Source organism: Stenotrophomonas sp. STEN225, assembly GCF_056756445.1.
On record NZ_JBRRBV010000005.1, the window covers coordinates 57,672 to 169,492 of the forward strand.

Sequence of the window (111,821 nt, forward strand, 5' to 3'; positions counted from 1 at the left end):
AGCCATGCATGCAGCGCATTCTCGCAGGTGCGGGGCAGGGCGGGGTGACCCGAACGGGGTAGGCGCCTGCCGCGGCACTCGGCTATCACGCCGGCATGGACCACAGAGACTCTCCATGCAGCGCCTGTTCGTGATGTTTCCTGACCGCGGTCCCGGCGCCGGCCTGTTATGGCTGCGGCTGTGCGTGGTCGCAGCGCTGTGCGTGCGCCCGTCCAGCGCGGGCTGGCTGACGGCTGCCTGCCTGCTGGTCGCCCTGTCGCTGCTGCTGGGGGTGCTGACGCCGCTGTCGGCGCTGCTGGCCGTGCCGTGCCTGTTCTGGCAGTCGGTGCCGTGGGCCCTGGCGTTGCTGCCGTTGGCCCTGCTGGCACTTGGGCCGGGTGCCTACTCGCTGGACGCGCGGCTGTTCGGACGACGTGTGCTGGAGCGACGGTCTCCCCCATTCGGGTAGGTGCTGCCCTCGTCCGTCGGGGGTAGGGCATCGTGCCGGCGCCCCGCACCATGGGGCACCCCGTCGTGGCACCCCTCCATGGCTACCGTATCCCGCCCTGTTCCGACCGTCGCGGCGTTGCCGCCCCGGCAGGCTGCCGCTCTGCAGCGTGCGCTGCATTACATCGATGAACACCTGTCACAGCCGATGCGGGTCACCGAGCTGGCTGACGCGGCCTGCGTGAGCCGCTTCCATCTGGTGCGGCTGTTCCGCACCGGAACCGGCGCGAGCCCACTGCGCTACGTGCGCCGCCGCCGTATCGAGCGTGCCCGCCAGCTGCTGCCCGTCGTGCAACTGCCGATGTCCTGCCTGGCGCAGCAGCTGGGCTTCTTCGACCAGAGCCATTTCGTCCGCAGCTTCCGCGCGGAGACCGGCTGCAGCCCCGGCCAGTACCTGGCTGGAGATGCAGCCCTGTCCCTTCCCCCTGCCCTTGTTCGCAACGGAGTCCATCCATGAGCCTCGCTACCGCAATTCCTGCCAAAGGCCTGCTATCGCCCACCGATCACGCACTGGTCCTGATCGATTTCCAGTCGCAGATGGCATTTGCAACCCACACGATCGACATCTCGGCGCTGCGCAACAATGTCGCGCTGATCAGCAAGGGCGCGCAGGGTTTCAATGTGCCTGTGGTGCTGACCACGGTCGCGGAGACCTCGTTCTCCGGCCCGATGTTTCCGGAGCTGCCGGTGATCTTCCCCGGGCAGAAGGTGTTCGATCGCACCTCCATGAACACCTGGGAAGACCAGCCGGTGATCGATGAGATCAATCGCATCGGCAGGCGTCGCCTGGTGATGGCCGGGCTGTGGACCAGCGTGTGCATCGTGGGGCCTGCGCTGTCAGCGCTGGAGCAGGGTTTCCAGGTGTACGTGATCACCGACGCCTGCGGCGATGTCAGCGTGGAAGCACATGAGCGGGCGATCGCCCGCATGGTGCAGGCCGGTGCGGTGCCGATGACCAGCGTGCAGTACCTGCTGGAGCTGCAGCGCGACTGGGCGCGCGGCGAGACCTATGGCCTGACCACCGGCATCGCCCGTGATCACGCGGGCGGTTACGGCATCGGCATCCAGTACGCCAAGACCATGTTCGGCGCCCAGGAAGGCGGGCACTGACCATGGATCCGGGGCTCGACCTGGCGCTGCTGATCCTGCGCGTGGCGGCGGGCGGCTTCCTGCTGCCCCACGCGCTGGGCAAGCTGTTCGGCTGGTTCGGTGGCCCTGGCCTGAGCGGTTTCGCGGCCGAACTGCGTGGCTTCGGCCTGCCGTCGGCGGCGCCTCTGCCATTGCTGCTGGCCGGGCTGCAGGTGCTGTCCGGAATGGCCGTACTGCTGGGCTGGCAGACACGCATCGCTGCGCTGGCCGCAGCGGCGTTCATCGGCTTCACCGTGCTGCTGGCCGTGCCCAAGGGCTGGTTCTGGATGCGCGCCGGCGCCGAGTACCCCCTGATGTGGACCCTCGTCCTGCTGGCCATCGCGCTGGCCGGGCCGGGAGCCTGGGCGCTGGACAGCCCCGTATTTCCCGGAGACATCGCATGAACCATGAGCCACTCGATCCCGGCCGCCGCAGCGTCGTACTGGGCACCGGCGCTGCCGTGGCGCTGGGCCTTGCCGGACAGGCCGGCGCCGCCCTCGATTCCGCCCCCAAGGAGCGCCGCATGCACACACTGGTCATCCGCAACGCCCGCATCACCACGCTCGATCCACACCGTCCGCATGCACAGGCGCTGGCCGTACAGGAAGGGCGCATCATCGCCGTAGGCAGCGATGAAGAGATCATGCGTGGTTGGGGAGCCGAAGCCACGCTCATCGACGCACAGGGCAGGCGACTGGTGCCCGGCCTCAACGACAGTCACACCCACCTCATCCGTGGTGGCCTGAACTACAACCTGGAGCTGCGCTGGGACGGGCTGCGTTCGCTGGCCGATGCAATGGCCATGCTCAAGGCACAGGTCGATCGCACCCCGGCGCCGCAATGGGTGCGCGTGGTGGGGGGCTTCACCGCCGCCCAGTTCCACGAGAAGCGCCTGCCGACCCTGCAGGAGCTCAACCAGATCGCACCGGATACGCCGGTGTTCCTGCTGCACCTGTATGACCGCGCGCTGCTCAACGGGGCGGCGCTGCGTGCATGCGGCTACACCCGCGAAACGCCGGACCCGCCCGGTGGCCAGATCGTGCGCGATTCGCTGGGCAACCCCACCGGCCTGCTGCTGGCCAAGCCCAATGCGTTGATTCTGTATGCGACGCTGGCCAAGGGGCCACGCCTGCCGGTCGAATACCAGGCCAACTCCACCCGTCACTTCATGCGCGAGTTGAACCGGCTCGGCATCACCTCGGTGATCGATGCCGGGGGAGGCTTCCAGAACTATCCCGAGGACTACCAGGTCATCGAGCAGCTGCACCGCGACGACCAGCTGACCGTGCGTATCGCCTACAACCTGTTCACGCAGAACAAAGGCAAGGAAGTGGATGACTTCCGTGGCTGGAGTGAGATCCTGCAGCCCCGCCAGGGCGATGATCTGCTGCGCCACAACGGCGCCGGCGAGATGCTGGTGTTCTCGGCAGCGGACTTCGAGCTGTTCAGCGAACCACGCCCCGAGCTGCCGCCGGAACTGGAGCCGGAGCTGCATGATGTGGTGAAGCTGCTGGTGCAGAAGCGCTGGCCGTTCCGCATCCACGCGACCTATGACGAGAGCATCGGCCGCATCCTCGATGTCTATGAGCAGGTCAACCGCGAAGTACCGTTCGATGGACTGCACTGGTTCATCGATCACGCCGAGACCATCACCCCGCGCAACATCGAGCGGATCCGGGCACTGGGTGGAGGCATTGCGGTACAGCACCGCATGGCCTACCAGGGCGAAGCGTTCGTCGAACGCTATGGCGTGCAGGCGGCACGGCACACGCCGCCGGTGAAGCGCATGCTGGCCGAAGGCGTGCCGGTCGGCGCGGGCACCGACGCCACCCGCGTGGCCAGCTACAACCCCTGGGTCGCGCTGTCGTGGCTGGTCACCGGGCGCACCGTCGGCGGCCTGGCGCTGTATGGGGAGGAGAACCTGCTGGAGCGCGAGCAGGCCTTGCGCCTGTGGACGCAGGGCAGCGCATGGTTCTCCGGCGATGAAGCGGTGAAGGGCACCTTGAGGGAAGGCCAGTTGGCCGATTTCATCCTGCTCTCGGCCGATTTCTTCCGCGTCGAAGATGCCCGCATCGCCGACATCACCAGCGTGCTTACCGTGGTCGGTGGCCGCATCGTGCATGCCGGCGAAGACTATGCCGGACTGGCGCCGCAGCTGCCGCCGGCGATGCCGGACTGGTCGCCGGTCAACCGGTTCGGGGGGTATCACGTGGGCGGCGCGGCCACCGGCGTGGCGATGGCGCATCACCATCACCCTGGTGCGGCCTGCAGGACCCACGGTGTACACGACCATGCCGCGCGCCACGCAGTACCCAGCAATGATCTGACCGCATTCTGGGGTGCGATGGGATGCTCGTGCTTCGCATTCTGAGCCTCGCCCTGCTGGCCGCGCCGTCCCTTGCGCTCGCCTGCGAGGGGGGCTACTGCAGCGATGCCGCTGATGGCACGTTGCAGTGGGATGCCTCGATGCGTCTGCGCGGAATGTACTACGACCCGACCCGCTTCGGTATCGGCGGCGGCGAGGATGGCTACGGCCTGCTTCGCGCATTGGCGTCGGCCACCTACGGTGAACGCGACTGGAAGGCGATGCTGCAGCTGGGCGTGCACGGCGAGCGTGGGAGGGCCGGTGGACCTGGCAGGACCGATCGGGGTGCGCTGGACGTGCAGCAGGCGTACTGGCGCTGGCAGCGCGGCGGCCTGCATGTGCAGCTCGGGCGGCAGGAGGCGGGCCATGGCAGCTCGCGCCTGCTGTCGGTGCGCGACGGGCCGAATATCCGCCTGGCCTTCGATGGTGCCAGGGTCGGATGGCAGGGCGGACTGGGCGTGCTGGAACTGATGGCACTGCGTCCGGTGGAGAACCGGCCGGGTGCGTTCGATGACAGTGGCGAACGCGGTGCGCATCTGTGGGGTGCCTATGCAACCACGGCGCCAGGCCAGGGTCCGGGCCAGTGGGACCTCTATCTGCTGGACTATCGCCGGGAGGACGCCCGCTTCGCGGCAGGCGCCGGCATCGAGCGCCGGCAGACTCTCGGGGCGCGCTGGTTCGGCCAGGCCGGATCGTTGGACTGGAACAGCGAGCTGGTCGTGCAGGGCGGTGAGCTGCGGACCAGCAGCGAGCAGCTTGATATCCGCGCGTGGACGCTGGCCACCGATACCGGTTGGCGTTGGCCGCAACTGCCCTTGCAGCCACGGCTGGGACTGAAGGCCGACATCGCCAGTGGTGATGGCCGCCCGAACGACGCCCGGCTGGGCACCTTCAATGCCCTGTTCCCGAAATCGGCCTACTTCAGCGAAGCCAGCCTGCTGGCGCCGGCGAACCTGATGGACGTGCAGCCAACCCTCACACTGCGGTTGCACGAATCCGTCACCACTGAACTGGGCATGCAGATGGCCTGGAAGCACCGCCGCGCCGATGCGGTGTACACCACGCCCGCACCGCTGGTGGCGTTGCCCGGCAGCGCAGGCGGCGCGCGCAGGATCGGCCGCCAGTACAAATCCGAAACCCGCTGGCAGGCCAGTGCACACTGGCAGTGGCAGCTGCAGCTGGCCTGGGTCGATGCCGGTCCTGCGCTGACGCAGGCCGGTGGCCAGGACACGTTGTTCGCCTCGATCGTTGGAGCATGGCAATGGTGAATGCACGCACATCGCAACCTCCCGCACCGGCCGCAGGTGCCTGGTCCCCGCTGAAGATCCGCATGTTCCGCTCGATCTGGCTGGCGATCCTGGCCAGCAACATCGGTACGTGGGTCAATGACGTGGCCGCGGCCTGGGTGATGGCCGAACGCACAGGATCACCGTTGATGGTGGCCCTGGTGCAGTCAGCCACAACCGTACCGATCGTGCTGCTGGCACTGGCCGCAGGAACCCTGGCCGACATCGTCGATCGCCGCACGTACCTGCTGGCCACCCAGGGATGGATGCTGGCAGTGGCGGCCTTGATGGCGGTGCTGACCTCGCTCGGCATGCTGACGCCGCAGCTGCTGGTGCTGCTCACGTTCTGCATGGGATGTGGCGCGGCGATGGCGATGCCGGCGCAGGCAGCGATCGTCTCCGAGCTGGTTCCGCAGTCGATGCTGCCGTCGGCAGTGGCGCTGAATTCGATCGGCATCAACATCGCCCGTTCGATCGGGCCTGCTGTCGGTGGCCTGATCGTCGCCCAGCTGGGAGCCGTGTGGGCCTTCGGCTTCAATGCCATCACCTTCGCTGCGATGCTGTTCGTGGTCTGGGGCTGGAAGCGTGACCCGAAGGCATCGAGCCTGCCGCCGGAAGGTTTCGGTGCCGGACTGAAGGCCGGACTGCGCTATGCCAGCCGCGCCGGGCGTCTGCAGGCGGTGCTGATCAAATCGGTCGGCTTTTTCTTCTTCGCTGCGGCGATGAACGCATTGTTGCCGGTGGTGGTGCGAGGGCAGATGCATGGCGGTGCAGGGCAGTACGGCATGCTGCTGGGCTGCATCGGCATCGGCGCGGTTGCCGGGGCGCTGCTGCTGCCTAGATTGCGCGCACAGCTGGACCGCGATCTGCTGGTGTTGCTGGCGACGCTGGCGCTGGCACTGAGCCTGGTTGGACTGGCGCTGACCCGCAGCTGGTACCTGCTGCCGGTGGTGATGCTGGTTAACGGTTTCGCCTGGATCACGGTGCTGTCCTCGTTGCAGATCGCCGCACAGACGGCGGTTCCTGCCTGGGTGAGGGCGAGAGCGCTGGCGCTGTACATCATGGTGTTCTCGGCAGGCATGGCCGCCGGCGGCCTATGCTGGGGCGCGCTGGCGCAGCGAACATCGCCGGAACTGGCGCTGCTGGTTGCGGCAGCAGGCGCGGTCATCGGCGGGCTGCTGGTGTGGAGGGTGCGAATCGCTGGCACCGAAGATCTCAACCTGCGCCCGGCGGGTCATTGGCCGGCGCCGGAACTGTCGGTGCCGGTCTCCAACGATCGCGGGCCGGTGCTGGTGACGATCGAATACCGCATCGATGCCGCCGACCGTGCATCGTTCCAGGCGCAGATGCGCGCGCTGGGCACGGTCCGGCGCCGCGACGGTGCGGTGGTGTGGGGCGTGGTCGAAGATGTGGCCAGCCCCGGCATCCATCTGGAGTATTTCGTGACCCCGTCCTGGCTGGAGCACCTGCGCCAGCACGAGCGCATTACGGCCGACGACAAGGCGATCCAGGAAGTGCTGCGTGCCCTGCACCGTGGTGAACGCGCGCCGGTGGTACGTCATTTCGTCGGCGGGCATGACCCGTTGCCCACGGCGGTACCGCACCATCACAGCGATATCTGACAGGTAGCGCCGGGCCATGCCCAGTGGATGCTGGATACGTTCGCCGGGCAATACCCGTCGCTACCCCGCAGGAGCGGCGGCGCAGTGGGGCGCCGCCGCGGGACATCATTTGCGGGCGAACGCCAGCAGGTCGGCGTTGAAGCGATCGGCATGGGTGACGGTCAGGCCGTGCGGCGCGCCGGGGTAGACCGTCAGTTCGGCGTCCTTGATGATCTGCGAGGACAGCTTGGCCGACGCATCGAAGGGGACGATCTGGTCGTCGTCACCGTGCACGACCCATGCCGGCACGTCGATCTTCTGCAGATCTGCGGTGTAGTCGACTTCCGAGAATTCATGGATGCAGTCGTACTGGCCCTTCACACCGCCCAGCATGCCCTGCAGCCAGAACGAATCGCGCATGCCCTGGGTGACCGTGTTGCCGTCACGGTTGGCGCCGAAGAAGGGCGTGGCCAGGTCCTGGAAGAACTGCGAACGATCACCGCCGGTGCCCTTGCGGATGCCGTCGAAGACCTCCAGTGGCGTTCCGGCCGGGTTGCCCGCGGTCTTCAGCATCAGTGGCGGTACCGCACCGACCAGCACCACCTTCGCCACGCGCGCGCTGCCATGGCGGCCGATGTAGTGGGCCACCTCGCCACCACCGGTGGAGTGGCCGACCAGGATGGCGTCCTTCAGGTCCAATGCGTCGATCACCGCGGCCAGGTCGTCGGCGTAGGTGTCCATGTCGTTGCCGTCCCAGGTTTGGCTGGAACGACCGTGGCTGCGCCGGTCGTGGGCGATCACGCGGAAGCCGTTCTGGCCCATGAACAGCATCTGCGGGTCCCAGGCGTCTGAGGACAGTGGCCAGCCGTGCGCGAAAACGACCGGTTGCCCGGTGCCCCAGTCCTTGTAGAAGATGCGGGCGCCGTCGTTGACGGTGATGTAGTTGCTCATTGCGGTTTCCTTGGCGGAAGGGAAGGACGGCGGCGGCGAAGGTGGCCGTCGCCTGTGGCAGTACAGCGCAGAGGTGATGCAGTGGCTTGCACGGCTGTGCTGGATGAGCACGGATGTGACGCGGATCGCTCTGGCGCGCGGCGCTCGTCGTACCGACCATGAGTGCTGGTCGTGGGAGGGGGTGAAGATGAGGACTTTGCCGGGATGGGGGCTGCTGGCCATGCTGCTGGCGACATCCGCAGCGGCGCAGACCCAGGTCTACAAGTGCGCGGACGGCGGGCGTGCGCTGTACCAGCAGACGCCTTGCCAGGGGCAGGCGGAGTGGCGCTGGGAAGTGCCCGCCGAGCAGTCGCTGCCGCGCGGCAGTGCGCCGCTCACCGCCGAGGCGACCCCCACGGGCAACGGTGGACGCAGGCCGACGCGGCGATCGGGCCGTGCACAGGGGGCGTTGATTCCGATCAGTGCGGATGCTGCGGCCTGTGCACGGGCGCGCAGGATGCGCACGGAGGCGCTGGCCAGAACGCGCCGGGCGGATTTCGTCCAGCGCAGGCAGTGGGACGATGCCGTGTTCGAGGCCTGCCGCTGAATCGGGTCGCAATCAGGCCAAAAACGACAACGGCGCCGTTCGGCGCCGCTGTCGGGTTCTGTCGGGGGATTCAGCGAACGTCGCTGGCCGCTGCCGGCGCGGGTGTGCTGTCCGGCTTCGGCAGGCTCAATTCGGGGTTGCCCTGTTCGGCCTGCAGGATCTGGATGCGGCGCTGCAGGGCGTCCAGCTGGCTGTTGGTGCTCTGCACATCGGTGCTCAGGCTGACGGCCTGCTGCTGGGCCTGCTGCAGTGACGCGCTGACCTGGGCCGACTGCGCCTGCTGCTGCTCCATTTCCTGCTGCAGGGTACGCAGGCGCTCTTCGTTGTAGGCCACCAGGCGCTCGGTATAGCGCTTGCCGGCTTCCAGGCGGGTGGTATCGATGTAGACCTGCGCGAGCTGTTCGGTCTGCTGCACGAACGTGCGATAGACCCGCTCGGCGTTGTCGACGGCATCGGTCTTGATGACGCGCCAGAAGTTCTTTTCCTGGAACAGGGCGACGTAGTAGGTCAGGGTACTGGCATTGAAAAGCAGGCTGGCGCCGTAGTTGCCGTTGTACGTGGTACGCAGTTCGGTCAGCTGGCGTGCGTCCATCAACTGCTTGAGCTCGTCCACCGTGTTGCGTACCACGGGTGCGCTGCTGCGTACCGGTTCGGCTGCGGCTTCGCGGCTGCTGCGCGCCGCCAGTGCGGACGGTGCCACCAGCAGCATGGCCACGGCCAGCAGTGCCGCGCCGCGCGCGTGGCGGGCGAAGACGGTGCCCCCTGAAGTTTCTCGCATGTCTGGACCATCCACGGATGAGTGTGGGTTGAGATGGAAGTGTTCCCCGCCCGGGAGTCTAGCATGCGCGGCGGCGGCGCCAAGGGCGCCGGCCCGGCTCAGAACACAAGCTGTGCGCCATTGCACTGGATGGACTGGACGTTGACATCGGTGCGGCCCAGCTCCAGCCCCAGCAGGCTGGCCAGGGTCGTGCTCAGCAGGGAGCCGACGGTGTTGAGCACCGGCTTGAGCGCGGCCAGCACCGGGCTCAGCACGGTGCACAGCACACCGCTGCAGGACACGTTGTTGCCGGGCGTGGTGACACCGCCGCCGGCCGCCGCGTCGAGGAAGCCGTCCGGGGCGGTCTGGATGTACGAGGCCAGATTGGTGCGGACGCAGCCGTTGTAGTCGATCAGGTTGCCCAGCAGGCTGTCGCAGCGGTTGATGAGCAGCCCGCCGACCAGTGAGCCGAGCAGCCCGTCGAGCAGACCCAGGCCCTGTCCCGTCACGGTGGCGCGGTAGCCTGCCCAGACCGAGCCATCTTCCCAGCAGGTGCCCAGCCCGATCAGGCAGGGTTTGGGCACGCCCTTCTTGACCGTCCAGTTGCCCAGCGGTGCCAGGTTGCGCGACGGGTCGCCGTCGCGCAGCAGGGGAATGAGCTGGTCGACGTTGTAGCGGCCGCCCGAGGGGAACGCTGCCTGCAGGTAGCGGTCGGCCAGTGCCTTGGCCGTGTCGTTGGCATTCATGCCCTGTGCCGGCGAGCTCAGCATGCCCGACAGGACACGCAGCAGCTCGTTGACCAGGTGCGAGACCGCGTCACCGACGGCCAGGGGATTGATCCGGGTGGTGCCGGTCTGGCCGGCGGCCAGGGTCAGGCTCTGCGTGCCGGTCAGCGCCGGCAGGGTGATCTTGTCGTTGATCAGCGGCCGTCCCAGCAGTGTCAGCAGTTGTTCGTTCTGCAAGGTGGCGTCGCAGACATTGCTCTTGGAGAAACGGTCGGCGGCATTGACCTTGCCGACGCACGCGCGCAGTACCGAGGAGTCCACCTGGATGGTGGCGGTGGGCGGTGCCGCGCTGCATTGGATGCTGGTCAGTGTTCCCATCGCGTTGGCCACGTCCACATGCAATGGCAGGTGCAGGCGCGTGCCCAGCAGGTTGAGCAGTGGCCCCACCCCGAACAGGCGGTCGCTGTCGACGTCGACCATCAGCCGGACCTGTGCGTTGTAGGCCCGCGAACCGACACCGCCGATGGCGATCGACGGCGGTTCGACAACACCTGCCTTGATATCCATGCCGAGCAGGTTGAGGTTCGGCACCGCTACGCCATTGCCATCATTGGCGATGGAGATGGCTGCATTGACCAGGTCAAGCACGTTGATCTGCGACTGCAGCGCACTGCCCACCGTGCCGTCGGGAGAGATCACCTCGGCGAACAGTCCGCCGCCGCCGTTCTGGCTGCCCAGCGCGATATTGACCCGATTGATGTCAAGGCGGGTGGCCACCAGGTCGGACAGCGCACGCAGCTGCACGCCCGCGGTGGTGCTGCGGCCGACCACCGTGGCGGTGGCGTCCACCAGCCGTGCCAGTGAAACCTGGTTCAACGACAGCAGGCGATTGAAGTCGGCCACGCTGAGATTGGCGGTGACCGGGATGCCGAGCGCATTGAGCAGGCCTGACGGTGTGATGTTGGCCTGCGCCAGTCCGTCGTACGACAGCACCGTGGCGTTGGTGACGTCCAGCCCCACCAGGCGCAGGGTGCCCATCAAGGGCGAGTTGCCGTTCGTGCGCAGCAGCTGCGAACCCACCGCGAACACCGCCGTCGGTTCCGAGCGGCGCGCCACGGCCTGTACGGTGATGGTCGGCAGGCTCTCGTTCTGGCCGAAGAACGGCAGCACGCTGCGGGTCGCAACCACCCGCACCGCATTGCGCGGATTGCTGGCGTCGACCGTCTCGCTGAAGCGGTTGCCTCCGCGTGCGGCGCTCCAGTTGCCGCAGCGGACCTGCACCGTGCCCGGGAACTGGTTCTGCGTGAGTGCGCTCTGCCGCGCGGCGCTGTTGTCGCCGTTGTTCGATGTACACAGCTCAAGTCGCTGTGCACCTGCCAGCGCCGCCAGGTCCACGACCTTCTGCGCATCGCGCTTGGCCCAGAACAGGAAACCGACCTCGATCAGACCCAGCATGGCCACCAGTGCCAGCATCACCAGCATCATGGTGACGGACATGCCGCCGCGCGGGCGGTGGAAACGGGGCTGGCGAGAGCGGTTCATGGCATGCCTCAGCGTCCGGAGTTGGAGGTGCTCTTGGAACTGCCGACATCCGTGTCGAAGAAGGCGGGGATGTCCTGCTCGAAACTCTTCAGGTAGCGCGCGTAGCTGGCGGTGGCCTGGTCGCCGAGGATCGGCAGCCGCGCGCCCGCCTGTTGCCCGGACGCCTGCAGCTGGAACAGCTGGCGCGTGGCATCACCGACCTCGTTGCGCCGTGGCGCAGCCGGTGCGGCGGCCACCGGAGCAGGAGGCGCGGTTGGCATCGCCGGGGGCGGCGCAGGCGCCGCCAGGTCGACGGTTGCCAGTGCTTCGGCCTGCTGTGGGGCGACGGCCGGGCCGGCGGCCGGGCCGCCTCCCAGCATCTGGCCGGTCAGCGGCGCCTGTGGCGCCTGTGCGTGGGCTCCCGTGGCAAGCAGGCAGCAGGTGACCGCAGGCAGCAGGCGTCGGATCAGGGTCATCGCGGTCATGGCGTGTTCTCGGTGGGGTGGTCGGACGTGCCGAAGCGCTCCAGCATCGACGGCGGCAGACGGGAGGGATCGCGATCGCGGGCGTCACGGCGTGTTTCGGCCGCCAGCCGGCTGCCGGCCGGGGCGGGGGCGCGGGATGGCACAGTGGCGATCCGTGCCGTGCTGCTGGCCGCCGATGCCTGGGCTTGGCGCTGCTGCAGCCGGCTGCGGATCTGCTGGGCCTGCTGCTGGATGCTGCGCCGGGTGTCTTCGTTGAGGTTGGCCTGCGCAGCCAGGCGTTCGGCCGTGGCGTTGTCGCCGCGCAGGACCGCCCACAGCGCCAGGTTGGCGGTCGCCTTGGCGTTGCCCGGTGACAGTTCCAGTGCTTTGGCCAGCGGCTCGCGGGCCTGATCGAAGCGGCCGGCACGCAGACGCGCATACCCCAGGTCACCCAGGTAATCGGTATTCAACGGCTGCAGCTGGGTGGCGCGGGCCAGCGACAGTTCGCTGCCGGCCTCGTCATCGCGATGCGCGGCGATCAGGCCCAGGCCATGTGCCGCGGCGGCGGCCTGCGGCCCGCTGCTGAGTTCGCGGTACAGCGCGGCCGCGGCGTCGGTCTGGCCGGTCTCGCGCAGTGCATTGGCCTGCAGCAGGCGCAGCGCCGGAGGATCGCCGTAGCGCTGGCGGAATGCATCCACATGCGCCAGCGAGGCGTACCAGGCCCCTTGCAGCTGCATGCGCTCGATCAGCTCAAGGTAGGCATTGCGGCTGTCCTGCGGCGCGGGCCCGGGCTCGGCCAGGGTGGGCGCGCGCAGGTACTTCGGGGTGGACGAGGCGCATCCCGCGACGGCAGTGGCAAGAGCAAACAACAGACAGGCGTGGCGCAGAGCAGGCATGACGGTCATCCCATGTTCGACAGGGTTTTGGCCAGCGCGACCAGCGCAGGCCCGGCCAGCACCAGCATCAGTGCAGGCAGCAGGGTCAGCATCATCACCACGGTCATCTTCACCGAGAGCTTGCCGACCTTCTCTTTCAGAGCATTGCGGCGCTGTTCGCGCAGCCGGATGCTGAACTGGCGCAGCGGCTCCTGCACCGCGCCGCCGTGGGCGTGCACCTGCAGGATCAACTGCACCAGGCTGGACAGGTCGTCATCGCCGTAGACATCGCTGAGCCGGCGCAGCGACTGGGCGCGAGTGCGTCCATGGGTGTAGGCGACGTTCGCCTCCTGGATCTCGCCACCGAGCACCGGCAGTGCGTCGCGCAGCTTGTCGCCCAGGGTCTGCAGGCTCTGATCCATGCTGAAGCCAACCCCCTGCAGCAGGCGCAGCAGGTCGATCAGCAGCGGCAACTCGTTGTTGACGGCGCGTCGCCGCCGTTTGACCCACGCGGCCAGCACGAACTTGGGCATCAGCAGGCCGCCGGCGAGCGCGCCGACGATCACCATGATCCGGGCCAGGCCGGTGGCATCGCTCACGGCCAGGGTCAGCGCCAGCACCAGTATTGCCAGCAGAAGGCGCAGGCCCAGATAGATCGCCGTGCCGCGACGGGTGTTCCAGCCGGCCAGATCAAGCAGCAGGCGATCCTCGCCTGCCAGCAGTGCGGCTTCCAGGCGCCCGCCGCTGAGCGTCCGGCCGAAGCGCTCCAGCCAGCCCAGTGAATCCCTGCGGGCCGCGTCCTCGTCGGCGATCGGATCACGTGGCTGCAATGCGGTCTTCAGCGTTGCCGCACTGCGGTCCTCGCGATGGCTGCGGACCCAGCCGCCCACACCGAGCAGGGCGACGCCGGCGGCCAGGACCAGCAGGGCAAGTGCGAACCAGGCAGTTGCGCTCATCGGGAACCTCCGCTGCGGATGCTCATAGCGACTTGGCCAGGCGATACAGCAGGAAACCACCGAGCAGTTCCAGGCCCAGGGCGATCAGCAGGATCTTGTGACCGAGCGGATCGTGCAGGACGGGCTGGAAGAACTCGGGGCTGGAGATCGCCATCAGTACGGCGCTGGCGGGCGGAAGCAGTCCCAGCACCCAGGCCGACATGCGGGTCTCGGACGTGGTGGCTGACAGCTCCTGCTGGGCCTGCTCCAGGTCGCGCATGAAATCGCCCATGCGCTGCAGGATCTGATCGGCGCGGCCGCCGATGCGGACGCTGACGCCCATCACCACGGCCAGCACCTTCAGCACCTCCATCCGATAGGGCTGCGCGGCGAGGTTCAGTGCGCGGTCCAGGTCCATGCCGCCCCGCGCGTATCGCACCGTGGTGTCCAGCAGCTCACGCAGCGGCGGCGTCGCCTGCTGCGACGCGACCTGGAAGGCCGACTGCAGGCTGTTGCCGAGCGCGGTCAGGCGGACCAGGTTGTCGAGGAAGTCCGGCAGCTGATGCAGCAGCTTGGCCTGCAACCTGGCGGTGCGGCGCATGATCCACAACCAGCAGCCCAGCAGGTACAGCAGCAGCGTCAGCGGCAGCATCCATGCCGTTCCCAGCCGCAGCATCGCGAACAGCGAGAGGGCCAGGCCGGGCACCAGCAGCATCAGCGGCACCTTCCAGCCGGTGGCGAGGCCCGCGCGTTGCAGCAGGCCATTCCAGGGCAGCGCGCGACGGCCAGCTGCTGCCGGCAGCGGCCGCGATCCATCGTTGGCCGCAGCCGCGTTGCTGCCTGGGCCCGCGCTGCCACGTGCCAGCTGCTGTTCGGCATGCTGCAAGGAGGCCTGCCGCTGTTCGCGGCTGTTGGCGGTGCCCCACAGCCATACCGCCAGCGCCAGCAGCACCGACACGATGCTCAATACGCCCAGCAGCAGGCCAGTCCCCATGTTCAGTAGTCTCCGTAGAGGGATTCGCGCAACAGTTGGCGGAACGGCTCGAGCTTGTGCGAGTGCGGCTGGAAGCCCAGCCCGATCCAGCGGTCGGTCTCCTTGCCACTGCCGTCGATCTGCACTTCGTGGCGGAACATCTCCTGGGTGGTGATCAGGTTGTCGCTGACGCCGGTGATCTCGGTGATCGATACCAGCACGCGCCGGCCACTGCCGAGGCGCGAGATCTGCACGATGAAATCGATCGCGCTGGCGATCTGCCGGCGCAGGCTGTCTTCGCTGCCCTGGAACCCGGCGAAGCCGGCCAGCATCTCGATGCGATAGAGACAGTCGCGTGGCGAGTTGGCATGGATGGTGGCCATCGAGCCGTCGTGGCCGGTGTTCATCGCCTGCAGCATCTCCAGCACTTCCGCGCCGCGCACCTCGCCGACCACGATGCGGTCGGGGCGCATGCGCAGGCTGTTGCGCACCAGGTCACGGATGCTGACGGCGCCCTGTCCCTCCGCACCACCGATGCGGCTCTCCAGGCGCACCACATGCGGATGATTGAGCGAGAGCTCGGCGGTGTCCTCGACGGTGATCACGCGCTCGGTGGGTGGCACGTAGCTGGCCAGGGCGTTCAGCAGCGAGGTCTTGCCCGAGCTGGTGCCGCCGGAGACCAGGATGTTGCAGCGACCCAGCACCATCGCCTTCAGCAGCGCCTGCATCGGCGCATCGAAGGTGCCCTTGGCCAGCAGTTCATCGGGCGTGAACGGGTCCTTGCGGAACTTGCGGATGGAGACCATCGGTCCGTCCACCGCCAGCGGCGAGATGATCGCATTGAGGCGGCCGCCGTTGGGCAGGCGCGCATCCACCATCGGGTTGGAGTCGTCCAGGCGCCGGCCAAGTGGCGCGAGGATGCGGCGCAGGATGCGCAGCAGATGGGTGTCGTCGGTGAAGCGCTGGGTAGCGCGCTTGAGCTGTCCGCCCTGCGAGACATGCACATCCTTGAAGCCATTGATCAGGATGTCTTCGATGGTGGGATCATGCAGCAGGTCGTCCAGCGGGCCGAAGCCGGTCAGCTCCTTGACCAGGCCCTCGGCCACCACCTGCATCTCCTCTTCATTGATCGGGATGCGCCACTCCTGGATGAAACCCACGGTCTGCACCTGCACCCAGCGCGCGATCGTGTCCGGTGCCCAGGAATCGATATCGATGCGCTCGTCCTCGATGCTGTTGAGCAGGTGCTCATGCGCCGCGGACAGCACCTTCTGGTACTGCTCGGTCTCTGCGAACGGCAGATTGCCCGCAACGTGGTCAGGCACGGTGTGGCGGGCGACGGCGTGCGGAAACGGGGTTACTTTGTCTTCCATTGCGATCCACCCAGGGCAAGGGCAAGTCTTTCCCGCAGGCCGTGCGTCTGGACCGGGCATGCAGCCGGATCCAGGCGTTGGACGAGCGGGGCGAGGGCACGCAGGTACGGATCACGCGGCGCGTCCTGCAGCAGCAGGTGGCCGTGGCTGGCGGAGGCACGTACGCGTGGTCGTTCGGGGAGCGTGGCCAGCAGTGGAAGCTCGAACCGTCGGGCGATCTGCTCCGGGCTCATGCCGCTGCTGTCGTCATGGCGGTTGATCACCAGTTGCAGGCGCTTCTCCCGTTCGCGCTGGCCGGACAGATGCTTGAGCGCATGGTCAAGCGAGACTAGGGTGGCGATCGAAGCGTCCGCGACCAGCCAGATCTCGTCGGCCTGGTCCAGCAGCAGCGGTGGCAGTTGACGCAGCGGGCAGCCGCCGGCGTCGCACAGCACGCTGGCAAACACGCCGCGCAGCCGCTGCAGCAGGGCGCCCGGGTCGGACGGCGGAAGCGCATCGCTGCCGCTGGCGCGGTCGAGCAGGACCAGTCCGCTGTCATGGCGCGCCATCGCAGTGCGCGCCAGGGTGGCGTCGATGCGGCTGGCATTGCGCAGTGCGTCTTCGTAGTGGAAGCGGCTGTCCAGATTGAGGTAGAGCGCCAGGTCGCCTGCCGGCTGCGCCAGTTCCAGCAGCAGACCGTCCTGGGTGCTGGCCTCGCCCTGCGCCAATGCATGGGTCTGTTGTGCAAGCACGGCCAGATGCGCGGCCAGTGTGCTGGTGCCGACCCCGGCACGTACGCCCAGCAGCAGGATCAACCGCGCCTTGTGCGGCTGGTGTGCGGCAGCGGCGGGCCGGGGCGAGAGCGCGCGGCGCAGCGCGGCCTCGATGCCGGTGTTGTCGCTGTCCAGGTCGAGCACATCGCGCAGGCCGGCGCGCAGCGCCATCACCACGCCTTCGACCTGCCCGGCACCGGTGGCGCCAACGGCGACCAGCGCAAGGTCCGGCTGGGTCTGCTGCAGCTGCTGCGCCAGCACGGTCGAGGCGGCGGCGTGCTCGGGGCGGAAGTCGAGCAGCACCAGATTCTGCGGACCGCGTTGCAGGTCCTGCGCGGATGTCGGCTCACCGCTGTCCTGCCAGTGCAGGGTGGTGGCAGGCGGCAGCTTGGCCGCCAGCCGCGGCAGCAGTTCGCGATCCATCCCGTACAGGACCAGGTTCATCGGCGGTCCTTGCGGATGCAGCGGCTGGGCAGTGGCGTAGGGCATGGGCGTGGTATCGCAGGCATCATGGATTCAACGTGAGAAACCGGGCACCGGGTCCTGGCTGACCGGACCCAGCAGCCAGGAACCCCACTCAGGCAGGTTGGGCCGGGCCTCGCGCTCGCCTGGCAGTGCCAGCTCGGCATTGCGGGCGAGGGGCTGCACCAGCCGTGGCGTGACGATGATCACCAGTTCCTTGTCCTGGCGCTTGTAGTCGAAATCGCGGAAGAACGAGCCGATGATCGGCAGGTCGCCCAGCAGCGGGATCTTGTTCACCGTGGAGGCCACCGTCGAGCTGACGAGACCGCCGATCACGAAGCTCTCGCCATCGCCCAGTTCCACCGTGGTATCGGCACGGCGGGTGCTGATCGACGGAATCTGCACACCGTTGAGGGAAATGGCGTTGGTGTAGTCGAGGTCGCTGGCTTCCGGCGCCACCTTCAGGGCGATGCGGTTGGGCGCGAGCACGGTCGGGGTGACGGTCAGGCCGATGCCGAACGGCTTGTAGGTGATGGTGGTGGTCCCCAGGCCCTGGGGTTCGAGGATCGGCAGTTCACCACCGGCGAGGAAGCTGGCGCTCTGGCCGGACAGCGCGACCAGGGTCGGCTCGGCCAGCACCCGGGCCATGCCATTGGACTGCAGCAGATCGAGGTCCGCATTCCACAGGCCCTTCGTCGAGCCGAACACCAGGCGGAAGGCCGACGAGATGGGCGATTCCGATTCGTTGCTGGAATTGCCCTCCTGCATGCCGGGCAGCACGCCGGTGTTGCCCGGCAGGATGCCGCCCGGACGAGCGAAGCCATAGGCAAAGCCGCCGTTGCGGTTCTGGAAGCTGATGCCGACCTGTTTCAGCGCGGTCTTGTTGAACTCGACCACCTTCACCTCGACCTGGACCACACCGCCGCTGGCGATGGTGGAGGCATCGGCCAGCTGGCCATCCTTGCCCAACGCCATCGCGGCCGCCTTCTGTTCCTGCATGTGCGCGAGCGCACTGTCGGTGCTTCCCTGCAGCAGGCCCTGCTGGTCCTGCTGGGTGAACACCAGGCCGCTGGAACCCGCATCGGCCGCCCCCTGCACCGCGCTCTGCACGCGGACCTGCACGCGCTGTGGCTCCGACTGCTTGCGGTGCCACAGCAGCAGGGTGGTGGTGCCGGGGGCCTTGCCGACCAGCAGCGCCTGGCGCTGGCCACGCAGCATCACGATATCGGCCACGCCCGGATCGGCGATGGCCACCCGTTCCAGGTCCGCGGGCAGCGTCCAGGGCCGCTGTTCGCGGGCCTGCAGCACCAGGTCGTCGGCAGCCACGCTGGTCGCAGGCGCCAGCAGCACCAGCAGCAGAGCGAGCCAGCGCTGGCGGGAGGAGGGGCGTGGACTCTGGCGACGTTCGGTCATGGAAGCTCTCGGTGCAGGTCAAAGGGAGCCGCGGGGCGCAGAACCATCGCCGCGGATGATCTCGATTCCGGATGCGCGCGGTGCGCTGCGGCGGGCGGCGGGGGGCTGTGCCGGGGCGTCGTTCACCGTGCGTGCGCGTGCGTTGCTGCGACCGGCCAGGGCATCGCCATCGATGCCGGCGAAGGCGTGGTTCTCGGGGCGCTGCAACGCCAGCTGCTGTTCCGCGTCCAGGCCACGCAGCGGGTCGATCACACCCCGCGCCTGCGGGAACAGGGCCAGGTCGGGCTGGCCGGCATCGGCGGGATTGCGCAGCGCGAGGTAGAGCTTGCCCTGCTGCGCGCCCAGCAGCAGCCGGTTGGCATCGGCCACCGGCACCGCCAGCACGGCGCTGCGGGCCGGCTGGGCTGCGTCACCGCTACTGCCGCCACCGCTGCTGGCGTTGCTGGTGATATCCGCCGCGCGCGGGTCTGCACGGTTGCTGGTATCGGCGCTGGCATTCGTGCTGCCCGTGTTCGGGGCGATGTCCTGCTGGCCATAACTGAGCACGCGCAGGCGCGACAGCAGAAGGCGGGTCTGTGCGGCGTCGGGTGCCGCGTTGTAGCTGGCAGGTTCGCTGCGCAGGTTGAGGAACACATCGACGAAATCGCCCGGCAGGATACGGTTGCCGGCACCGACCAGTTCATCCACCGGCACCGCCAGTGCACGCTCGCCGGGCCGCAGCTGCAGCGAGAAGCCCTGGGCCAGCACTGCATCGCTGATGGTGCTGCCTTCGGCGATGTCCTGCACCGGCACCTTGCCGACCACGGCGGCCAGGTCGGCGGCGGCACCCGGCACGGCTGCGCTTCGACGGGCCAGGCGCACGCCATTGGCTGTGATCGGTTCACCGGCCGGCAGCCGGGCGATGGCCTCGACCACCGTAATGGCCTGTGCGTCGGCGTGAACGACCGGAGCCGCGCTTTCCGTCGAAGGGGCGGGCCTGCGGCCGATCACGAATGCGATCAGCGCCAGCAGCACCGCGAGTGCGATCAGAGCGATGGCGGCGATGCGGGTCAACTTGAGCATGGAACCGTCTCCTGTACCGTCAGTTGCCGGAGCCGAGGTCGAGCTGGGCGACCGCGACGCTGCGGATGGGGGCCCGCATCACCCAGCCGTAAAGCGTGGCGGTGCCGGGGAAGAAAGGGTGGGCGGCGTAGTCGTAGCGGACGGTGACCGTCATGCACTGCGCGGTTGCCATGCCCGCGCACGGTGCCTGCGCCGAGACCTGGATCGGACCGGTGCCGCCTGCGCTGCAGTCGGGGTTCTGCCTGGAGAACTGCAGCAGCCATTGCATCGACTGGCGTGCTGCGACGCACGCGGCGGTGCGTCGTTCGTTGGCGGTTCCGAAGCGCAGCGATGCGCGCGCGCCTTCGGCAGCGGCCGTTGCAAGCGTCTGCTGGGCAGCCATGATCAGCACGCCGGAAAAAGTGAACAGCAGCAGCGGCACCAGGCCGAGGATCATCATCAGCGCGTATTCGACGGCAACCACGCCACGCTGGCGCCGCGGACCGAGGGTGTTCATGCGAGACCTCCGTAGGTCGTGGCCAGGAGCCAGCCGATCGCCGCCAATGCGAGGTAGGCCGCATAGGGAATGCCGCGGCGCCCCTGGCGGGCAGCCTCCATTCCGCGCAATGCGGGGTGTGTCTGCCATTGCTCGCTGGCGCGCGATACCTGCAGCTGCACGCGCATCGGCAGGTGCATGCCCAGCTGACGCCCGAGCAGGATCGCCACTGCGTGGGCGCCGGCGGCAAGGCTGGCCACTACCCATATCGGCAGCAAGGCATGCCATCCCAGCAGCAGGCCGAGCACGGCAAAGAATTTCACGTCGCCTGCGCCCATCCAGCGCAGTGCGTAGAAGGGCAGGAGCGCGAGCAAGCCGGCAACGGCACCGAGCAGGTGCGCCGGCCATGGCAGTCGTGGCTCACCAAATTGCCCGGCGACGAGCAGAGGTATTGCGAGTGCGCACGCCGCCAGCAGCCAGGCATTGGGCACCCGGCGGGCATACAGATCGCTGATCGCGATCCGCAGGCACACACCGATGGCCAATAGTCCCAGCAGTGTCATCGCACTCCCCTTCGTCCGTCACTGGACCGTCTGCAACCGCATCCCGGCCTGCGGCCACCGTGGTCGCGGATGGCGCGACCAGCGGTGGTGCGTCCGCAGGTCGCTCAGGTGGTTGCTTCGGTGGCGATTGCCGAAAGGCGGGTGAACAGCGTGGTGAAGAATTCCGTGATCTGGGTGCGGCCCACGGCAATCAGGATGCCGGCGATCACAGCGGCCAGCAGCCCGTACTCGAGTGCGGTCACGCCATCTTCTTCTTTCAGGAACTTGCGGATGGAAGCGTTCATGACGGTTGTCTCCCTCTACCTGTCAATGGCAACAAGACACCTGCATCGGCCGGTTGCCCGACTCCGTCGGGACCGTCCATGGACCTCTGCCATCCTGGCGGAGGTGGCAATGCGGGACTGTCCCGCATCGCTAAAGCAGGGTGATCTCCGCCAGGGAGTGCAGCGACCGCGCATGTGCGACCGCGCGGCACCAGGCCGGTGGTCGCAACGTCATCGAGCAGCGCGTGCATCGTCATGCTGTCCCCTGGGTGTGACCGCATCGGAGCGGTTCGATCACCGTGATACCGACTTTGCCTGAATGGCGGCCGGGTGCAACCGGAACCTATATGCAAATTCGGCAGGAATCTCTTATTCCTGATAATGGGTTGCTTATTCTGTGATGAAGCGCCGTTCCCAGGCGTAACGATTCATCGTGATGTTAATAATGTGACCCGGGTTAACGCATGCGAGAATCGTGCCACTGGCGCCCACATTTCCTTCACGCCGGGCGCGGGTTGCTGTATTCCCGTGCGACCTGTTTACCTGCGTGGATTATCGGGCATACTCGTATTCAAGGTTTGGTACTTTCAAGGTGGAGCCGGCCAGTGGCCGCATCCATCACGGCAACGGATGATGCTCTTGGAAACCGCGCGCACCTGTAGGGCAGTGGGGGTTGCGGCGGGTAGCTGACCAACGGGGGACGACACTGTCATGGTTGATGGTGGGGTGGTTGACAGCGACGACGGCGAGCTCCGGTCGATCGACCTGGCCACGCTGAGCGGTGTGCTTCGCGTATGCGATGTGGAACTGTTGCTGCTCGACGGCAATGGTCCGCGCGCGGCGTTCGCTTCGCGCGTGCATGAGGAAGCCCTGTTCTGCAGCATCAGCTGCGGATTCCATTGCCGTGGCCGCTTCATGCTGCCGCCGGACTGGGCGATGCTGGGGTATCTGCAGGCCACCGACGAGGCGGTGAGCTGGTGCCATGGCGTACCGCTGGCGGCCGGGATGGCGTTGACCGTGCTTCCCGAAGGCATCAGTGAATTCACCCTCAGCCCCGGTACCCGCTTGACCCTGATGCTGGTGCCGGTATCCCGCGTGCAGCGCAAGCTGACCGAACTGAGCCTGCGCAGCACGCCGCCGGCGGGACAGGCGCTCTCGCTGTTCAATCTGTCCGGTGATGACGCCCCGCTGGCGCTGCATTACCAGCAGCTGCACCAGCAGCTGGGGCAGGGTGCCAGCCTGCAGCCGGAGGAAACCGAGCGGCTGCTGCATGAGCACATCCAGGCCCTGCTGGGTGCCGGTGCCGTCGATCGCCCGGGGTGCAGCCGCGCACGGCGTACGCATTACCTGATCGCCCAGCGCGCCGAGAATTTCATGCGGCTCAACCTGCGTCGCAATATATACATGAATGAAATCTGCGACGCCGCCGGTGTCAGCGAGCGTGGCCTGCGCTATGCATTTGAAGATCTGTTCGGTACGTCGCCCAACCGTTATCTGTCCATGCTGCGCCTGTGTGCAGCATGCCGCAGCCTGTCGATGGCCGACTCCAGCAGGCGTTCTGTCAAGGCGATCGCGCTGAGCTGTGGCCTGTGGGATCTCTCCCGCTTTGCCGACAATTACCGGAAGGTGTTCGGTGAACTTCCGCGGGATACCCTGATGCGTGCACCCGCGCAGTTGGGCCAACCGGCCTGAGTCTTGCCCCACAGGGGCTTTCACGGCATTGCTGCCGGTTTTGCATATCCGGCTGCCGAATCCGGCCGTGGATTTGCCGGATTGCGCGATTGCCCTGCCGGATTGAAGTGCGCCACGCCTCCGCGAACCGTTGAAATGTCAGTCACCTGCCTAGCGGCAAGTCCACTGTCATTCAAGTTGTTCGCCTACGGGGGAAATGCTCATGAACCGCATCTACCGGCGTGTATGGAACCGCCAGCTCAATGCTCTGGTTGTGGCCTCGGAACTGGCCACCGGCGATAGCGGCGGCACCGCATCACGCGATCCGCGCACCTCCCTGCTGACGCCCAGCGCCCTTGCGCTTGCACTGCTGTGCGTGCTGGCCAGCGGGCCGGCATCCGCAACCGAATCCAACCAGTCGCTGCGCGATCTGCAGGCGCTGGCGGCCAAGTACACCCAGACCTTGCCGGTGAAGGTCGATGCCGAAGTCGCCCTGGCCGCAGCCGCGCGACAGGCGCAGGTCACGCCTGCGATCAGTGCCGATACGCGTGTGGGCCTGCAGTTGAGCACGACCTCGCTGCCGCTGGTGCACGAGGTCCTGCCCGCCGCCGTGCAGGTGAAGCTGGGGGCGAACGCATCGCCGCAGCATGTGCCCACGCCAGCCCTGGCCGCTGATGTGCGGGCCCAGCTCGGCATCGGAGCGGGTACCCAGGTGGATACCTCACTGGCAGCGAACGTTTCCTCCGGCGCCGCTTCGCCGCTGGGGCTGACAGCCGATGCGAAGGCAAAGGCCAGGGTCGGCATCGCAGGTGCTCCGGTGGCATCGGTGGGTGCCGGCGCCAGGGCGGCAGCGAGTATCACGAGTTCCTCGCAGGGATTGTCCGGGTTGAAGGCCGGCATCGACGGCAACGCCGACTCGCATCTGGCCATCGCCGGACATCGAATCGAGGGCCAGGGCCGGGCCTCCGCAACCGCAGCGGTGAGCTTGCCCGCCAAGGAAGAACTGCCGGGCGAGACCGATGATCGCGCTATCACGGCGGCGTTCGATGCAGGCGTCGCCGGCAAGGTGCGCGTGCAGGGCCCGGGTGGCCAGGACGTGGTGGCCGATCGCAACCTGAAGCTCGCGGGCCGGACCGTCGCGAGTGCGCAGGCCAGCACTCTCGGTCTTGGAGGCCTGCATCACGGCGCCCTGGGCGATCTTGGCGGTGCGGTGGGTGGCGTAGTGCACGGCGTAGTCGGCACGGTGGGCAGCGCAGCAGGCGAGACGCTGCACGAAACCGTCGGCACCGTAGGTAGCGCAGTGGGCGGCACGCTGCACAACACCGTGGGCGCAGTAGGTGGCACGCTTCACGGAGCTGCCGGCACGGTCGGCGGTGCGGTGGGTGGCGTAGTGCACGACGTGGTCGGCACGGTGGGCAGCGCAGCAGGCGGAACGCTACACGAAACCGTCGGCGCCGTCGGCGGTGCGGTGAGCGGTGTACTGAACGGCACTGTCGGCACCGTGGGTGGCGCAGTGGGCGGCACGCTGCACAACACCGTGGGCGCAGTAGGCGGCACGCTCCACGGTGCTGTCGGTACGGTGGGCAGTGCGGTGGGCGGTGTACTGAACGGCACCGTCGGCAATGTCGGTGGTTCCCTGGGCGACACGTTGAACAACACCGTAGGTGCTGTAGGTGGCGTCCTCGATGGAACCGTCGGCACCGTCGGTGGTGCTGTGGGTGGCGCGCTCAACGGCACAGTCGGCACGATCGGCAGCGCCGTAGGCGGCGCGTTGAACGGCACCGTGGGTGCGGTTGGCGGCGTCCTCGATGGAACCGTCGGCACGGTCGGTGGTGCGGTGGGTGGCGCGCTCAACGGCACGGTCGGCACGGTCGGTAGCGCCGTAGGCAGCGCTTTGAACGGTACCGTGGGTGCCGTAGGTGGCGTCCTCGATGGAACCACCGGCACTGTCGGTGGTGCAGTCGGTGGCGCGCTCAACGGCACCGTAGGTGCAGTCGGCGGTGTCCTCGATGGAACCGTCGGCACCGTTGGCGGTGCGCTCAACGGCACTGTCGGCACGGTTGGCAGTGCTGTGGGTGGCGCTCTGAACGGCACCGCAGGTGCAGTCGGCGGTGTCCTCGATGGAACCGTCGGCACCGTTGGCGGCGCGCTCAACGGCACGGTTGGCACGGTCGGCAGCGCCGTAGGCGGCGCTCTGAACGGCACCGTAGGTGCAGTCGGCGATGTCCTGGATGGAACTGTCGGCACCGTCGGCGGTGCGCTCAACGGCACCGTCGGCACGGTCGGCGGCGCCGTAGGCGGCGCTCTGAACGGCACCGTGGGTGCAGTCGGCGGTGTCCTCGATGGAACCGTCGGCACCGTTGGCGGTGCGCTCAACGGCACGGTTGGCACGGTTGGCAGTGCTGTGGGTGGCGCGTTGAACGGCACCGTAGGTGCGGTCGGCGGCGTCCTGGATGGAACTGTCGGCGCGGTCGGCGGTGCAGTCGGCGGTGTGCTGAACGGCACCGTTGGCACAGTCGGCAGCGCCGTAGGCGGTGCTTTGAACGGCACCGTGGGCGCAGTCGGCGGTGCAGTCGGAGGCGTGCTCAACGGCACGGTCGGCGCAGTCGGTGGTGCGGTGGGTGGTGTGCTCAACGGCACCGTCGGCACCATCGGAGGTGCCGTGGGCGGTGCACTCAACAATACGGTCGGCTCGGTCGGCAGCGTTGTCGGTGGCCTGCTCGGGGGTGGCAGCACCACGCCGGGCAGCGGGCTGGACGGCGTACTCACCGGCACGCTCGGCAACGTCGGCGGTGCGGTGGGCAACCTGCTGGAGGGCAACCTCAACGGTACCGTCAACAATCTCGGCGGCGCAGTCGGCGGGCTGGTGGGCGGCACGCTGGGTGGCCTGGGCCTGACCCAGCCCTCGGCGATTCCGCCGGACAGCCCGAAGGCACCCGCTCCGGCTGATCCGAATGCGGGACTCATCATCGGTACCGGTGGCCTGGTCGGCAACGTCGGCCAGCTGATCGGCCCGACGACCAGCAGCCTGTTCGGCGGTGACGGCTATCTGCACAACGGCAATCTCAAGCTCAGCAATGCGAACGTGATGCAGGCCTACTCCACGGTCAACGTGCTCGGCCTGCCGGTCGTGAACCTGTCACCGGTCGGCAGCACCCTCAATGGCCTGGGCGGCGCGGTGACCGGTGGCAGCTCGCACCTGACCCTGATCGGTGGCGTCACTTCCGACAGTTACATCTACAACATCAACAACGGCAACCCCGGTGGCCTGCTGGGCCTGCTGCTGCCGACGGATTCGCCGGCATGGGCCGCCAAGTGCCTGGATATCGCGTTGGCCGACATCTCCTGCTGGGCGGTCAACGCCGCACAGGATTACCAGGTGCTGATGGGTGACGGTGCCTTCGCCAACGGCTCCAAGGAAGTGGTGATCGGCGCCAATGCCCGCCATGAGCTGCCGAAAGTGGATGCCAACGTGGCGTTCCCGGGTGCCGGTCCCAACGATCCCACCAATCCAACCGGCGTGCCGACTGCGGACTACGCCGCGCGCATGGGCCACTCGGTGATTGTCGGCGACAGCGCGGTGGGTACTGCCAACGGCCAGACCCTGCTGGGTGCGGAGGCGACCTCGAACCAGGCCAATTCGGTGGCGCTGGGCTACCGTTCCGCAGCGCTGCGCGGCGCACAGGCCAGCTACAGCGCCTATGGCCTGACCGCCGCCCAGGTCTCTGCCGGTGAAGTTTCGGTGGGTACCGCCAACGGTGGCGAGCGCCAGATCACCAACCTGGCTGCGGGTAGCGCCAATACCGATGCGGTCAACGTCGCCCAGTTGAAGGGCGCGATCAGCCTGATCGATGATGTTTCGGCCGGCGCGGTGATGTACGACGTCGATGGCGCAGGCAATCCGGACTATCGCCGCGTCACGCTCGGCAACGGCACGGGTACCACCACCATCGGCAACCTCGCCGCGGGTGCGGTGACCGCCGGCAGCCTGGAAGCCGTCAACGGCGGGCAGCTGGCCACCACCAACGCCGCCATCGCCGGCTTCTTCGGTGGCATCACCGCCTTCGATCCGGTCAGTGGCGCCTTCACCGCGCCGCTGTTCGAGATCAGCACGATCTCCACCGACGGCGCCATCGCGCAGGGCCTGTACAACAATGCGACCGATGCCTTCGACGCCGTCGACGGTTCGCTGGTCAATCTCAACACGCAGATCAACGATATCCGCAACGGCGGCACCAAGTACCTGCGGGTGAACTCCACGGGCGTGGAGGCAGTGGCCACCGGTGCCGACTCCATCGCGGTCGGTACCAACGCCCGCGCCACGGCTGGCAACGCGATCGCGGTCGGTGCCGGCAGCCTGGCTGATCGTGCGAACAGCGTGTCGATCGGTGCCGCGGGTGCCGAACGCCAGGTGACGAATCTGGCCGCCGGTACGGCTGCCACCGATGCGGTGAACCTGGGCCAGCTGCAGGCCTCGGAGGAAGGCGCGCTGCGCTACGACCTCAATGGCGATGGCAGCGTCAACTACGCCAGCGCCACGCTGGGTCAGGGCGGCACGGCGACCACGCTGCGCAACCTCGGCCCGGGCCAGGTGAGCGCCACGAGCAGCGAAGCCATCAATGGTGCCCAGCTGTTCGCTGCCAACCAGGCCGTCGCCACCCATCTCGGGGGCGGCGCGGCGGTCAATGCGGCCGGTGCGCTGACAGCGCCGACCTACACGATCAACAACATCGCCGCCAATGGCACCATCAGCCAGGGCAGCTACAACGACGTCGGCACCGCCTTCGACGCGGTCAGCAATTCGCTGGCCAATGTCGCCGACCAGACCGACGATATCGACAAGCGCGCGGTGAAGTACGATGTCGATGGCAGTGGCAACGTCGTCAACACGGTCACCCTGAGCGGTACCGGCACGGGTGCGGTGAAGGTGACCAACGTGGCGGCCGGCAGCATCCTTGCAGGCAGCAGCGACGCCATCACCGGCGACCAGCTGTTCAGCACGAACTCGACCATCGCCAGCTACTTCGGCGGCAGCACGGCCTTCGACGGCACCACCAATCTGTGGACCGCGCCGTCGTTCAGCATCTCCAGCATCGCCACCGACGGCACCCTGACCGCCAACGACTACAGCAACGTCACCGCGGCGTTCTCCGCGGTGGACGGTTCGCTGAGGGTGCTCAACCAGCGCATCACCAACGGTGGCGGCAGCCCGTACCTGGCAGTGAACTCCAGCGCCGCGGCGGCCGCTGCGGCAGGTGCGGAGGCGCTGGCGGTGGGTCCGCAGGCCAGTGCGGCAGGTGCTTCGGCCGTGGCAGTCGGCAACGGTGCCAACGCCAGCGCGGACAACAGCGTGGCACTGGGTGCCGGCTCGGTGGCCAGCGTCGGCGCGCAGAGCGGCTATACCGGTGCCTATGGTCAGACGGGTGCCAGCAATTCGGCAGGCGAAGTGTCGGTCGGCAGCAGCGGCAGTGAACGCAAGATCACCCACGTTGCCGACGGCTCGGACGATCACGACGCGACGAATGTCGGCCAGCTGAAGAATGGCGTGAACTATGCCATCGATCAGTCCAAGGCCTACACCGACCAGAAGATCCAGAACATCACCAACGTCGCCGGCAGCTTCCGCGCCAACAACAGCAACAACCTGGCCGATCCGGCCGCGACGGGCGCCAATTCCGCAGCCGGTGGTGCAGGATCGACGGCCGCCGGTGCCAACTCGACGGCCCTGGGCAACGGCTCGCAGGCACAGGCCGACAACTCGGTGGCCCTGGGCGCAGGGTCGGTGGCCAACCGTGCCAACACGGTTTCGGTGGGGGCCAGCGGCGCCGAACGGCAGGTGGTCAATGTGGCAGACGGCACCCAGGCCACCGATGCGGTCAACGTGCGGCAGCTGCAGGCCTCGCAGCAGGGCACCATCCGCTACGACACCACCGTCAACGGAGCCACCAACTTCAACAGTGTCACTCTCGGCAGCAGCACCAGCGGCCCGACGACGGTCCGCAACGTTGCCGCCGGTACGGCAGGCACCGACGCGGTCAATGTCGACCAGCTGAAGTCCGGCATGGCGCAGACCCTGGACTGGTCGAAGGCCTATACCGACGAGCGCATGGGCGGCTTCGAGCGCGACCTGCGCAGGACCGACAACCGCGCTTCGGCCGGCATCGCTTCGGCCATGGCCACGGCCTCGCTGCCGCAGCCGAGCGAAGCGGGTCGCAGCATGGCCTCGTTCGCCGCCGGCAGCTACAACGGCGAATCGGGCGTGGCGGTGGGCCTGTCCGGTGTCTCGGAAGGAGGCCGCTGGATCTACAAGTTCAGCGGTTCCACCAACAGCCGTGGCGAGGCCGGTGTGGCCGTCGGTGCCGGCATCCAGTGGTAACCGCCGTAGCCGGGCCGCGATCGCGGCCCGGCTGCCGCGCAAACGTCTACAGGGGGAATGACATGAATCAGCATCGCATCGCCCGCGCCGGCCGCATCGCCGCGTCGCTGGGCCTGATCCTCGCCGCCGGCCTGCTGGCCGCCTGCCGCAGCCACGCGCCCGCCGGTGAGGGTCCGGCGGAGGCCACTGCAGTGGCCTTCCCGGAAGTCTCCAAGGCGTCGCTGAAGGAGGGTACCTATCCCGACATCGCCGACCTGCGCCGCTTCGCGCCCGGGATGAGCAAGCGGCAGCTGTACAGCCTGCTGGGTACGCCCCACTTCAACGAAGGCATGTGGGGCGTGCGCGAGTGGAACTATCTGTTCAACTTCCGCACCGCACAGGGCGCCGAGTACTTCACCTGCCAGTTCCAGGTGCGCTTCGACAACAAGGGCATCGCCCAGGCCGGCTACTGGAAGCCCGAATCCTGCGCCGCCGTGCTCGACCCGCCGCGGCCACCGCCGCCGCCGCCGGCACCCGCGCCACTGCCCGAACAGCCGCTGCGCCTGGCCGCCGATGCACTGTTCGGTTTCGACAGCGCGGTACTCAGCGCCGAAGGCCAGCAGGCGGTGCAGGGCATCCTGGCGCAGGTCCGTGAGGCCAGCAAGGTGCAGTCGATCCAGGTCGTCGGCTACACCGACCGTATCGGTGCGGCCAGCTACAACCAGCAACTCTCGCAGAAGCGGGCCGAAGCGGTGCGCACGGCCCTGGTGCAGGGCGGAGTGCCGCCGGGCAGCATCAGTGCCGAAGGGCGCGGCGCGGCTGAACCGATCGTGCAGTGCACGCAGCGCAACCGTCGCGAGCTGATCGCGTGCCTTGCGCCGAATCGCCGGGTGCAGATCGTCGGGATCGCGCACCCGCGCTGAAGTCTCCCGCGCCGTGGCCATGCCCCGGCATCCCGAGTCCCCCCTGACCACCGGCAGGACGTGGCCACGTCTCCCCCGTCGTCCACCCCTGCCGGTGGCTCAGGTTTTCATACGGTGCACGCGATGAACGCCCAATTCCTGCCTCTGTCCATGAAGACGGAAACCACCCTCAGCGTGTATGGCCAGCTCGGCAATCATGCGGTCGTGCGCATCCCCGGGCGGCGCCTGCCGGGCCTGATCCTGCAGGCCGATACCGTGGCCGGGTTCCTGGCCCAGCTGCAGGAAACCCAGGCCTGCCTGCGCAGTGGCCGGGCGCAGCGTGCCGATGCAGAGCTGGACATGCTGATCGACATGCTGGAGCAATGGTACGCGTTGATCGAGTCGCGGCTGGCCGATGCCGGCGAAGCGCTGTAGCAGCGGGGCGGGCGATCAATCGGCGTCTTCGACGCGCTCGCCCATCAGTTCGCGCTGGCGCTTGTCCAGCTCCTCGGCGTAGCGCCTGCGCACGAAGGCCTCGGAAACAATGCCCAGCAGCTGGCCATCGGCGGCAACCACGGCCAGTTCGTCGGCCTGCGTCCGGTCGAAGCACTGCATCACGCTGACCACATCCGCGCCCGGCAACAGTGACACCTCGCGGTTCTCGGCCAGATCGCCAACGGGTGTCTCCGGCTTCACGCCGTCGGCGAAGACGCGCGGAATCTGCACGATGCCGGCGTAGTGGCCTTCGCTGTCGATCAGGACCACGCGACCGCCGGAGCCCAGCGGGAAACGCTGGCGGAACGCAGCGGCATCCAGCCCGGCCGGAGTGGTGGCAACGCCCTTGCGCATCATCCGCCCGGCGTTGAGGGTGTGGATCCAGCCGACGTCGCGTGCGCTGCGGATGGTTTCGCCGCGCAGATGCATGCGCCATGTCGAGAACGAGTAACCGAACCACTGGCGGACCAGTGTGCTGGAGACCAGTACCGCGCTCATCACGACGCTGGTCAGCAGGAAGTCGTGGGTGCCTTCCAGCACCAGCATGGCCATGGTCATCGGCGCGCCGACCACTGCGGCGGCCAACGCGGCCATGCCCGCAAGCGCCGCGGACGTGGCATCAACCACGGGCACGCCGGTGGCCGTCGCCAGCAGGCCGGCAAACAGGGTGCCGACCAGGGTGCCCATGAACAGCGACGCAAAGAAAAGACCACCTCGGAAGCCGAAGCCCAGCGAAATGCCCGAGGCCAGAAGCTTCAGGGCGAGCAGGCCGCCGATCCAGATCAGTGGCAGCTGCGTGGTCAGGTCCAGGTGCAGCGCACCGTGACCGGAGGAAAGCACCTGCGGGCTGGCCATGGCCAGTGGAATCAGCAGGAGGCCGCCGACCACCGGGCGCCCCCACAGGGGCAGTGGACTGCGCTTGACCACGCCTTCGATGGAGGCGATCAGTCGCATCACGCCGATCCCCACCATCGCGCAGCAGCAACCGAGCAGGCCGTAGATCGCGTAGTCGGCGGCGCGCACATCGATGGTCGAGGCTGCGGGCAGCAGGTACGCCTCGATGCCAGCCTGGTCGGCGACGAATGCACCCGCCAGTGCGGCCAGGGCCACAGGCGCGAGAGCGGCGGGCGTGTAGGCGCCGATGACGATCTCGAACGCGTAGAACGCGCCGGCCAGCGGAGCCCCGAAGGCCGCGGCGATGGCGCCGGCGGCACCGGCACCGACCAGGATGCGCACATCATTGCGGCGCAGGCGCATGACACGGCCCAGCTGCGAGCCGCTGCCCGCACCCATCTGGGTATACGAAGCCTCAAGGCCGACGGACGCACCGCAGCCGTTCGACAGCAGGGTCTGGGTGAGCACGATCAGATTGTCGCGCATCGACATGCGACCGCCATGCAGGGCATTGGCCTCGACCGCGTCGAGCAGCGGGCGCTTGCGCCGCGCGGCCGCCAGGCTGACCAGCCCGACCAGCAGGCCGCCCAGCGGCAGCACCAGCAGGGCGGTCCAGCTGAGCGCGGGCAGGGAGCTGAGGCGCATGCCGGGTTCCAGCCCGTACAGCGCACTCTGCAGCCCGCGCGCGATGTCCGATTGCAGCAGCGTCAGGCCACCGGCGATCAGGCCGACCAGCAACGCCAGTGCGATGAACCACAGGTCGCTGCCACGCAGGCGCAGTCGCAGGCCCTGGAAGGCCAGATGCAGGCGCGATGGTGGAACCGTGGAGGCCATGGTGGCGGCATGATACGCCGCCATCGTGATCGCCACCGTCACCGCATCGGGCATTTACCGCATCAGAAGCGGTAGCGTCCCTGCAGGTAGAAGGTGCGTGGCGCGGCCACCATGCGCCCGGCATTGCCGTCGACATTGCGGGTGTACCAGCGCTTGTCGGCCAGGTTGTTCACGCCGGCCGTGATCTCGCTGTCGCCCAGCCCCGGAACCTGCCAGGCCACCTGCGCATTCCACAGCCGCACCCCCGGCACGCGGCCCACACGTGCATCGGCGCTTTCCTGCCAGGTGTTGGCAGCGTCGGAGAACTGGCCGCTCTGGTGCGTGCTGGAGACATTGAAGGTCCAGGCCGACAGCGCATAGCGGGCGCCGATGCTGTCGGTGTCGCGCGAGTAGAAGGGCACGTCCCGGCCGCGGTTGTCACCGGACTGCTGGATCGCCTTGGTCCAGGTGTAGTTGGCGTACAGTTCCAGTCCGGCCAGCACGCTGTCTTCGGCGAAGCGGTATTCGAGCGCGCTTTCCACACCCTTGTGGTCGGTCGCACCGATGTTCTGGAAGGTGGGCGGGGTAATCCCCGGCACCTGCAGGATCTGGTTGTCGAAGCGCATCCTGAACACCGTGACGTCCGCGCGCAGTGCGCCGTCCTGCCAGCGGGCGCCCAGCTCGGTGGTCCTGGCCACCTCCGGATTCAGCGGATTGCTGGCGGTCTGCGAGTTCAGCTGGATGTTCTGCACGGGCCCGAACGAGGTGGTGTAGTTGCCGAACACGGTCAGCTGCGGGGTCAACAGGTAGGCGACGTTGAGCGAGGGCAGGGCTTTGTCGTTGCGGCTGCTGAAGGTGGTGCCGCCATCGGCCTGGCGGCGGTCCATGTCGATCCATTCCATGCGCACCCCCGGCGTGATCCGCCACTGGCCGATGGCGATGCGGTCGTCGAGATGGAAGGCGTGGGCGTCGGTGGCATTGTCGAAGCGGTTGATGGGGCTTGCGGCGCCGGTGCGGCGGGTCACCGTGTAGCTGCGGTCGTTGCCGCGCTCGCGCAGGAAGCGGTAGCCCGCGGTGACGTCGTGCACGCTTGCCCCCCAGTGCAGGCGCTGGGTGTAGCGCGGTTCGATGCCGAGCACGCGGTAGTCGCGCGGCTGCACGCTCACCTGGGTGTTGGCAGCGTTGATCAGCGAGCTGGCACGGGTGCTCTCGTTGTAATAGGCCAGTACCTCGAACTCGCTGGTGTCGGACAACGTGTGGGTGTAGCCCAGATCGATGCCCGTGCGGTGGCCCTTCCAGAAGTCATCGGGACGCGTGTTCTGGAACGGATCCGCCTCGTACTGCGCGCGGGTCAGGCCGCCTGGCGTCAGCGAGCGGACGTCGTAGTAGGACAGCTTGGCACGCAGCGTCTGCTGGTCGTCGATGGCGTAGGCGAACTTCAGTGCCAGATCGTTGAAACGGTCGTCGCTGCCTTCGCGCCAGCCGCGACCGTCCTGGCCGGAATAGAGCAGGGCGACGCCCAGGCCGTTGTCGCTGGTGCCGCCGAGGAAGGTGTTGTACTGGGTGCTGTCGCCGCCGCCATGGTCATGGGCGTTGTAGCGGATCCCGACCTCGCCGTGCAGGCCGCTCTGCTGCGGAATGGCGCGGGTGCTGAAGTTGATGATGCCGCCCACGTTCTGCGGCCCGTAACGCACGGCTCCGCCGCCGCGCACGACGTCGATCGATTCGATGTTGGACAGGCTGGCCGGCGCGAACGACAGCTGGGGCTGGCCGTAGGGTGCGACGGCCAGCGGCACGCCATCCAGCAGCACCGTCGAGCGGGGTGAGTAGCGGCCGGTGAGGCCGCGCACGCCGATGTTCAGCGACACCGAACTGCCGGCGGTGCCGGAGTTGTCGGTGACCTGCACGCCGGGGATGCGGCGCATGGCGTCGCCGATGCTGGTCGCGCCACTGGCCTCGATGCGCTGGCGATCGACCACCGTACGTGCCCCGGCGAAGCTCTTGACGCTGTCATGCAGGCCGGTGCCCAGCCAACTGCCGGAGACCTGGATGCTGTCGAGCGTGGTCGGCGCGTCCTGGGCGAGGGCGGAAGCAAGGGGCACCAGGCACAGGGCGAGGGCTGCCACCAAGGGCAGCTGGGCCGGTTTCGGGGTGTGGAGGGGCATCTGGACGGCGCAGGGAAGGTGGTAAATGAGAATTATTGCTGATTCCATTCGTGAATGGAATCGAAGGCCGATGGCCTCCGGGGTCGGGTGGTAAAGTGAATGATTGCCTCCTGACTCACCGAGATCCGTCATGCCTGCAGCTGTCTTCTATCCCGTCGGAACCCCTGGCCAGCCGTGGGGAGCGGCGGAACGGGAGCAGTGGCGTGCGCGCCAGCAGCGCCTGCGCCGCTACGACGAGGAAGTACTGCCGCGCATCGAGGCACTGGCAGCGCGCTTCGACAAGGTGGCCTACGGCCAGCTCGACTACGCGGGAGAGACCTATACCCTGTTCGCCCTGCGCAGCCGCGACTGGAACCCGGCGCTGCCGGCGGCGCTGGTCACCGGCGGCGTGCACGGCTACGAAACCAGTGGCGTGATGGGTGCCCTGGAGTTCCTTGAAAAGCACGCGGCCGATTACGCGGGCAAGGCCAACCTGCTGGTGGCACCGTGCGTCAACCCGTGGGGCTTCGAGCGCATCAACCGCTGGAACTTCGACGCGATCGATCCGAACCGCAACTTCCGTGCCGGTGGTCCGGCTCGCGAATCAACCGCGCTGATCGAGCTGATCGAACCCCTCAAGGGCCAGTTCGTGCTGCACATCGATCTGCATGAGACCACCGACAGCGATGAAAGCGAGTTCCGCCCTGCGCTGGCGGCGCGCGACGGCAAGCCGTTCGAACCGGGCCTGATTCCTGATGGCTTCTACCTGGTGGACGACAGCGCCAATCCGCAGTCGGCGTTCCAGCAGGCCGTGATCGCGGCGGTGGAAAAGGTGACCCACATTGCACCGGCCGACGACAAGGGCGAGATCATCGGCTCTCCGGTGGTGGCCCATGGCGTGATCGAGTACCCGCTGGTGGAACTGGCCCTCTGTGCCGGCATCACCGGTGCGCCGTACACCACCACCACCGAAGTCTACCCGGACAGCCCGCGCGCCACGCCGCAGCAGTGCAACGACGCGCAGGTGGCCGCGGTCTGCTCCGCGCTGGACTACGCACTGGCGCATCGCTGAGGGGGAGTGCCGAGCCCATGCGCGGCTGCGGTTGCAACAACCTTGATACATCCCGGGCCGATACGGCCCGGCGCTACCGCAGCGCGTCGGCCCACCACAGTGCGGCCGGCCCGGGCGGCGTGTCGCGTCGCCATACCAGGTCGCTGTGGATGCGCCGCGGCCAACCGGGCAGGGCCAGTTCCACCAGGTGTCCGCGGTCGTAGCGCTGCACCAGCGCTCTCGGGAGTTCGGCCCAGCCGATGCCTTCCTCGGCCATTTCCATCACCATCAGGTAGTCCGATGCGGTCCAGGCCGGGCCGGCGACGGCACGCGCGTGATCGACCTGTGCGCTCAAGCGAATCTGCCGATGGCGGGCAAGCTGCGGTGCGGCGCGCGCACCGGCCGCGGCCAGTGCGTGTCCGTGCGCGACATACACCGCCAGCTCGCTGTGATGGGCCAGGGGCTGTGCGATCACTGCATCCGGATAGCGCTCCTGGCGAGGCAGCAGGCCCAGTCCGGCGCGGCCGCTGCCGACCAGTTCCAGCACATCGTGCCCTTCAGCGTCGAGCCACTCCAGTTCGATTTCGGGAAAGGCTTCAGCGAAACGCTGCAGCACCTGTTGCGCCGGGTCCAGCTGGTAAACATCGGAGAACACCACCGTCAGCCGGGGTTCGACAGGTGCAGCCAGGCGCACGCTCAGCTGCTGCAGGCGCGCATCGGCAGCCAGGATTTCCTGGGCATGGCCCAGCACCTGCCGCCCCGGGTCGGTAAGCTGCGGATAGCGCCCGCTGCGGTCGAACAGGGATACGCCCAGATCGGCTTCCAGATGGGCGATGGCGGTGCTGACCGTCGATTGCGTCTTGCGCAGGCGCCGCGCGGCAGCCGAGAAGGAGCCCAGTGCGGCAGCCTCGACGAACGCCTGCAGGGATTCAGGAGAGTAGGGCATCGATCCATCGCTCATATCGATGGATTCCATTTTTGATCCATCGTAAATGGCGATGATACTGGACACCATCGCCCCTGTCAGCGGGCGCTGTGAATCCTGCTGGAGTTTTCCCATGACCCGTCGTGTTCCCGCCCCAGGCCCCCTGATTGCCTGGGCCTGCCTGACCGTGGCGATCGTCGCCGAAGTGGTCGGCACGTCCTTCATGGCCCATGCCGCCCGCGCCGGTGGCTGGACCGGCTACCTGGTGATGGCCGGGGCGCTGGCGTTGTCCTATTACTTCCTGGCGCTGTCGGTACGGCGCATCGCGGTCGGCGTTGCGTACGCGGTGTGGGAGGGGCTGGGGCTGACCCTGCTGACCCTGGTCGGCATTGCGGTGTTCGGCGAGAGCCTGTCGATGCAGCAGCTGGCCGGCCTGCTGCTGGCGGTGGCCGGCATTGTCTGCGTCACCCTTGGGGAGGCGCACTGATGAACACAACGGCACTGTTCTTCGTGATCTGTTCTGCACTGATCGACGTCGCGGCAAACATGATGGTGGCCAAGTCTGAAGGCTTCCGCCGCTGGCAATGGGGTGTCGCTGCCGTCGTCATGGTCTGGATCGCCTTCGCGCTGCTGGGCCAGGCAGTACGCCACCTGGACCTGGCCACGGCCTATGCGCTGTGGGGTGCCATCGGCGTGATCGGCACCGCTGCCTGCGGGCGCCTGCTGTTCGGCAATCGCCTGCGGCCCATCGGCTGGATCGGCATTGCACTGGTGACGGGGGCGGTGCTTCTGCTCAGTACCGCATGAGCGGCGACGATTGCAGACCGGAGCGCGCTGTCCGACACTGCGGTTTTTCCGCAACGGAGTGCCGCCATGTTCAGCCACATCACCGTCGGTTCCAATGATCTTGCGGTCTCGCGCCGCTTCTACGACGCATTGTTCGCAGCCATCGGCGGCCGACCGGGCATCACCGATGAAGATGGAAGACTGGTCTACGTCAAGGACGGGCGGATGTTCATCGTGACCCCGCCCATCGATGGCCAGCCGGCGTGCCACGCCAATGGCGGTACGATTGGTTTCGCGCTGGAGACTCCGCAGGCGGTGCACGCCTGGCAGGAGGCAGGCATCGCCCACGGCGGCAGCGCCATCGAAGATCCACCGGGCGTACGCCACAAGGCCGGGCGGCAGCTGTACCTGGCCTACCTGCGCGACCCTGATGGCAACAAGTTGTGCGCCGTGCACGTGATGCGCTGAACTTCGCGGCGCGCGCGTGATACCACGCGCGTGCTGTCCCTGTGCTGTCATCGCGCGACAGCACTTCATCCTGCGTCCACCGCCGTTCAGCCAGAATCCGCCGGCTCACTCTTTGATCGACCGGAGAACGCCGCCCCGTGGAAGCCCTGGAGCCGCAACAATCCCCGGTGCGCACCCTGCGGCCTGTATTCGCCTTCGCGGCGATCATCGTCGTGGCGTTCGCGCTGTTCGTCAGCCTCTATCCAATCGGTGCCGGTCGCCTGCTGCTCAGCGCACAGGACTGGGCGGCACTCAACGTTGGCTGGTACTACCTGCTGGCGATGACCCTCTATCTGGTGTTCGTGGTCGGCGTGGCGCTGTCCAAGTATGGTGGCATCAAGCTCGGTGCCGACCATGACGAGCCCGAGTTCAGCTATCTCTCCTGGGCGGGCATGCTGTTCGCCGCGGGTATCAGCATCACCCTGTTCTTCTTCTGTGTCTCCGAGCCGCTGACCCATTACCTGCAGCCGCCGCAGGGCGATCCCGCCGCCGGTGAGGCCGGCGCGCGCCAGGCCATGCAACTGCTGTTCCTGCACTGGGGCCTGCATGGCTGGGGCGTGTTCGCGCTGGCGGCAATGGCCATGGCCTACTTCGCCTATCGCCACAACCTGCCGTTGGCGCTGCGCTCGGCGCTGTATCCGCTGATCGGCAAGCGCATCAACGGCCCGATCGGCTACACCGTGGACGCGCTGGGCATTGTCGCCACCGTGTTCGGCATCGGCGCCGACATGGGCTTCGGTGTCCTGCACCTCAACGCCGGGTTGTCGCACCTGTTCGACATCCCGCACTCGAACTTCGTGCAGATCGTCCTGGTCGCCAGCATGATGGGGGCGGCGGTGGCCGTGGCAGTGTCCGGCGTGGAGAAGGGGGTCCGCTGGATGGCCAACATCAACATGCTGCTGGCGATCGCGCTGGTGCTGTTCATGCTGTTCGCCGGGCCCACCCAGTACCTGTTCGGCACGCTGATGCAGAATCTGGGCGACTATCTTGGCAGCGTGGTCGGCAAGAGCTTTGACGTGTACGCCTATGGCGGACGGCCGGCATGGCTGGGCGGCTGGACGGTGTTCTACTGGGCCTGGTGGATCGGCTGGGCGCCGTTCGTCGGCCTGTTCATCGCCCGCATCTCGCGCGGACGTACCATCCGCGAATTCGTGTTCGGCGTGCTGCTGATTCCGCTCGGCTTCACCCTGGCCTGGTTGTCGATCTTCGGCAACAGCGCGCTGGACCAGGTGCTGCACCATGGCCAGCAGCAGCTGGCACAGCTGGCCGTGGATGACCCACCGACCGTGCTGTACGCATTGCTTGATGGTTATCCGTGGAGCCGCACGGTGATCGCGGTGACCGTGCTGGTCAGCTTCATCTTTTTCGTGACATCGGCCGATTCGGGCGCGGTGGTGCTGTCCACGCTGTCGTCGCACGGCGGCGCTCCGGAAGACGATGGCCCGCGCTGGCTGCGCGTGTTCTGGGGCACGGTGATCGCCGTGCTCACCGCAGGCCTGCTGCTGGCGGGCAGCATCGATGCGTTGAAGTCGGCGGTGGTGCTGGCGTCACTGCCATTCTCGGCGGTGCTGCTGCTGATGATGTGGGGCCTCACCCGGGCGTTCAGCGATGAGTCGCACCGCAAGCGCGCGCTGCAGTACCGGCCATCGCCGCTGATCGGCGACGATCGCCACCACCAGGGCTGGCGCCAGCGGCTTGCGCAGGCCATGCACTTCCCGGTGCGCGACCAGGTCTACCGCTTCATGGATGACACGGTGAAACCGGCGATGGAAGCCGTGGCCGAGCAGCTGCGCGAACAGGGCTGGGACGTACATACCCGCATCGAAGCCGGCGACATGGAACTTTCGGTCAACCATGGCGAGCAGCAGGACTTCCTGTATCGGGTGATCCTCCGCGGCTACCTGACGCCGTCGTTCGCCGCCCAGCAGCTGCGCAACCAGCGCTACTACCGCGCCGAAGTGCATCTGTTCGAAGGCAGCCAGGATTACGACCTGGTCGGATACAGCCGCAAGCAGATCATCAACGACATCATCAGCCAGTACGAGCGGCACCTGCAGTTCCTGCACCTGAGCCGGTGATGCACGACCGCTGCGATGGGTGCGGACCGTTGGTCCGCGCACTCCGTGGAGCCGAGCCCACGCTCGGCTCCATCAAGCCGGTAAAGCAGCCGGGCATGGGCTCGGCGCTACATGTGCAGTTTCCGCATCAGAACCGGTAGCGTGCCCCCACCGTGACGAACTGGCCGCGCAGGTTGTACTGGCTGATGTCGAAGCCGTTGGAGCCGCCCGCCGGGTCGAATGGCGGGTCCTTGTCGGTCAGGTTCAGCACCGACAGCGACAGCGTGGTGTTGGGAATGCCTTCGTACGCCACGTACAGGTCCAGCTGGTGATAGGGCTTGACGCGATCGCGCAGGCCCGGGTTGCTGGTGGCCGTCGCTACCCGCTGGTCGTAGCCGCTGACATATTGCAGGCTCAGCGTGCTGTTCCAGTCGCCCACCGCCCAGTTCAGTGACGTGGTGCCGCGGGTGCGCGGCAGCGCGCCGTGGCGGTTGTTGCCCGCGCCGTCATAGGGCGCCTGACCGGCTACCAGGGGCTGCTTGAAGCTGAGCAGATGGGTCCAGCTGCCGGCGAGGGTGAGGTTGCCCCAGCCGTCGGTGCGGAAGGTGCGGCTGGCCTCCAGGTCGAGACCGGACGTGGTCAGCTCCCCCTGGTTGGCATACTGGTTGGTGATGAACTGGATGCGGCCCTGCGCATCGCGCTGGACCCGGCCCGGGAACAGGGCGGGATTGTCGACGATGAACTGTGCGCTGTCGGGCTTGACCAGGTTGTCCTGCTCGATGCGGTACCAGTCCAGGCCGATGCTGCTGTCAGCGTCCGGCGACCACACCGCGCCAACGTTGAGATTGCGCGAGCGCTCGGCCTTCAGGTCGGGATTGCCGGTGCGGATGTTGGTGACACCGCGGCTGCCACCGGGCTGCAACGGGTCGAGCGGGTCGATCACCGATCCGTAGCTGACCGTCTGTCCGGGTGCGATTTCCGGCAGCGAGGGGGCGCGGAAACCGCGCGAGAACGAACCGCGCAGCAGCAGGCTGTCCAGCGGCTGCCAGCGCAGCGCGAACTTCGGCGAGAACGCCTTGCCGAAGTCGTCGTAGCGGTCGCCGCGTCCGGCGACCTGCAGTTCCAATGTGCGATGCAACGGTACGCTGAACTCGGCGTAGGCGGCGCTGACCTGCCGCTCGCCATCGACCACGTTGATCGCGGGCCGCAGCTCCGTTCCGGACAGCACCTGCGCACTTGTCCGTGCATCCAGCGATTCCTTGCGGAACTCCGCGCCCCAGGCGAAGCCGACCGCGCCGGCCGGCAGCTCCCACAGCGACGTCGATGCCTTGAGGTTCAGAGAGTGCAGCTGGTACCAGCCCGGGCGCTTGGTCTGCAGGCGCAGCGCGTCAAGCGCGGCCGGCGTGCTGGCCGGGTCGAGGAAGTTGTAGCTGCCATCGCGCAGGATCTGCTCGAATGCGTAGCGGTTGATGAAGTTGTCCACGTACTCGCGCTGCTCGCTCTGCGAGGTCAGCGCGGCGACCTCCCAGTCCCAGCGCTCGCCCTGGCCACGCACGCCGGCCAATGCACGGTAGAACACCTGCGTGTTGTCCTTCAGGCGCGGGCCGAGATCGAAGAACGTGTACTCGAAGGGCAGGGGAGCGCTGCCCGGGTTGTTCGGATGCCCGACCGGCAGCACTGCCGGAATGTCGAGCAGGGTGCCGGTGGCGGGGTTGTAGGCGCGCAGGCCCGGGCCGACGGTCAGTGGCGCGCTGAAGATCTGGTCGGCCGTGTTGTGGCTGTAGAGCACGTCGGCGAAGGCTTCGACGTTGTCGCTGAAGCGGTAGGTCGCGCTCAGCGAGGCCTGCAGGCGTTCGGCACCGGGCTGCAGGGTCTTGAACGGCTGCGCATTGAACGCGCAGGCCTGGCCGGGCAGGCTGCTGCCGAAGTCGCTGTAGGGCCGCAGCTGGCTGCCCTCGGGGCAGGGCGAGAATGGCTGCGGCGCGCGCGGGTTCGCCAGCCAGTTGCCACCGGCAGTGGACCAGCCGGCCAGGCGACCACCGGGCTTGTCGCGGAAATCGCCGCTGCGGGTATAGGCGCGCTGGTCGGCGTCGAGCCGATCGCGCTTGAGCAGGTCCAGCCCGAACAGCACGTTCCAGCCCTGCTGTTCGAGGTCGCCGAAACCGGCCAGCAGATTGGCCTTGCGTTCGTCGAGGCCGCCCTGGGTGGCCGTACCGAAGCCGCCGCCCACTTCCACGCCCTGGAAGTTCCTGCGCAGGATGATGTTGATGACACCGGCGATGGCATCGGAGCCATACACCGCCGAGGCGCCGTCCTTCAGTACTTCAATGCGTTCGACCGCGCTGATCGGCAGCGCATTGAGATCGACGAAGGTGTCCTGGGTATTGAGGGCGAAACCGAAGTTGGCTACCCGATAGCCGTTGACCAGCACCAGAGTGTTCTTCGGCGACAGCCCGCGCAGGCCGATCGACGCCGAGCCCGCCGCGAAGCTGCCGGTGTACTGCTCGTCGAAGCTGTTGCCGGCATTGGCCGACAGGTTGCGCAGCACATCGGTCAACGTGCTGCGACCGGTCTGTTCGATCTGTTCACGGCTGACGATCTGCACCGGGTTGGGGCCGGCGGTGTCGCTGCGCTTGATGTTGGATCCGGTCACCAGCACGGTGCCGAGCGTGGTGCTGTCCTTGCCGGTATCGGTGGTTTCAGCAGCGCCGGCAGCGCCGGCGGTAAGTCCCAGCGCGATGGCGCCGGCAAGCAGGTTCAGGGTGGTGCGGTACATGGAAGCGACAACGCCGGACAGAAGAGGAGCCGCCAGTACCGCATGCGCTCGCCTGCGCCTTCCAATGACGAAAGCGCATTCAGTTATACATCACAGGTTCTTAACGAGTGACTGGCCTTGTTATCGACCGGTGCTGCGCGTTCCTCTCAGGGGTCAGATCCCTTTCCAACGGAAAGGGATCTGACCCCGGTTGGCCGACCGTCAAGGCCGCAAGAGCACCTTGCCGTTGCGGCCGGAACCTGCGCCGGCCTTGACCGCCGCGGCGATATCATCGAGTGCGAACACCTGTTCCACCGGCAGCGTCAGTTCGCCGCCGGCTGCACGCTGCAGCAGTTCGCCCACCAGCCGTCGCTTGTCGTCCACCGCCATCGCCTGGCTGACCTTGCTGCCCCAGAAGCCTTTCACGGTGGCTTCCTTGTAGATCAGGCCTCCGGCGGGGATGCGCATGGGCTCGCCGCTCATCACGCCGAAGGACACCAGCGTGCCGTGGTGGCCGAGCAGGTCGACCAGGTCACCGCTGGCGTCGCCGCCGATGGAATCCACGGCGGCCGCCGCCTGCGCTTCACCGGTCACTGCACGCACGCGGTCCTTCCAGCCGTCCACCGAGGTATCGAATACATGATCGATGCCGAGCGCCTGCAGCTGCGCGACTGCATCGGCGTTGCGCACCAGGTTGGCCACATGGACACCACGTGCCCGCGCCAGCATCGCCAGCGACTTGCCGACCGCGCCATTGGCGGTGTTCTGCACGATCCATTGGCCTGGCTCGACACGCAGGAATTCCAGCAGCATCAGCGCACTGAGCGGCATGGCAATCAGCTGCGCAGCGGTCTCGTCGGGGATCGATTCGGGCATCGGAATCACCATCCGTGCCGGCGCGATGAATGCTTCGGCCCAGGTGCCGTGCACCGAGGCGGCAGCGACACGCTGACCGACCCGAAGGCCTTCGACGCCGTCGCCAACCGCGTCGACCACGCCCAGTGCCTCGCTGCCACCGATCGCCGGCAGCGTCGGCTTGTAGCCATACAGGCCGCGCACGGTCAGCAGATCGTGGTTGTGGATGGAGGCGAGCACGGTACGGATGCGCACCTCGCCAGGACCAGGTTCAGGCAGGGCGGCCTCGGCGACGGCAAGGACGTCGGACGGGTCGCCGAAGGAGGAGTACTGGGCAGCGCGCATGGGGGATGTTCCGCGGAATGTGGAGGTTGTATCGAAGTGGGGATGCGTGCGGCGTCGACAAGGCGGCGCAGACGCAACACGGCATCCTGCGACGGTTCGTCGCGGAGGGCGCTATTTACTGCATCTTGTGTTGACGATATCCATCATCCCCACTATGTTGGGGCCGTCACTCCCGGTCAGCCGCCGCCGCCGGACGATGCAAGACACGTCCCGCGGCCCGCCCCTGAAGGCTTGCCGTGTCGACGCGGCCGCCCTCGTGCGGACTCAGGTCGCCCCCACGGCCCGGATACCGGCCGCAGGCGCAGGCGCTTGCCGACGACCTGGTGTTCCCGCGCTTTGGCATCCCACCCGATCGCCCCGTGCGCCGGTATCGCGTGCAGGGCCGCCATGGCATCGGCGCAATCGTGCGTGCGAGCCTGGAGACGCAGGACCATGACTGAATACACCTACCGCGCGGCCGATCCGGCCGGCGCCGGCGACGCCCTGCGCGCCGGTGGCGAGCGCGTGCCGACCTGGATCACCAAGGAGGCCGGCAACCGACGCCTGCCGTTCGACGCCGGGCGCCTGCAGCGCAGCATCGACGCCATCCATGCCGAGTTCCCGCAGCTGGACGTAGCCGACTACCGCCGCGTGGTACAGGCGATGGTTGAGCGCAAGCCCAGCATCAGTGCCGACGACCTGGTGGACCTGCTGATCCGCGAGGCGGAATCCCGTGTGGACCTGGTCGCGCCGGACTGGGAGCGGTTCGCCGCCCGCATCTACCTGCGCCGCCTGTACAAGCGCGCCAGCCGCAACCGCTTCTACGATGTCAGCCTGAAGTACGGCTCGTACGTAGGCCTGCAGGAGAGCCTGGCCGACCGTGGCGTCTACAGCAATGACATCCTGCGCTGCTACTCGAAGGAGGAGCTGCAGCAGGCCGGAGAGATGATCGATCCCGACCGCGACCGTCTGTTCGCGTACAACGGCCTGTACCTGCTGGCGACGCGCTACCTGGCCAGCGACCGCAGCCGCGAGGTGTATGAGTTGCCGCAGGAGCGCTGGCTGACCATCGCCCTGTACCTCATGCAGGAGGAGAAGCCGCGTGAGCGGCGGATGCAGCTGGTCGGCGAGGCCTACTGGGCGCTGTCGAACCTGTACATGACGGTGGCCACGCCGACGCTGGCCAACGCCGGCAAGGTCGGTGGACAGCTGTCCAGCTGCTTCATCGATACAGTGGACGACAGCCTGCAGGGCATCTATGACTCCAATACGGACATTGCCCGCGTGTCCAAGCACGGCGGGGGTGTGGGCGCCTACCTGGGCTACGTGCGCAGCAGCGGTGCACCGATCCGTGGTGTGCCCAACTCGTCCGGCGGCGTAGTGCCCTGGATCAAGCAGCTCAACAACACCGCGGTATCGGTCGATCAGCTCGGCCAGCGCAAAGGCGCGGTAGCGGTATACCTGGACATCTGGCACCGCGACATCGAGGCCTTCCTCGATCTGCGCCTGAACAACGGCGACCAGCGCCTGCGCGCGCATGATGTGTTCACGTCGGTCTGCGTCCCCGATCTGTTCATGGAGGCGGTCGAGCGTCGGGCCGACTGGTACCTGTTCGACCCGCATGAGGTAAAGCAGGCCAAGGGCTGGTACCTGCAGGACTTCTACGATGAGACGCGCGGTGCGGGCAGCTTCCGCGACCGCTACGCGGAGCTGGTGGCCGACGAGCGCATCAGCCGGCGCACCGTGCGCGCGATCGATCTGTTCAAGCGCATCATGCTCAGCCAGCTGGAGACCGGCAATCCATTCCTGTTCTACCGCGATGAAGTCAATCGCAGGAACCCGAACAAGCACGCGGGCATGGTCTATTCCAGCAACCTGTGCACGGAGATCCTGCAGAACATGAGCCCGACGCGGATGATCCAGGAGATCGTCAGCGGCGACCAGATCGTCACCACCCGCCGCGCCGGCGATTTCGTGGTGTGCAACCTGTCCTCGATCAATCTTGGACGGGCGGTCACCGCGCCGGACGATCTGCTGGCGAAGGACGTGCTGGAACGGCTGATCCCGATCCAGGTGCGCATGCTGGACAATGTGATCGATCTCAATGCCTTGCCGGTGCCGCAGGCCACGATCACCAACCGCAAGTACCGGGCCATCGGCCTGGGCACGTTCGGCTGGCATCACCTGCTGGCGCAGCAGGCGATCCCGTGGGAATCGCCGGAGGCCGAGGCGCTGGCCGACCGCCTGTACGAACGCATCAACTTCCTGACCATCCAGGCCAGTGCCGAACTGGCGAAAGAGAAGGGCCACTATCCGATGTTCGCCGGCAGCGACTGGCACACCGGCCGCTACTTCAGCGACCGCGATTACCGTGATGCGGCCTGGCAGGGCCTGGCGCGTGAGGTGGCCCGCCATGGTCTGCGCAATGGCTGGCTGCTGGCGGTCGCGCCGAACATGAGCACCGCCCAGATCGCCGGTTCCACTGCCTCGATCGATCCCATCTACAGCGCGTTCTACTACGAGGAGAAGAAGGACTTCCGACGGCCGGTCGCGGCCCCCGGGCTGTCGCTGGAGACCTGGCCGTACTACGAGAAGGGCGCCTACAAGGTGGACCAGTTCGCCAGCGTCCGGCAGAACGCCCGGCGCCAGCGCCATGTGGACCAGTCGATCAGCTTCAACCTGTATGTGCCCAGCACCATCCGTGCGAGCACGTTGCTGGAGCTGCACCTGAGCGCATGGCGCGCGGGACTGAAGACCACCTACTACGTGCGCTCCAACGACATCGACATCAGCGAATGCGAGTGGTGCTCGAGCTGATCGCTGCGCCCCAGCCGCGGTAGCGCCGGGCCATGCCCGGCGAGCGCACCGCGCGGCCACCGTACATTCCGCCGGGCACGGCCCGGCGCCATCCTCAGCAGGTAACACCATGGCAACGCCGCTTGACCGCATCAAGATCCTTGAACCACGCCATCCCAACCGCAGCACCGGCATCATCAACGGCCGCACCAGCGGCATACTGAACTGGAACGACATTCCGTACCCCTCGTTCTATCGGGCGTACAAGGAACTGTCGACCAACTTCTGGATCCCCGACGAAGTGGACATGAAGCTGGACGCACGCCAGTACGGTGAACTGTCCGGACGCGAGAAGAACGCCTACGACTCGATCATCGGCCTGCTGGCCACGCTCGATTCGCCGCAGACCCGGTTCATCTACAACGTCGCCGAGTACATCACCGATCCGGCCGCGCATGCCAATGCGGCGATCATCGGCCAGCAGGAAGTGATACATAACGAAAGCTACAGCTATGTGCTGGCGTCGATCACCGATCTGCCCAACCAGAACCGGGTGTTCGAACTGGCCCGCACGCATCCGACCATCATCAGCCGCAACGCGCCGATCATGCAGGCGTACGACGACTTCATGCGCGACAAGACCGCCGAGACGCTGCTGAGGTCGCTGATCCAGTCGTCGATCCTGGAGGGCATCAACTTCTATTCCGGCTTCGCCTACTTCTACAACCTGGTGCGGCAGAACCGCATGACCGGCACCGGCAAGATCATCAGCTTCATCAACCGCGACGAGCTGGCCCATACCAAGTTCATCAGCGAGGTGATCCGGGCCATCGTCGGCGAGAATCCGGAACTGCAGACCAACGAGCTGACTGCCTACGTACACGATGCATTCGAGCACGCCATCACCCTGGAGACGCAATGGTCGTCGGAAGTGCTGGATGGCATCGACGGCATCGATGTGGACGAGATGGTGCGCTATGTGAAGTACCGCGCCAACAAGATGGCCGGCATGCTGGGCATCGAGCGGCTGTACAGCGATACGACCGACAATGTGATGCCGTGGATCAAGGCCTACGCCGACAACTTCACCGAAACCAAGACCGACTTCTTCGAGATGCGCAATGCAAGTTACAAGAAGACCAACGTCGACAACGGCTTCGACGATCTCTGAGCGGGGGCCGGCGCTGGGCATCCTGATTGTGGTCGCCTCGCTCAGTGGCAATACCCGGGAGCTGGGGCGTCAGATCGCCGAGCGGTGTCGCGCGGCGGGTCACGCGGTGCATTGGCAGGAGGCCGACGACCTGCGCCAGCCGGCTCCGCTGGCGGCCGATGAAGCCGACCTCGTGCTGCTGGGCAGCTGGACCGACAACGCCGGGCGCACACCGGCGGAGATGAAGGCGTGGGTGGCCGGCATTGCTGGGCAGGGTCAGTGGCCGCGACAGGTGGCGGTGTTCGGCACCGGCGAGACACAGTGGGGCCAGGAGTACTACTGCGGCGCCGTGCACCGCCTGATCCGCTACTTCCACAGCAGCTACCCGCCGCTGGAGATTGAACAGATGCCGCACGGCGAACGCCACGCCGCCGCCATCGACGCCTGGACCGACGCAGTCCTGGCCCATTACCGGAGTACCACCGATGCAGATCATCGACGCCACCACGCCTGAGCAGCTCCAGCAGCTGTTGGCCGAACATCCCCGGGTCCTGGTGGATTTCCACAAGGACCAGTGCCCGGGCTGCCGGATGCTGGAGATGTCCCTGCAGCGTGTCGCCAGCAGCGGCGCGGGGCAGGGCATGACCCTGCTGCGGGTGCAGCTGGAAGTGCTGGGTGAAACCTTCTTCAGGGAGCTGGGGCTGCGCCAGACACCAACGCTTGCGCTGTTCCGTGACGGCAACGAACGCATCCGCCTGGCCGGATTCCAGTCGCCACAGCAGATCGAGGCTGCCATCGCCCTGCATCTGTAGAGCGGGGCCACGCTCGACAGCGCTGCACGCGTGCGTCGAGCATGGCCCGGTGGCGGCCCTCGGCCGTCAGGCGGCGGCGAAGGTGTCGACCAGCAGCTTCACATTCAATGCCACGATCACCAGCGCGATCAACCAGGCGATCGTACCCAGCCACCGCGGCGCCACCAGTGCGCCCATGGTCACCTTGTCGGTCACGATCCGCACCAGCGGAATGATCGCGAACGGCAGCTGCATCGACAGCACCACCTGGCTCAGCACCAGCAGCTTCACCGCGCCCTGGTCGCCGAACAGCACGATCACCACCACCACCGGAATGATCGCCAGCGCCCGGGTCAGCAGCCGCCGCAGCCAGGGCGGCAGGCGAAGGCGCAGGAAGCCCTCCATCACGATCTGCCCGGCCAGCGTTGCGGTCACCGTGGAATTCAGGCCCGATGCCAGCAGTGCCACCGCGAACAGCGTCGCCGCGGCGCCCACGCCCAGCATCGGTGCCAGCAGCTGATGCGCCTGCTCGATGTCTTCCACGTCGAAGCGACCGTTGGCATGGAACACGGCTGCGGCCAGGATCAGGATGCTGGCATTGATGAACAGTGCCAGCGTCAGGGCCAGCGTGCTGTCGGTCACCGCCCAGCGCAGCGCGCTGCGGCGACCCTCGTCGGTACGCGGATACGCTCGGGTCTGCACGATGGACGAGTGGAGGTACAGGTTGTGCGGCATGACCGTGGCGCCGATGATGCCGATCGCGATGTACAGGGCGTGCGGATCGGTGACCACCTGTGCGCGTGGAATGAAGCCGCCAAGCACCGCCATGACAGGCGGCGCGGCCATCGCGATCTGGACCACGAAGCAGGCGAAGATCACCATCAGCAGCGCGATGACGAAGGCCTCCAGCGCGCGGAAGCCGCGGTTCATCAGCAGCAGCACCAGCAGCGTGTCCAGCGCGGTGATCACTGCACCCCACAGCAGCGGCAGGTCGAACAGCAGCTTCAGTGCGATGGCGGTGCCGATCACCTCGGCCAGGTCGCAGGCGATGATGGCGGCCTCGCACAGCCCCCACAGGGCCAGATTGACCGGCTTCGGGTAGCGCGCGCGACAGGCCTGGGCCAGGTCCAGCCCGGTGGCGATACCCAGCCGCGCCGAGAGCGCCTGCAGGATCACCGCCATCAGATTGGACACGAGGATGACCGACAGCAGCAGGTAGCCGAAGCGTGAGCCGCCGGCCAGGTCGGTGGCCCAGTTGCCAGGGTCCATGTAGCCGACCGAGATCATGTAGCCCGGGCCGAGGAACGCCAGCAGGCGGAACCACCAGTGGCCCTTGTCGGGTACCGCCACCGAGGCATTGAGCGCACCCAGGCTGGCCGGGGCAGGGGCCGAAGGGTCATCGGGCGCCAGGGTGTTCATGCGCTTAATATAGCTACTGCTATATCCAATAGCAATGTGAAACAATCGTCTTTATCGCGTCACTGGTCCAGAATTCAGGTTCATTCCCGGACGACTTCGGCAGGACAGGCGCACGCGTGAGCAAGAGCGACGATTCGACATCGCCAAAGAATCCCCCCTTGATCGAGGCCGAGCGCCAGGTCGAGAGCTTCCGGCAGGTGCGCGAGGCGCACCGGATGGAACTGGTGGAGGACTATGTCGAGCTGATCTCGGACCTGCTGGCCGATGGCGGCGAGGCCCGCCAGGTCGACATCGCCACCCGCCTGGGGGTGGCGCAGCCGACGGTGGCGAAGATGCTGCGGCGGCTGGCCCGCGACGGCTGGGTCGTGCAGCGGCCCTATCGTGGTGTCTTTCTGACCGCCGAGGGCGAGGCGCTGGCCCATGCCAGTCGCCAGCGGCACCAGACGGTGGAGCGCTTCCTGTTGGCGTTGGGCGTGGATGCAGATACCGCCCGGCGCGATGCCGAAGGCATCGAGCATCATGTCAGCGAGCAGACGCTGGCGCTGTTCGAAGCATTCGTGCGCAAGGCCGAGGGCGGGTAGGGCCGGTGCCCGCGATCTGGGTGGCGGTAGCGCCGGGCCATGCCCGGCGGCTGCATGCGCTGGGAAGGAGGGGTAGCGCCGGGCCATGCCCGGCGGCCGTGGAAGGAGCCGCAGATCACTCAAGCGGCGGGCAGCGCGCCTGTTCCTGTGCGCATGCCCCTGCCTGCCACAGCTTCAGCACAGGCTGTAGACCCTCATAGCGCCGCCCATGCCACCCCTTCGCCAGCACGCGACCTTCCGCGTCGATCAGCACCAGATTGGGCGGCGCGGGGCCGGCCAGGGCCTGCAGCACCGGCATGCGCGCGGCCCTGCGCGGGTCCAGCACCGGCCACGGCATGTCCTGGCGGCGCATGTAGCGGCGCAGCGCGGCCTCGCTCTCATCCTGGCTGACGTACACCACCTCGGTGTCCGCACCGGCCTCGCGCAGTGCGTCACGCACGCTGCGCAGGGTCGGCACGAAGGCATGGCAGGGCGCGCACCAGTCCGCACCGAAGTAAAGCGCGATCAATCGCGGCGGCGGCGACCACTGCATCGGGCGCAGCGATCGCGCCTCTGGTCGCATCAGCGACGCCGAGACCTGCGCGTGCAGATTCTCTGCCGCGACCGGCGCGGCCAGCAGCGCGCTGCCGGCGCACAGCAGAACGCGCAGTGCTTCAGAACGCATAGCGCAGGCTGACATACCACGAGCGCGCGAAGCGGGGCCCGTAGACGTAGTCGCTGTCGCGCAGCGCGCCGGCTTCAAGATCCTTCTGCCGCTGGTCGAACACGTTCTTGACTCCGGCTGCCACGGACACCTCCTGTTCGGCGCCCACCCCGAGGTGGCGATGCCAGCGGGCACCCAGGTCGGTCACCCAGAAGGCACGGGTGCGGTGCAGTTCACCCAGCCGGTTGTTCAGCACCGGCATTGAACCGGTGTGGCGCAGCGCGATGAAGGTCTCCCACGGTTCTGAAGGCAACCAGCCGAGCTGGGCCAGCCCGGTCCAGCGAGGGGTCTTGAGGTAGTCGCGGCTGTCGATCACGGTGTCGCCGCCCTCGCCGGTGTCATCGAAGATGCGCTGGGGTTCGCGGAAGCGCGAGCGGTACCACGATGCGCCCGCGGTAAGACGCCATTGCGGCGAGGGTTGCCAGCCCAGATTGGTTTCCATGCCCAGTACGTCCGAGCCCGAGGCGTTGTAGCGCAGCTGGCCGAGCCGGCCATCGGCGCCGCGCAGGATCTCGCCCAGCGCAAAGGTGTCACGGATGCGCGCGTAGGAGGCGGTGGCGTCCCACGTCCACACCGGCTCGGCCGGATCCGAACGCCAGTCGAAGCCGAGCAGGGTGGTCAGCGCACGTTCCTCCTTCAGGCCGTCGGCATTGCGCACGCGCACCTGCTCGCCACCGAGCGTGTCCACATGCACATCCTCGACGAAGATTTCCGGTGCGCGGAACCCGCTGGCAATGCCCGCCCGCCACTTCAGGTTCTCCGTGACCTGCCAGGCCAGGGCGACACGCGGTGAGAGCACCGCGTTGTCCAGTTCGGAACTCTTGTCCACGCGCGCGCCGATCACCAGGTCGATGTCCTCGCGCAGGCTCCATTCGTCCTGCACGAAGGCGCCCAGGTTGTGGAAGCTGGCGTCCTCCAGCACGGCCAGGCGCTGGCCGTCACCGGTCCGGTTGTCGTCGCGCAGGCGCTCGTGCTTGTACTGCACGCCGAACGCCAGGGCATGCGCGCCCAGCCGCCAGTTCAACTGGCTGTCGAGGTAATGCAGCGGATTGTGCGTGCGTCCGTATTGCCGCCAGGAGCGCGAGGCGGCGCTGCCGGCCACGGTGGGGTCCAGCTCGGAGGGATCGTATCCGGCTGCCGACGGGTCGGTGACCACATCGCCGAGACCGCCATAGAAGCTGTCGCGATCGATGTCGGCGAAGGCATAGGCGAGGCGGAAGTCGATGTCCGGGCTTACGTCCTGGTCCCAGGACACGCTGCCACGCCGGTACGTGGTGTCGAGCGATTCTGCGATGTTGGCCAGATACTCCGGCTGGTCAAGGCGGTTGCCGCCGCGCCGGCTTTCATCGGTGACCTGCACGTCCACGCGCAGCCGTGTTCCCGGTGTGGGCGCATACCACGCCTGCAGTCCACCGACCTTGAGATCCTTGCGCGTGATCTCGGTGTAGTCATCACCGTTGTAGTCGATGCCCCTGTTCCAGTTGCGCTGGGCGATCACCGACAGCCCGGCATCGACCTGCGCGGCAACCAGATCCAGCCGGACATCTGCATTCTTCTGCGGCGTGCCACGCAGCACATCCACGCCGGCCTGCACATGGCCACCACTGCGCGAGGGCAGCGGCGGAACCAGGTTGATCACGCCGGCCACCGCGCCGGGTCCATACAGCGCCGAGCCACCGCCCTTGACCACTTCGATGCGATCGACGAAGCCGGCGGGAATCTGCTCCAGGCCGTAGACGCTGCCCAGCGTGGACAGCAGCGGGATGCCGTCGAACAGCAGCTGGTTGTAGGCACCCGGCAGGCCCAGCAGCTGCACTTCACTGGTGTTGCAGTTCTGGCAGTTGCTTTCCACGCGCAGGCCATTGATCAGTTCGACCGCACGGGAGAAATCGGTGGCCGCACGCAGCGCGATGTCCTCCCTGCGCAGCACTTCGGTACGGATCGGCACATCGGCAAGCAGGCGCTCGCTGCGCGTGGCGGTACTGACCTTGACCTGCACCCGGTCCAGCTGCGTGGGCGAGGGCGTGCCGGCTAGTACCGGGGTCGACAGGGCAAAGAAGATGGCGGTGGCCAGCGGAAGGTGGCACGGCGGCACGGCGTGGGGCATGGAGGCGTCGTCCTTGGGGAAGAGAGCGGCGAGGGCGACCTGGCGGGCGCACATGAAAGCAAACGCTCATAGATATAGCAATGGCTATATCAGGCGCGGCGCTGCTTTCATCTGGACGGCGCAGGGGCCTCATCAGGAACGACGGTGTTATAACATTACAATAGACGACGTCACCCCTGCCGGATGTCATATCCGGCAGGGGTGTTCAGGCGCGGGTTCCGGGCGGGACGCCGGGTGTCACCAGGCGGCGCGCAGGCCGACCTGTGCACCGTGGTTGCGATAGCCGCTGTCGCCGCGCTGCACGCGCAGGTCGCCCCAGGCACTCCAGCGTTGCCCCAGCTGCAGCTGCGCGCCCGCCTGCATTTCGTAGCGGCTGTCGGGTGTCTTCGCGCTCAACAGCTCTTCATTGAAGCGCATCGAGGGATCTCGCTGGCCGCGCAGCCAGTTGACCGCCAGGAAGGGTTGCACGCGATTGCCGCGCAGGGTGCTCTGTCCAAACAGACGCACACCCAGCCGACTGTTCAGCCCGATGCTGCGGCCATCCTCGACCCGTGTTCCGTTGTCCTCAACTACGCTGTCACTGTCGTAGTCGGTCCAGGTCAGCTGTGCCTGCGGCTGCAGGTACAGAGTACTGGCCTCGCGGGTGCGGATCGCCCACGCGTAGCCGAGCTCCAGCGACGCGCTGCGGACGTCCGCATCGTAGGTTTCCGCTGCAATGCCCTCGCCCTGCACATCATTGTCGAAGCGGGCAGCCTGCACCCAGCCGTCCACGTACAGGCCGCCGCTGCTCTGTGCATCCTGCACCCAGCCCAGGTACACGCCTGCCGATTTGCCCTTGATCCTGCCGCGGGTGCCATAGCCGGACAGCATGGAGACTGCGCGGGTGGTGGCGTCGCCGGTGCCGAGCATCACGCCCACCTGGCCGCGCCCGTCGCTCCAGCGCCACAGATCGCTGCCCAGCTGCAGGACGTTGAGATGCGTGCGGGCATCGACCTGGCCGGCAATGCTGGCCCGCAGCTGGTCGCGACCCGCGCGGACCCAGGTTCCAATGCGCGCACGATCGAAGCCCGGTTCGCCGCGATCGTGGCGGCGTACCTGGAACATCTGCTCGGCCGCGATCTGGTTGGCCAGATAGGCGCCCGGCTCCGGGCGCAGCACGGGTTCGGGATCGGGGTCAGGATCGGGGTCGGGAGGAGGAATCACCGGATCCTCCGGATCGCACTCCGGCAGGGAAGGATTGATATCGCATGGATTGCCCGTGTAGGCCGAGGTCAGGTACCAGTTGCCGTTGGCCGTCGTGGCCGAGCCTTTGTGCAGGAAGTACTCGTACATGCCGCCGATGGCGCGGCCCTGCAGCGCGAAGCTGCCGTTGCTGGCGCCATCGACCTGGACCAGCAGGATGCCGTCGACCGTCTGCGCGCCACCGCCCGCGACGTTGTTGACAATGACGTTGGTGGCGCCGCTGGTGGCGCCGGTTACATGCAGGCGCGAACTGGCGGCGTCGTCGCCGGCCAGCACGGTGTTGAAATGCAGGGTGCCGCCGTTGCCGGTGTAATCGCCATTGACGGTCAACTGCGGATACGCCGCCTGACCCTCCGCGCCGAGCAGGATGTGGCTGTCCGCGCCGAGGGTGAGGTTGCCGGTGCTGCTGTCGCCGGACAGCGTCCAGCGTCCGCCCTGGTCGACGATCACCTCGGCCGGGCCGGTGATCTGTCCGGTCAGCACCAGCCCATCGAGGAAGCGCAGGGTCGTGCTGGCGGTATCGGCGATGACGAAGTTGCCGTTGAGGGTGGACGTGCGAGCCGTGAAGTCCAGTGCCATGTCGGGATCGACGTCAACCAGATTGCCGTTGCCACCGATGAGCGTTGCGCCGTTCTGGACGGTGAGGCGCGCCAGATCGGGAGCACGGCCAAGCTCCATTCTCACCTTGACGGCGGGACCGGTGGTGCCCTCCACGCGTGATCCATCCACCAGTACATGCCAGTCCGCAGGGTCCGCATAGGGGGGTTGGTTCACTCTGGAATTTCCCAGTAGCAGGCCGATGTCGCTGCCGATGGCGGCGGAGCCATCACGCAGCTCGATCGAGCCGGCCAGGCTGCGCATGCCGATGGCTCCGGAGAAGGTAGAGCGCTCGGCAACGATGGTGCCGCCCCCACTGGCCTGAGCACCAATGGCGGCACCCGACACCTTGCTGTCGATGAACTGGACGAAGCTGAGAGGCTGAGGGGGGTTGGCGGTAACCAGCGCGCCGGTTGAAAAGCCGAAGCCGTTGGCATCCGTATTGACGATCTCCGACCTGAGGAAGCGGCCCTGCGAGTTGGCCATCGATGCTCCCGCTCCCGACACATTGCTGGTAATGGTCGTGTCCGTCGCATTGACGACGCCCCCCTGGCTGGCGTCCACGCGACCCACACTGACGCCATTGAGGTTCAATGTTCCGCGGACGAGAAAATCACGGCCCTCATAGGGGCTTCCCGGGTCCACCGTCAGCGTGGTGCCGGCCGGGACCGAAACTGACTGGGCATGACCTGTCTGCGGCACGCCGACGCAGGCCGCCAGGGCCAACGCAAGCGGAGCGACCTGCGCGGGCAGGGCGCGTGAAGCGGACTTCATCGTGTACATGGCGTCTCTCCAATGCATTGGATGGGGCCCGTCCCCACAGGCCGTAGGCAACACTCTGCGGGGCGACGGCCTGCAGAGCCATGCAACTCGTCCAGAAGACTGCGGCGGCGTCCATCCAGCTGTGGAGGGCCTATTCAGCTGCGGAGCTCGCGCATGCTGGATAGTCCTGCTGAAGTGAAAACGGCATGAAGCCCCTGTCGAAGCGAGGCGAACCCCATTTCACCGATCTAAATCGTGATGCAAGTCACAGATCAGCGACGCAGTAGCGCCCTTCATTGCTGCATTGCAGCATTCCGGCGCAAAGCGGCAACGGTCTGGAGCCTGGCGATCAGCCGCGGCGGAAGGCGGCCGGGGTGCGGGCGCCGACGATGATCATGCGGATCATCGTGGAGATCTGTTCGACCAGTTCCGGATCTTTCTCCGGCGGCAGGTCCATCGCGGTGGCGCCCATCGCGAACACCAGGCGGGTGATCGCCTTGGCCACCAGTTCCGGTGCATGCAGCACCGCGCCGTCGAGGGCCGCCAGGCGCACCAGGTCGTGCTGCAGCTCTTCCTCGAAGTAGTGCAGCTCGCGCTCGACGGCATGCTTGAAGTCATCCGAGCCGACCGCACCTTCGCGCAGCAGGACGTGCAGCAGCTTGTCGTCTGCGCGCAGCTGCTCCATGAAGGTCTCCACTGATACCCGCACTACGCTGGTGGCGGAGGAGGTCGCGCGCTGCCGCGCCTCGCCGATGATGGTGCGCAGCGAGCGGCCGGCCACATCGATGAGGGCCACGGCCAGTTCGTCCATGTCGCGGAACTGCCGGTAGAAGCTGTTCGGCGCGATGCCTGCCTCACGCGCGACCTCGCGCAGGCTGAGGGTGGACAGGCTGCGGTGCGGGCCGATCAGCTTCAGGGCTGCGGCCAGCAGATCTTCGCGGCTCACCGTACGGCGGGCCGGGCTCTGCGCATCTTCGGGTATCGACAGGACGGTGGCAGCGGCCATGAGGGTTCCGGTGGGGCAAGGCTGAATCATACCCAATCCGGTTCAATATACACGTGTATACACAGGTGTATGTGCGCCCGTATAGTGGCTGCCATGAGCGCTGTCGTCCGTCCGTCCCCGTTTTCCCTGCACCGCTGGCTGTCGCCCACGCTGTTTGATTTCTGGGCCGGCCAGCTCAATCCGTTGTGGACGCTGCGCGAGCCGTTGGCACGCCTGGTCCGACGCGAACCAGCGGGCGAGGGCGCGGCCACCCTGATCCTGCGCTGCAACCGGCACTGGGCCGGCATGCGCGCCGGCCAGCACGTCACCCTCGGCGTCGAGCTTGAGGGGCGCGTGTGGCATCGCAGCTACAGCCCGACCCCGCTGAGCGGCCGCGAACTGGCCATTACCGTCAAAGCCGTGGAAGGGGGGCGGGTCAGCCAGCACCTGGTGAACCAGGCGCGGCCGGGAGACCTGTTCCGTATCGATGCCGCCTTCGGTGACTTCCATATGCCGGCCGCCGCGCCGGTGTTGCTGCTGGCGGCGGGCAGCGGCATCACGCCGATGCGCAGCCTGCTGCGCGAGGCCTGCCAGCGACCGCTGGGCGCGCCGGTGGACCTGTTCTACTGGGAACGCACAGCGGCCGCCATCCAGTTCCGTGACGAACTGCATACGCTGGCGACAGCGACGCCGGGCCTGCGCGTGCACCTGCTGACCACCCGCGAGGGCGAGGTGCCGGCCGCGCGCATCGATACCCACGCCCTGCAGATTCCCGGCGATGACACGCCGCTGGCACAGCGCCATGTACTGGCCTGTGGCCCGGACGGCTTCGTTGCCGCCGCGCGCCGCCGCCTTGCGCATCAGGTGGCCGGTTTCCAGGCGGAAGCCTTCACGCCGCCCGCGCCGCTGCTGGATGCCGACGGCGAAGGCGAGGTGTCGCTGACCCTGGCACGCAGTGGGCGCCAGCTGCGCGTGCCGCGCGGCCGCTCCCTGCTGGAGAGCCTGGAAGCGCAGGGCATCAAGCCCCGGCACGGCTGCCGCATGGGCATCTGCAACAGCTGCAGTTGTGAACGCGTCAGTGGCGGTACCCGCCATCTGCGCACCGGCGATACGCATTCCGAAGCGGCACAGCCCGTACGGATCTGCGTGAGTGCGCCGACCACCGACCTGACCCTGGATCTCTGAGGAACCGTTGCCATGACCCGCGCTACCGACCGTGCCCTGAGTCCTGCCGAAATGAACGCCTTCGGCCAGGAACTCGACGCGATCCGCGATCGTGTGATCGGCAGTCTCGGCGCGTCCGATACGCGCTATATCCGGCGCGTGGCCGCGGCCGTGCGCTGGTTCGGCGTCGGCGGCCGCAGCCTGCTGTTCCTGGCGGCGTTCTCGCCGCTGCTGTGGGCACCGCTGCTGTGGCCGGCCGCCATCGCTGGCACGCTCATGCTGGCGCTGTCGAAGATCCTGGAGAACATGGAGCTGGGCCACAACGTGATGCACGGCCAGTTCGACTGGACCGGCGACCCGAAGTTGAACGGCAACACCTACGAGTGGGACATCGTTGCCACCGCCGACAACTGGCGCAAGACCCACAACTTCCGCCACCACACCTATACCAACGTGCGCGGCATGGACGATGACATCGGCTACGGCCTGCTGCGCATCTTCCCGGAACAGCGCTGGAAGCCGTTCTATCTGCTGCAGCCGATCATCGCACCGATCTTCGCGCTGCTGTTCCAGTGGGGCGTGGCCGCCCAGGACCTGCGCCTGGGGCGCTGGCTGAAGGGCCGCATCAGCAGCCGCGCGATGTGGCTGCAGACCCGTCCGGTGGCGCGCAAGATGCTGCGCCAGGTGCTGAAGGATTACGTGCTGTTCCCGCTGCTGGCTGGCCCGTTCTTCCTGACCGTGATGCTGGGCAACCTGGTCGCCAACGGCCTGCGCAACATCTGGACCTACGTGATCATCTTCTGCGGCCACTTCACCGCTGAATCGGAGACGTTCCCCAAGGAGTGCCTGCGCAACGAATCGCGTGGCCACTGGTACCTGCGCCAGCTGCGTGGCTCGTCGAACATCAGCGGTGGTTTCCTGATCAACGTGCTGTCGGGCAACCTCAGCCACCAGATCGAACATCACTTCTATCCGGATCTGCCGGCCAACCGCTATGCGGCCATCGCCAAGGAAGTGAAGGAGATCTGCCTTCGCTACGGTCAGCACTACAACAACGGTTCGCTGCCACGGCAGTTCGGCCAGGTGGTGTGGCGCATCCTGCGGCATGCCTTCCCGAGCAAGCCGCGCCGCCTGCCGATGCCGGACATCATGACGGCGCCGGCACCGGCCAACGCGGGCTGATCGATGCGGCCGGCCTGTGCGGCCGGCTCAGCCCGCGCTCTCCTGCGGCGCCGGCTGTTCGCGCTTTAGCCGGCGCAGAAACACCTGCATTTCCTTCCGAGCCTGCTGGTCGCCCTGGTGGCTGGCCACGCTCAGGCCCCGTTGCCATGCCTCGCGAGCCGCCTGCGGCTGGCCACCCGCCAGCCAGGCCTTGCCCAGCAGTTTCCACGCCGCCGAGTACTGCGGATCAAGTGCCACGCAGCGGCCCAGATGGGTCGCCGCGCGCGCCGGATCGCCGGCGTCGAGCCAACCCTTGCCCAGCCCGAAGCGCAGCAGCGCGCTGTCGTGGCCGTTGGCGAGCAGGTCCTCCAGTGCCTCGATGGTCATGTCTGTACCTCCCGCAGGGTGTCCAGCGGCCCCGGCAGGAAGCGGCCACGGTGGAACATCAGCGGCGCACCGCCGGTCTCATTGATCTCGATGATGCGGCCGGCCAGCAGCAGGTGATCACCCACCGGCCATTGCGCATGACGGGTGCAGGTCAGGTGCGCGACCGCGCCGGCGATGCGCGGCGGCGCGTCGTCTTCGTCTGGAAGCAGGGGTACGCCGTCGAAACGATTGCGCACCTGGGGATCGGCGAACGTGCGCGCCAGTGCTTCCTGGTCCGCGCCCAGCACGCTGATCGCGAAGCGCGTGGCGCGCTGGAAGGCCTGCAGGCTCTGTGCGTGCAGGGCCAGGTTCCACAGTACCAGCGGCGGCTGCAGCGACACCGGCACGAAGGAATTGATGGTCAGGCCCAGCGGTGTGCCCCGTGCGTCGCGGGTGCAGACGATGGCCACGCCGGTAGGGAAGTGGCCGAGCAGCCGCCGCAATGCACGCGGCGGCAGACTGACCGAGGGTACCGGAGCCGGGGCGGGGAACACCCCTGCCCACGGCCCGGCGTAATGGGGAGTGCCGGCGCTCATGCGCCGCCCGCCTGGCGGTAGCGGCGACCGACTTCGGCCCAGTCGATGATGTTGAAGAACGCCCCGATGTAGTCCGGACGGCGGTTCTGGTAATGCAGGTAATACGCGTGCTCCCACACATCCAGGCCGAGGATCGGCGTGTTGCCGGACAGGCCGGCGGCCGCGCCCATCAGCGGGTTGTCCTGGTTGGCGCTGCTTTCAACCCGCAGGCGACCGTCGCGATCGCTGGTCAGCCAGGCCCAGCCGCTGCCGAAGCGGGTGAGCGCCGCCTTGCTGAAGGCATCCTTGAAGGCATCGAAGCCGCCGAGGTCACGGTCGATGGCCGCCGCCAGCACCTCATCCGGCGTGCCGCCGCGTGCGCTGAGCACGGTCCAGAACAGGCTGTGGTTGGCGTGGCCGCCACCGTTGTTCCGGACTGCGCTGCGCTGGGCCTCCGGCACGGCATCGAGGCTGGCGATCAGCGCCTCGACCGGCTGTTCGGCGAGGCCGGCCTGCTCGACCGCGGCATTGAGGTTGCTGACGTAGGTCTGGTGGTGCCTGCTGTGGTGGATCTCCATCGTCCGCGCATCGAAATGCGGTTCGAGGGCATCGTAGGCATAGGGGAGCGGGGGAAGCGAGTACGACATCGAAGCAGTCTCCGTAGCGAAGGCCAGCGGGCTGGCCGTGGGGAGACTGTTATCGCACCTCAACAATGGTTGAGGTCAACCCGCCTGCGCCTTCATCCCCTCAACCCAGCCAATCCCTGCACGCCCCATCCACCTGATTGCCGCACGCCTGCTGCATCCGCTGCTGCAGCCGCGCCAGCGTCTGCGCGCCCTGGTGCTTGCCACTCCATGCCTTCAGCTGCCCGGCCAGGCGTTCGAAGCGCTGGCGGGTGCGCTGGTGGTAGCCCGACGGCTGTGCCTCCAGTTCGGCGATCAACGAGGCGGTCGCCTGCTCGATGCGCGGCGCATCGTCCGGCGCAAGCTTCAGCAGGCCTTCCACATACAGCACACCCCACTGCACGCGGGTCGCCGGGCCCTGTGCACCATCGTAGGCACGTTTGAGCCACTCCAGCGCACCGGCGGTGTCGCCGCGCTGCTCGGCCAGTTCGGCCAGCTCAGGCATGTAGTAGTACGGCTGCTCGCTGCGCTTCAGTTCGGCCAGCAGCAGCGACTCCGCGCCGGCGTCGTCGCCGACCTGGCGCAGTGCGTAGACCGCGCTGCTGATCGTGGCTTGGCGTGCATGCGCATCGGTGGCGGCGGCATCGGCGGCGGCCACGCGCTGCTTGACCCGATCAACCAGAGTAGCGGGCAGTGCGCCCTTGGGCTGTTGCAGTCGGGCCAGCGATACTTCGGTCAGCGCACGCGACAACGCGTCGTCGGCGCGGTCGCCACGCTCGGCGTCTGCGCGCTCCAGTGCGACCAGCAGCTGCTGCCCCAGGGTGTTGCTGGTGGCCGGCCCGGTACTGGCCTGCTTGACCAGCTGTACGCCCGCATAGCCCAGCAGCTCGCGGTTGCGTCGCACCTCCGCGGGGTGCGCCAGCACGGCCTGCAGCAGCTCGCGCACTTCGGTGGGCGAGGCATCGGGCTTTTCGGCTGTCGCCAAGGCAAGCAGAGCGAAACGGCGCTGCAGGGCGGCCTCCGGTGCGGCCTTGGACAGCTGGCGCAGCACGTCCTGGCTGTTGCGTTCGCCGGCCAGGCGGTTGGCGTCGACTTCCCAACCGTAGTCGCCCAACACCTGCCAGTCTTCGGCGGCCAGTTGCTCCGGCGTCGTCAATGCGGTGGCCAGGGTGGCGGCAACGGCACTGCGGCGGCCTGCGGCCACGGTCAGTGCCCGGGTCAGTTCGGCGGCATCGTTGCCGCCGGCCACGCGGGTGATTTCGTTGCGCTGTGGGTCCAGCACGATCAGGGTCGGATAGCCGCGCACGCCGAAGCGCTCGCCCCAGGCCTGCGCACCTTCCTCGTCGCCATCCAGGTAGACGGGAACGAATTTGCTGGTCAGCGCGATGAAGGCCGGGTCCTTGAACAGACCCGCCTTGAGCTGGTTGCACGGTGGGCACCAGACCGCACCCCAGTACAGCAGCACCGGCTTGCCGCTGTCGGCGGCTTCGGCGAAGGCGTCGTCGACGTCGCCCTGGCGCCAGGCGATGGCGGACGCCGGTGCGGGGGCCTCGGCGGAGTTGGCGGTGGAAACCGGGGCCGGGGTGCAGGCGCTCAGCGCCGAAGCCAGCAGCAACACGGAAAGCGCAACGCGCATCGGCAGCATCTCGAAGGGCAGGGTGACAGGCCATTGTAGGAATGACGGCAGAGGCTGCTGATTCAGTTTGCTCATGAAGGGTGCGCTGCAGGGCATGACGTCCGCCGCCCGCACCCTCTGCCGATACACCACCCCATTGAACCCACCGGCTTGGCACGCACCTGCGGCAGCACCGTTGCCGCAGGGCTCCACGCTAAGCTGGCTGCATGAGCGATTTCAATCCTGCCTACGCTGCGCTGTTTGCAGAACAGGGCCTGAGCCTGGGACTGATGACGCCGGTGGCGGCGCACGGGTTGGCCGATCCGCAAGAGGCGCGGCGTATCGCCCGGTTGGCCGATGACCTCGGCTTTGCCGCGCTGTGGACGCGCGACGTGCCCTTGATGGTGCCGCAGGGACCGGAGGCGACCGCGAGCGCGCTGGATGATCCCTTCCTGTGGCTGGGCATGCTGGCCGCCGCGACAGAGCGCATCGTGGTTGGCAGTGCGGCCATCGTGCTGCCGTTGCGCCAGCCGCTGCAGGTGGCGAAGTCGGCCTTGAGCTTGGACCGCATCAGCGGCGGGCGTTTCGTGCTGGGCCTGGGTTCGGGTGACCGCCCGGAGGAATTCGCCGCGTTCGGCGAGGATCTGGAGGGCAGGGCCGCGACGTTCCGTGAGCGCTGGTCGTTGCTGCGGGCGGCGCTGTCGCCGCAGGCACACGAGCGGGCCGCCGTGCTGCAGGTGACCGGAGGCTTCGACGTGCTGCCTGCGCCGGCCGCGCGCATTCCGATGCTGGTGGTGGGGACCGCCAGGCAGAGCCTGCAGTGGATCGCCCGTGAGTCTGAAGGATGGGCCACCTATCACCGCGAGGAGGCTGCCCAGGAGGGACGCATCGGTCTGTGGCAGCAGGCGTTGGCGCAACAGGGCGCGGCGGGCAGACCGTTCGTGCAGTCGATGCTGCTGGACCTGCAGGCGGACCCGCAGGCACCCGCCGAGCCGTTGCCGCTTGGCCTGAAGGTCGGCCGCGATGGCCTGCGTGACTATCTGCTGCGCGTGCATGCGCAGGGCGTGGCGCATGTGATGTTCAATCTGGTCGACAACGGCCGGCCGGTGGAGGCCGTGCTGCGCGAGATCGGGGAGCGGGTGCTGCCGCATATCCCCCGGTAGCTGTGCTGCGCCCGCCGGGCATGGCCCGGCGCTACCGATGTGCGTTCATCTCCGATCCGCCGGGCATGGCCCGGCGCTACCGACGTGTGGGCATCTCCGATGCGGCGACGGTGTCCTGAACGTTCGCATCTGCGTATCATTCGCATCTTCTGTCCCTGAAGGAGCCCGATGTGACCCCAGGCAATCCCATGCACCCCGTCGGACGGCTGTTCGCCGTGGTTGCCTTCATCGAGGCCATCACCTGGGCCGGCCTGCTGGTGGGCATGTGGCTGAAGTACGGCCCGCAGGCCAACGTCGCCCTGGTCAAGGTGTTCGGGCCGCTGCATGGCGTGGCGTTCCTGGTGTACGTGGCCGTGACCCTGTTCTCCGCAGTGCGCCTGCGCTGGCCATGGTGGGCCAGCGCGCTGGCCCTGCTTGCTGCCATCCCACCGCTGGTCACGCTGCCGCTGGAGTGGTGGTTCCGCCGTCGCGGCCTGCTGTCGCCGCGTGTGACGCGCTGACGCGGCTGTTGCGGGTCCATTCAATTGAATGGGTATCAAATGCAAATACGAGCCGTTATCATTTAAGGATGGTGCCGCTGCGTGACGTGGCGGCATCGGGCGGAGCGTCGTGCTGGCGTTCTGCCGTCCTTCCCTGTCACGGCTGGTGTTCCATGCACGCACGTCCCGTCGTTCCCGGTTTGCCGGCCCTGGTGTTGGCGGCCCTGATCGGCACCATGGCCATGATGTCTTTCGTCGCCGTGATCGGCCCGGTGGTCCGGCTGCTGGGCCTGTCCGAATGGCACGCGGGCCTGTCGGTGACGGCCGCCGGCGTGCTGTGGATGCTGGCGGCTCGCCGCTGGGGCCAACTCAGCGACCGCATCGGTCGCAAGCGCGTGCTGCTGCTGGCGATGGGCGCGTACACCGGCGTCTACCTCGCGCTCGCCATGTTCATCGATGTGGCCCTGCAGGTCACGCCGCCGGTGGTTGTGTCGGTGCTGGTGCTGGTCGGCGCGCGCGGGCTGATCGGGCTGTTCTATGCCGCGGTGCCACCGACGGCCGCAGCCTTGATCGCCGACCAGGCGCCGGCCGGCCAGCGCACGCAGTTTCTCGCCCGTCTGGGCAGTGCCAATGCACTGGGGATGGTGCTGGGCCCAGCGGCAGCAGGCTGGCTGGCTTACACGCATCTTTCGCTGGCGCTGTATGTGGCCGCGCTGTTGCCGCTGCTGGCGCTGGCATTGCTGGCGTGGCGTCTGCCTTCGACAGCGCCGGCAGCGGCGGCATCGTCAGCACGACGGACGCCCCTGCGCCGTCTGGACCGGCGCCTTCGGCTGCCCCAGCTGGCCGCGTTCCTTGCAATGGTGTCGGTGACCATCGCGCAGGTGACGGTCGGCTTCTTCGCGATCGATCGCCTCGGCCTGGCAGCGGCCGAAGGCGCGCGCATGGCCGGCATCGCACTGACGGCTGTGGGCGTCGGGCTGATCCTGGCGCAGGCACTGGTGATGAAGCTGGAGGTGCCACCGCGGCGCTGGATCGTGCTGGGTGCATTGATCGCCGGTATCGGCTTCGCCTCGGTAGCCGCCGTGCAGCAGTCCTGGCAGCTGCCGGCGGCTTATGCGCTGGCGGCATTCGGCATGGGCTTCGTGTTCCCGTCGTTCCAGGCGCTGGCCGCCGATGCGGTGCAGGCACACGAACAGGGTGCCGCCGCCGGAACGGTCGCTGCGGCACAGGGGCTGGGCATGGTGGTCGGGCCGATGCTCGGCACGCTGTTGTATCGGGGCGGGCCGAGCCTGCCGTATCTGCTGGTCGGTGTGCTGCTGCTGTTGCTGTGCGTGCTGGCGGCAACGCACCGGATGAAGGAGGCGACATGAACGATTCGCTCAGGGACGATGCATGGCAGGAGACGGCGCCGTTGCCGTTGCCGGCTGCGGATGACCCCACGCTGTTCCTGCTGCAGCATGCAGGGCAGCATGTGCATGCGCGTGGCTGTCGTGCGGCGCTTGCGTCCGGTCCGCTGGTGACGCTGGCCGGGCGCGTGGCTGCGTTCTTCGCGCAGCAGCGGGGCGGGCCGGGCCTGCTGGTCGGAGCGATTCCGTTCGAACCACGTGCTGACGATGCGCTGTACCAGCCCGAACGCGTGCTGCCTGCGTTGCCGGTGCAGCCGCCGGCTGCGCCTGCGCTGGAGGGTGTCGTGCAGGCCGAACCTTCGGCGGACGACTACGCCGCAGCGGTGGATAGGGCAGTGCAGGCCCTGCGTGATCCCCGACAGGACCTGCACAAGGTGGTACTGGCGCGCAGCCTGTTGGCACACACACGCCACGCCCTGACGCCCGATGTGCTGCTGGCGAGACTGGGAGCCGATCCGTCGGTGGCGACCTACGCGGTGCCACTGCCGGTGGAGCTGGGCCAGGCCCCGGCATGGCTGGTCGGGGCGACGCCCGAGCTGCTGCTGCGCAAGCGCGGCGCGCAGGTGCTGTCGCACCCGCTGGCCGGCTCAGCCCGACGCAGTGCGGATCCGGTGCAGGACGAGCGTGCCGCGCAGACCCTGCTGGCGTCGGGCAAGGATCACGACGAGCACCGTCATGTGGTCGAGGCCATCGTTGATGGCCTCTCTCCCTATTGCAGCCATATCGACGCGCAGGCGCGGCCGGTGCTGCATGCCACGGCCACCATGTGGCACCTGGGCACCCGCATCCATGCCACGTTGAAGGATCCACGGGTGCCGGCCGCCGCCCTGCTGGCGCAGCTGCATCCCACGCCCGCCGTATGCGGCACGCCGCAGCAGGCGGCGCTGCAGCGCATCCGCGAACTGGAGCCGGTTCCACGCGGCTTCTACGCCGGTGCCGTGGGGTGGCTGGACGAGCAGGGCGACGGCGACTGGTACGTCGCCATCCGCTGCGCACGACTGCAGGGCACGCAGCTGCGCCTGTATGCGGGCGCCGGCATCGTCGCCGGGTCGCAGCCGCAGGCCGAAGTGGCCGAAACCGCAGCGAAGTTTGCTGCCCTGTTGAACGCGCTGGGCGTCAGTGAGCCCGCGCCCCCGACCGAGCCCCTCGCATGAGCCGATCTCCTTCCCGCCTGCCATTGCAGCAGGTATGGCCCGAAGACCGGGTCGCCCACTATCGCCGGATGGGGCATTGGCGCGGGGAGACCTTCCCGGCCTTCCTGCGCGAGCGCGCCGAACGCTACGCCGATGACATCGCGGTGGTGGCAGGTGATGTCCGACTGAGCTATGCGCAGCTGTGGCACGAGGCCGGGCGCATCGGCAGCGGCCTGCTGGCGCTGGGCCTGCAGCCCGGTGAACGGGTGCTGGTGCAGCTGGGCAACAGCGCTGGCTTCATCGCCACCGTCTGCGGCCTGTTCCGCGCCGGCCTGGTACCGGTGTACGCGTTGCCCGCGCACCGCATCACCGAGCTGGTGCACTTCGCCACGAAGGCCGAGGCCAGTGCCTTTGTCACCGCCGATGTGCACGAGGGTTTCGATCATCGCGGGCTGGCACGGGCACTGCAGGCGGAGGTGCCGGCCCTGCGCCACGTGGTGATCGACGGCGATGCGGAGGAGTTCGTCGCGCTGGCGAACCTGCAGGGCGACCGCAGCCAGCTGCCGGCCGACCCGGATCCGCAGTCGGTGGCGTTCCTGCAGCTGTCAGGTGGCAGCACCGGCCTGTCCAAGCTGATTCCGCGCACGCACGACGACTACATCTATTCGTTCCGTGCCAGCAACGCGATCTGCGGGATCGACCGCGACAGCGTGTATCTGGTCGCATTGCCGGCCGCGCATAATTTTCCGATGAGCTCGCCGGGCTTCTTCGGTGCGCTGTATGCCGGTGCCCGCGTGGTGCTCAGTCCGGGGCCGGGCCCGGATGTCGCGTTCCCGCTGATTGCACGCGAGAAGGTGACCTGCTGTGGGCTGGTGCCGCCGCTGGCCCTGCTGTGGGCGCAGGCAGCGGCATCGACGAAGCACGATCTGTCCAGCCTGCGGGTGCTGCAGGTGGGCGGCGCAAAACTGGTGCCGGAGGCCGCGCGGCGCGTCATCGATGGCCTGGGCTGCACGCTGCAGCAGGTGTTCGGCATGGCCGAAGGCCTGGTGAACTACACCCGCCTCGACGATCCCGAGGAACTGGTGGTGGCCTGCCAGGGACGTCCGATCAGCCCTGACGACGAAGTCCGTGTGGTCGACGACCACGATCAGCCGGTTGCCGAGGGCGAGATCGGACATCTGTTGACCCGCGGCCCGTACACCATCCGTGGGTACCACAACGATGCCGCAGCCAACGCGCGCTCGTTCACCGACGACGGCTTCTACCGCACCGGCGACCGCGTGCAGCAGCTGCCCGGGGGATATCTGGTGGTGCAGGGGCGTGCCGGTGACCACATTAACCGTGCCGGCGAGAAGATCTCCGCCGAGGAGATCGAAGACCATCTGCTGGCCCATCCGGGTGTGTTCGATGCGGCGGTGGTGTCCATTCCCGATGAGTACCTGGGCGAGCGCACCTGTGCCTTCGTCATCCGCCAGGGCGAGCCGATCACGGCGCCGGGACTGAAGGGCTGGATGCGCAGGCGCGGGCTGGCGGCGTTCAAGGTGCCGGACCAGGTGGTGTTCGTGGACAGCTTCGATACAACGGCGGTCGGCAAGATCAGCCGCCGCGAACTGCGTGCGCAGCTGCGTGCGCGTCATCTGCAACAGACAGGAGGAACGCGCTGATGGCGCTGCCCCGCATTGCTTCATATTCCCTGCCGACCGCCAGCGAGTTACCACAGCCGCGCGGCCCCTGGCACCCGCAGCGCGAGCGGATCGCGTTGCTGGTGCACGACATGCAACGCTACTTCCTGGCAGCGTTCGACGCGGACAGCGAGCCGCTGCGCCCCGCCGTGGACAACGTCGCGCGCCTGCTGGCGCATTGCCGGGCGCAGGGAATTCCGGTGTTCTATACCGCCCAGCATGGCGATCAGGACCGGCGCGACCGCGGCCTGCAGGCCGACCTGTGGGGGCCCGGCATGCGCCGGAGTGAGGAACATGAGCCGATCATCACCGCGCTGGCCCCGCAGCCGGGCGAGCACGTACTGGTCAAGCATCGCTACAGCGCGTTCCAGCGCAGCAACCTGGAGACGCTGATGCGCGCGCGCGGGCGCGACCAGCTGCTGGTGACCGGTGTGTATGCGCATATCGGCTGCACCGCGACCGTGGTCGAAGCCTTCCAGCGTGATATCGAGGCATTCATCGCCGCTGATGCGGTCGCCGACTTCTCGCGCGCCGATCATGAGCAGGCGCTGCACTGGATCGCACGGACCTGTGGCGTACCGATGACCACCGGCCAGCTGCTGGAGACACTGTGATGGATAGGACGGGCGATGTGCTTGACCTGGAACGGATGCGCGCGGACGTGGCGCGCGTGCTTGAATGCGAGCCGGCCGACATCGGCGATGACGACAACCTGATCGATCTCGACCTGGATTCGATGCGCATGCTCGGCCTCGTTCTTGCGTGGAGCAACACCGGCCTTCCGCTGGAGTTCTCGCAGCTGGCCGAGCACACCACGCTGCGCCAGTGGTGGCAGGTGGTGCAACGGCTGCAGGCCGCACAAGGCGCATGAACGGTGCAGCGCCAGCCTCACCGGTGACATTGACCGAGGCCCAGGCGGGGCTGTGGTATGCCCAGCGCCTGGCTCCCGACAACCCTGCATTCAACACGGCCCATGCCGTATGGATCGACGGCGCGCTGGACGTGGCGGCGTTCACGGCCGCCGCCAACCAGGCGGCGGCAGAGGCGCAGGGGCTCGCACTGCGATTCACGGAAGGCAGTGATGGCCAGCCGCTGCAATGGCATGAGCCGGCGCATGTACCGCTGCTGGCAGTCCATGATCTTTCCAGCGCTGCCGATCCGGTGGCCGACGCCAACGCCGCGATGCGGGCCGACCGGCTGAGCCCGGTCGATCCCACCCGCGACCGGATCAGCCAGCAGGTGCTCTACGCACTGGGAGGCCAGCGCTGGGTCTGGTACCTGCGCGTTCATCATCTCGCCGCTGATGGCTATGGCATGGCACTGTTCAGCGATCGTGTCTGCGCGCTGTACGCCGGGCGCGGCGGCGATGCGCTGCCGCCCCTGGCCGGTGTACTGGCCGACGATGCGGCATACCGCATCGATCCGCGTCGCGAGATGGCCGGTGCCTGGTGGCGCGACCACCTGCGGGACGCGCCGGCCGCCGCTGGTCTGGCCGGCGTCGCCGCCGCCAGTGATGACGCGCTGCGCTGGGTGCAGCCGCTGGATGCCACCTTCCGTGAAGAGCTGCTGCAGGCATCGGTGCGCTGGCTGCAGCCGTGGCCGGATGTGCTGGCCGCACTTGCGGCCGAGTACCTGCGGCGGATGAGTGCGGCCGAGGAAGTGGTGCTGGGGGTGCCCTACATGGGGCGCCTGGGAAACGCGTCGGCGCGCGTGCCCGCGATGGTGATGAACGTGCTGCCGCTGCGCGTGGCCGCTGCCGAGGGCAGTGTCGAAAGCTACACCCGTGGCATCGGCCGGCAGTTGAGCCAGAGCCGCAGGCATGGCCGGTATCGCGGCGAACAGCTGCGGCGCGATCTGGGCCTGGTCGGTGCGCAGCAGCGCCTGCATGGCCCGCTGGTGAACATACAGCCGTTCTACAGGCCGCTGGTGCTGCCCGGCGTGCAAGCCACGCTGCAGGTGCTGTGCACCGGGCCGGTGGAGGATCTGGTGCTGGGCTTCCGCGGTGATGGCCAGGCGCTGCTGGATCTGGAGATCGAGGCGAACCCCGCCCTGTACAGCGACGCCGACGTGCAGGCGCATGCGCAACGGCTGCTGCATTTCGTGTCGGCGGCGCTGGATGCCGACGACATTGCCAGCGTGCCACTGGCCACCGCGGCAGAGGTCACGCAGGTGGTTCACCGCTTCAACGCGACCACCCATCCATTGCCTGCAACCACACTGGTGGAACTGTTGCAGCAGGGCATGGATCGCGACCCTCAGGCAACGGCGCTGGTCTGCGGCGACGCCACGCTTGAGCATGCCGCGCTGGAGGCACGCAGCTTCGCACTGGCGGCACAGCTGCGCGCGCTGGGGGTGGGGCCGGGCAGTGTGGTGGCGGTCGCGCTGCCGCGTTCGATGGAGCTGGTCATCGCCCTGGTGGCCGCGCTGCGTGCCGGCGCCGCCTATCTTCCGCTGGATCCTGCACATCCCGACGAGCGCCTGGCGCGCATCCTGCGCTCGGCGCGTCCGGCCTGCGTGCTGGCCGACAGCACGATGGCGCACCGGGCCGCAGGCGTGCCGGTGCTGCCGCCCGATCAATGGATGGCACAGGGGGCTGCCGCGCCCTGGCCGGACCCGGCGCCGGATGATGCGGCCTATGTGATCTACACCTCAGGCTCGACCGGCGAACCCAAGGGCGTGGTCATCGAGCATCGCGCCATCGTCAACCGCCTGCTGTGGATGCGCGAGCACTACGGCTTCGGCGCAGACGACCGTGTGCTGCAGAAGACGCCCGCCACGTTCGACGTGTCGGTCTGGGAGTTCTTCCTGCCGCTGCTGTGCGGTGCAACGCTGGTTCTCGCCGGTCCGGATGCGCATCGTGATCCCACCGAGCTGGGCCGGCTGATCCGCGCGCAGGGCATCACCACCGCCCACTTCGTCCCGTCGATGCTGGACGCCTTCCTCGCGGCGCCCGCCTCGCAGGGCCTGCAGCTGCGTCGGGTGTTCACCAGCGGCGAAGCGCTCGATGCCTCGCTGCGCGACCGCTTCCATGCCCGCATCGACGCGCAGCTGCACAACCTGTATGGGCCTACCGAAGCCGCGGTGGACGTCAGTTACTGGCCGGCCCCGGCAGGCGATCGCTCACGCCCGGTCCCGATCGGCTTCCCGGTCTGGAACACCCGCCTGTATGTGCTCGATGCACGCATGCGGCCCCTGCCGGTGGGCGTGCCGGGCGAGCTCTACCTGGGCGGCGTGCAGCTTGCACGGGGCTACCTGGGCCGCGACGATCTCACCGCTGGACGTTTCCTGGCCGATCCCTTCCTGGCGGGCGAGCGCATCTACCGCACGGGGGACGTTGCACGTTGGCGCAGCGACGGAGCGGTCGAGTATCTGGGCCGCAGCGACCATCAGGTGAAGCTGCGCGGTCTGCGCATCGAGCTGGGGGAGATCGAGGCGGCGCTGCGGGAACTGCCCGGCATGGAGCGCGTGGAAGTGCTGCTGCGCCACGACCTTCCCGGTGACCCACGGCTGGTCGCCTATGTGCCGGTGGCAATGGCCGACGCCGCTGCCCTGCGCGCGCACCTGGCGGCGCGCGTGCCGGACTACATGGTGCCGTCGGCGTTTGTCGGGGTCGATCACTGGCCGGTGACCACCAACGGAAAGCTGGATCGCAGCGCGCTTCCGAAACCTCCGCAGGTCGGGATGACCGGTGTCGCACCGCGCACGCCACTGGAACATGCGCTGGCCGCCTTGTTCGCACAGGCACTGGGTCTTGAGCAGGCCGTTGCGGTGGATGCGGACTTCTTCAGCCTTGGGGGCGACTCGCTTTCGGCCGTGCACCTGCTGCTGGCCATCGAGCAGCGCTGGCGCTGCGAGCTGGGCCTCGGCGTTCTGTTCGCGGAGCCGACGGTGGCGGCGCTGGCCCGGCGTATCGCCGAACCCCCGATGCTGGCCGATCATGCCTTGGGCCCGGTCATCGCGTTGGCCACGACCGATGGGACTGAACCCCCGCCGCTGTTCGTGCTGCACCCGGCAGGCGGCATCGCCTGGAATTACCGCGCGCTGGCGCGTGCGCTGCAACCGGCGCGGGCCGTGTACGGGCTGCAGTCGCCGGCGCTGGACGCCGCGCAGCCGCTGCCGGCCAGCATCGAGGCGATGGCCAACGAGTACGTGCAGCGTGTAGTGACCTTGCAGCCGCGCGGGCCGGTGCACCTGCTTGGCTGGTCGGTGGGGGGGATCATCGCCCAGGCGATGGCCGTGCGCCTGCACGAGATCGGTCGCGAGGTCGGCGAGCTGGTGCTGCTCGACGCCTATCCCAGTGAATGCTGGCGGGCCGAGCCGGAGCCGGATCCGATCGCTGCGCTGCGGGCGTTGCTGGCCATCGCCGGCCACGATCCGGACGCACACCCGGAACTGGACAGCCGCGAGCGCATCCTGGCCTTCCTGCGTCGAGGTGGCAGTGCGCTGGGCAGCCTGCCCGACGTAGTGCTGGACGGCGTGGTGCGCGCGGTCACCGGAACCAACCGCCTGATCCGCGAGCACCACCACCGGCCATTCGACGGCACCCTGGTGCATGTGCGCGCAGGGCGAGACCACCAGGCACGACCGCAGCTGCAGTCGGCGCTGTGGAAGGCGCACGCGCGCACGGTGCAGGCGCTGGAACTGCCGTTCCTGCATGCCGAACTGACCGGCCGTGATGCGGTGGCGCAACTCGCGCCATGGCTGTCGGCGCGACTGCGGCATCGGGATGAACAACAGGAGATCGCAACATGCAGTTGACCGGTTTTGAGGGTCGCGTGGCGCTGGTGACCGGCGCAGCCGGGGGGATCGGCACCGCGCTGGTGAAGCTGCTGGTCGCCGCCGGCTGCCAGGTGGTGGCCACCGACCGCGAGTCGCCCGCGATCGTGGGCGAGCGCGTCCATGCCTGTGCGCTGGATGTCAGCGACAGCGCAGCGGTCGATGCGCTCATCGACCAGGTAGAGGCGAAGATCGGACCGATCGCCCTGGCGGCCAGTGTGGCCGGCGTGCTGAAGGTCGGCGCGGTGACGGATACCTGTGATGCCGATTGGCGCCGTGTTTTCTCGGTCAACGCTGACGGTGTGTTCCATCTCGGCCGCGCACTGGCGCGGGTGATGTCACCGCGCAGACAGGGCGCCATCGTCACCGTCAGCTCGAACGCCGCAGGCGTGCCGCGTCACGGCATGGCGGCCTACGCTGCCTCGAAGGCGGCAGCGACCATGTTCACCCGTTGCCTGGGCCTGGAGCTGGCGCCACTGGGCATCCGCTGCAACATCGTCGCACCCGGTTCGACGCTGACCGCCATGCAGACCGGCATGTGGGAAGACGCGTACGGTGCCGAGCGGGTGATTGCCGGCAACCTCGACACCTACAAGGCCGGCATTCCCCTGCGCAAGCTGGCTACGCCGGAGGACGTTGCCCAGTCGGTGATGTTCCTGCTGTCCGAGCAGGCCGGGCATGTGGCGATGAGTGACCTGTACGTCGACGGCGGCGCCACGCTGCGCGGCTGACCCCCTGATGCAGGGCCGGGCCTCAACCGGGGTTGCGGGGCTTGCGCGCGCGCTTCGGTTTCGCCGCATCACCGCCGCTGGCCGCACCGTCCTGCAGCGCCTGCAACCACGACAGGGTATCGACGTAATCGATGAAGTGGCGCAGATAGCCGGGGCTGGCGGCCTGCATCGAATCGAGCATGCGCTGCACCAGTACCGCGGAGTTCAGCGGGCCGCCGTCGGCGGGGGCCTCGGTGCGCAGCGAACGGCGCACCTGCAGTTCACTGCGCAGCTCCGACCACTCGTGCTGCACCTGCTGCAGCATCGGCACCTGCGGGTAGTCCGCCAGCGAGCGCGACCCCGCATCGAGATCGCGCACCAGTGCACGCAGCCCCTCCAGCGCTGGCAGCTTACCTGCCATCCGGTGCCCTGGGCCTGGGAATCGGCGCGATCTCCACGCGGCGGTTGCGCGCGCGGCCATCCTCGCTGGCATTGGAGCTGACCGGCTGCTCGCTGCCGAAGGCGGCGGCGAATACCGCATCGGCCGGTACGCCATCGGCGATCAGGGTACGGGTCACCGTCAGCGAACGCTGCGCGGACAGTTCCCAGTTGTCGGCGAAACGACGGTTGCCTTCGCGCACCGGCGCATCATCGGTGAAGCCGCTGACCATCAGGATCTCTTCGCGGCTGCCCAGGTAGGCAGCCAGCGGTGCGGCCAGGCTGCGCAGCAGCTCCTGGCCCTCCGGCTGCAGCTGGTCTGAATTGAGGGCGAACAGCACATTGCCGCTGATGCCGATGCGGCCATCGACCAGCGTCACCCGGCCCGCCGCCAGCGGGCCGGCCAGTGCCTGCTCCAGCGTCTGCAGGCGCTTGGCTTCGGCCTGGCGCTGCCTGACTTCATCCTCCAGCCGCTGCGAGAGTTCCAGCTGGACCGCTACCACGCCGACCAGGATCAGCACGAACGCGCCGAGCAGTACCGACATCAGGTCGCCGAATGCCGCCCAGATCGGCGCGTGCGAACCGCCGTCGACCTCCAGCTCGTCGCTCATGCGGTGCCGGCCTTGCCGCGGCGCGCGGCCAACTGTTGCAGCTCCTCCATCACCTGTTTCTGCGACAGCAGGCTCAGGTCGACCACCTCACGCGCCTGCGCCACGTAATAGGCCAACTGCTCGTCGCTGCGGGCCAGCGAGGCATCCAGCGCGCCACCGATCTGTTCCAGCCGGCCCGACAGCTCGGCCGATGCGGCGCCGAACTGGGCCACGGCGTCGCCGAAGGCGCCGGCGAGGTGGCCGACTTCAGTGGCGCTGCCATCGAGCAGTGCAGCGATGCCGTCGAGCTTGCCGGTTTCGGCCGCGATGTGGTCGGTGAAGCGGTTGCCGACGCGCTCCAGCAGTTCCGCCGAGCCGCCCACCAGTGCATCGACCGCGCTGCGTTGTTCATGCGAGGCATGGTTGATCGCATCCAGCAGGGTCTGCACCGTCGCCAGCAGGCGGCCGCGCTCCTCCAGCATCGCGTTGTCGCGCACCAGACTCTCGGAGAGCGTGCTGCGCAGCTCGTTGATGACGTCGGCAGCGGCCTTCGGTGCGGCGGCAGCCGTCTGCAGCAGGGTCGAGACTTCCGCGAGCGTGGCGCTGGCCTGGGCACGGCCGTTCTCGCCGATCTGCTGCGCGGTCTCCGCCAGCGTGTCGCAGATCTGCTGCTGCTGCGCAGCCAGGCGTTCTCCATTGGCGTGCAGGCGTTCGGCCAGATCGTTCGACAGGGTGTGCAGCGCGTCGCTCCAGCGTTGCAGGCGCTGTTCGTCACCGGCCTGCAGTTGTGCCTGCAGCGCGGCGTGGGCCTGTTGCAGATGGGTGCTGGCGGCCTCCCAGCGCGCCTGGCGCTGCTGCTCGTGGTCCTGCAGCAGCGACTGGCTGGCTGCATGACGTTCTTCAAGCGCGTGAAGCAGCGACTGGGCCCGTTCGTCCAGATGCTGACTGACCGCCTCCAGTGCCTGCTGCTGGCGCTCGACCAGCGTGGTGTTGAGCGCATGCTGCTGGTCGGCCGCAGTGCGCCACGCGTCGGTCTGGCGGTCGGCATCCGCCTGCAGCCGTTCGCCGATGCGTGCCACCACTGCTTCGCCGTGTGCACCCTGGGCATCGCTGAAGGCCTGCAGATGCTGGCGAAGGTCGGTCACCAGCGCCTGCTGTGCCTGGGCCTGTTCGGCCATCACCCGCGTCCAGCTGGCTTCAGTCGATACGCGGCTGCGCTCGAAGCCGTCCGCCAGCCCGGCCAGCTGCTGCTGCACCGCCTGTTCAACGCGCGCATGCAGGGCCTGGCCGTGGCTGGCCAGGCCAGCCAGCGTGGTTTCCGCCATCGGCTGCAGGGCACCGCCGATGGCCGCTGCGCTGGCTTCGGCGCCTTCGCGCAGCGATTGCTGGAGGGAGGCCGCCAGGCGCTCCTGCAGCGCCTGGCTCTGGCTGAGGAACTCGGCCTGGCCGGCCAGCAGCCGTTCGTTGGCCGCCAGGCTGTGCTGCTCGAAGGCACCGGTCATCGCCTGCAGGCGGTCGACCAGGGCCGGCAGCGCTGCGGACTGCGCCTGCAGCAGTCGCAGGGATTCGGCGCGTTGCCACGCCTGCGAATACGGGTGCAGCGGGCCGGAGATGGCACGGTCGAGCTGCTGCACGGCCTGCAGGCGATCCCGGCGCAACAGCGCCGAAAGCAGCCCCAGCATGGCCGAACTGGCGACACCGGCAATCGACGTACCGAAGGCGACGGCCAGGCCCTGTACCGGGGATGCCAGCGAGCCGCGGATGGCGGCCATGTCGGTGGCGCTCTGCAGGGCGAGGCCGGTGCCGCGCAGGGTGTCCATCATGCCCAGCAGGGTGCCGAGCATGCCCAGCAGCACCAGCAGGCCGACCAGGTACGGTGTCAGGACCGGGCCGGGCAGGGCGGTGCGCTCACCTTCCACGCGCAGGCGCACGGCATTGCGCAGACTTGCCGGCACGCGCTCCAGCCAGGGTGCCAGGCGCTCCTCGGCGGCGGACAGATCGCCCAGGGCATCGCGCAGGCCCACGCTGGCCTGGCGATAGCGGTACAGCTCCACACCACCGGCGATGTAGCAGGCGGCAATGACCGCCGCGACCGCTGCACCCAACGGGTGCACCGAAACGTAGCCGATGCCGATCCAGCACACGGCCAGCAGGCCGACAAGGAAGACAACGACAGGGAAAGCAGTTCTGGACATGGTGTTCCGGGTCAGTGGGAGCGCAGGGCTGCCAGCAGCCCCTCGATCGGGTGGAAGCGCAGCTGCAGCTCGGCAAGCAGCAGCGAGCGCATGTCATGGCGGAATCCGGTGCGCCAGCCGGGCTGGCCATGCACGCGGTCGAAGCGGGTGCCCAGCACTGCCGGGGCGATGGCCAGCAGGCTGTGCTCGCGCGGGCTGAGGGTCTGCTCCATCACGGCGTCGATCTCGGCCAGCCGCGCCAACTCGGGCGAGGCCCGCAGCAACTGGTCACGGAGGCGTCCGCGCAGGCGCCCGGTCGCGGTCTGGATGGCCTGCTGCAGTACCCGGTAGCGCTGCCGCAACGAGGCAAAGGTGGGTGTGGCGGCCGCCTCGGCCAGATCGAGCAGGCGCTCGGCTTCGGCATCGTCACGAATCGACGCCAGCAGGCTGGCATGGGCCTGCTCGCAGTCGGCCAGCAGGTCGTCCATCGCCTCGCCCGTGTCCGCCGCTGCAGGCACGCGTCCGCCCAGTGCCGTCGACAGCGCGACAGCACGGCTCCAGTCCACCCACTGACCGAGGCGATCGGTCAGGACGGGACTGGTGGCCGGCATCGCGCCGTCGCTGAGACGGGCGAGCAGGCGAAGGAAATCCGGTCCACCCAGGACCGTCTGCGCTGCGTTCGCCATCAAGGGGTGAGGGGCCAAAAACCGTTGATTTTACAGCCAGATGAGCCTGGCTGGATGAAGGGCGGGACGGGTGGGCGGGCCCGCAGGCGCCACAAGGCTTAGAATGACCGGCTGCACTCACCACGTTCGACCTCTGGAGCACCCATGACTGTTGCGCAGTTCTACCCGATCGGCACCCCCGGACAGCCCTGGGGCGATCCGGAACGCGCGCAGTGGCGGGCCCGCCAGCAACGCCAGCGCAGCTACCATGACGATGTGGTGGCGGCGCTGGAACGCCTGGACGAGCGTTTCGACGTGATCCAGTACGGGCAGCTCGATTACGCGCCGGACCACTATCCCCTGTTCGCCGTGGTCAACCACGACTGGAACCCGGCACTGCCGACGGCGCTGGTTACCGGCGGCGTGCATGGATATGAGACCAGCGGCGTACACGGTGCCCTGCAGTTCCTGGAGCAGCAGGCCGAGCGCTACCTGGGGCGTCTGAACCTGATCGTGGCCCCCTGCGTGAGTCCGTGGGGCTATGAGCGCATCCAGCGCTGGAACCCCGCTGCCCTGGACCCCAACCGCAGCTTCCGCGACGGCGGCCTGATCGAGGAAGCCGCCTCGCTGATGCGCTGGGTGGCCGGGCGCAACGCCGACATCCGGGTGCACCTGGACCTGCACGAAACCACCGACAGCGACCTGCACGAGTTCGACCCGGCCCGTTGCGCCCGCGATGGCAAGCCCTTCGAGCGGGACGCCATTCCCGATGGTTTCTACGTGATCGGCAACAGCGAAGACCCGCAACCGGCATTCCAGCGGGCGCTGATCGCCGCCGTGGCGCCGATCACCCATATCGCCCAGGCCGATGCCGAAGGCAACCTGGTCGGCCTGCCGTTGCAGTCACCGGGCGTGGTATGGGGTGAATCGCGCTCGATCGGGGCCTGCGCCGGATTCACCGATGCGCGTTTTGCCACCACCACGGAGGTCTACCCGGACAGTCCGCGTACCGACCCGCAGGAGTGCAACGACGCGCAGGTCGCGGCGGTCTGTGCGGGCCTGGATTTCGCCCTGGCGCACTGATCCGGATCGGGACCGCGACCGACCGGGATGACGCTGCTACGCGGCCATTACTCGGCGAAACTGGCGGTGTCCTTGCCTTGCCGCTTGGCGTGGTAGAGGGCTCGGTCGGCCAGTGCCAGCCAGTCCTCGACACTGCCGTGTCGCGGGCTCGCAGCGACTCCCATGCTGACACTGAAATCGCTCGCCGGTCCTGTCCGGCGTGCGTTCTCGTGCAGGCGTTGCCGGATGCGTGCCGCCATCTGCATGGCGTCTGACGCGGCGCAGTCGCGCAGCAGCACGACGAACTCATCCCCCCCGAGCCGTGCAGCTGTATCGGCCGGGCTGGCGAATTCGCGCAGTGTCGTGGCGATATGCCGCAGGACCTGATCGCCGGCGCGATGCCCCTGCGAGTCGTTGATGCGCTTGAAGTCATCCACATCCAGCATCAACAGGCACGCCATGCCACCGTGGCGCTGGGATTTGTCCAGCGCCTGCTGGGCACGGTGGATCAGGAAGCCCCGGTTGGCCAGCTCCACCAGCGGATCCATCCGGCTCAGCCGCCGCAGCTGCCGGTTCTGTGATTTGACCCGGCGCGCGAGTTGCCAGCTCAGGATGCTGAGGCCGATGCCGTACACGAACAGGAACGGCATGCTCAGCATGATGCTGCGTTGCGAGGTGGTCGGCTGGTAGGGGAAGCCCAGCGCGAACCAGACGAGTCCAAAACCCAGCACCAGCGCCAGTGTCGCCCGCAGCGCCAGCCGCACTCCCCCTGCTGCGATCTTGTCGGCCACCAGCAGGGCGGTGAACAGTGCGCTGGGCACGATGCTGAGGGCGATGAACGCGATCCACGCGCCGCCAAGGAAGGAATCGAGCACCATGCAGCGGAACTGGGTGGCGGCCGGCTCGGGGGAACGCCGGGTGAGGACCAGAGCGATCGTCGGCCATGCCAGCGCGTTGAGCAGCAGCAGCGTCCATGGCCACACGCCATCCTGGCGTTCGAGCAGGATGGAGGCCAGGGGGAGGGCCGCCAGGCTGCTGCCGACGAACCGCATCCAACCGATGCGCCGCGCCGCGCCGATACCCTCGACGGCCACCTCGGTCGAATCAGTGAAGTAGGGCATTGCCGATCCCCCCAAGATCGCACGACCAACGGCGCTCCACGGTGGAGCGCGCTCCAGCAGTCTGGCATTGCGACGTCAACGGCCCGTGCATGCTGCGGTCGCCGACGTCAGCGCCGGATGGCAACACGGGGCCGCGGGCGCCGGTTTGCTTCGGTCCGGAATCATCGAGGGCAGCGCGGCAGGCGTCTAAACCTTCTGCACCCCTGCCGCATCCAAGGCAGGCGGCAATCTGCCGTTGCCCTCCACTGGAAGCCATCAATGCGCCAGTCCATACGTTCGTGGTACGTCGCCCTGGTTGCGGGGCTGCTTGTTCTTCCGCAGTCCCGCGCCGCGGCCGGGACGATCACCCTTCCTTTCGAGCAGGACAAGGATCACCGGATCTATGTGGAAGGGCGGATCAACCAGTCAGGACCGCTGCGCTTTCTTGTCGACACCGGCGCTGACGGACTGGCAGTCACGGTTGCCACCCGCAAGGCGGCGTCGATGCAGGTCGATGACCGCTCCGAGAACACCGGCTCCGACGGCGTGAGTTTCGTGGACTACAGTACCCACAACACGGTCGTCGTGGGAGACATGCGCCGGACGATGGGGGCGGCCGTGATCGACTACGGCAAGCGTCCGTTCGACGCCGTGCTTGGCTGGACATTCTTCGCGGGGCGCATCATCGAGATCGACTACGACCGCAAGCTGCTGCGCGTGCACGACCGGTTGCCGGATCTGCACGGATACACCCGCGCGAACGTCCGCTGGATCGACAATACGCCCGCCATCGAAGTGCTTCTGCGTGAGGGTGGCTCGACACTTGCGGCCTGGCTGTTCGTGGACACCGGCAGCAACGGCGCCATCGATCTGGGCCATGCGTACAGCTCGCGCCACCGACTGCAGGAGGTGTTCACCCGCACGATCGGTACCTCACAGTTCAGCGGCTCGGCGGGCAGGAAGATCCGGGCCGTCGATGCACGGATCGCATCGGTCGATGTGGGCGGGCTGCGACTGGAACAGCCCAAGGTGTCGTTCACCATCGATGAGGATGGATCCAATGCCGACGGCACGCTGGGCAGTGAAGCACTGCGCAACTTCAACATCCTGCTGGATACCAGAAACGGGCAGGTCCATCTGCGGCCAAACGCGAACGCACGCGCCCTGCCGAACTAGCCCTTCAGCGCCCACCGCTGGACGCAGCAGCGGCAGGCAGCGCAGGAAGGGCTGACCCATCGCGCGTCTGCGCCCGATGGGTCAGCCAGGGCTGCGTTCACCGACGCAGCGCGTCGACGATCACGCCGGTGGCGATTTCAACAAGCAGATACTCGGTGTCGCTCTGGCGGACCCAGCGCTGGCCGCGGCCGGGATCACGCAGCCTGTAGCGTGCGTAGTCATCCACCCAGTAGCGACGATCCACTTCCGCCCACGGCAGATGATCACCGCGCCGCCATGCCTTCTTCTGCCATCCTGGCGGCGGTGCGTCGCGATTGTGCGGCCCGCCTGCGTGCGGTGGGGGACCGTTTCCGCGGGCGTGGTGCGGCGGATCCGCCCAGGCCGGTGCGACGGCGAGCAGTGCCACCATCAGAGCAGGTACGACGTGTCGGGTCCTCATGGCATCCTCCTGTCAGTGGCCGGTCCTGGCGGCCTGGTGAGGTGGACCATAGGCCAACGCCCGTGAACGGAATCATGCTGTCTGTTCCCCTGCCGAGGGGGCGGCGCCTGTTGGCGGCAGTGTCGAATCGAGGATGTCCAGCAGGGCACGCAGACGGTCCATGTGGCGCAGATCCTGGTGATAGCCCACCCAGATGCCCCGCGAAGGAGGCGTCCCGTGTGATTCGATGCGCTGCAGTCCGGCCACCGCGTCACCCAATGCACGGGGCAGCACGGCGATGCCGGTACCGTGCAGGCACATCTGCGCCTGGACACTGCGACTGGTACTGGTGAATGCGCGCGGCGAACGCGGAAACCGCTGCAGCAACCATTCCACGTCGGGGAAGTGCGACTGCGCGGTGTTCATCAGGATGAGCCCGACCGAATCGGGGTCGTCCTGCAGCCGGGCGATGGTCGAGACCGAACCATACAGGCCGTAGGGCAGGGTCATCACGAGGCGCTGGACGATGTCCGGCTCACTGAACGGCACGATGCGGAACGCGACGTCGGCATCGCGGCGCGACAGGTCAAGCAGTCGATAGCTGGCGATCAGTTCCGGAACCACCGCCGGATGCCGGCGTACCAGTTCGGCGAGCACGGGCGTCAGCACGTGGCAGGCAAACCAGTCCGCGCTCGAAATGCGCAGAATGCCTTCCAGCCGGCCCGGGCTGCCTTCCAGGCGGCGCTCCATGGCCAGGGCGGAGTTCTCCATGGCCTCGGCCAGGGCCAGCACCGCATCACCGGCATCGGTCGTGACCAGCCCGTCCCGCGTCCGCCGCAGCAGGGGCTGCCGGGCATGCTGTTCAAGGGCCTTCAACCGGCGGCCTACCGTGGGATGGCTGACACCAAGGCGCCGGGCCGCCTCACCCAGAGACCCGCCCCGCACGATCGCCAGGAAGACACGGACATCACCCCATTCCATCATCATGCCCGTTCAAAAATGTACGACGAATGTGCATCAGTGTCAGTCCACATACAAGTTTGAAAGGTCCAGCATGGGCCCCGGTCGCACTGACCGCCTCCCCCTGGAACTGGATCCGCTTGATATGAACACGCTGAAAGACAAGGTCGCGCTGGTCACCGGCGCTTCGAAGGGCATTGGCGCTGCGGTTGCCCGCCGCCTGGCGGCCGACGGCGCCAGCGTCGTCGTCAACTACGCCTCGAGCCGGGAGGGCGCCGAACGGGTCGTTGCCGATATCGAAGCCGCCGGTGGTCGGGCGCTGGCGGTGCGCGCCGACGTGCGTGACGCACGCGAGGTCGATGCACTGGTGGCCACGGCCCTGGATGCGTTCGGCAGGCTGGATGTGGTGGTGAACAACTCGGGCGTGTACCGGTTCGCGAAGATCGAGGACACCACGGAGGCGCTCTATCGCCACCAGTTCGACATCAATGTGCTGGGCCCGCTGCTGGTCACTGCCGCCACCGTTCCCCATCTGCGGCCCGGTGCAAGCATCATCAACATCAGTTCATTCGTGACCCGCATCCTGCCGGTGGACAGCGCCATCTACACCGGTTCGAAGGGCGCGATGGACGCCATCACCGGCGTGTTGTCCAGGGAGCTTGGTCCGCGCGGTATCCGTGTCAATGCGGTCAATCCCGGCCTGATCGAGACCGAGGGCACACATGCTGCGGGTGTCGTCGATTCCGGGTTCCAGGCCTGGAATCTGGCGCAGACACCACTGGGCCGGACAGGCCAGGTACTGGACGTGGCGCCGATCGTTGCGTTTCTCGCCTCCGATGATGCGCGATGGATGAGCGGCGACACCCTGCTTGCCTCAGGCGGCATGCGCTGAGTGGGGGGACGACATGAATCTACCGGCTGACGCTGCGGGCCCCGTGTCGCCCGATCCGCGCCGTTGGATGGCATTGGCTGTACTGCTGACAGGCACGCTGCTGCCGCCGCTCGACTTCTTCATCGTCAATGTCGCGTTGCCGGCCATCCGTGTCGATCTGCACGCGCCCCCGGATGTCTCGCAGCTGGTCATCTCGGTCTACGCCACGGCCTACGCGGTGACCCTGATCCTGGGAGGCCGGCTGGGCGACATCTACGGCAGGAAACGGGTGTTCATCGCAGGCATGCTGGGGTTTGGCCTGGCATCGGCGCTGTGCGGCCTGGCGCCTGCGGCTGAAGTGCTGGTGGCCGGACGGCTGCTGCAGGGGATGTCGGCCGCGCTGATGGCCCCGCAGTCATTGGCATCGATCCATGCCCTGTTCCCGGACAGCGAGAAGCGCCGTGCGCTTGGCCTGTATGGCGCCACCTTCGGCCTCGCATCGGTGGGCGGGCAGCTGCTGGGAGGGGTGCTTGTGACAGCCGATCTGTGGGGGACAGGGTGGAGGAGCGTGTTCCTCATCAATCTTCCCATCATCGCAGCCGCGGTGCCGGCTGCATTCGTGCTGCTGCGTGAGTCGCGCGCCCGCCAGGGAGCACGGCTGGACGCTGTCGGAGCGGTGGCGCTGGCGGCGTCGTTGCTGGCGCTGGTGGTACCGATCATCGAGGGCCGCCAGCGCCAGTGGCCGTGGTGGTGCGTAGGACTGCTGCTGGCAAGCGGCCCCCTGCTGCTGTTGTTCTGGAGGCATGAGCAGCGATGCGTGGGGCGTGGGCAGATGCCGCTGGTATTGCCATCGCTGCTGCAGACACGCGGGTTGAGGCGCAGTCTGTCAGCGACATTCTTCTTCTACGCGCTGGCTGCGTTCTTTCTCGTCTTCGCGGTGTATCAGCAGTCCGCGCTGGGGCGCAGCAGCGCGTCGGCGGGGTTGGCGATCCTGCCGTTGGGGCTGGGTTTCCTTCTCGGGCCCCTGTGTGGTTCGGCGTTCCGGCGGCTGGCCGCACAGGGTGCATCGCATGGGATGGTGATGGAGGTTGTGGGCCTGCTGGCGGTCGCAACGCTCGCGCTGCTGGACATGCCATCGTGGCTGCCGCTTCCGCTGTTTCTGATCGGCGCGGGACAGGGCATTGCGCTTCCGGCGCTGGTGAAGCAGAGCGTGGACCATGTGGATGCCCGCCACGCCGGGCTGGCCGCAGGCGTCGTGAGTGCGACACTGCAGTTCAGTGCGGCGCTGTCGGTGGCGTTGGTCGGCGGTGTGTTCTTCGCCGTCGCGCCTGACACGGCAACGCCCGCGGAGGTGCGCACCGCGTTCGTGGTGGCCTCGCTGGTGATCGCGGCATCCTTGGCGATTGCCGCCGGATTGGCTTGGCGACGCGGTTGAGACGGGGCCTTCACGCGACGTCCACGTCTTCCACCTGCAGCTGAAAGCCAATCGGAGAGTGTGCCGAAACGCCGCTATATTCCAGACACCCCAGACGAAGGAGGGAGTGGAATGATTCTTACCAAGCAGCACCTGATGATGGCACGTACGCTCGGTGTGGCGATTGTCGCCACCGTAGGCCTTGGGGCCTGCGCCACCTACAAGGACGATTTCGCAACGATCAACTCGCGGCTCGACCAGCTTGATGTGAAGGTGCAGGGTGCGGCGCAGAGCGCCGAGTCGGCCAATCAGTCGGCGCAGCAGGCCAACCAGCGTCTGGATCAGATCGAAGGCCGCGTCCAGCAGCTTGAACGGGCACCTCGCCGCACTCCGCGCGGCTGACCGCCTGTAGCCTGCACATCCGAGTCAGGGGCCCAGTGGCCGCAGCGGCCACTGGTGTCCTCCCGTCACACAGCTTTCGAGGAATGCTCCCATCCATACCCACTCATCCCTTGCGCGCCATGCCCATCGCGCTGCTCTGGCAGTGGCGTTGGCGTTCCTGGTGGTCGGTGTCGTCAATGCGGAAGATGCCGTCGCGCCGCCGTCGGCCGCCGTTGATGAACTGCCACCCGGCCAGGATGTCTCCGAAACCGTGATCGAACTGGCGGGCTGGGTCGTGGCGTCCAAGGACAGCCAAGGCTATCCGTTCGCGGTCATGGACAAGGCTGCCGCGCAGATCCTGGTGTTCGGTGGCGACGGCCGGCTGCGCGGCGCGGCCCCTGCATTGTTCGGTTCAGCGACCGGCGACCACACCGCGCCCGGCGTTGCGGGTCTCGCCCTGCGTGCCATTCCGGGACGGGACCGCACCACGCCTGCAGGTCGCTTCGTGGGCGGCTACGGCCCTTCGATCGATGCAGGGCGGGTGCTGTGGGTGGACTACGAGTCCGCAGTCTCCATCCATCCGACCGCAACCGGCGTTCCAGCAGAGAGGCGTGTCGAGCGCCTGGCATCGCCGTCGCCGGACGACAACCGCGTCACCCACGGCTGCATCAACGTCTCGCCGGAGTTCTACGAACGCATCATCCGTTCCACCTTCGAGCGGGGCGGGGTGTTCTACATCCTGCCGGACGTGGACCCGATCGAGCACACCTTCCCCGAGTTCGCACAGAGCCGCGCGGCTGCGCAGCACAACGGCGGCAAGCGCACACGATCTGCCCGCAGGTAGACGCTCCACCGCCGGCCCGGTGGGCGGCGCGGTCAGCCTGGCGCGCATCCATCCGGACACTGGCTGCGGCTCTTCCTGTTGCCCGGCAGCGTGCACCCGCTGCCGGAAATCGTTCATGATGGGCCCAGTCACACTCCCGTGGCAGCGCAGGCCGCATGCTGTGATGCGCCGACAGGCAGGACGGTGGAGCAAGAAGGTGGACCAGCCATGAGCCAACTCACCGACGGTTTCGGACGCAGCTTTCCGTACCTGCGCCTGTCGTTGACCGAAGCCTGCAACTTCCGTTGTGGCTATTGCCTGCCGGAGGGGTACCAGGCCGATGGCCGCCCGCGCTTCCTGCAGGTCGAGGAGATCAGCCGCCTGGTCCGCGCCTTCGCGGCGCTGGGCATGAGCAAGATCCGGCTGACCGGTGGCGAGCCCAGCCTGCGCAAGGATCTTGATGACATCATTGCGGCGGTGGCGGCGGTGCCGGGTATCGGCAAAGTGGCCATCACCACCAACGGCACGCAGTTGCCGCGTCGCCTGCCGGGTTGGCACCGCGCCGGCCTGACGGCGCTGAACGTCAGCATGGACAGTCTGCGGCGCGAACGTTTTGCCGCGATCACCGGGCATGACCGCCTGCCGGAGATCGAGCAGGGCCTGGCCCTGGCGCAGGCGCTGGGGCTGCCGTCGATCAAGCTCAACGCGGTGCTGCTGCGCGGCCTCAACGACGATGAGCTGCCGCAGTGGATGGCGTACCTGCGCGACCGTCCCTTCAGCGTGCGCTTCATCGAACTGATGCGCACCGGCGACAACGAAGCCTATTTCCAGCAGCATCACCTGCGTGCCGACGGGGTGATCGAGCAGTTGCTGGCTGCCGGCTGGCGCGAGCGTGCACGGGCGGCCGATGCCGGCCCGGCGCGCGAGTTCGGCCATCCGGACCATCGTGGCAGCATCGGCATCATCGCGCCGTACTCGCGCGATTTCTGCAAGGGCTGCAACCGGTTGCGGGTAACAGCCAGGGGAGACCTGCGGCTGTGCCTGTTCGGCGACTTCGGCGTGCCGCTGCGCGCGCTGCTGCAGCACGATGACGACCATGACGCGCTGCTGGCGCGCATCACCACCCAGCTTGGCCTGAAAGCGGCCGGGCATGGCCTGCACCAGGGCCGGACCGGGCTGACCCCGCACCTGGCTTCCATCGGAGGATGAGCAGCACGATGAGTGGGGAACTGAACGCGGCATTCCATATGGCCGATGTCCGCAACAAGCGCATCAGTCGCCGGCGAGCGGTGGCGGTGGGCGAGCTGCATGCCGGTCCGCTGGCGTACCCGTTGATCGTCGAGCGTCGCCTGCCGAAGGGCGATGCGCTGGTCATGGCCGAGATCGCCGGCCTGCAGGGGGCGAAGATGGCGTCGATGCTGATGCCACTGTGCCATCCGCTGCCGCTGGAGCTGGTGCAGGTGTTCTGCGCGCCGGTGCCGGAACGGCACGCCATCCGGGTCTGGTGCGAGTGTGCCAGCGAGGCGCGTACCGGTGTGGAGATGGAAGCGCTGGCCGGCGTCAACGCGGCGTTGCTGACCCTGTACGACCTGAGCAAGCCGGTGGAACCGGCGCTGCGCATCGAAGGTATCCGCCTGCTGTTCAAGGAGGGCGGCAAGCGCGGCCTGTGGCTGCATCCTGATGGCATGGATGATGCCGAGCGCGCGCGCTTCAGACCGCGTGCGCCGAAGGGCCTGGAAGGCGCGGCCTGCGCGGTGATCACCCTGAGCGACCGTGCCAGCGCAGGTACTTATGAGGATGTTTCTGGCCCGACCCTGGTGGCCGGCCTGAACAGGCTGGGCGGCGAGGTGGTGGCTGCCGACGTGCTGCCCGATGGCATCGAGCCGTTGGCGGATCGCCTTCAGGCATTGGCCGCCGATGGCGTGCGCCTGTGCCTGTGCACTGGCGGTACCGGTCTGGGCCCGCGTGACCTCACCCCGGAGGCGCTGCGTTCGTTGAACGCGCGGCCGGTGCATGGGCTGGCGCAGATGGTCCGGGCGCTGAGCGCGCAGCACACGCCGATGGCCTGGCTGAGCCGCGCCGAGGTGGTGCAACTGGGCAGCATGCTGGTGTTCGCGCTGCCCGGCAGCCCGAAGGCGGCAGCGCAGTGCCTGGACATCCTGGCGCCGGTGCTGGGCCACGCCCTGGCGATGGTCGAGGGTGGTGACCACGCGTGATTCTCTACAGTGAAGCACTGCAGCACCTGCTGGAGGCGGCCACGCCGCTTCCCGCCGAGCGTCTGCCCCTGCAGGAGGCCGCAGGCCGCACCCTGGCCAATGACATCCACAGCGGGCAGGCATTGCCGCCGTTCGACAATTCGGCGATGGACGGTTTTGCGCTGCGCGCCAACGGGGTGGCGTTCGAGTCGGGTACCGAATTCACGGTGCAGGGCTGGCAGGCGGCGGGTGATGGCGATGCCGAAGGCGGCGAGGGCGCCTGGGAGATCATGACCGGCGCGCGCATGCCGGGCGGCCTGGACACGGTGGTACCGATCGAGAACGTGCAGATCCTCGCCAGCGAAGCGGGCCGTCCGACCCGGATCGCGCTGAAGAGCGTGGTCAGGCCGGGCCAGAACGTACGCCTGCGGGGCGAGGACGTAGCCGAAGGCGAATGCGTGCTGCGGGCGGGACAGAGGGTGGATATCAACGCACGGACCCTGCTGCACGCCCTTGGCGTTGGCGAGGTGGTGGTGATGTCGCGACCGGCGGTGGCGGTGATTGCCACCGGCAAGGAGCTGGTGAGCGAGGCGACGCAGGCGCTGGAGTCCGGGCAGATCCGTGACAGCAACCGCCCCTACCTGGTCGGGCGGCTGCACGCGGCCGGAGCTGAGGTGGTGTGGCAGGGCACCGTCGGTGATGATGTGGCCGCGTTCGATGCAGCGCTGGACCAGGCACTGGCGGCCGGTGCGCGGGTACTGGTCAGTACCGGTGCGGTCTCTGCGGGCCGTTACGACTTCGTGCCCGACGCACTGCGCGCGCGCGGGGCGCGAATCGTGTTCCACAAAGTGGCGATCCGTCCGGGAAAGCCGCTGCTGTTTGCGGTACTGCCCGACGGTGCGCTGTATTTCGGCCTGCCGGGCAACCCGGTGTCGGCGGCAGTGGGGCAGCGGTTCTTTGTCGAGCCTGTACTGCGCCGGCTGCTGGGGCTGGCGCAGGAGCCGGTGCTGCGGCTTCCCCTGCAGGCGATGGTGCGCAAGCCACCCGGCCTGCGCGTCCACGCCCGTGCGCGGGTGGAGCTGGACGAGCAGGGCCAGCTGAGCGCGCGGGTGCTGTCCGGACAGGAATCGTTCCGTCTGATGTCCATGGTGCAGGCCAACGCCTGGGTGGTACTGGAGGACGAGGGCGATCTGGTTCCGGCCGGCAGCGCCGTGCGCGTACAGGGCTGGGGCCACGCCGACCCGGTGCAGCTGACGGGCAGGGAGTGGGAATGAAACAGGTGACGTTGCAGTTGTTCGGTGCGTTCTCCGATCTGGATGAGCGTCGGGAGATCACGCTGGAGGTGTCGGGTGCGACCGTGGCCGACCTGCGCCAGGCGCTGCGCGAGCTGCTGCCGGTGCGTTGGCCCGGTTTCCGTGCTGGCCTGCTGGACTATTCGGCCTTCGCCGACCAGCAGCGCGTGCTGCGCGATCACGATGTGCTGCCGGAGGATGGCCGCGTGGCCATCCTGCCGCCGGTGAGCGGGGGCTGAGCGATGGACGCGAAGCCGATTGCGAAGGTGGTGGACCGGGCGCAGGGCGCGATCGACCCGGCAGAAGGGATCGCCGCGGTGTCCGACCCGGGTTTCGGCGGTATCGACGTGTTCATCGGCAAGGTACGTGACGTGAACGTCGGCCGGGTGGTCACGGGCATCACCTACGATCTGTTCGAGCCGCTGGTGCTGAACGAAATCCAGCGCCTGGCGGCCGAGGTGGAGGCGGCGTTCGGGCCGCGCCTGAAGCTGTATGTGGCGCATGCCAGGGGGCGGCTGGGCATCGGCGATGTGGCTGTGGTGGTGGCCGCCGGCAGCCCGCACCGGGACGAAGCATTCCGCGCGTGCCGGCAGCTGATCGAGGCAGTGAAGCACCAGTGCCCGATCTGGAAGCAGGAACACTACGAGGATGGCGACAGCGCCTGGAGCGAGGGCTGCAGCCTGTGCCATGCGGACAGCACGCCCACACATGGCCATGACCACGAGCACGGCCATTGACGGCATCGTGCTGGCTGGAGGCCTGTCCAGCCGCATGGGCCGCGACAAGGCGCTGCTGCCCTGGCGCGGGCGCACCCTGCTTGAGCACATGCGTGACGTGTTGATCGAGGCCGGTGCGCAGCGGGTGTGGGTGAGCGGTGACTATCCGGCCTTCGATGGCATTCCCGACCAGGTCGCGCGCTGCGGCCCGCTGGGCGGGCTTTACAGCGTGTCCCTGGCTATGCCCGATACCGTTGCGTGGGTGGTGCCGGTGGACATGCCCAGGTTGACCGGCGCCCTGCTGCATCGGCTGCACGGGGTGCCTTCCGCCTGCAGCGTGTTCTCCGGCGAGCCATTGCCGATGTGTCTGCAGATCGATGATCATTGCCGGCGGGCCCTGCGGACCTTGATCGAAGATCCACAGGCGCGGCGTTCGCTGCGTGCCCTGCAGGAGCGGCTGGCGGCGACGGCGTTGCCGCTGCCTGAGAATGAGCGTGCCTTGCTGCTCAACTGCAATACCGGGGCCGACTGGGAGTCCATCGCAACATGAAAGTCCAGCTGCAGCGGCAATCCATGCGCCTGCGTGTCGATGAAGAGGAACTGGCAGCACTGCTGGCCGGTGACTCGCTGGAGAACCTGACCCGGTTTGGTGGCACGGGCGGGTGGGGAACCGCGTTGTCGCTGCATGGGGGCGACCAGGCGGTGCTGCTGGACGGTGGCACGGTCTGCCGGCTGGTGCTGCCGCGCGATGCAGTGCAGGCGCTCGCAGCACGACTGCCGTCGCGTGATGGTCTGGAATTTTCCATCGCGCTGGATGATGACAGTTCGTTGCAGCTTCAGTTCGACGTGGATGTGCGCGACAGCATGCGCCAGCGCGGCCATCAGCGGCGGGGGCAGCGTCCGCCGCCGTGAGACCGGCCGTGGCACGCCTGCCGTATGATGAAGGCCTTCATCCAGGCATTCCGTGATGTTCTCCACTCCGTACCCCCAGGTTCGCCAGGGCGCGGCGACGCCGAACCCCGCCGCTGCCGATGACGGCGACGCGCTGCACTTCTGCAGTACCTGTGCATTCTCCGATGCCTGCATGTCGCAGGGGTATGACAAGGCCGCGCTGGGCGAACTGCATGTGCTGGTCGACCATGTCGGCCCGTTCCACGCGGGCGACTACATCTTCCGCGCCGGCGAGCCGTTCGATTCGATCGCGGCGGTGCGTGCCGGCATGGTCAAGACGTTTGTCGATGACAGCCAGGGCAACGAGCAGGTGCTCGGTTTCAGTCTGCCCGGTGAGGTGATCGGCCTGAACGCGATCCACGAGGCACGCTTTCCCTGCAATGCCGTGGCGCTGGATACCGTGTACCTGTGCCGGATCTCATTCCCCAGGCTGAGCCTGCTGGCCACCCGCATGCCGGGCCTGCAGGCGCGGCTGTTCAGCCTGCTCAGTGCGGAGATCGGCAAGGTTGCCCTACTGGCGGCCAACCATCGCACCGAAGAGCGGATGGCCGCGTTCCTGCTGGACATGTCCGAGCGCTACGCACGCCGCGGGTTCTCCGCCACCCGGTTCAACCTGACGATGGCACGCACCGAGATCGCCAATTACCTGCGGATGGCACCGGAAACCGCCAGCCGCGTGCTGCGCCGGCTGAGCGATGATGGGATCATCGCGGTCAGGCAGCGGGAAATCCTGTTGTTGCAGCCCGAGCGCCTGGCATTGCTGGCATCGGCCGATGAATCCGATCCGAACTGAATCTGGCGGGGAGCCGAAGATGATGCGAGCGGGACTGATGTTGCTGGGGATGCTGGCGTCGCTGCCGGCGTACGCAGCCGGGCTGACGGTATCGGCGGCGTCGAGCCTGACCGAGAGCTTCCGTGAACTCGGTGCCGCCTATGAGAAGGCCCATCCCGGCGCCCGGGTCGATTTCAACTTCGCCGCCTCCGGCGTGCTGCTGCAGCAGATCAGCCGGGGCGCACCGGTCGATGTGTTTGCTTCGGCCGACGAAGTCACCATGGATCAGGCACAGCGGCAGGGCCTGCTGGCTGCCGGTACCCGCGAGGTGTTCGCGGTGAACGCGCTGTGGGTGGTGGTGCCGCCGCAGACCCGGGGCGGGCCGCGTAGCCTGAAGGATCTCGCGGGTGCCGACGTGCGGCGCCTCGCGCTGGGCAACCCGGACAGCGTGCCGGTCGGCCGCTATGCCAAGGGTGCGCTGGAAGCGGCGGGCCTGTGGCCGTCGGTGCAGAGCAGGATCGTCACCACGCAGAACGTGCGCCAGTCGCTGGATTACGTGGCGCGGGGCGAAGTGGACGCCGGTTTCGTCTACGCCACCGACGCACAGGCCATGGCCGGCCGCGTGCGTCGTGCCTTCGCAGTGCCGGTGTCCGGACGCATCGCCTATCCGCTGGCGGTGACCCGGGCCAGCACGCAGCCAGCCGAAGCCAGGCGCTTCGCCACCTTCGTGCGGTCGGCACAAGGGCAGGCGATCCTGGCCAGGCACGGGTTCGGCAAGCCCTGACGGATGGACCTGGACTGGAGCGCGCTGGGGTTGTCGCTGAAGGTCGCCGGCTGGGCCACGGCGATCAATCTGGTGCTGGGCGTTGGATTGGGGGCGTTGCTGGCGCGTCGGCGCTTCCCCGGCCGCGAACTGCTGGATTCGCTGCTGACCCTGCCGATGGTGCTGCCGCCGACGGTGCTCGGTTATTACCTGCTGGTGCTGATAGGGCGCAACGGCCCCATCGGCGCGTGGTTGCAGTCGTGGTTCGGCATCAACCTGATCTTTACCTGGCAGGCGGCGGTGGTCGCCGCGGCAGTGGCTTCGCTGCCACTGGTGTTCAAGCCGGCACGCGCGGCGTTCGAGGATGTGGACGGGCAGCTGGAGCAGGCCTCGCGCACGCTCGGCGTGTCGGAGGCCGCGGTGTTCTTCCGCATCACGCTGCCGCTGGCCTGGCGCGGCATTCTCGCCGGCCTCCTGCTGGCGTTTGCCCGGGCGATGGGTGAGTTCGGCGCGACGCTGATGGTGGCCGGCAGCATCCCGGGTCGTACGCAGACGCTGTCGATCGCCATCTACGAGGCGGTGCAGGCAGGGCAGGACGGCAGGGCCAATGCGCTGGTGATCCTGACGTCGGTAGTGTGCATCGTCATCCTGCTGCTGGCGGCACGCCTGGTGGGCGGGCATCGCAGGGAGCTGCGCGATGTGGCTTGACCTGAAGGTGCAGCGCCGGATGCAGGCAGCGGGCCAGGTCTTCGAACTGGACGTCACGCTGCAGTGCACGCAGCGCCAGGTGGTGGTGTTCGGCCCGTCCGGGGCAGGCAAAAGCCTGACGCTCAAGGCCGTGGCCGGACTGCTGCGTCCCGGACAGGGCCATGTAACGCTGCAGGGGCAGGTGCTGTTCGATTCCCACGCGCGGGTCGACCTGCCACCGCAGCGGCGTCGCCTGGGGTACGTGTTCCAGGACTACGCGCTGTTTCCCCACCTGAGCGTGCGCCAGAACGTGGCGTTCGGGCTGCAGCGGAGCTGGTTCAATCCACGCCGTGGCCAGCGCTTCGACGTCGTCGAGCAGTGGCTGCAGGCGTTCCGTATCGACCACGTGGGGGATCTTCTGCCGTCGCAGATCTCCGGCGGCCAGCGTCAGCGTACGGCCCTGGCGCGGGTCATGGTGACCCAACCGCAGGCATTGCTGCTGGACGAGCCGTTCGCCGCACTGGACCACGACCTGCGCCAGCACCTGCGCGAGGAGCTGGCGGCGGTGCTGGACAGTACCGGCATTCCGCTGCTGCTGATCAGCCACGATCCTCAGGATGCCGTCGTCTTCGGCCAGCAGGTCGCGCACATGGCGGACGGCCGGGTCGTCGGCGATTGATGCATGCGCTCGTGCCGGGCCACGGCCGGCCGAATCGATGCAGGGTCAGTACAGCTCGCAGTGAATGCGGCCCTCCCCGCGCAGCAGGTCCCAATGCCCCTGGCCGCCAATGGCATCAATGGCCTCGCGCACCGCGTCTTCCAGGTGGCGCTTGTTGCCGCACAGGTACAGGTGCCCGCCGCGGGACAACACCTGCCTTACTTCGCGGGCGCGCTGCCGCAGCACATGCTGCACATACATCTTTTCGGCTCCGTCACGCGAGAAGGCAGGATGCAGGCCGGCGAGCACGCCGCGCGCACGCCAGTCCTGCAGCTGCTCGCGATACAGGTAATCGTGTTCGCAATGCTTCTCGCCGAACACAAGATGCAGTTCGCGTCCGCAGCCATTTGCCTGCACCTGCTGCACCAGGCCGATCAGCGGCGCGATGCCGGTGCCGGTGCCGATCAGCAGCAGGGGCGCGCTGCCGGTGTCGGCCAGATGGAAGCCGGGATTGGAGCGGCAGTACACGCGGGCGTGGCTGCCCCCCCGCAGCAGGCTGCCGGTGGCGGTACCGGAACGCTCGCGGCCGCGCAGGGTGTAGCGCACTTCGCGTATGCACAGGCTCAGCTGGCCGTTGCCGGGATGCGAGGCGATCGAGTAGGCCCGTGGCAGGCGCGCTGACAGGATGTCGCGCAGCCTGGCCAGCGGCAAGCGGTCCGGGCTGGCGTGGTCCTGCAGGATATCCAGCACGTCCAGACCGTGCAGGTAGGCATCCAGCTCGCGCTTCTGGCTGACCTTCAGCAGCGACTTCAACCGCTCGCTGTCGCCCAGCCTGGCCAGCTCGCGCAGCACGCCCCTGCCCAGCAGCCGCAGTTCGCGGTCCTGCAGCATGGCGATGGCCGCATTGTCGCCGTACCAGGTGGCAAGGGCCTGCAGCAGTGCAGGGTCGTGGTCCGGCAGCACGTGCACCGTGTCGCCGGCGCGGTAGGCCATGCCACTGCCGGCAATATCCAGCTGCAGGTGCCACGCGGCCGGATCACTGCTGTTGACGCGGTGGCGCTCGACGATGGGCGCGGCGAAGGCATTGTCGTCACCGTAGGCGGTAACCTGCAGGTGCAGGTCCTGGCCGGCGGCGGCATCGCCCTCGAGCACCTGGCGGAGCACCGGCTGCCACTGCTGGAAGAACCGTTCATAGCCGAGGTCGGCGTCGACCCGTCGCAGCAGCGGCTGCGCTTCGCGTTCGCTCAGCGCCGCGTCCAGCGCTCGGGTGAAGCCGCAGAATCGAGGGTAGCCGGTGTCGCCCAGGCCGAACACCGCGTAGCGCAGGCCGGGCAGCGACCCGGTCTGGCACACGCTCTGGAAGAAGCGTTCGCCGTTGGCGGGCGGCTCGCCGTCGCCGAACGAACTGGAGATCGCCAGCAGCACATCGCCCTGGCCCAGGCTGGCAACGTCAATGTCGTTGAACGGCAGCACCTGCGGCGCGAGCGCTTGCAGGCCAGGGTCCGCGCCCAGGCGCTGGGCCAGGGCGCGGGCATTGCCCGATTCGGAGGCGAAACCCACCAGCAGGCGGCGAACCGGTGTGGCAGCGATGGTGTTCACGCGGCCTCGTAGAAGTCGTCGAATTTCTCCTTGCTGAACTCGACCTGCTCGAAGTCCTGCATCAGGTCGTTCACCACGCGGCGGATGCTGATGTACGCGGTGATGTTGCCTTCGGCGTCGAACAGCGGCTGCACGGTGGTGTCGACCACATAGAGCACGCCCCCCTTGCCCAGGTTCGGCACGATGCCGGTCCAGATGCCGCCGGCCTTGATCGTGTCCCACATGTCCTTGTAGACGGCCTTGGGCACATCCGGATGGCGCACGATGCTGTGCGGCTGGCCGATCAGTTCTTCACGTGCGAAGCCGGTGAGCGTGCAGAACAGATCATTGGCGTAGGTGATGTTGCCCTGCAGGTCAGTGGTGGAGATCACCATGACCTTCTGCAGGGCGTTCAGGAGCTGGCTGTTGTCGGGGGTGTCGTGCATTGCAGGGTCCTTGTGGCTGCCGGAAACGCCGGCATGTTCGGGTCCTGCATAGAGATACCCCCGCGTGCCGGCGGCCGGTTTGACATTGGTCAAGGGGGAGGCAGGGACCGCCTGCGACGGGATGTCGCATATGGCACCCAGCCGACCGCCACCACCCAGGCCACGGGCAGCGCGCGCACGGCATCCAGGTGGATGTCCCGTCCGGGAGGCATCGATGGGCGTGATGAACGCGGCATGCGTACTCAGCTCATGACGCGTTGTCACAAAGAAATCGCCAGGGCTTCACGGCCGATTGATCGCATGCGGGGCTATTGTCCTCCTGAGCCTCTCGCTGACGTCCCCCACGTTCTGCGTCGACTTCCCTCTCCGCTTCAGCGCCCGTCCGGGCGCCGTTGGCGTCCGTCTGCCTGAACACTTCCGAGATCATCGCCATGGCCCGCGTCGTCCAGTCCGCTTCACCCGTTGCGACGCCTCCCGGTGCACCTGTACCCATCGGGACCCGCCGGGGCCACTCACAGCCGTTGAAGTTGCCGGAACTGGTACAGCGCGTGCTGTTTGTCGCGACCGAAATGGCCGACTTCGTCAAGGCGGGAGGCCTGGGCGATGTGGCCGCGGCCCTGCCACGCGCGGTGCGCGGCGCGTGTGATTCGCGCGTGCTGCTTCCCGGCTACCCGGAGGTGCTGCAGCGCCTGCCGCAGCTGCGGGCGGTGGGGCAGGTCAGCCAAAGAGCCGGCCTGCCTGCGTGCACCATCGGCATGGCGGTGCAGGCCGACGGCCTGCCGATCTACGTGCTGCTCTCGCCTGAGCTGTATGAGCGGGAAGGCTCGCCCTACGTGGATGGGCAGGGACAGGAGTGGAAGGACAACGCGGTTCGCTTCGCCACGCTGTCACACGCGGCTGCGGAGATTGCGGCCGGGCGTGCCGGGCTGGACTGGTCACCGCAGCTGCTGCACCTGAATGACTGGCCGGTGGCCATGGCCGCCGCTTACGTGCGCTGGGACCGGACGGCCGTGCCGACGCTGCTGACGATCCACAACCTGGCTTACCAGGGCCTGTTCCCGTATGCGCTTGCGCCGGTGCTGGGCGTACCGGCCGCGCACCTGGATGAACTGCACTTCCACGGACAGATGTCATTCCTGCAGGGCGGCATCACCAATGCCACGCGGCTGAACACAGTCAGCCTGCGCTATGCACAGCAGATCACCGCCCCGGATGATGGATGCGGACTGCATGACCTGCTGGCCCGGCGTGCCGCCGGCGGTCACCTGAGCGGCATCGTCAACGGCATCGACGCCAGCTGGGATCCGCGACGCGACATCCACCTCAAGGCGCACTTCGGCATCGGCGAATGGACCGGACGCGCGACCAACGCACATGCGGTGCGCAGGGCGTTCGGCCTGGCGCCCTCGACCGGCCCGCTGTTCGCGGTGGTTTCCCGCCTGGTGCACCAGAAGGGGCTGGACATCACCTGTGACGTGGCGCCACAGATCGTCGCGGCCGGGGGGCAGCTGGTCGTCATCGGCGGCGGCGAGCCGCAGGTGGAAGCACAGGTGCAGGCGCTGGCCCGGCGCTACCCGGGGCGGGTGGGCGCATTCATCGGGTTCGAGGAAGCGCTGGCGCGCCAGATGTTCGCCGGCGCCGACTTCCTGCTGATGCCTTCGCGTTTTGAACCCTGCGGGCTCAGCCAGATGTACGCGCAGCGCTTCGGCTGCCTGCCGGTCGCGCATGCGACGGGCGGGCTGGTGGACACCGTCGAGGATGGCGTGACCGGTTTCCTGTTCCACGGTGCCAATGCCGATGGCCTGCGCCGTTGCGTGGAGCGGGCGATGCGCACCTTCCGTCTGCCAGGCCTGCTGCAGGCCATGCGCCGCGCCGCCATGCTGCGGCCGGGCGGCTGGGATGCGGCCGGGCGAGCCTATCTGGCGCTGTACCAGCAGACCTGCCAGGTGGCCGCATGAGCCACGACAGCACGCATCTGGCCGCCCTCGAGGACGACACTACCGCTGACACAGCACTGGATCACCGCATCGCGCCGGCGCTGGAGGACCTCGTCCATGCCCGCCCGGCAGATGCATTTGCCTGGCTGGGCCCGCACCGCCAGCGCGAGGGTGAACGGCGGTTGCGCGTGCTGGTGCCGCACGCGCAGCGCGTCGAGGTGATCGGAGAGGACGGGCGACGCTGGGATCTGCACCCGGGCCCCTTGCCCGGCCTGTTCGAGGGCGCCGCCGGTGAAGCGGCGGTGCCGCTGCTTGCCCTGCATTTCGAGCAGGGTGTGGAGCAGGTGCACGATGCCTATGCCTTCGGCCCGCTGCTGGACGAGGCGCTGCTGCAACGCTTCCATGCCGGTGATGCCGATGCGGCGCGCCAGCTGGGCGCGGTCCCGATGCAGGTGCAGGGGATCGCCGGCGTGCGCTTCGCGGTGTGGGCGCCCAATGCGCGGCGGGTCGCCGTGGTCGGCGATTTCAACGGATGGGATGGCCGACGCCATCCGATGCGGCTGCGCCATGCGGCTGGCGTGTGGGAACTGTTCCTGCCCGGCGTGCAGGCCGGTGCCCGCTACAAGTTCCGCATTGTCGGGGCTGATGGCCAGGTGATGCCCGACAAGTTCGACCCGATGGCGCGCTGGGCCGAACTGCCACCGGCCACCGCCTCACGCGTGCCTTCGGCGGCGCCGATGCAGTGGCATGACGAGGGTTGGAGGGCGGCCCGGCGCCAAGCGGGCGCCAGCGCGCCGCTGTCCATCTACGAGGTACATGCGGGCTCCTGGCAGCGCGGCGATGATGGCGCACCGCTGGACTGGGATGCGCTGGCCGACCGGCTGATTCCGTACGTGGCCGGACTCGGCTTCACCCACATCGAACTGCTGCCGGTCAGCGAGCATCCCTTCGGCGGTTCCTGGGGCTATCAGCCGCTGGGGATCTACGCACCGACGGCACGCCATGGGACGCCGCACGCCTTTGCGCGCTTCGTGGATCGCTGTCACCAGGCCGGAGTGGGGGTGATCGTGGACTGGGTGAGCGCACACTTCCCCAACGACGCGCATGGCCTGGCCGGTTTCGACGGAACCGCGTTGTACGAGCATGCCGACCCGCGCGAAGGGGTGCACGCTGACTGGGACACGCTGATCTACAACTATGGCCGCAACGAAGTGGCCGCTTACCTGATCGGTAGTGCCTTGGAGTGGGTGGAGCGGTTCCACATTGACGGACTGCGCGTGGACGCAGTGGCGTCCATGCTGTACCGGGATTACAGCCGTGCTGACGGTGAGTGGATACCCAACGAGCAGGGCGGGCGAGAGAACCTGCAGGCGGTCGCCTTCCTGAGGCGGATGAACCAGACCCTGCGTGAGCGCTTCCCGGACGTGTTGGTGATTGCCGAGGAATCCACCGCGTGGCCGGGGGTGACCGCGCCGGTGGAGGAGGGCGGGCTTGGCTTCACCCACAAATGGAACATGGGCTGGATGCACGACACCCTGCAGTACCTGGGGCGCGATCCTGTCCATCGCCAGCATCACCACAGCGAGATCAGCTTCGGCCTGGTCTACGCCTTCTCCGAACGCTTCGTGCTTCCGCTGTCGCATGACGAGGTGGTGCATGGCAAGGGCGCGCTGCTGGCCAAGATGGCAGGCGAACCGGCGCAGCGGCTGGCCCAGCTTCGTGCGTATTACGGCTTCATGTGGGCGCACCCGGGCAGCAAACTGCTGTTCATGGGCGGCGAGTTCGGCCAGGGACATGAGTGGTCGCACGATGCAGCACTGGACTGGGAACAGGCGACCAGCAGTGATGGCCGGGGCCTGTCGCGTCTGGTGGGCGACCTCAATGCCGTCCTCCGCTCCGAACCCGCGCTGCATCGTGACGAGCGCGATGAACGCGGTTTCGACTGGAGCGTGGCCGATGACAGCCGCAACAGCGTGTATGCCTTCATCCGCCGGGATCCTGCCGGCAGCGGCCGCACCCTGCTGGTGGTGAGCAACTTCACCCCGGTGCTGCGCGAGGGTTACCGGGTTGGCGTGCCGCAACCGGGGCGCTGGACGGAACGCCTCAACACCGACAGCGCGCATTACAACGGCGGCAATGCGGGCAACCTCGGAGCGGTGCAGACCGAGCCAAGGCCGATGCATGGCCACGCCCAGTCGCTGCGGCTGACCCTGCCGCCGCTGTCCACGCTGTACCTGCAGGTTGATGCATGACCACAGCGTCGCCGCGTCTGGGCGCTTGGCGTGCGGCCGGTGAGGGGGTGGAGTTCCGTGTGTGGGCGCCGGACGCGGACACGATGACGCTGTGCCTGCAGGGCGCGCTGCGGCCGATGCAACGCGAGCCGGACGGTTGCCACTGGCTGCGGACACAGGCATCGCATGGCGACCGGTACCGGTTCCGCCTCCCTTCAGGCCAGGACGTGCCAGATCCGGCCTCGCGCTGGCAGCCGGACGGCGTCGATGGCGACAGCGCCGTGGTGCTGGACACCGGCAGGGCGCAGGCCACGTGGCAGGGGCCCGCCTGGCAGGACCTGGTCATCTGTGAGGTGCACATCGAGGCAGGCGGCGGCCTCGCTGCACTGACCGCGCAGCTGCCGATGCTGGCCGCAACGGGCATCACCGCCATCGAGCTGATGCCGGTTGCGCAGTTTCCCGGCCGGCGCAACTGGGGCTACGACGGTGTGTTCCCCTACGCACCGGCCCATGTCTACGGCGGGCCGGCAGCGCTGAAGGCTTTCATCGACGCGGCGCATGATGCCGGACTGTCGGTGCTGCTGGATGTGGTCTACAACCACTTCGGACCGCAGGGCAACCCTCTGCGTGACTACGCGCGGGCGTTCTTCCGTGACGATCGCAGCACCCCCTGGGGTGAGGCGATCGACTTCCGCCAGCCCTGGGTGCGGCGCTTCTTCATCGACAATGCGCTGATGTGGTTGCGCGACTATGGCTTCGATGGGCTGCGCCTGGACGCGGTACACGCCATCGACGATGACCGCTTCCTGCAGCAGCTGGCCGATGAGGTGCGCGCGGAGGTGCCGCACGCGCACCTGGTGCTGGAGAACGAACGCAACCAGGCGCGGTGGCTGCGCGGTGCCTATCAGGGGCAATGGAACGACGACTTCCACAACGCGCTGCACGTGATGCTGACCGGCGAGCAGGAAGGCTATTACGCGGCCTACGCCGGTCGCGCCGACGCGCTGCTGGCCCGCTGCCTGGCAGAAGGATTCGCCTGGCAGGGTGAACCTGACCTGGGCGGCCATCCCCGCGGCGAACCCAGCAGCGACCTGTCGCCCGCGCGTTTCGTTGTATTCGCGCAGAACCACGACCAGGTGGGCAACCGTGCCTTCGGCGAGCGCCTGTCGATGCTGGTGGATCCGGCGCGGCTGCGCGCGGCACTGGCGCTGACCCTGCTGACGCCGATGATCCCGCTGCTGTTCATGGGTGAACCGTGGCAGGCGCGGTCGCCGTTCCTGTTCTTCACCGACTATGCGCCGCCGCTGGACGAGGCGGTGCGCGAGGGACGTCGCCGCGAGTTTTCCGGCTTCAGTGCCTTCGCCGATGCCGCCTCGCGTGCGCGTATTCCGGACCCGAACGATCCGGCCACCCTGCAGGTCTCGTACACGCCGCCGCCCGGCGATGATCCCTGGTCGCAGCAATGGCTGCGTTGCACAGGCGGGTTTTTGGCCCTGCGCAGACGCTATCTGCAGCCCGGCCTGCTGCAGGCCCGGTCGCTGGGTGCGCGGGTGCTTGGCGAGGGGGCGGTGCAGGCGGGTTGGCAGCTGCCATCGGGCCAATGGTGGATCGCGATCAATGTGGGCCCACGGCCCGTGGCGCATGCGGTGCCGGCCGGCGAGCGCGTTGTGGGTCCCGACGTTGCCGGTGTGCTGCCGGCAGGCGGCAGTGTTGTTGCGTGCTGGGTGGCGGCATGAGGACGGATATATCGGTTCGGGACGCCGCACGCCGGGCAGGTCTCCTGGAGCGCTGGACCGACGTGGCCGGCGTCGAGCGCGAAGTCGCGCCGGACGTGCTTCGCGCGGTGCTGGAAGGGCTGCAAGGCGATGGTGCGCCGGTGCGCGCCCGCTTGCTCACCGCCTGCTGTGGCCAGGTACTGGTGATGCCGGAGGCGACGGGGGCGGCGTGCTGGGTGGATGAACAGGGGCGCGAGCTGCCAGCACGGCCTGATGCGCAGGGGCGCTGGCGCGTTCCGGATCAACCGGGCTATTGGCAGTGGCGCCGGGGCGGGCGGCAACAGGCGGTCGCGGTGGCGCCGCCGCGAGCCTGGTGGCCACCGCGCCTGCTGCGCGGTTGGGGTCTGTCGGTGCAGGTCTACAGTCTGCGCGCCCGCGGCGATGCAGGCATCGGTGACAGCGCCGGCTGTGCGCAGTGGCGTGAGCTGCTGCAGCGGCATGGAGGCGATGCACTGGCGTTGAGTCCGCTGCACGCCGGCTTGCCACCCGGCCTGGGCCATAGCCCCTATTCGCCCAGTGACCGGCGCTGGCTCGACCCGCTGCAGGTATCTCTTCCGCAGGTGCTGCCGGAGGCTGCCGACAGCGTGCTGCGCCAGGACGAGGCACTGGCGATGGCAATTGATGCCGCCACCGCTGCACGCCGCATCGACTGGCCGCACTCGGCGGCATTGAAGTGGCGCTGGCTGCGACAGGTGCGCCACTGGCTGCGGCAGCAGGCACCGGCACAGTGCGAGCAGATCGAGACCTGGTGCGATGCGCAGGGCGAACCGCTGCTGCGCTATTGCCAGCATGCCGCCGACGGGATCACCGGGAGCGCCGACGACCATGCATTTGCGCAGTGGCTGGCGCAGCAGGGCTGGGTGCAGGTGCACGCGGCGCTGCGCAGTGATGGCGCGTCGATCGGATTGATTGCCGATCTGGCCGTGGGCTGTGCACCGCAGGGCGTCGAGGCACGCACCGGTGGCGCCGATCTGCTGCAGGGGCTTGAACTGGGTGCGCCGCCGGATGCGTTCAATCCGCTCGGCCAGGCCTGGGGCATCACCAGCTGGTCACCGTTGGCGTTGCACCGCGAGGGCTTTGCACCGTTCATCCGCGTACTGCGCGCCGTGATGGCCGGCCGCGGTGGCCTGCGCATCGACCACATCCTCGGCCTGCAGCGGCTGTGGGTGTTGCCTCACGGCGCTGGCGCCAGGCAGGGCGTGTACCTGCGCTATCCATTCGATGACCTGATCAATCTGCTGGTGCTGGAATCGTGGCGGCATCGCTGCGTGCTGATCGGTGAAGACCTGGGGGTGGTGCCGCCGGGCATCCGCCAGCGGCTGGCAGCCCGGGGCATCCTGGGCATCGAGGTGCTGCCGTTCGCCCGCAACGGCGAGCGCTTCCTGCCGGCGTCGCGGTGGCGCCGCGATGCGGTGGCCATGCCGTCCACCCACGACCTGCCGCCACTGGCCGGCTGGCTGCGCGGGCGCGACCTGCGCTGGCGTGCCCGCCTGGGTGAGCTGGAGGACCTGTCGGCGGCACTGCGCGCGCGCTCGCGGGATGTGCAGGCGCTGGCCGCGGTCTGCGGTGGTGACGGCGCGACCGTGGAGGACGGAGCGCTGTCACTGGTTGCCCACGCAGCGTCGCGGCTGGCGCTGCTGCCATTGGAAGATGTGCTGGGCAGCCGTGCGCAGGTGAACCTGCCAGGCACCGTCAGCGGGCATCCGAACTGGCGACGGCGGTTGCCGCTGGCGTGGGACGGTGCCGCCGCCGATGCGCGGCTGGCGCGCCTGAGCAGCACGCGCCGCAGGACGGGACCATGACGAGGTTGCGTGCCACCGCGCGCCTGCAGTTGCACGCAGGCTTTGACCTGGAAGCGGCCGCAGCGCAGGTGCCGTATTACGCCGCACTGGGCGTCAGTCACCTTTACCTGTCGCCGATCGCGGCTGCGGTCCCGGGGTCCTCACATGGCTACGATGGCATCGACCCGGCCAGCATCAATCCGCAGCTGGGCGGCGAAGCGGCCTTCCGCCAGCTGGCCACCGCGGCGCGCTCACACGGCCTGGGTCTGATCCTGGACATCGTGCCCAACCATCTGGCGGCATCCCCGCACAGCCACTGGTGGAGCGATGTGCTGATGCACGGGCGTCGAAGCCGCCACGCAGGCTGGTTTGACATCGACTGGGAGGCGCCGGGCTGCGAAGGCCGGCTATGGTTGCCGGTGCTGGACCGGCCACTGCACGACGCCGTGCGCGACGGCGTACTGCGGGTGGGGGTGGACGATGAGCGGCCAGGGTTGCGCCATCATGGGCTGGTCCTGCCGTTGTCGCCGCGCAGTCATCCCCTGGACGCCGCGCAGTGGCCGGCGTGGGCCGAACGCTGCAACCGCAGCGTCGAGCGGTTGCAGGCATTGCTGCAGCGGCAGCACTACCGGCTGGCGTGGTGGCGCACGGCAGGCGATCAGGTGAACTACCGGCGCTTCTTCGATATCAACGAACTGGCCGCGCTGCGGGTGGAGCGCGAGGACGTGTTCGAAGCGGTGCATGCGCTGCCGTTGCGGCTGGTGCGTGAGGGCTGGGTGGATGGCCTGCGCATCGACCATGTGGATGGCCTGTCGTCGCCCGGCGACTATCTGCAGCGCCTGCGCGAGGCGGTGGATGCTGCCTGCGCGGCCGGGAGCCGTGATCCGGAGGCGGTGACTCTGCACGTCGAGAAGATACTGGCCGAGGGCGAGCAGCTGCCCGAGGGGTGGGCCTGCGACGGGACCACCGGCTATGACTTCATGGACCAGGCCGGCGCGTGGCTGCACGATCCGGCAGCGGCGCCCGCGCTCTCACGCGCCTGGCAGGCGGAGAGCGGCGACACGCGCGACTTTGACCAGATACAGCAGGACGCGCGCGGGATGCTGCTGCGCCAGTCGCTTCACACCGACTTCCAGCGCCTGCTGCGCAGTGCGCAGCAGGTTCTGCAGCCCCGGCTGGCCGAGGCCGACATCGGTACGGCCGCCCTGGCGCGCGCGCTGGCCGCGCTGCTGCGGCACTACCGCACCTACCGCCCGTACTCGTTGCGTGACGCGGGTGAGCGGAAGGCACTGGTCGCCGCTGCTGCCACGGCACGAGCCGCGCTGGACGGTGCCGGACGGGCGGCACTGGACCTGCTGCTGCAGGCACTTCCCGGCCAGGCACCGGCTGAAAGCGAGCTGCGCGTGCGCTTCGGGCAGCTGGCCGCGCCGTTGAACGCCAAGTCGGTGGAGGATACCGGCTTCTATCGTTACTTCAGACTGCTCTCACGCAACGAAGTCGGCAGTGATCCGCAGCGGCTGGGCATGCAGGGACGCGAGCTGCTGCAGCATGCAGCGCGGCGCCTGCGACGCCATCCCGAGGCACTGCTTGCGCTGGCGACCCACGATCACAAGCGGGGCAGCGACAGCCGGGCGCGGCTGGCGGTGCTCAGCACCTGCACGGCGGAGTGGCGGGATGCTGTACGGCGCTGGAGCCGGATGGCAGCCAAGGCCGGCATGCCGCTGCCGTTGCCGGGCGCCGAGGCGTATGCGCTGTGGCAGGCGCTGGTGGCGGCGTGGCCGATGCAGGGCGCCCCCGGTGCCGACTTCGCATCGAGGATGGCGGACTGGCTGACCAAGGCCCTGCGCGAGGGCAAACGGATCAGCAACTGGTCCGATCCCGATGTGGCAGTGGAGGACGCCGCCGCGCAGTGGCTGCACGCGCTGCTGGAGGGAGCACCCTTGCTGCCGGTGCGCGAGGCGCTGGCGACCTTCGTGGCCCGCATCGCGCCGGCGGGCGCCTGCAATGGATTGGCACAGCTGTGCCTGCAGCACTGCCTGCCCGGTGTGCCTGACCTCTATCAAGGCGGCGAAGGCTGGGACCTGAGCCTGGTGGACCCGGACAACCGCCGGGCCGTGGACTATCCGGCGCGGCAGGCATGGCTGCGGGACACGCGCTCCTGGCCCGCGCTGCTGCAGGACTGGCGGGACGGCGGCATCAAGGCATTGCTGCTGCGGCAGCTGCTGGATTGCCGCCGCAGGCACCCGCACCTTTTCCTGTACGGCGAGCTGCAGCCGCTGTCCGCGCCTGCGCGCTCGCCCTGGCTGGCGTTCGTGCGCAGGCACCAGACGCAGGTACTGCTGGTGATCGTGCAGCGTGGCTCGCCCATCGCCATGCCCGGGCCCGGCCTGAACGTTGTGCGTGACGTCGCCACCGGCCCAACGCTGCGCGGGCTTCCGGCAGGACGCATGCGCAACCTCCTGGACGGACGCATCGAACATTTCAATGAAACCGCGGATGCAGCACGGCTTCTGGCTGGCAGCCCGCTGGCGGTATGGATCAACGAGGAGACGGGTAGGGATGGACAGCAGGGAACGACGGCAGCGGATTGAGGCATTGGCCCACCAGATATGGGAAGCGGAAGGGCGCCCGGACGACCAGCAGCAGCGGCACTGGCACATGGCCGAGCGGCTGGTGGAGGCCGAGATTGCCGCGGCGCGCGGCGAGGAGGGCAGCGATGGCGAGCCGTAAGTGGGCACAGACCTCGCGCGTGCGCGAAGGCCGGCCCTTCCCGCTGGGTGCAACCTGGGACGGGCTGGGCGTGAACTTCGCGCTGTACTCGCGGCATGCCACCCGGGTCGAACTCTGCCTGTTCGACGCGCGCAACCGCGAGGTGGAGCGCATCGCGCTGCCCGAGTACACCAATGAGATCTGGCACGGCTATCTGCCCGATGTAAGGCCCGGGCAGCGCTACGGCTACCGGGTGCACGGTCCGTATGCGCCGGAGGAAGGGCATCGCTTCAATCCCAACAAGCTGTTGCTGGACCCTTACGCCAAGCAGATCGTCGGCGAGCTGAAGTGGGCGCCCCACCTGTTCGGCTACACCCTGGGCCATCGCGATGGCGATCTCAGTTTCGACCGCCGCGACAGCGCCAGCTACATGCCACGCTGCGCCGTGATCGATCCGGCCTTCAGCTGGGGTGTCGAGCGTGCACCCGAAACGGCCTGGGACAGGACCGTGATCTACGAAGCGCACGTGCGCGGGTTGACCATGCAGCATCCTGATGTCCCGCAGGCCGAGCGCGGCACCTTCTCTGCACTGCGGCATGATGCGGTGGTGGACCACCTGAGCCATCTGGGTGTGACCGCCATCGAGCTGCTGCCCGTGCACGCCTACGTGGACGACCAGCAGCTGCTCGAGCGTGGGCTGCGCAACTACTGGGGGTACAACACCATCGGCTTCTTCGCCCCACAGCCGCGTTACCTGTCGACGGGCACCGTGGCCGAGTTCAAGCAGATGGTCGCGCGGCTGCACAATGCCGGCATCGAAGTGATCCTGGACGTGGTCTACAACCACACCGCCGAGGGCAACGAGCTGGGCCCCACGCTGTCGTTCAAGGGCATCGACAATGCCAGCTACTACCGATTGGCCGATGATCGCCGCTATTACATCAACGATACCGGCACCGGCAACACGTTCGACCTGACCAATGCCGGCGCGCTGCGCATGGTGATGGACTCGCTGCGCTACTGGGTGACCGAGATGCGGGTAGACGGTTTCCGCTTCGACCTGGCGACCATTCTTGGCCGTGAGCGCCATGGCTTCGACGCCTCGGGCAGCTTCCTCGATGCGGTACGCCAGGACCCGATCCTGAGCCAGGTGAAGCTGATCGCCGAGCCCTGGGACATCGGCCCGGGCGGCTACCAGCTGGGCCAGTTCCCGCCGGGTTGGGCGGAATGGAACGACCGCTTCCGCGATACAGTGCGCGCGCTGTGGCGTGGCGATGGCGGGCAGCTGCCGGAGTTCGCCACCCGTTTCACCGGCTCGGCCGACCTGTTCGAACACCACGGCAGGCGGCCGTCGGCCAGCATCAACCTGGTAACGGCACACGACGGGTTCACCCTGCACGATCTGGTGAGCTACAACGACCGCCACAACGAGGCCAACGGCGAGGACAACCGCGATGGCCATTCGCACAATCTTTCCAGCAACCACGGTGTGGAGGGCGACACCGATGATCCGGCGATCCTCTCGTTGCGTGCACGGCAGATGCGCAACCTGCTGGCCACGCTGCTGCTGTCGCAGGGCACGCCCATGCTGCTGGCCGGCGACGAGTTCGGCCATTCGCAGCAGGGCAACAACAACGCGTACTGCCAGGACAACCCGCTGAGCTGGATCGACTGGGAGCGTGCCTCGCAGCCGGCGGCGCAGGCGCAGGTGGCATTCGTGCGGCGTGCACTATCGCTGCGCCGGCGCTATGGCCTGCTGCGCAGAAACCGGTTCCTGCGCGGTGAATACGATGAAGCGCTGGGCCTGCGCGATATCGACTGGCGGCATCCGGACGGCCGCAGCATGGAGGAGGCGGACTGGCACGACCCCGAACTGCGCGCGCTGCTGATTGTGCTGGACGGTCGAAGCCCCGACAGCGGCCTGCGTGAGCCCGGGCGGCATGTCAGCCTCGCCCTGCTGTTGAATGCCGGAGACCAGCCGCAGCGGTTCCGCGTATCGGATCAGGCGCTGTCGTTCCGGCGCGTACTGCTGCAGACCGACGAGGCGCCGCTGGAGCAGGACGGCACCGGCGACTGGACCCTGCCGCCGCGCAGCCTGTGCCTGCTCGCGGCCAGCAGCGCCTGATTGCAGCGCGCCCGCTCGGCGCGAAGACCGATCGGCAGCGCCGGGTCCCGCCCGGCCTGCCGTGAATCAGCCCAGCAGATGGCGCAGCAACCCGGCCGAGACCACGCCGATCAGCACGGTCGGCAGCATCGACAGCCGGGTGGCGGCCAGCAGGGTGATGGCCAGCGCAGCCAGATCGGCGGGCTTGTCGGCGACGAAATCCGGGGCGATCACCGAGATCAGCACGCAGCCCGGCGCAGCCTCCATGACCGTCACCGCACGCTTGCCGAGGGTGCGGTTGCGCAGGGCCAGGAAGCCGATGATGCGGGTGAGGTAGGTAACGGCTGCCATCAGCACGATGGTGAGCAGCGAGCTCCACTGGATCATGCCGCGTCCTCCGCCAGCAGCCAGGCGGCCACCAGCCCGGCCAGCGCACCGCTGGCGACGTACCAGGCGCCCGGAACCAGCAGATGGGTGCCTGCGGCCACCAGCAGGCTGACCAGCCAGGGCCGCGCTGCGCGCAGGCCCTGCCACATGCCACGCAGCAGCACCAGGAAGACCGCGGGGAAGGCCATGTCGAATCCATAGGCATGGATGTCGCCCAGCAGCGGGCCGGCGATCGCGCCCAGCGTCGTGCAGGTCACCCAGACCCCATACAGGCCGGCCGAGGTGCCCAGGTAGTAGGCGAGGCTGAAACCGTGCATGCGCCGCCGCGCGTCGGCGACACCCAGGGCCCAGCTTTCGTCACACATGAAGAACAACGCCGGCAGCGTGCGACGGCGTGGCAGGTGCTGCAGCAGCGGTGCCAGGCTGGCCCCCATCAATAGATGGCGACTATTGACCAGCGCGGTGATCGCTACGATGAGCGCGATGTGCGGAGGTGACGTCCACAGCTCGATGGCGGCGAACTCCGAGCCGCCGGCGAAGTTGAGCCCGGTCATGAGCGGTACTTCAAGCGCCGACAGGCCCTTCTGCGCAGCCTGTGCACCGAGCACCAGGGCGAAGGGAACGAAGCCGATCATCACCGGCACGGCAGCGCGCAGGCCGCGCAGGAACTCGGCGCGGGGCGTGACGTGGCAGGGGGCGTCAGGCGGAAGGAGGGAGGGTTGGGCGTCCATGTAGCGGAAGCGAGCGAGGGGGGCTTCATCCTAGCGGCGACGGCACGAAATCGGGTTGCGTTGATGCCATTCAATTGAGAATGTTGCGCATCTGATGCGGCAGATGGTCATAAGGCTGAAATCCAATGCAATTTCAACTCGATAACCTTGATCGCCGGATTCTCGAGGCGCTGCAGGTCGATGGTCGTCTGCAGAACCTGGAGCTGGCCAGGCAGGTCGGTCTTTCGCCGTCGGCCTGCCTGCGCCGGGTCCGCCTGCTGGAGGAGGGCGGCTACATCGACCGCTACGTGGCGCTGCTGAACGAGACCAAGGTTGGACGGGGCTTCACCGTATTCGTGCGGGTCTGGCTGCGTGGGCAGGACGAGGACACCACCAACCACTTCATAAACAGCATCAAGTCCCTGCCGGAAGTGCTTGAATGTCATCTGATGGCGGGCGACTGCGATTTTCTGCTGCGGGTGGCCGTGGCCGACCTGGACGCGTATCGCCAGTTCCAGATCCGGCATCTGAACAGGATCGCCGGGGTGCAGAACACCAAGACCGAGATCCCGATGCAGCGGATCAAGCAGACCACCCGGCTGTCGCTTTGAGGCCGTGCCGCGCCGGCCGCCGGTGCGGTGGTCATCGCAATGACATCTGCCCCCGGTAGGGTCTGACCCCGCTTGCCGGTCGCGCGCGGGCGACCTCCCGGTCGTGCCGCCTGCCTCCGTCACAGCTGCTGTCGCTGCCGAGGGTCATGTGTTCAACGTCAGGGGGCTGGATGGACGCCACGCGGTCAGAACATGGAGAGTGGCCATCGCTGCGTCGCTGCTGCTGGCCTTCGTCGCCACGGCCGAGGACGACGTCCGTGCCTACGACATTCCGGCGCAGCCGCTGGAGCAGGCAGTGGAGCGCTTCAGCGTCAGCAGCGGGTGGTCGGTGATGTACGCCGGCGAACTCGCTGCCGGTCGGCGCAGTTACCCGCTGCACGCCAGCCTGCCGCCGCTGCAGGCGCTGCAGACCCTGCTGCAGGAGACCGGCGTCGAAGCCGAGGTGATCGGCGCGCAGCGCGTGGTGCTTCGGCTGGGCGCGCAACCCGAACGCGCAGCCGGTACCGTCGGCCTGCTGCCGGAATCCGAGCGCAGCCGTCGTTTTGGCGGGCTGCAGCAGCGGCTGCGCGACGCGTTCTGTGACGACCCCCTGCTCGCACCGGGCCGCTACGCGGCGACGCTGCGTTTCCGCATCACCGCCGAGGGCCATGTCGACGATGCCGAACTGCTCGTCGGCAGCGGCGACGCCCGGCGCGATCGGCGCCTGCTGCTGGCTATCGGCAGGCTGGCGCCGTCCATCGACGCCGCCGCGTTGCCGCAGCCGGTGACGCTGCAGATCCAGCCCTCCCGTGCCGACCACGACTGTGGCCGGCGGCAGCCCCTTCCATGATTTCAAGGATTCGAACATGAGCAACGGAACGGCCGGGGCGGTGGACCTGATGGATCACCTGCTGGGGGCCTACGATGAACTCAAGCGCCGGCTGGTGCGCAAGCTGGGCTCGGAAGAGCTGGCAGGCGATGCGCTGCAGGACACCTGGATGCGCCTGAGCGCACGCCGCGACCGGCTGGACCCGGTGCAGAATCCGGCGGCCTATCTGCTGAGGATGGCGATGAACACCGTGATCGATCGGCAGCGCGCCGACCATCGCCTGCTCAGCTTGGAAGAAGTGGACGCGCTGATGGAGATGGCCGATCCGGGCCCCGGTCCAGCTCAGGCTGCGGAGCTTGATCGTGCCCTCGAAGACATGGTCGGCCTGCTGCACCGCATGCCCGAACGCCGCCGCCGGATCCTGCTGGCGATCCGCGTGGACGGCCTGCAGCAGCGGGACGTGGCCGCGCAGCTGGGCGTGTCGCTGCGGCTGGTGCAGCGCGAACTGAAAGCGGCCCAGGACTATCTGGCCGAGCGCAGAGGGCAGGGCCGGCAGGTGCGGTTCTGACCGGCGGCGTCCGTCTACACTTTGACGCCGAGCAGAACCCCGCAGCGTGCGGGCATGGCTGGACTGCGCATGGACCCTGATGATCGCCCGCACCGCACGCTCGACGCCGTGGAGCGCCAGGCCCACGCCTGGGTGGTGCGTCTGACGTCGGGCGAGGCCACGGCAGCCGACGGACGCAGGTTCCGCCAATGGTGCGCGACCGATTCGCGTCACCGCGAAGCGTTTGCCCGTGCGCGGCGGCAATGGGAGCAGGTGCGCGTGGCCGGTGAGCAGGTTCCGGCTGCGGCGCGCCAGCCGCAGGCACCGGGCCTGGCACGGCGATGGAGCCGGCGTGCATTCCTGGGGGCGGCCATCGCCGCCCCCGCCAGCCTCGCCGTGGTGGCAGTGATCCGTCCACCGTTGGGGCTGTGGCCGTCGGTGAGTGCGATGGCGGCCGACTTCCATACCGGCACCGGCGAGCGCCTCCAGCTTGCGCTGACGCCGCAGTTGACGCTGGAGCTGGATACGCAGAGCAGTCTGCGGCGCCGGATGGGT

General features: G+C 68.0%; 101 protein-coding genes (2 of these 101 cut by a window edge). 61 read left to right on the forward strand and 40 right to left on the reverse strand.

Translation table 11 applies throughout. The features are described from left to right. Positions 1–19: the 5' end (the start) of a sensor histidine kinase gene (locus tag ACVOJ1_RS06710; protein WP_346480180.1), read on the reverse strand. It extends 3,011 nt beyond the left edge of the window; the window shows 19 of its 3,030 coding nt (coding positions 1–19); it begins with the start codon at positions 17–19; the stop codon falls past the left edge of the window. 96 nt (positions 20–115) lie between these two features. Here ACVOJ1_RS06710 and ACVOJ1_RS06715 point away from each other — a divergent pair, with 96 nt between their 5' ends. The 7 genes from ACVOJ1_RS06715 to ACVOJ1_RS06745 all read left to right on the forward strand — a co-directional run bounded on the left by ACVOJ1_RS06715 (position 116) and on the right by ACVOJ1_RS06745 (position 6,887). Further along, on the forward strand, positions 116–448 hold the full coding sequence (locus ACVOJ1_RS06715; protein ID WP_346480181.1) for a hypothetical protein: 333 nt from the start codon (positions 116–118) through the stop codon (positions 446–448). Between the two features lie 78 nt (positions 449–526). After that, on the forward strand, positions 527–943 hold the full coding sequence (locus ACVOJ1_RS06720) for a helix-turn-helix transcriptional regulator (protein ID WP_065175261.1): 417 nt from the start codon (positions 527–529) through the stop codon (positions 941–943). Then, positions 940–1,596: a hydrolase gene (locus ACVOJ1_RS06725; protein ID WP_065175260.1), complete on the forward strand. Its 657-nt coding sequence runs from the start codon at positions 940–942 to the stop codon at positions 1,594–1,596. The genes ACVOJ1_RS06720 and ACVOJ1_RS06725 overlap by 4 nt, the downstream gene beginning before the upstream one ends. Before the next feature lie 2 nt (positions 1,597–1,598). Further along, on the forward strand, positions 1,599–2,018 hold the full coding sequence (locus tag ACVOJ1_RS06730; protein WP_065182957.1) for a DoxX family protein: 420 nt from the start codon (positions 1,599–1,601) through the stop codon (positions 2,016–2,018). Between the two features lie 119 nt (positions 2,019–2,137). Beyond that, positions 2,138–3,985, forward strand: a complete 1,848-nt coding sequence (locus ACVOJ1_RS06735; protein ID WP_346480250.1) for an amidohydrolase — start codon at positions 2,138–2,140, stop codon at positions 3,983–3,985. Further along, on the forward strand, positions 3,964–5,247 hold the full coding sequence (locus ACVOJ1_RS06740; protein ID WP_346480182.1) for an alginate export family protein: 1,284 nt from the start codon (positions 3,964–3,966) through the stop codon (positions 5,245–5,247). The genes ACVOJ1_RS06735 and ACVOJ1_RS06740 overlap by 22 nt, the downstream gene beginning before the upstream one ends. Then, complete coding sequence (locus ACVOJ1_RS06745) at positions 5,241–6,887, forward strand: MFS transporter (RefSeq protein WP_065182952.1); 1,647 nt, start codon at positions 5,241–5,243, stop codon at positions 6,885–6,887. Before ACVOJ1_RS06740 ends, ACVOJ1_RS06745 begins: the two co-directional genes overlap by 7 nt. Positions 6,888–6,992: 105 nt before the next feature. On the opposite strand, the gene ACVOJ1_RS06750 is transcribed toward ACVOJ1_RS06745, so the two are convergent. After that, complete coding sequence (locus tag ACVOJ1_RS06750; protein ID WP_065175255.1) at positions 6,993–7,817, reverse strand: alpha/beta fold hydrolase; 825 nt, start codon at positions 7,815–7,817, stop codon at positions 6,993–6,995. A 187-nt stretch (positions 7,818–8,004) separates the two neighbouring features. Between ACVOJ1_RS06750 and ACVOJ1_RS06755 the strand changes: the two genes are divergently transcribed. After that, a complete protein-coding gene (locus tag ACVOJ1_RS06755) occupies positions 8,005–8,403 on the forward strand; it encodes a DUF4124 domain-containing protein (RefSeq protein WP_111185989.1) in 399 nt (132 codons plus the stop codon). Between the two features lie 70 nt (positions 8,404–8,473). Here ACVOJ1_RS06755 and ACVOJ1_RS06760 read toward each other — a convergent pair whose 3' ends face one another. The 13 genes from ACVOJ1_RS06760 to ACVOJ1_RS06820 all read right to left on the reverse strand — a co-directional run bounded on the left by ACVOJ1_RS06760 (position 8,474) and on the right by ACVOJ1_RS06820 (position 21,037). Beyond that, positions 8,474–9,181 carry a DUF2968 domain-containing protein gene (locus ACVOJ1_RS06760; protein WP_111185931.1) on the reverse strand — a complete coding sequence of 236 codons (708 nt, stop codon included), beginning with the start codon at positions 9,179–9,181 and terminating at the stop codon, positions 8,474–8,476. A gap of 98 nt (positions 9,182–9,279) precedes the next feature. Beyond that, positions 9,280–11,427 (reverse strand): TadG family pilus assembly protein, encoded by a 2,148-nt coding sequence (locus tag ACVOJ1_RS06765; protein WP_111185930.1) that lies wholly within the window; start codon positions 11,425–11,427, stop codon positions 9,280–9,282. Positions 11,428–11,435: 8 nt separating this feature from the next. Next, a complete protein-coding gene (locus ACVOJ1_RS06770; protein WP_263174585.1) occupies positions 11,436–11,891 on the reverse strand; it encodes a DUF3613 domain-containing protein in 456 nt (151 codons plus the stop codon). Then, on the reverse strand, positions 11,888–12,766 hold the full coding sequence (locus tag ACVOJ1_RS06775; RefSeq protein WP_065175332.1) for a tetratricopeptide repeat protein: 879 nt from the start codon (positions 12,764–12,766) through the stop codon (positions 11,888–11,890). The genes ACVOJ1_RS06770 and ACVOJ1_RS06775 overlap by 4 nt, the downstream gene beginning before the upstream one ends. A gap of 5 nt (positions 12,767–12,771) precedes the next feature. Continuing rightward, positions 12,772–13,701: a type II secretion system F family protein gene (locus tag ACVOJ1_RS06780; protein WP_111185928.1), complete on the reverse strand. Its 930-nt coding sequence runs from the start codon at positions 13,699–13,701 to the stop codon at positions 12,772–12,774. 22 nt (positions 13,702–13,723) lie between these two features. Further along, positions 13,724–14,674: a type II secretion system F family protein gene (locus tag ACVOJ1_RS06785; RefSeq protein WP_111185927.1), complete on the reverse strand. Its 951-nt coding sequence runs from the start codon at positions 14,672–14,674 to the stop codon at positions 13,724–13,726. 2 nt (positions 14,675–14,676) lie between these two features. Further along, on the reverse strand, positions 14,677–16,026 hold the full coding sequence (locus ACVOJ1_RS06790; protein WP_065182946.1) for a TadA family conjugal transfer-associated ATPase: 1,350 nt from the start codon (positions 16,024–16,026) through the stop codon (positions 14,677–14,679). Beyond that, a complete protein-coding gene (locus tag ACVOJ1_RS06795) occupies positions 16,011–17,267 on the reverse strand; it encodes a CpaE/TadZ family protein (RefSeq protein WP_346480183.1) in 1,257 nt (418 codons plus the stop codon). Before ACVOJ1_RS06795 ends, ACVOJ1_RS06790 begins: the two co-directional genes overlap by 16 nt. Positions 17,268–17,294: 27 nt before the next feature. Continuing rightward, on the reverse strand, positions 17,295–18,653 hold the full coding sequence (locus ACVOJ1_RS06800) for a type II and III secretion system protein family protein (RefSeq protein WP_346480184.1): 1,359 nt from the start codon (positions 18,651–18,653) through the stop codon (positions 17,295–17,297). Between the two features lie 18 nt (positions 18,654–18,671). Then, entirely contained in the window at positions 18,672–19,715 is a 1,044-nt protein-coding gene (cpaB, locus tag ACVOJ1_RS06805; RefSeq protein WP_164152538.1) for a Flp pilus assembly protein CpaB, read from the reverse strand. A 19-nt stretch (positions 19,716–19,734) separates the two neighbouring features. After that, the gene (locus tag ACVOJ1_RS06810; RefSeq protein WP_111185924.1) at positions 19,735–20,211 is read right to left on the reverse strand and encodes a TadE/TadG family type IV pilus assembly protein; all 477 of its coding nucleotides are present in this window, start codon (positions 20,209–20,211) and stop codon (positions 19,735–19,737) included. Next, positions 20,208–20,753, reverse strand: a complete 546-nt coding sequence (locus ACVOJ1_RS06815; protein ID WP_065182942.1) for an A24 family peptidase — start codon at positions 20,751–20,753, stop codon at positions 20,208–20,210. Before ACVOJ1_RS06815 ends, ACVOJ1_RS06810 begins: the two co-directional genes overlap by 4 nt. Before the next feature lie 104 nt (positions 20,754–20,857). Continuing rightward, positions 20,858–21,037 (reverse strand): Flp family type IVb pilin, encoded by a 180-nt coding sequence (locus ACVOJ1_RS06820; protein WP_065175243.1) that lies wholly within the window; start codon positions 21,035–21,037, stop codon positions 20,858–20,860. A 690-nt stretch (positions 21,038–21,727) separates the two neighbouring features. Here ACVOJ1_RS06820 and ACVOJ1_RS06825 point away from each other — a divergent pair. The 4 genes from ACVOJ1_RS06825 to ACVOJ1_RS06840 all read left to right on the forward strand — a co-directional run bounded on the left by ACVOJ1_RS06825 (position 21,728) and on the right by ACVOJ1_RS06840 (position 30,379). Continuing rightward, positions 21,728–22,708: an AraC family transcriptional regulator gene (locus ACVOJ1_RS06825; RefSeq protein ID WP_065175242.1), complete on the forward strand. Its 981-nt coding sequence runs from the start codon at positions 21,728–21,730 to the stop codon at positions 22,706–22,708. A 202-nt stretch (positions 22,709–22,910) separates the two neighbouring features. After that, complete coding sequence (locus ACVOJ1_RS06830; RefSeq protein WP_346480185.1) at positions 22,911–29,063, forward strand: ESPR-type extended signal peptide-containing protein; 6,153 nt, start codon at positions 22,911–22,913, stop codon at positions 29,061–29,063. A 62-nt stretch (positions 29,064–29,125) separates the two neighbouring features. Further along, a complete protein-coding gene (locus ACVOJ1_RS06835) occupies positions 29,126–29,965 on the forward strand; it encodes an OmpA family protein (RefSeq protein WP_262218290.1) in 840 nt (279 codons plus the stop codon). A gap of 123 nt (positions 29,966–30,088) precedes the next feature. After that, on the forward strand, positions 30,089–30,379 hold the full coding sequence (locus tag ACVOJ1_RS06840; RefSeq protein ID WP_053517836.1) for a DUF6959 family protein: 291 nt from the start codon (positions 30,089–30,091) through the stop codon (positions 30,377–30,379). A gap of 15 nt (positions 30,380–30,394) precedes the next feature. Here ACVOJ1_RS06840 and ACVOJ1_RS06845 read toward each other — a convergent pair whose 3' ends face one another. Together ACVOJ1_RS06845 and ACVOJ1_RS06850 are read right to left on the reverse strand one after the other, a co-directional pair. Beyond that, positions 30,395–32,191 (reverse strand): chloride channel protein, encoded by a 1,797-nt coding sequence (locus ACVOJ1_RS06845; RefSeq protein ID WP_429000960.1) that lies wholly within the window; start codon positions 32,189–32,191, stop codon positions 30,395–30,397. A gap of 38 nt (positions 32,192–32,229) precedes the next feature. Continuing rightward, entirely contained in the window at positions 32,230–34,311 is a 2,082-nt protein-coding gene (locus ACVOJ1_RS06850; RefSeq protein ID WP_346480186.1) for a TonB-dependent receptor family protein, read from the reverse strand. Between the two features lie 130 nt (positions 34,312–34,441). Here ACVOJ1_RS06850 and ACVOJ1_RS06855 point away from each other — a divergent pair, with 130 nt between their 5' ends. Further along, positions 34,442–35,362 carry a M14 family metallopeptidase gene (locus ACVOJ1_RS06855; RefSeq protein ID WP_346475100.1) on the forward strand — a complete coding sequence of 307 codons (921 nt, stop codon included), beginning with the start codon at positions 34,442–34,444 and terminating at the stop codon, positions 35,360–35,362. A gap of 73 nt (positions 35,363–35,435) precedes the next feature. Here ACVOJ1_RS06855 and ACVOJ1_RS06860 read toward each other — a convergent pair whose 3' ends face one another. Further along, the gene (locus tag ACVOJ1_RS06860; RefSeq protein ID WP_065175330.1) at positions 35,436–36,287 is read right to left on the reverse strand and encodes a LysR family transcriptional regulator; all 852 of its coding nucleotides are present in this window, start codon (positions 36,285–36,287) and stop codon (positions 35,436–35,438) included. Positions 36,288–36,399: 112 nt separating this feature from the next. Between ACVOJ1_RS06860 and ACVOJ1_RS06865 the strand changes: the two genes are divergently transcribed. From ACVOJ1_RS06865 to betT, 4 genes are all read left to right on the forward strand, one after another. Further along, positions 36,400–36,753: an SMR family transporter gene (locus ACVOJ1_RS06865; RefSeq protein ID WP_053517832.1), complete on the forward strand. Its 354-nt coding sequence runs from the start codon at positions 36,400–36,402 to the stop codon at positions 36,751–36,753. After that, positions 36,753–37,073: a DMT family transporter gene (locus tag ACVOJ1_RS06870; RefSeq protein ID WP_065175236.1), complete on the forward strand. Its 321-nt coding sequence runs from the start codon at positions 36,753–36,755 to the stop codon at positions 37,071–37,073. Before ACVOJ1_RS06865 ends, ACVOJ1_RS06870 begins: the two co-directional genes overlap by 1 nt. Positions 37,074–37,139: 66 nt before the next feature. Next, the gene (locus ACVOJ1_RS06875; RefSeq protein WP_193395901.1) at positions 37,140–37,520 is read left to right on the forward strand and encodes a VOC family protein; all 381 of its coding nucleotides are present in this window, start codon (positions 37,140–37,142) and stop codon (positions 37,518–37,520) included. A gap of 137 nt (positions 37,521–37,657) precedes the next feature. After that, on the forward strand, positions 37,658–39,637 hold the full coding sequence (gene betT, locus ACVOJ1_RS06880) for a choline BCCT transporter BetT (protein WP_180875304.1): 1,980 nt from the start codon (positions 37,658–37,660) through the stop codon (positions 39,635–39,637). A 127-nt stretch (positions 39,638–39,764) separates the two neighbouring features. Here betT and ACVOJ1_RS06885 read toward each other — a convergent pair whose 3' ends face one another. After that, a complete protein-coding gene (locus ACVOJ1_RS06885; RefSeq protein WP_346480187.1) occupies positions 39,765–42,392 on the reverse strand; it encodes a TonB-dependent receptor in 2,628 nt (875 codons plus the stop codon). 201 nt (positions 42,393–42,593) lie between these two features. Beyond that, positions 42,594–43,571 carry a zinc-binding dehydrogenase gene (locus ACVOJ1_RS06890; protein WP_346480188.1) on the reverse strand — a complete coding sequence of 326 codons (978 nt, stop codon included), beginning with the start codon at positions 43,569–43,571 and terminating at the stop codon, positions 42,594–42,596. Between the two features lie 432 nt (positions 43,572–44,003). On the opposite strand from ACVOJ1_RS06890, the gene ACVOJ1_RS06895 reads away from it, so the two are divergent. The 4 genes from ACVOJ1_RS06895 (at position 44,004) to ACVOJ1_RS06910 (ending at position 48,308) form a co-directional block, all read left to right on the forward strand. After that, complete coding sequence (locus tag ACVOJ1_RS06895) at positions 44,004–46,367, forward strand: ribonucleoside-diphosphate reductase subunit alpha (protein ID WP_193395897.1); 2,364 nt, start codon at positions 44,004–44,006, stop codon at positions 46,365–46,367. A gap of 109 nt (positions 46,368–46,476) precedes the next feature. Beyond that, positions 46,477–47,517 (forward strand): ribonucleotide-diphosphate reductase subunit beta, encoded by a 1,041-nt coding sequence (locus tag ACVOJ1_RS06900; RefSeq protein ID WP_346480189.1) that lies wholly within the window; start codon positions 46,477–46,479, stop codon positions 47,515–47,517. A 13-nt stretch (positions 47,518–47,530) separates the two neighbouring features. Further along, positions 47,531–48,010: a flavodoxin gene (locus ACVOJ1_RS06905; protein ID WP_253118617.1), complete on the forward strand. Its 480-nt coding sequence runs from the start codon at positions 47,531–47,533 to the stop codon at positions 48,008–48,010. Next, on the forward strand, positions 47,982–48,308 hold the full coding sequence (locus ACVOJ1_RS06910) for a thioredoxin family protein (protein ID WP_053517820.1): 327 nt from the start codon (positions 47,982–47,984) through the stop codon (positions 48,306–48,308). The genes ACVOJ1_RS06905 and ACVOJ1_RS06910 overlap by 29 nt, the downstream gene beginning before the upstream one ends. Before the next feature lie 66 nt (positions 48,309–48,374). Here ACVOJ1_RS06910 and ACVOJ1_RS06915 read toward each other — a convergent pair whose 3' ends face one another. Then, positions 48,375–49,706 carry an Nramp family divalent metal transporter gene (locus ACVOJ1_RS06915; RefSeq protein ID WP_346480190.1) on the reverse strand — a complete coding sequence of 444 codons (1,332 nt, stop codon included), beginning with the start codon at positions 49,704–49,706 and terminating at the stop codon, positions 48,375–48,377. Positions 49,707–49,822: 116 nt separating this feature from the next. Here ACVOJ1_RS06915 and mntR point away from each other — a divergent pair, with 116 nt between their 5' ends. Continuing rightward, positions 49,823–50,287 carry a manganese-binding transcriptional regulator MntR gene (mntR, locus tag ACVOJ1_RS06920; RefSeq protein ID WP_111185914.1) on the forward strand — a complete coding sequence of 155 codons (465 nt, stop codon included), beginning with the start codon at positions 49,823–49,825 and terminating at the stop codon, positions 50,285–50,287. Positions 50,288–50,402: 115 nt separating this feature from the next. Here mntR and ACVOJ1_RS06925 read toward each other — a convergent pair whose 3' ends face one another. The 4 genes from ACVOJ1_RS06925 to fabR all read right to left on the reverse strand — a co-directional run bounded on the left by ACVOJ1_RS06925 (position 50,403) and on the right by fabR (position 56,704). After that, the gene (locus ACVOJ1_RS06925) at positions 50,403–50,951 is read right to left on the reverse strand and encodes a thioredoxin-like domain-containing protein (protein ID WP_164152555.1); all 549 of its coding nucleotides are present in this window, start codon (positions 50,949–50,951) and stop codon (positions 50,403–50,405) included. Further along, positions 50,941–53,097 (reverse strand): TonB-dependent receptor plug domain-containing protein, encoded by a 2,157-nt coding sequence (locus ACVOJ1_RS06930; protein ID WP_346480191.1) that lies wholly within the window; start codon positions 53,095–53,097, stop codon positions 50,941–50,943. Before ACVOJ1_RS06930 ends, ACVOJ1_RS06925 begins: the two co-directional genes overlap by 11 nt. Before the next feature lie 237 nt (positions 53,098–53,334). Further along, positions 53,335–55,719 carry an autotransporter family protein gene (locus ACVOJ1_RS06935; protein ID WP_346480192.1) on the reverse strand — a complete coding sequence of 795 codons (2,385 nt, stop codon included), beginning with the start codon at positions 55,717–55,719 and terminating at the stop codon, positions 53,335–53,337. Positions 55,720–56,047: 328 nt separating this feature from the next. Next, complete coding sequence (gene fabR / locus ACVOJ1_RS06940) at positions 56,048–56,704, reverse strand: HTH-type transcriptional repressor FabR (protein ID WP_053517811.1); 657 nt, start codon at positions 56,702–56,704, stop codon at positions 56,048–56,050. 93 nt (positions 56,705–56,797) lie between these two features. On the opposite strand from fabR, the gene ACVOJ1_RS06945 reads away from it, so the two are divergent. After that, positions 56,798–57,868, forward strand: a complete 1,071-nt coding sequence (locus ACVOJ1_RS06945) for a ferredoxin reductase (RefSeq protein ID WP_346480193.1) — start codon at positions 56,798–56,800, stop codon at positions 57,866–57,868. A 12-nt stretch (positions 57,869–57,880) separates the two neighbouring features. Continuing rightward, entirely contained in the window at positions 57,881–59,029 is a 1,149-nt protein-coding gene (locus ACVOJ1_RS06950) for a fatty acid desaturase family protein (RefSeq protein WP_053517809.1), read from the forward strand. Positions 59,030–59,056: 27 nt separating this feature from the next. Here the strand turns inward: ACVOJ1_RS06950 and ACVOJ1_RS06955 are convergent, their stop codons facing one another. The 4 genes from ACVOJ1_RS06955 to ACVOJ1_RS06970 form a co-directional block, all read right to left on the reverse strand. Further along, positions 59,057–59,395, reverse strand: coding sequence for a tetratricopeptide repeat protein (locus tag ACVOJ1_RS06955; RefSeq protein WP_346480194.1), 339 nt, complete (start codon positions 59,393–59,395; stop codon positions 59,057–59,059). After that, positions 59,392–59,970 carry a flavin reductase family protein gene (locus ACVOJ1_RS06960; protein WP_053517806.1) on the reverse strand — a complete coding sequence of 193 codons (579 nt, stop codon included), beginning with the start codon at positions 59,968–59,970 and terminating at the stop codon, positions 59,392–59,394. Before ACVOJ1_RS06960 ends, ACVOJ1_RS06955 begins: the two co-directional genes overlap by 4 nt. Continuing rightward, positions 59,967–60,596 (reverse strand): superoxide dismutase, encoded by a 630-nt coding sequence (locus ACVOJ1_RS06965; protein WP_346480195.1) that lies wholly within the window; start codon positions 60,594–60,596, stop codon positions 59,967–59,969. The genes ACVOJ1_RS06960 and ACVOJ1_RS06965 overlap by 4 nt, the downstream gene beginning before the upstream one ends. Before the next feature lie 100 nt (positions 60,597–60,696). After that, the gene (locus ACVOJ1_RS06970) at positions 60,697–62,217 is read right to left on the reverse strand and encodes a thioredoxin family protein (RefSeq protein WP_180875330.1); all 1,521 of its coding nucleotides are present in this window, start codon (positions 62,215–62,217) and stop codon (positions 60,697–60,699) included. A gap of 197 nt (positions 62,218–62,414) precedes the next feature. Here ACVOJ1_RS06970 and ACVOJ1_RS06975 point away from each other — a divergent pair, with 197 nt between their 5' ends. The 9 genes from ACVOJ1_RS06975 to ACVOJ1_RS07015 all read left to right on the forward strand — a co-directional run bounded on the left by ACVOJ1_RS06975 (position 62,415) and on the right by ACVOJ1_RS07015 (position 73,557). Next, positions 62,415–63,350, forward strand: a complete 936-nt coding sequence (locus ACVOJ1_RS06975; RefSeq protein ID WP_346480196.1) for a TIGR03571 family LLM class oxidoreductase — start codon at positions 62,415–62,417, stop codon at positions 63,348–63,350. A 188-nt stretch (positions 63,351–63,538) separates the two neighbouring features. Then, on the forward strand, positions 63,539–63,850 hold the full coding sequence (locus tag ACVOJ1_RS06980) for a DUF3817 domain-containing protein (RefSeq protein WP_277380751.1): 312 nt from the start codon (positions 63,539–63,541) through the stop codon (positions 63,848–63,850). Between the two features lie 152 nt (positions 63,851–64,002). After that, complete coding sequence (locus tag ACVOJ1_RS06985; protein WP_164152569.1) at positions 64,003–65,199, forward strand: MFS transporter; 1,197 nt, start codon at positions 64,003–64,005, stop codon at positions 65,197–65,199. Further along, complete coding sequence (locus tag ACVOJ1_RS06990) at positions 65,196–66,389, forward strand: isochorismate synthase (RefSeq protein ID WP_346480197.1); 1,194 nt, start codon at positions 65,196–65,198, stop codon at positions 66,387–66,389. The genes ACVOJ1_RS06985 and ACVOJ1_RS06990 overlap by 4 nt, the downstream gene beginning before the upstream one ends. After that, complete coding sequence (locus ACVOJ1_RS06995) at positions 66,386–68,032, forward strand: (2,3-dihydroxybenzoyl)adenylate synthase (protein WP_346480198.1); 1,647 nt, start codon at positions 66,386–66,388, stop codon at positions 68,030–68,032. The genes ACVOJ1_RS06990 and ACVOJ1_RS06995 overlap by 4 nt, the downstream gene beginning before the upstream one ends. Beyond that, positions 68,032–68,664, forward strand: a complete 633-nt coding sequence (locus tag ACVOJ1_RS07000; RefSeq protein WP_053517796.1) for an isochorismatase family protein — start codon at positions 68,032–68,034, stop codon at positions 68,662–68,664. Before ACVOJ1_RS06995 ends, ACVOJ1_RS07000 begins: the two co-directional genes overlap by 1 nt. After that, positions 68,664–68,921 carry a phosphopantetheine-binding protein gene (locus ACVOJ1_RS07005; RefSeq protein WP_053517795.1) on the forward strand — a complete coding sequence of 86 codons (258 nt, stop codon included), beginning with the start codon at positions 68,664–68,666 and terminating at the stop codon, positions 68,919–68,921. Before ACVOJ1_RS07000 ends, ACVOJ1_RS07005 begins: the two co-directional genes overlap by 1 nt. Beyond that, complete coding sequence (locus ACVOJ1_RS07010; RefSeq protein ID WP_346480199.1) at positions 68,918–72,808, forward strand: amino acid adenylation domain-containing protein; 3,891 nt, start codon at positions 68,918–68,920, stop codon at positions 72,806–72,808. The genes ACVOJ1_RS07005 and ACVOJ1_RS07010 overlap by 4 nt, the downstream gene beginning before the upstream one ends. Further along, positions 72,799–73,557 (forward strand): 2,3-dihydro-2,3-dihydroxybenzoate dehydrogenase, encoded by a 759-nt coding sequence (locus ACVOJ1_RS07015; RefSeq protein WP_346480200.1) that lies wholly within the window; start codon positions 72,799–72,801, stop codon positions 73,555–73,557. Before ACVOJ1_RS07010 ends, ACVOJ1_RS07015 begins: the two co-directional genes overlap by 10 nt. Positions 73,558–73,579: 22 nt before the next feature. Here ACVOJ1_RS07015 and ACVOJ1_RS07020 read toward each other — a convergent pair whose 3' ends face one another. The 4 genes from ACVOJ1_RS07020 to ACVOJ1_RS07035 are packed head-to-tail and all read right to left on the reverse strand — an operon-like array spanning position 73,580 to position 77,424. Beyond that, positions 73,580–73,957 (reverse strand): DUF2894 domain-containing protein, encoded by a 378-nt coding sequence (locus tag ACVOJ1_RS07020; protein ID WP_263174524.1) that lies wholly within the window; start codon positions 73,955–73,957, stop codon positions 73,580–73,582. Then, positions 73,947–74,585 (reverse strand): OmpA family protein, encoded by a 639-nt coding sequence (locus tag ACVOJ1_RS07025; protein ID WP_263174521.1) that lies wholly within the window; start codon positions 74,583–74,585, stop codon positions 73,947–73,949. Before ACVOJ1_RS07025 ends, ACVOJ1_RS07020 begins: the two co-directional genes overlap by 11 nt. Then, complete coding sequence (locus ACVOJ1_RS07030) at positions 74,582–76,759, reverse strand: DUF802 domain-containing protein (protein ID WP_346480201.1); 2,178 nt, start codon at positions 76,757–76,759, stop codon at positions 74,582–74,584. The genes ACVOJ1_RS07025 and ACVOJ1_RS07030 overlap by 4 nt, the downstream gene beginning before the upstream one ends. 11 nt (positions 76,760–76,770) lie before the next feature. Then, positions 76,771–77,424 carry a DUF3348 family protein gene (locus ACVOJ1_RS07035; protein ID WP_053517787.1) on the reverse strand — a complete coding sequence of 218 codons (654 nt, stop codon included), beginning with the start codon at positions 77,422–77,424 and terminating at the stop codon, positions 76,771–76,773. 144 nt (positions 77,425–77,568) lie between these two features. Here ACVOJ1_RS07035 and ACVOJ1_RS07040 point away from each other — a divergent pair, with 144 nt between their 5' ends. Continuing rightward, on the forward strand, positions 77,569–78,486 hold the full coding sequence (locus ACVOJ1_RS07040) for a M14 family metallopeptidase (protein WP_346480202.1): 918 nt from the start codon (positions 77,569–77,571) through the stop codon (positions 78,484–78,486). Positions 78,487–78,533: 47 nt separating this feature from the next. Here the strand turns inward: ACVOJ1_RS07040 and ACVOJ1_RS07045 are convergent, their stop codons facing one another. Beyond that, positions 78,534–79,586 (reverse strand): sensor domain-containing diguanylate cyclase, encoded by a 1,053-nt coding sequence (locus ACVOJ1_RS07045; protein WP_128988296.1) that lies wholly within the window; start codon positions 79,584–79,586, stop codon positions 78,534–78,536. Between the two features lie 258 nt (positions 79,587–79,844). On the opposite strand from ACVOJ1_RS07045, the gene ACVOJ1_RS07050 reads away from it, so the two are divergent. Then, complete coding sequence (locus tag ACVOJ1_RS07050) at positions 79,845–80,741, forward strand: retropepsin-like aspartic protease (protein ID WP_262218253.1); 897 nt, start codon at positions 79,845–79,847, stop codon at positions 80,739–80,741. A gap of 97 nt (positions 80,742–80,838) precedes the next feature. Here ACVOJ1_RS07050 and ACVOJ1_RS07055 read toward each other — a convergent pair whose 3' ends face one another. Both ACVOJ1_RS07055 and ACVOJ1_RS07060 read right to left on the reverse strand, forming a co-directional pair. Continuing rightward, the gene (locus ACVOJ1_RS07055) at positions 80,839–81,180 is read right to left on the reverse strand and encodes an RcnB family protein (RefSeq protein WP_053519774.1); all 342 of its coding nucleotides are present in this window, start codon (positions 81,178–81,180) and stop codon (positions 80,839–80,841) included. A 72-nt stretch (positions 81,181–81,252) separates the two neighbouring features. Next, on the reverse strand, positions 81,253–82,146 hold the full coding sequence (locus tag ACVOJ1_RS07060; RefSeq protein ID WP_346480203.1) for a LysR family transcriptional regulator: 894 nt from the start codon (positions 82,144–82,146) through the stop codon (positions 81,253–81,255). A 118-nt stretch (positions 82,147–82,264) separates the two neighbouring features. Between ACVOJ1_RS07060 and ACVOJ1_RS07065 the strand changes: the two genes are divergently transcribed. From ACVOJ1_RS07065 to ACVOJ1_RS07135, 15 genes are all read left to right on the forward strand, one after another. Further along, on the forward strand, positions 82,265–83,011 hold the full coding sequence (locus ACVOJ1_RS07065; protein WP_065183016.1) for a glucose 1-dehydrogenase: 747 nt from the start codon (positions 82,265–82,267) through the stop codon (positions 83,009–83,011). 67 nt (positions 83,012–83,078) lie between these two features. Then, the gene (locus ACVOJ1_RS07070) at positions 83,079–84,425 is read left to right on the forward strand and encodes an MFS transporter (RefSeq protein WP_346480204.1); all 1,347 of its coding nucleotides are present in this window, start codon (positions 83,079–83,081) and stop codon (positions 84,423–84,425) included. A gap of 111 nt (positions 84,426–84,536) precedes the next feature. Next, positions 84,537–84,806 carry a hypothetical protein gene (locus tag ACVOJ1_RS07075; protein ID WP_053519770.1) on the forward strand — a complete coding sequence of 90 codons (270 nt, stop codon included), beginning with the start codon at positions 84,537–84,539 and terminating at the stop codon, positions 84,804–84,806. Positions 84,807–84,948: 142 nt separating this feature from the next. Next, positions 84,949–85,629, forward strand: coding sequence for a L,D-transpeptidase (locus tag ACVOJ1_RS07080; protein ID WP_346480205.1), 681 nt, complete (start codon positions 84,949–84,951; stop codon positions 85,627–85,629). A 207-nt stretch (positions 85,630–85,836) separates the two neighbouring features. Then, positions 85,837–86,817, forward strand: a complete 981-nt coding sequence (moaA, locus tag ACVOJ1_RS07085) for a GTP 3',8-cyclase MoaA (RefSeq protein WP_277380740.1) — start codon at positions 85,837–85,839, stop codon at positions 86,815–86,817. A gap of 8 nt (positions 86,818–86,825) precedes the next feature. Continuing rightward, positions 86,826–87,824, forward strand: coding sequence for a bifunctional molybdenum cofactor biosynthesis protein MoaC/MoaB (gene moaCB / locus ACVOJ1_RS07090; RefSeq protein WP_053519767.1), 999 nt, complete (start codon positions 86,826–86,828; stop codon positions 87,822–87,824). Then, the gene (locus ACVOJ1_RS07095; RefSeq protein WP_346480206.1) at positions 87,821–89,077 is read left to right on the forward strand and encodes a molybdopterin molybdotransferase MoeA; all 1,257 of its coding nucleotides are present in this window, start codon (positions 87,821–87,823) and stop codon (positions 89,075–89,077) included. The genes moaCB and ACVOJ1_RS07095 overlap by 4 nt, the downstream gene beginning before the upstream one ends. Continuing rightward, positions 89,074–89,334, forward strand: a complete 261-nt coding sequence (locus tag ACVOJ1_RS07100) for a MoaD/ThiS family protein (protein ID WP_164152877.1) — start codon at positions 89,074–89,076, stop codon at positions 89,332–89,334. Before ACVOJ1_RS07095 ends, ACVOJ1_RS07100 begins: the two co-directional genes overlap by 4 nt. A 3-nt stretch (positions 89,335–89,337) precedes the next feature. Beyond that, a complete protein-coding gene (locus tag ACVOJ1_RS07105) occupies positions 89,338–89,832 on the forward strand; it encodes a molybdenum cofactor biosynthesis protein MoaE (protein WP_346480207.1) in 495 nt (164 codons plus the stop codon). Next, positions 89,804–90,361: a molybdenum cofactor guanylyltransferase gene (gene mobA, locus ACVOJ1_RS07110; RefSeq protein WP_346480208.1), complete on the forward strand. Its 558-nt coding sequence runs from the start codon at positions 89,804–89,806 to the stop codon at positions 90,359–90,361. The genes ACVOJ1_RS07105 and mobA overlap by 29 nt, the downstream gene beginning before the upstream one ends. Next, the gene (locus ACVOJ1_RS07115; RefSeq protein ID WP_346480209.1) at positions 90,358–90,723 is read left to right on the forward strand and encodes a hypothetical protein; all 366 of its coding nucleotides are present in this window, start codon (positions 90,358–90,360) and stop codon (positions 90,721–90,723) included. The genes mobA and ACVOJ1_RS07115 overlap by 4 nt, the downstream gene beginning before the upstream one ends. Before the next feature lie 55 nt (positions 90,724–90,778). Next, positions 90,779–91,555 (forward strand): helix-turn-helix domain-containing protein, encoded by a 777-nt coding sequence (locus tag ACVOJ1_RS07120; RefSeq protein WP_053519761.1) that lies wholly within the window; start codon positions 90,779–90,781, stop codon positions 91,553–91,555. A gap of 19 nt (positions 91,556–91,574) precedes the next feature. Continuing rightward, complete coding sequence (gene modA / locus ACVOJ1_RS07125; protein WP_346480210.1) at positions 91,575–92,318, forward strand: molybdate ABC transporter substrate-binding protein; 744 nt, start codon at positions 91,575–91,577, stop codon at positions 92,316–92,318. A gap of 3 nt (positions 92,319–92,321) precedes the next feature. Next, positions 92,322–93,005 carry a molybdate ABC transporter permease subunit gene (modB, locus tag ACVOJ1_RS07130; RefSeq protein ID WP_346480211.1) on the forward strand — a complete coding sequence of 228 codons (684 nt, stop codon included), beginning with the start codon at positions 92,322–92,324 and terminating at the stop codon, positions 93,003–93,005. Further along, on the forward strand, positions 92,995–93,663 hold the full coding sequence (locus ACVOJ1_RS07135) for a sulfate/molybdate ABC transporter ATP-binding protein (protein WP_065183005.1): 669 nt from the start codon (positions 92,995–92,997) through the stop codon (positions 93,661–93,663). Before modB ends, ACVOJ1_RS07135 begins: the two co-directional genes overlap by 11 nt. A gap of 45 nt (positions 93,664–93,708) precedes the next feature. On the opposite strand, the gene ACVOJ1_RS07140 is transcribed toward ACVOJ1_RS07135, so the two are convergent. Together ACVOJ1_RS07140 and ACVOJ1_RS07145 are read right to left on the reverse strand one after the other, a co-directional pair. After that, positions 93,709–95,241, reverse strand: a complete 1,533-nt coding sequence (locus ACVOJ1_RS07140; protein WP_346480212.1) for a flavodoxin domain-containing protein — start codon at positions 95,239–95,241, stop codon at positions 93,709–93,711. Continuing rightward, the gene (locus tag ACVOJ1_RS07145) at positions 95,238–95,666 is read right to left on the reverse strand and encodes a PAS domain-containing protein (protein ID WP_065176127.1); all 429 of its coding nucleotides are present in this window, start codon (positions 95,664–95,666) and stop codon (positions 95,238–95,240) included. The genes ACVOJ1_RS07140 and ACVOJ1_RS07145 overlap by 4 nt, the downstream gene beginning before the upstream one ends. A 431-nt stretch (positions 95,667–96,097) precedes the next feature. Here ACVOJ1_RS07145 and glgA point away from each other — a divergent pair, with 431 nt between their 5' ends. Genes glgA through glgX form a run of 7 tightly spaced genes read left to right on the forward strand, consistent with a single transcriptional unit; the run spans position 96,098 to position 108,224 of the window. After that, positions 96,098–97,624: a glycogen synthase GlgA gene (glgA, locus tag ACVOJ1_RS07150; RefSeq protein ID WP_164152872.1), complete on the forward strand. Its 1,527-nt coding sequence runs from the start codon at positions 96,098–96,100 to the stop codon at positions 97,622–97,624. Continuing rightward, positions 97,621–99,855 (forward strand): 1,4-alpha-glucan branching enzyme, encoded by a 2,235-nt coding sequence (locus tag ACVOJ1_RS07155; RefSeq protein WP_346480213.1) that lies wholly within the window; start codon positions 97,621–97,623, stop codon positions 99,853–99,855. The genes glgA and ACVOJ1_RS07155 overlap by 4 nt, the downstream gene beginning before the upstream one ends. Continuing rightward, positions 99,852–101,570: a malto-oligosyltrehalose trehalohydrolase gene (gene treZ / locus ACVOJ1_RS07160; protein ID WP_128988267.1), complete on the forward strand. Its 1,719-nt coding sequence runs from the start codon at positions 99,852–99,854 to the stop codon at positions 101,568–101,570. The genes ACVOJ1_RS07155 and treZ overlap by 4 nt, the downstream gene beginning before the upstream one ends. Beyond that, positions 101,567–103,411: a 4-alpha-glucanotransferase gene (locus tag ACVOJ1_RS07165; RefSeq protein WP_346480214.1), complete on the forward strand. Its 1,845-nt coding sequence runs from the start codon at positions 101,567–101,569 to the stop codon at positions 103,409–103,411. Before treZ ends, ACVOJ1_RS07165 begins: the two co-directional genes overlap by 4 nt. Further along, the gene (treY, locus tag ACVOJ1_RS07170) at positions 103,408–105,981 is read left to right on the forward strand and encodes a malto-oligosyltrehalose synthase (RefSeq protein ID WP_346480215.1); all 2,574 of its coding nucleotides are present in this window, start codon (positions 103,408–103,410) and stop codon (positions 105,979–105,981) included. The genes ACVOJ1_RS07165 and treY overlap by 4 nt, the downstream gene beginning before the upstream one ends. After that, on the forward strand, positions 105,950–106,120 hold the full coding sequence (locus ACVOJ1_RS07175; protein ID WP_080375226.1) for a DUF2934 domain-containing protein: 171 nt from the start codon (positions 105,950–105,952) through the stop codon (positions 106,118–106,120). Before treY ends, ACVOJ1_RS07175 begins: the two co-directional genes overlap by 32 nt. Then, positions 106,107–108,224, forward strand: a complete 2,118-nt coding sequence (glgX, locus tag ACVOJ1_RS07180) for a glycogen debranching protein GlgX (RefSeq protein ID WP_180875268.1) — start codon at positions 106,107–106,109, stop codon at positions 108,222–108,224. The genes ACVOJ1_RS07175 and glgX overlap by 14 nt, the downstream gene beginning before the upstream one ends. 66 nt (positions 108,225–108,290) lie before the next feature. On the opposite strand, the gene ACVOJ1_RS07185 is transcribed toward glgX, so the two are convergent. Both ACVOJ1_RS07185 and ACVOJ1_RS07190 read right to left on the reverse strand, forming a co-directional pair. Next, positions 108,291–108,590, reverse strand: a complete 300-nt coding sequence (locus ACVOJ1_RS07185; protein ID WP_053516356.1) for an AzlD family protein — start codon at positions 108,588–108,590, stop codon at positions 108,291–108,293. After that, on the reverse strand, positions 108,587–109,321 hold the full coding sequence (locus ACVOJ1_RS07190) for an AzlC family ABC transporter permease (protein WP_065176122.1): 735 nt from the start codon (positions 109,319–109,321) through the stop codon (positions 108,587–108,589). The genes ACVOJ1_RS07185 and ACVOJ1_RS07190 overlap by 4 nt, the downstream gene beginning before the upstream one ends. Before the next feature lie 125 nt (positions 109,322–109,446). On the opposite strand from ACVOJ1_RS07190, the gene ACVOJ1_RS07195 reads away from it, so the two are divergent. From ACVOJ1_RS07195 to ACVOJ1_RS07210, 4 genes are all read left to right on the forward strand, one after another. Next, positions 109,447–109,911, forward strand: coding sequence for an Lrp/AsnC family transcriptional regulator (locus ACVOJ1_RS07195; RefSeq protein WP_346480216.1), 465 nt, complete (start codon positions 109,447–109,449; stop codon positions 109,909–109,911). A 148-nt stretch (positions 109,912–110,059) separates the two neighbouring features. Further along, positions 110,060–110,740 carry a TonB-dependent receptor gene (locus ACVOJ1_RS07200; protein WP_346480217.1) on the forward strand — a complete coding sequence of 227 codons (681 nt, stop codon included), beginning with the start codon at positions 110,060–110,062 and terminating at the stop codon, positions 110,738–110,740. 16 nt (positions 110,741–110,756) lie between these two features. Continuing rightward, positions 110,757–111,287, forward strand: a complete 531-nt coding sequence (locus ACVOJ1_RS07205) for a sigma-70 family RNA polymerase sigma factor (protein ID WP_197600056.1) — start codon at positions 110,757–110,759, stop codon at positions 111,285–111,287. A gap of 69 nt (positions 111,288–111,356) precedes the next feature. After that, positions 111,357–111,821, forward strand: the 5' end (the start) of a protein-coding gene (locus tag ACVOJ1_RS07210) for a DUF4880 domain-containing protein (RefSeq protein ID WP_197600095.1). Its footprint extends 516 nt past the window's final position; the window shows 465 of its 981 coding nt (coding positions 1–465); it begins with the start codon at positions 111,357–111,359; the stop codon falls past the right edge of the window.

Excerpts from the sequence above, each read along its gene's own strand:
- ACVOJ1_RS06715 (WP_346480181.1), top strand. The coding sequence starts at position 116 with ATGCAGCGCCTGTTCGTGATGTTTCCTGACCGCGGTCCCGGCGCCGGC.
- ACVOJ1_RS06720 (WP_065175261.1), top strand. The coding sequence starts at position 527 with ATGGCTACCGTATCCCGCCCTGTTCCGACCGTCGCGGCGTTGCCGCCC.
- ACVOJ1_RS06725 (WP_065175260.1), top strand. The coding sequence starts at position 940 with ATGAGCCTCGCTACCGCAATTCCTGCCAAAGGCCTGCTATCGCCCACC.
- ACVOJ1_RS06730 (WP_065182957.1), top strand. The coding sequence starts at position 1,599 with ATGGATCCGGGGCTCGACCTGGCGCTGCTGATCCTGCGCGTGGCGGCG.
- ACVOJ1_RS06735 (WP_346480250.1), top strand. The coding sequence starts at position 2,138 with ATGCACACACTGGTCATCCGCAACGCCCGCATCACCACGCTCGATCCA.
- ACVOJ1_RS06740 (WP_346480182.1), top strand. The coding sequence starts at position 3,964 with ATGCTCGTGCTTCGCATTCTGAGCCTCGCCCTGCTGGCCGCGCCGTCC.
- ACVOJ1_RS06745 (WP_065182952.1), top strand. The coding sequence starts at position 5,241 with ATGGTGAATGCACGCACATCGCAACCTCCCGCACCGGCCGCAGGTGCC.
- ACVOJ1_RS06750 (WP_065175255.1), bottom strand. The coding sequence starts at position 7,817 with ATGAGCAACTACATCACCGTCAACGACGGCGCCCGCATCTTCTACAAG.
- ACVOJ1_RS06755 (WP_111185989.1), top strand. The coding sequence starts at position 8,005 with ATGAGGACTTTGCCGGGATGGGGGCTGCTGGCCATGCTGCTGGCGACA.
- ACVOJ1_RS06760 (WP_111185931.1), bottom strand. The coding sequence starts at position 9,181 with ATGCGAGAAACTTCAGGGGGCACCGTCTTCGCCCGCCACGCGCGCGGC.
- ACVOJ1_RS06765 (WP_111185930.1), bottom strand. The coding sequence starts at position 11,427 with ATGAACCGCTCTCGCCAGCCCCGTTTCCACCGCCCGCGCGGCGGCATG.
- ACVOJ1_RS06770 (WP_263174585.1), bottom strand. The coding sequence starts at position 11,891 with ATGACCGCGATGACCCTGATCCGACGCCTGCTGCCTGCGGTCACCTGC.
- ACVOJ1_RS06775 (WP_065175332.1), bottom strand. The coding sequence starts at position 12,766 with ATGCCTGCTCTGCGCCACGCCTGTCTGTTGTTTGCTCTTGCCACTGCC.
- ACVOJ1_RS06780 (WP_111185928.1), bottom strand. The coding sequence starts at position 13,701 with ATGAGCGCAACTGCCTGGTTCGCACTTGCCCTGCTGGTCCTGGCCGCC.
- ACVOJ1_RS06785 (WP_111185927.1), bottom strand. The coding sequence starts at position 14,674 with ATGGGGACTGGCCTGCTGCTGGGCGTATTGAGCATCGTGTCGGTGCTG.
- ACVOJ1_RS06790 (WP_065182946.1), bottom strand. The coding sequence starts at position 16,026 with ATGGAAGACAAAGTAACCCCGTTTCCGCACGCCGTCGCCCGCCACACC.
- ACVOJ1_RS06795 (WP_346480183.1), bottom strand. The coding sequence starts at position 17,267 with ATGCCCTACGCCACTGCCCAGCCGCTGCATCCGCAAGGACCGCCGATG.
- ACVOJ1_RS06800 (WP_346480184.1), bottom strand. The coding sequence starts at position 18,653 with ATGACCGAACGTCGCCAGAGTCCACGCCCCTCCTCCCGCCAGCGCTGG.
- cpaB (WP_164152538.1), bottom strand. The coding sequence starts at position 19,715 with ATGCTCAAGTTGACCCGCATCGCCGCCATCGCTCTGATCGCACTCGCG.
- ACVOJ1_RS06810 (WP_111185924.1), bottom strand. The coding sequence starts at position 20,211 with ATGAACACCCTCGGTCCGCGGCGCCAGCGTGGCGTGGTTGCCGTCGAA.
- ACVOJ1_RS06815 (WP_065182942.1), bottom strand. The coding sequence starts at position 20,753 with ATGACACTGCTGGGACTATTGGCCATCGGTGTGTGCCTGCGGATCGCG.
- ACVOJ1_RS06820 (WP_065175243.1), bottom strand. The coding sequence starts at position 21,037 with ATGAACGCTTCCATCCGCAAGTTCCTGAAAGAAGAAGATGGCGTGACC.
- ACVOJ1_RS06825 (WP_065175242.1), top strand. The coding sequence starts at position 21,728 with ATGGTTGATGGTGGGGTGGTTGACAGCGACGACGGCGAGCTCCGGTCG.
- ACVOJ1_RS06830 (WP_346480185.1), top strand. The coding sequence starts at position 22,911 with ATGAACCGCATCTACCGGCGTGTATGGAACCGCCAGCTCAATGCTCTG.
- ACVOJ1_RS06835 (WP_262218290.1), top strand. The coding sequence starts at position 29,126 with ATGAATCAGCATCGCATCGCCCGCGCCGGCCGCATCGCCGCGTCGCTG.
- ACVOJ1_RS06840 (WP_053517836.1), top strand. The coding sequence starts at position 30,089 with ATGAACGCCCAATTCCTGCCTCTGTCCATGAAGACGGAAACCACCCTC.
- ACVOJ1_RS06845 (WP_429000960.1), bottom strand. The coding sequence starts at position 32,191 with ATGGCGGCGTATCATGCCGCCACCATGGCCTCCACGGTTCCACCATCG.
- ACVOJ1_RS06850 (WP_346480186.1), bottom strand. The coding sequence starts at position 34,311 with ATGCCCCTCCACACCCCGAAACCGGCCCAGCTGCCCTTGGTGGCAGCC.
- ACVOJ1_RS06855 (WP_346475100.1), top strand. The coding sequence starts at position 34,442 with ATGCCTGCAGCTGTCTTCTATCCCGTCGGAACCCCTGGCCAGCCGTGG.
- ACVOJ1_RS06860 (WP_065175330.1), bottom strand. The coding sequence starts at position 36,287 with ATGCCCTACTCTCCTGAATCCCTGCAGGCGTTCGTCGAGGCTGCCGCA.
- ACVOJ1_RS06865 (WP_053517832.1), top strand. The coding sequence starts at position 36,400 with ATGACCCGTCGTGTTCCCGCCCCAGGCCCCCTGATTGCCTGGGCCTGC.
- ACVOJ1_RS06870 (WP_065175236.1), top strand. The coding sequence starts at position 36,753 with ATGAACACAACGGCACTGTTCTTCGTGATCTGTTCTGCACTGATCGAC.
- ACVOJ1_RS06875 (WP_193395901.1), top strand. The coding sequence starts at position 37,140 with ATGTTCAGCCACATCACCGTCGGTTCCAATGATCTTGCGGTCTCGCGC.
- ACVOJ1_RS06885 (WP_346480187.1), bottom strand. The coding sequence starts at position 42,392 with ATGTACCGCACCACCCTGAACCTGCTTGCCGGCGCCATCGCGCTGGGA.
- ACVOJ1_RS06890 (WP_346480188.1), bottom strand. The coding sequence starts at position 43,571 with ATGCGCGCTGCCCAGTACTCCTCCTTCGGCGACCCGTCCGACGTCCTT.
- ACVOJ1_RS06895 (WP_193395897.1), top strand. The coding sequence starts at position 44,004 with ATGACTGAATACACCTACCGCGCGGCCGATCCGGCCGGCGCCGGCGAC.
- ACVOJ1_RS06900 (WP_346480189.1), top strand. The coding sequence starts at position 46,477 with ATGGCAACGCCGCTTGACCGCATCAAGATCCTTGAACCACGCCATCCC.
- ACVOJ1_RS06910 (WP_053517820.1), top strand. The coding sequence starts at position 47,982 with ATGCAGATCATCGACGCCACCACGCCTGAGCAGCTCCAGCAGCTGTTG.
- ACVOJ1_RS06915 (WP_346480190.1), bottom strand. The coding sequence starts at position 49,706 with ATGAACACCCTGGCGCCCGATGACCCTTCGGCCCCTGCCCCGGCCAGC.
- ACVOJ1_RS06925 (WP_164152555.1), bottom strand. The coding sequence starts at position 50,951 with ATGCGTTCTGAAGCACTGCGCGTTCTGCTGTGCGCCGGCAGCGCGCTG.
- ACVOJ1_RS06930 (WP_346480191.1), bottom strand. The coding sequence starts at position 53,097 with ATGCCCCACGCCGTGCCGCCGTGCCACCTTCCGCTGGCCACCGCCATC.
- ACVOJ1_RS06935 (WP_346480192.1), bottom strand. The coding sequence starts at position 55,719 with ATGTACACGATGAAGTCCGCTTCACGCGCCCTGCCCGCGCAGGTCGCT.
- fabR (WP_053517811.1), bottom strand. The coding sequence starts at position 56,704 with ATGGCCGCTGCCACCGTCCTGTCGATACCCGAAGATGCGCAGAGCCCG.
- ACVOJ1_RS06945 (WP_346480193.1), top strand. The coding sequence starts at position 56,798 with ATGAGCGCTGTCGTCCGTCCGTCCCCGTTTTCCCTGCACCGCTGGCTG.
- ACVOJ1_RS06950 (WP_053517809.1), top strand. The coding sequence starts at position 57,881 with ATGACCCGCGCTACCGACCGTGCCCTGAGTCCTGCCGAAATGAACGCC.
- ACVOJ1_RS06955 (WP_346480194.1), bottom strand. The coding sequence starts at position 59,395 with ATGACCATCGAGGCACTGGAGGACCTGCTCGCCAACGGCCACGACAGC.
- ACVOJ1_RS06960 (WP_053517806.1), bottom strand. The coding sequence starts at position 59,970 with ATGAGCGCCGGCACTCCCCATTACGCCGGGCCGTGGGCAGGGGTGTTC.
- ACVOJ1_RS06965 (WP_346480195.1), bottom strand. The coding sequence starts at position 60,596 with ATGTCGTACTCGCTTCCCCCGCTCCCCTATGCCTACGATGCCCTCGAA.
- ACVOJ1_RS06970 (WP_180875330.1), bottom strand. The coding sequence starts at position 62,217 with ATGCTGCCGATGCGCGTTGCGCTTTCCGTGTTGCTGCTGGCTTCGGCG.
- ACVOJ1_RS06975 (WP_346480196.1), top strand. The coding sequence starts at position 62,415 with ATGAGCGATTTCAATCCTGCCTACGCTGCGCTGTTTGCAGAACAGGGC.
- ACVOJ1_RS06980 (WP_277380751.1), top strand. The coding sequence starts at position 63,539 with ATGCACCCCGTCGGACGGCTGTTCGCCGTGGTTGCCTTCATCGAGGCC.
- ACVOJ1_RS06985 (WP_164152569.1), top strand. The coding sequence starts at position 64,003 with ATGCACGCACGTCCCGTCGTTCCCGGTTTGCCGGCCCTGGTGTTGGCG.
- ACVOJ1_RS06990 (WP_346480197.1), top strand. The coding sequence starts at position 65,196 with ATGAACGATTCGCTCAGGGACGATGCATGGCAGGAGACGGCGCCGTTG.
- ACVOJ1_RS06995 (WP_346480198.1), top strand. The coding sequence starts at position 66,386 with ATGAGCCGATCTCCTTCCCGCCTGCCATTGCAGCAGGTATGGCCCGAA.
- ACVOJ1_RS07000 (WP_053517796.1), top strand. The coding sequence starts at position 68,032 with ATGGCGCTGCCCCGCATTGCTTCATATTCCCTGCCGACCGCCAGCGAG.
- ACVOJ1_RS07005 (WP_053517795.1), top strand. The coding sequence starts at position 68,664 with ATGGATAGGACGGGCGATGTGCTTGACCTGGAACGGATGCGCGCGGAC.
- ACVOJ1_RS07010 (WP_346480199.1), top strand. The coding sequence starts at position 68,918 with ATGAACGGTGCAGCGCCAGCCTCACCGGTGACATTGACCGAGGCCCAG.
- ACVOJ1_RS07015 (WP_346480200.1), top strand. The coding sequence starts at position 72,799 with ATGCAGTTGACCGGTTTTGAGGGTCGCGTGGCGCTGGTGACCGGCGCA.
- ACVOJ1_RS07020 (WP_263174524.1), bottom strand. The coding sequence starts at position 73,957 with ATGGCAGGTAAGCTGCCAGCGCTGGAGGGGCTGCGTGCACTGGTGCGC.
- ACVOJ1_RS07025 (WP_263174521.1), bottom strand. The coding sequence starts at position 74,585 with ATGAGCGACGAGCTGGAGGTCGACGGCGGTTCGCACGCGCCGATCTGG.
- ACVOJ1_RS07030 (WP_346480201.1), bottom strand. The coding sequence starts at position 76,759 with ATGTCCAGAACTGCTTTCCCTGTCGTTGTCTTCCTTGTCGGCCTGCTG.
- ACVOJ1_RS07035 (WP_053517787.1), bottom strand. The coding sequence starts at position 77,424 with ATGGCGAACGCAGCGCAGACGGTCCTGGGTGGACCGGATTTCCTTCGC.
- ACVOJ1_RS07040 (WP_346480202.1), top strand. The coding sequence starts at position 77,569 with ATGACTGTTGCGCAGTTCTACCCGATCGGCACCCCCGGACAGCCCTGG.
- ACVOJ1_RS07045 (WP_128988296.1), bottom strand. The coding sequence starts at position 79,586 with ATGCCCTACTTCACTGATTCGACCGAGGTGGCCGTCGAGGGTATCGGC.
- ACVOJ1_RS07050 (WP_262218253.1), top strand. The coding sequence starts at position 79,845 with ATGCGCCAGTCCATACGTTCGTGGTACGTCGCCCTGGTTGCGGGGCTG.
- ACVOJ1_RS07055 (WP_053519774.1), bottom strand. The coding sequence starts at position 81,180 with ATGAGGACCCGACACGTCGTACCTGCTCTGATGGTGGCACTGCTCGCC.
- ACVOJ1_RS07060 (WP_346480203.1), bottom strand. The coding sequence starts at position 82,146 with ATGATGATGGAATGGGGTGATGTCCGTGTCTTCCTGGCGATCGTGCGG.
- ACVOJ1_RS07065 (WP_065183016.1), top strand. The coding sequence starts at position 82,265 with ATGAACACGCTGAAAGACAAGGTCGCGCTGGTCACCGGCGCTTCGAAG.
- ACVOJ1_RS07070 (WP_346480204.1), top strand. The coding sequence starts at position 83,079 with ATGGCATTGGCTGTACTGCTGACAGGCACGCTGCTGCCGCCGCTCGAC.
- ACVOJ1_RS07075 (WP_053519770.1), top strand. The coding sequence starts at position 84,537 with ATGATTCTTACCAAGCAGCACCTGATGATGGCACGTACGCTCGGTGTG.
- moaA (WP_277380740.1), top strand. The coding sequence starts at position 85,837 with ATGAGCCAACTCACCGACGGTTTCGGACGCAGCTTTCCGTACCTGCGC.
- moaCB (WP_053519767.1), top strand. The coding sequence starts at position 86,826 with ATGAGTGGGGAACTGAACGCGGCATTCCATATGGCCGATGTCCGCAAC.
- ACVOJ1_RS07100 (WP_164152877.1), top strand. The coding sequence starts at position 89,074 with ATGAAACAGGTGACGTTGCAGTTGTTCGGTGCGTTCTCCGATCTGGAT.
- ACVOJ1_RS07105 (WP_346480207.1), top strand. The coding sequence starts at position 89,338 with ATGGACGCGAAGCCGATTGCGAAGGTGGTGGACCGGGCGCAGGGCGCG.
- mobA (WP_346480208.1), top strand. The coding sequence starts at position 89,804 with ATGGCCATGACCACGAGCACGGCCATTGACGGCATCGTGCTGGCTGGA.
- ACVOJ1_RS07115 (WP_346480209.1), top strand. The coding sequence starts at position 90,358 with ATGAAAGTCCAGCTGCAGCGGCAATCCATGCGCCTGCGTGTCGATGAA.
- ACVOJ1_RS07120 (WP_053519761.1), top strand. The coding sequence starts at position 90,779 with ATGTTCTCCACTCCGTACCCCCAGGTTCGCCAGGGCGCGGCGACGCCG.
- modA (WP_346480210.1), top strand. The coding sequence starts at position 91,575 with ATGATGCGAGCGGGACTGATGTTGCTGGGGATGCTGGCGTCGCTGCCG.
- modB (WP_346480211.1), top strand. The coding sequence starts at position 92,322 with ATGGACCTGGACTGGAGCGCGCTGGGGTTGTCGCTGAAGGTCGCCGGC.
- ACVOJ1_RS07135 (WP_065183005.1), top strand. The coding sequence starts at position 92,995 with ATGTGGCTTGACCTGAAGGTGCAGCGCCGGATGCAGGCAGCGGGCCAG.
- ACVOJ1_RS07145 (WP_065176127.1), bottom strand. The coding sequence starts at position 95,666 with ATGCACGACACCCCCGACAACAGCCAGCTCCTGAACGCCCTGCAGAAG.
- glgA (WP_164152872.1), top strand. The coding sequence starts at position 96,098 with ATGGCCCGCGTCGTCCAGTCCGCTTCACCCGTTGCGACGCCTCCCGGT.
- ACVOJ1_RS07155 (WP_346480213.1), top strand. The coding sequence starts at position 97,621 with ATGAGCCACGACAGCACGCATCTGGCCGCCCTCGAGGACGACACTACC.
- treZ (WP_128988267.1), top strand. The coding sequence starts at position 99,852 with ATGACCACAGCGTCGCCGCGTCTGGGCGCTTGGCGTGCGGCCGGTGAG.
- ACVOJ1_RS07165 (WP_346480214.1), top strand. The coding sequence starts at position 101,567 with ATGAGGACGGATATATCGGTTCGGGACGCCGCACGCCGGGCAGGTCTC.
- treY (WP_346480215.1), top strand. The coding sequence starts at position 103,408 with ATGACGAGGTTGCGTGCCACCGCGCGCCTGCAGTTGCACGCAGGCTTT.
- ACVOJ1_RS07175 (WP_080375226.1), top strand. The coding sequence starts at position 105,950 with ATGGACAGCAGGGAACGACGGCAGCGGATTGAGGCATTGGCCCACCAG.
- glgX (WP_180875268.1), top strand. The coding sequence starts at position 106,107 with ATGGCGAGCCGTAAGTGGGCACAGACCTCGCGCGTGCGCGAAGGCCGG.
- ACVOJ1_RS07185 (WP_053516356.1), bottom strand. The coding sequence starts at position 108,590 with ATGATCCAGTGGAGCTCGCTGCTCACCATCGTGCTGATGGCAGCCGTT.
- ACVOJ1_RS07190 (WP_065176122.1), bottom strand. The coding sequence starts at position 109,321 with ATGGACGCCCAACCCTCCCTCCTTCCGCCTGACGCCCCCTGCCACGTC.
- ACVOJ1_RS07195 (WP_346480216.1), top strand. The coding sequence starts at position 109,447 with ATGCAATTTCAACTCGATAACCTTGATCGCCGGATTCTCGAGGCGCTG.
- ACVOJ1_RS07205 (WP_197600056.1), top strand. The coding sequence starts at position 110,757 with ATGAGCAACGGAACGGCCGGGGCGGTGGACCTGATGGATCACCTGCTG.